Origin of the sequence: Verrucosispora sp. ts21 (assembly GCF_002879555.1) — a bacterium.
Classification (GTDB): domain Bacteria; phylum Actinomycetota; class Actinomycetes; order Mycobacteriales; family Micromonosporaceae; genus Micromonospora; species Micromonospora gifhornensis.
The window spans coordinates 1-113,600 of sequence record NZ_PNOZ01000009.1 but is presented as its reverse complement, the minus strand read 5'-3'; the positions used below and the strand labels follow the sequence as shown (position 1 = coordinate 113,600).

Annotated in this window: 107 protein-coding genes and 1 riboswitch (1 of these 108 running past the window's edge); of the genes, 51 read left to right on the top strand and 56 right to left on the bottom strand. The window is 71.6% G+C overall.

Translation table 11 applies throughout. From position 1 onward, the window contains the following. Together C1A38_RS06130 and C1A38_RS06125 are read left to right on the top strand one after the other, a co-directional pair. Positions 1-6 carry the 3' end of an alanine racemase gene (locus C1A38_RS06130; protein ID WP_102656843.1) on the top strand. The gene continues 1,242 nt to the left of window position 1, outside the view, so only the last 6 of its 1,248 coding nucleotides appear in the window; its start codon lies off the left edge, out of view; its stop codon occupies positions 4-6. Beyond that, the gene (locus tag C1A38_RS06125; RefSeq protein ID WP_102656842.1) at positions 3-809 is read left to right on the top strand and encodes an ATP-binding cassette domain-containing protein; all 807 of its coding nucleotides are present in this window, start codon (positions 3-5) and stop codon (positions 807-809) included. Before C1A38_RS06130 ends, C1A38_RS06125 begins: the two co-directional genes overlap by 4 nt. 96 nt (positions 810-905) lie before the next feature. Here C1A38_RS06125 and C1A38_RS06120 read toward each other — a convergent pair whose 3' ends face one another. Together C1A38_RS06120 and C1A38_RS06115 are read right to left on the bottom strand one after the other, a co-directional pair. Further along, the gene (locus tag C1A38_RS06120) at positions 906-2,192 is read right to left on the bottom strand and encodes a hypothetical protein (protein WP_102656841.1); all 1,287 of its coding nucleotides are present in this window, start codon (positions 2,190-2,192) and stop codon (positions 906-908) included. Positions 2,193-2,445: 253 nt separating this feature from the next. Continuing rightward, positions 2,446-3,123, bottom strand: a complete 678-nt coding sequence (locus tag C1A38_RS06115; RefSeq protein ID WP_102656840.1) for a Crp/Fnr family transcriptional regulator — start codon at positions 3,121-3,123, stop codon at positions 2,446-2,448. Positions 3,124-3,382: 259 nt separating this feature from the next. Here C1A38_RS06115 and C1A38_RS06110 point away from each other — a divergent pair, with 259 nt between their 5' ends. After that, positions 3,383-4,411 (top strand): LLM class F420-dependent oxidoreductase, encoded by a 1,029-nt coding sequence (locus C1A38_RS06110; RefSeq protein WP_233196662.1) that lies wholly within the window; start codon positions 3,383-3,385, stop codon positions 4,409-4,411. Positions 4,412-4,457: 46 nt separating this feature from the next. Here C1A38_RS06110 and C1A38_RS06105 read toward each other — a convergent pair whose 3' ends face one another. The 20 genes from C1A38_RS06105 to C1A38_RS06010 form a co-directional block, all read right to left on the bottom strand. Next, positions 4,458-5,054, bottom strand: a complete 597-nt coding sequence (locus C1A38_RS06105; RefSeq protein WP_233196661.1) for a monooxygenase family protein — start codon at positions 5,052-5,054, stop codon at positions 4,458-4,460. A 120-nt stretch (positions 5,055-5,174) separates the two neighbouring features. Continuing rightward, positions 5,175-6,503: an LLM class flavin-dependent oxidoreductase gene (locus C1A38_RS06100; protein WP_102656837.1), complete on the bottom strand. Its 1,329-nt coding sequence runs from the start codon at positions 6,501-6,503 to the stop codon at positions 5,175-5,177. Between the two features lie 67 nt (positions 6,504-6,570). Further along, positions 6,571-7,251, bottom strand: a complete 681-nt coding sequence (locus C1A38_RS06095; RefSeq protein ID WP_102656836.1) for a peroxiredoxin-like family protein — start codon at positions 7,249-7,251, stop codon at positions 6,571-6,573. A gap of 34 nt (positions 7,252-7,285) precedes the next feature. Continuing rightward, positions 7,286-8,551: a cytochrome P450 gene (locus C1A38_RS06090; protein ID WP_102656835.1), complete on the bottom strand. Its 1,266-nt coding sequence runs from the start codon at positions 8,549-8,551 to the stop codon at positions 7,286-7,288. After that, positions 8,548-10,110, bottom strand: coding sequence for an AMP-binding protein (locus C1A38_RS06085; RefSeq protein ID WP_199180093.1), 1,563 nt, complete (start codon positions 10,108-10,110; stop codon positions 8,548-8,550). The genes C1A38_RS06090 and C1A38_RS06085 overlap by 4 nt, the downstream gene beginning before the upstream one ends. 2 nt (positions 10,111-10,112) lie before the next feature. Next, positions 10,113-10,850 (bottom strand): class II aldolase/adducin family protein, encoded by a 738-nt coding sequence (locus C1A38_RS06080; RefSeq protein WP_102656866.1) that lies wholly within the window; start codon positions 10,848-10,850, stop codon positions 10,113-10,115. Then, complete coding sequence (locus C1A38_RS06075; RefSeq protein WP_102656834.1) at positions 10,847-11,590, bottom strand: 2-hydroxychromene-2-carboxylate isomerase; 744 nt, start codon at positions 11,588-11,590, stop codon at positions 10,847-10,849. Before C1A38_RS06075 ends, C1A38_RS06080 begins: the two co-directional genes overlap by 4 nt. Next, positions 11,587-12,525: a thioesterase family protein gene (locus C1A38_RS06070; protein ID WP_102656833.1), complete on the bottom strand. Its 939-nt coding sequence runs from the start codon at positions 12,523-12,525 to the stop codon at positions 11,587-11,589. Before C1A38_RS06070 ends, C1A38_RS06075 begins: the two co-directional genes overlap by 4 nt. Continuing rightward, positions 12,522-13,331 carry an alpha/beta fold hydrolase gene (locus C1A38_RS06065; RefSeq protein WP_102656832.1) on the bottom strand — a complete coding sequence of 270 codons (810 nt, stop codon included), beginning with the start codon at positions 13,329-13,331 and terminating at the stop codon, positions 12,522-12,524. The genes C1A38_RS06070 and C1A38_RS06065 overlap by 4 nt, the downstream gene beginning before the upstream one ends. Further along, on the bottom strand, positions 13,328-14,230 hold the full coding sequence (locus C1A38_RS06060) for a beta-ketoacyl synthase N-terminal-like domain-containing protein (RefSeq protein ID WP_233196665.1): 903 nt from the start codon (positions 14,228-14,230) through the stop codon (positions 13,328-13,330). Before C1A38_RS06060 ends, C1A38_RS06065 begins: the two co-directional genes overlap by 4 nt. 5 nt (positions 14,231-14,235) lie before the next feature. Further along, positions 14,236-15,354, bottom strand: a complete 1,119-nt coding sequence (locus tag C1A38_RS06055) for a beta-ketoacyl synthase N-terminal-like domain-containing protein (protein WP_102656830.1) — start codon at positions 15,352-15,354, stop codon at positions 14,236-14,238. 3 nt (positions 15,355-15,357) lie between these two features. Beyond that, entirely contained in the window at positions 15,358-16,425 is a 1,068-nt protein-coding gene (locus C1A38_RS06050; RefSeq protein WP_102656829.1) for a beta-ketoacyl synthase N-terminal-like domain-containing protein, read from the bottom strand. After that, positions 16,422-17,627, bottom strand: coding sequence for a beta-ketoacyl-[acyl-carrier-protein] synthase family protein (locus C1A38_RS06045; protein WP_013731229.1), 1,206 nt, complete (start codon positions 17,625-17,627; stop codon positions 16,422-16,424). The genes C1A38_RS06050 and C1A38_RS06045 overlap by 4 nt, the downstream gene beginning before the upstream one ends. Before the next feature lie 4 nt (positions 17,628-17,631). Next, positions 17,632-17,886 (bottom strand): acyl carrier protein, encoded by a 255-nt coding sequence (locus C1A38_RS06040; RefSeq protein WP_013731228.1) that lies wholly within the window; start codon positions 17,884-17,886, stop codon positions 17,632-17,634. Next, complete coding sequence (locus tag C1A38_RS06035; RefSeq protein WP_102656828.1) at positions 17,876-18,427, bottom strand: 3-hydroxyacyl-ACP dehydratase FabZ family protein; 552 nt, start codon at positions 18,425-18,427, stop codon at positions 17,876-17,878. The genes C1A38_RS06040 and C1A38_RS06035 overlap by 11 nt, the downstream gene beginning before the upstream one ends. Then, entirely contained in the window at positions 18,424-18,858 is a 435-nt protein-coding gene (locus C1A38_RS06030; protein ID WP_102656827.1) for an ApeI family dehydratase, read from the bottom strand. Before C1A38_RS06030 ends, C1A38_RS06035 begins: the two co-directional genes overlap by 4 nt. Beyond that, positions 18,855-19,595, bottom strand: a complete 741-nt coding sequence (gene fabG, locus C1A38_RS06025) for a 3-oxoacyl-[acyl-carrier-protein] reductase (protein ID WP_102656826.1) — start codon at positions 19,593-19,595, stop codon at positions 18,855-18,857. Before fabG ends, C1A38_RS06030 begins: the two co-directional genes overlap by 4 nt. Positions 19,596-19,745: 150 nt before the next feature. After that, the gene (locus C1A38_RS06020) at positions 19,746-20,939 is read right to left on the bottom strand and encodes a CaiB/BaiF CoA transferase family protein (protein ID WP_102656825.1); all 1,194 of its coding nucleotides are present in this window, start codon (positions 20,937-20,939) and stop codon (positions 19,746-19,748) included. Position 20,940: 1 nt separating this feature from the next. Then, on the bottom strand, positions 20,941-22,110 hold the full coding sequence (locus C1A38_RS06015) for a steroid 3-ketoacyl-CoA thiolase (protein WP_102656824.1): 1,170 nt from the start codon (positions 22,108-22,110) through the stop codon (positions 20,941-20,943). Further along, a complete protein-coding gene (locus C1A38_RS06010; RefSeq protein WP_013731222.1) occupies positions 22,107-22,301 on the bottom strand; it encodes a ferredoxin in 195 nt (64 codons plus the stop codon). Before C1A38_RS06010 ends, C1A38_RS06015 begins: the two co-directional genes overlap by 4 nt. 133 nt (positions 22,302-22,434) lie before the next feature. Between C1A38_RS06010 and C1A38_RS06005 the strand changes: the two genes are divergently transcribed. The 5 genes from C1A38_RS06005 to C1A38_RS05985 are packed head-to-tail and all read left to right on the top strand — an operon-like array spanning position 22,435 to position 28,676. Beyond that, positions 22,435-24,111, top strand: a complete 1,677-nt coding sequence (locus tag C1A38_RS06005; protein ID WP_233196660.1) for a (2,3-dihydroxybenzoyl)adenylate synthase — start codon at positions 22,435-22,437, stop codon at positions 24,109-24,111. A 12-nt stretch (positions 24,112-24,123) separates the two neighbouring features. Continuing rightward, on the top strand, positions 24,124-25,509 hold the full coding sequence (locus C1A38_RS06000) for an NAD(P)/FAD-dependent oxidoreductase (protein WP_102656823.1): 1,386 nt from the start codon (positions 24,124-24,126) through the stop codon (positions 25,507-25,509). A gap of 22 nt (positions 25,510-25,531) precedes the next feature. Then, positions 25,532-26,023, top strand: coding sequence for a VOC family protein (locus C1A38_RS05995; protein WP_102656822.1), 492 nt, complete (start codon positions 25,532-25,534; stop codon positions 26,021-26,023). Further along, positions 26,020-27,228 carry a cytochrome P450 gene (locus C1A38_RS05990; protein WP_102656821.1) on the top strand — a complete coding sequence of 403 codons (1,209 nt, stop codon included), beginning with the start codon at positions 26,020-26,022 and terminating at the stop codon, positions 27,226-27,228. Before C1A38_RS05995 ends, C1A38_RS05990 begins: the two co-directional genes overlap by 4 nt. Before the next feature lie 38 nt (positions 27,229-27,266). After that, the gene (locus C1A38_RS05985; protein WP_102656820.1) at positions 27,267-28,676 is read left to right on the top strand and encodes an NAD(P)/FAD-dependent oxidoreductase; all 1,410 of its coding nucleotides are present in this window, start codon (positions 27,267-27,269) and stop codon (positions 28,674-28,676) included. 85 nt (positions 28,677-28,761) lie between these two features. Here the strand turns inward: C1A38_RS05985 and C1A38_RS05980 are convergent, their stop codons facing one another. Then, positions 28,762-29,760, bottom strand: coding sequence for an MBL fold metallo-hydrolase (locus C1A38_RS05980; protein ID WP_233196659.1), 999 nt, complete (start codon positions 29,758-29,760; stop codon positions 28,762-28,764). Positions 29,761-29,810: 50 nt separating this feature from the next. Between C1A38_RS05980 and C1A38_RS05975 the strand changes: the two genes are divergently transcribed. The 3 genes from C1A38_RS05975 to C1A38_RS05965 all read left to right on the top strand — a co-directional run bounded on the left by C1A38_RS05975 (position 29,811) and on the right by C1A38_RS05965 (position 35,878). Then, positions 29,811-31,436 carry an aldehyde dehydrogenase family protein gene (locus C1A38_RS05975; RefSeq protein WP_353505509.1) on the top strand — a complete coding sequence of 542 codons (1,626 nt, stop codon included), beginning with the start codon at positions 29,811-29,813 and terminating at the stop codon, positions 31,434-31,436. Between the two features lie 44 nt (positions 31,437-31,480). Continuing rightward, positions 31,481-31,714, top strand: coding sequence for an acyl carrier protein (locus C1A38_RS05970; protein WP_102656819.1), 234 nt, complete (start codon positions 31,481-31,483; stop codon positions 31,712-31,714). 246 nt (positions 31,715-31,960) lie between these two features. After that, entirely contained in the window at positions 31,961-35,878 is a 3,918-nt protein-coding gene (locus tag C1A38_RS05965) for a non-ribosomal peptide synthetase (protein ID WP_102656818.1), read from the top strand. A gap of 131 nt (positions 35,879-36,009) precedes the next feature. Here C1A38_RS05965 and C1A38_RS05960 read toward each other — a convergent pair whose 3' ends face one another. Next, positions 36,010-37,035 carry an acyl-CoA dehydrogenase family protein gene (locus tag C1A38_RS05960; RefSeq protein WP_102656817.1) on the bottom strand — a complete coding sequence of 342 codons (1,026 nt, stop codon included), beginning with the start codon at positions 37,033-37,035 and terminating at the stop codon, positions 36,010-36,012. Positions 37,036-37,241: 206 nt separating this feature from the next. Here C1A38_RS05960 and C1A38_RS05955 point away from each other — a divergent pair, with 206 nt between their 5' ends. Then, entirely contained in the window at positions 37,242-37,595 is a 354-nt protein-coding gene (locus tag C1A38_RS05955; RefSeq protein ID WP_013731211.1) for a VOC family protein, read from the top strand. Positions 37,596-37,804: 209 nt separating this feature from the next. On the opposite strand, the gene C1A38_RS05950 is transcribed toward C1A38_RS05955, so the two are convergent. Next, positions 37,805-39,079: a condensation domain-containing protein gene (locus C1A38_RS05950; protein ID WP_102656816.1), complete on the bottom strand. Its 1,275-nt coding sequence runs from the start codon at positions 39,077-39,079 to the stop codon at positions 37,805-37,807. 156 nt (positions 39,080-39,235) lie between these two features. Between C1A38_RS05950 and C1A38_RS05945 the strand changes: the two genes are divergently transcribed. The 6 genes from C1A38_RS05945 to C1A38_RS05920 all read left to right on the top strand — a co-directional run bounded on the left by C1A38_RS05945 (position 39,236) and on the right by C1A38_RS05920 (position 45,816). Next, the gene (locus C1A38_RS05945; RefSeq protein WP_102656815.1) at positions 39,236-40,435 is read left to right on the top strand and encodes a cytochrome P450; all 1,200 of its coding nucleotides are present in this window, start codon (positions 39,236-39,238) and stop codon (positions 40,433-40,435) included. A 52-nt stretch (positions 40,436-40,487) separates the two neighbouring features. Then, positions 40,488-41,645 carry an acyl-CoA dehydrogenase family protein gene (locus C1A38_RS05940; RefSeq protein ID WP_102656814.1) on the top strand — a complete coding sequence of 386 codons (1,158 nt, stop codon included), beginning with the start codon at positions 40,488-40,490 and terminating at the stop codon, positions 41,643-41,645. 30 nt (positions 41,646-41,675) lie between these two features. Next, the gene (locus C1A38_RS05935; protein ID WP_102656862.1) at positions 41,676-42,743 is read left to right on the top strand and encodes an acyl-CoA dehydrogenase family protein; all 1,068 of its coding nucleotides are present in this window, start codon (positions 41,676-41,678) and stop codon (positions 42,741-42,743) included. 35 nt (positions 42,744-42,778) lie between these two features. Beyond that, positions 42,779-43,123: an MmcQ/YjbR family DNA-binding protein gene (locus C1A38_RS05930; protein WP_013731206.1), complete on the top strand. Its 345-nt coding sequence runs from the start codon at positions 42,779-42,781 to the stop codon at positions 43,121-43,123. Between the two features lie 66 nt (positions 43,124-43,189). Beyond that, positions 43,190-44,206: a methyltransferase gene (locus C1A38_RS05925; RefSeq protein ID WP_102656813.1), complete on the top strand. Its 1,017-nt coding sequence runs from the start codon at positions 43,190-43,192 to the stop codon at positions 44,204-44,206. Next, complete coding sequence (locus C1A38_RS05920; protein ID WP_102656812.1) at positions 44,203-45,816, top strand: AMP-binding protein; 1,614 nt, start codon at positions 44,203-44,205, stop codon at positions 45,814-45,816. The genes C1A38_RS05925 and C1A38_RS05920 overlap by 4 nt, the downstream gene beginning before the upstream one ends. A gap of 58 nt (positions 45,817-45,874) precedes the next feature. Here C1A38_RS05920 and C1A38_RS05915 read toward each other — a convergent pair whose 3' ends face one another. The 5 genes from C1A38_RS05915 to C1A38_RS05895 all read right to left on the bottom strand — a co-directional run bounded on the left by C1A38_RS05915 (position 45,875) and on the right by C1A38_RS05895 (position 60,578). Then, positions 45,875-46,642 carry a thioesterase II family protein gene (locus tag C1A38_RS05915; protein ID WP_102656811.1) on the bottom strand — a complete coding sequence of 256 codons (768 nt, stop codon included), beginning with the start codon at positions 46,640-46,642 and terminating at the stop codon, positions 45,875-45,877. After that, positions 46,639-47,772, bottom strand: coding sequence for a Gfo/Idh/MocA family oxidoreductase (locus C1A38_RS05910; protein ID WP_102656810.1), 1,134 nt, complete (start codon positions 47,770-47,772; stop codon positions 46,639-46,641). The genes C1A38_RS05915 and C1A38_RS05910 overlap by 4 nt, the downstream gene beginning before the upstream one ends. Further along, positions 47,769-48,878: a saccharopine dehydrogenase NADP-binding domain-containing protein gene (locus C1A38_RS05905; RefSeq protein ID WP_102656809.1), complete on the bottom strand. Its 1,110-nt coding sequence runs from the start codon at positions 48,876-48,878 to the stop codon at positions 47,769-47,771. The genes C1A38_RS05910 and C1A38_RS05905 overlap by 4 nt, the downstream gene beginning before the upstream one ends. Positions 48,879-48,981: 103 nt before the next feature. Beyond that, the gene (locus tag C1A38_RS05900; protein WP_102656808.1) at positions 48,982-54,087 is read right to left on the bottom strand and encodes a non-ribosomal peptide synthetase; all 5,106 of its coding nucleotides are present in this window, start codon (positions 54,085-54,087) and stop codon (positions 48,982-48,984) included. Next, the gene (locus C1A38_RS05895; RefSeq protein ID WP_502696920.1) at positions 54,084-60,578 is read right to left on the bottom strand and encodes an amino acid adenylation domain-containing protein; all 6,495 of its coding nucleotides are present in this window, start codon (positions 60,576-60,578) and stop codon (positions 54,084-54,086) included. The genes C1A38_RS05900 and C1A38_RS05895 overlap by 4 nt, the downstream gene beginning before the upstream one ends. A 153-nt stretch (positions 60,579-60,731) precedes the next feature. On the opposite strand from C1A38_RS05895, the gene C1A38_RS05890 reads away from it, so the two are divergent. From C1A38_RS05890 to C1A38_RS05880, 3 genes are all read left to right on the top strand, one after another. Then, positions 60,732-61,460: a 4'-phosphopantetheinyl transferase family protein gene (locus C1A38_RS05890; RefSeq protein ID WP_102656807.1), complete on the top strand. Its 729-nt coding sequence runs from the start codon at positions 60,732-60,734 to the stop codon at positions 61,458-61,460. A 45-nt stretch (positions 61,461-61,505) separates the two neighbouring features. Then, positions 61,506-61,931, top strand: coding sequence for a VOC family protein (locus C1A38_RS05885; protein WP_102656806.1), 426 nt, complete (start codon positions 61,506-61,508; stop codon positions 61,929-61,931). 63 nt (positions 61,932-61,994) lie between these two features. Next, entirely contained in the window at positions 61,995-63,200 is a 1,206-nt protein-coding gene (locus C1A38_RS05880) for a cytochrome P450 (RefSeq protein WP_102656805.1), read from the top strand. A 75-nt stretch (positions 63,201-63,275) separates the two neighbouring features. Here the strand turns inward: C1A38_RS05880 and C1A38_RS05875 are convergent, their stop codons facing one another. Then, positions 63,276-64,271, bottom strand: a complete 996-nt coding sequence (locus tag C1A38_RS05875; RefSeq protein ID WP_102656804.1) for a methyltransferase — start codon at positions 64,269-64,271, stop codon at positions 63,276-63,278. A gap of 28 nt (positions 64,272-64,299) precedes the next feature. Then, entirely contained in the window at positions 64,300-65,256 is a 957-nt protein-coding gene (locus C1A38_RS05870) for a ferritin-like domain-containing protein (protein WP_102656803.1), read from the bottom strand. Between the two features lie 60 nt (positions 65,257-65,316). On the opposite strand from C1A38_RS05870, the gene C1A38_RS05865 reads away from it, so the two are divergent. The 4 genes from C1A38_RS05865 (at position 65,317) to C1A38_RS05850 (ending at position 68,841) form a co-directional block, all read left to right on the top strand. Further along, positions 65,317-66,639 carry a condensation domain-containing protein gene (locus tag C1A38_RS05865; protein ID WP_233196656.1) on the top strand — a complete coding sequence of 441 codons (1,323 nt, stop codon included), beginning with the start codon at positions 65,317-65,319 and terminating at the stop codon, positions 66,637-66,639. A 157-nt stretch (positions 66,640-66,796) separates the two neighbouring features. Continuing rightward, a complete protein-coding gene (locus C1A38_RS05860) occupies positions 66,797-67,897 on the top strand; it encodes an LLM class flavin-dependent oxidoreductase (protein WP_102656801.1) in 1,101 nt (366 codons plus the stop codon). Continuing rightward, complete coding sequence (locus C1A38_RS05855; protein WP_013731191.1) at positions 67,894-68,508, top strand: NADPH-dependent FMN reductase; 615 nt, start codon at positions 67,894-67,896, stop codon at positions 68,506-68,508. Before C1A38_RS05860 ends, C1A38_RS05855 begins: the two co-directional genes overlap by 4 nt. Positions 68,509-68,553: 45 nt before the next feature. Beyond that, on the top strand, positions 68,554-68,841 hold the full coding sequence (locus C1A38_RS05850; RefSeq protein WP_102656799.1) for a phosphopantetheine-binding protein: 288 nt from the start codon (positions 68,554-68,556) through the stop codon (positions 68,839-68,841). A 78-nt stretch (positions 68,842-68,919) separates the two neighbouring features. Here the strand turns inward: C1A38_RS05850 and C1A38_RS05845 are convergent, their stop codons facing one another. Beyond that, positions 68,920-69,972: a class I SAM-dependent methyltransferase gene (locus C1A38_RS05845; protein WP_233196655.1), complete on the bottom strand. Its 1,053-nt coding sequence runs from the start codon at positions 69,970-69,972 to the stop codon at positions 68,920-68,922. Positions 69,973-70,193: 221 nt separating this feature from the next. On the opposite strand from C1A38_RS05845, the gene C1A38_RS05840 reads away from it, so the two are divergent. Continuing rightward, positions 70,194-71,330, top strand: a complete 1,137-nt coding sequence (locus C1A38_RS05840) for an acyl-CoA dehydrogenase family protein (protein WP_102656797.1) — start codon at positions 70,194-70,196, stop codon at positions 71,328-71,330. Positions 71,331-71,346: 16 nt separating this feature from the next. Here C1A38_RS05840 and C1A38_RS05835 read toward each other — a convergent pair whose 3' ends face one another. Beyond that, complete coding sequence (locus C1A38_RS05835) at positions 71,347-71,778, bottom strand: hypothetical protein (RefSeq protein WP_233196654.1); 432 nt, start codon at positions 71,776-71,778, stop codon at positions 71,347-71,349. Positions 71,779-72,074: 296 nt separating this feature from the next. After that, positions 72,075-73,538 (bottom strand): aldehyde dehydrogenase family protein, encoded by a 1,464-nt coding sequence (locus C1A38_RS05830; RefSeq protein WP_102656795.1) that lies wholly within the window; start codon positions 73,536-73,538, stop codon positions 72,075-72,077. A 216-nt stretch (positions 73,539-73,754) separates the two neighbouring features. Between C1A38_RS05830 and C1A38_RS05825 the strand changes: the two genes are divergently transcribed. Beyond that, positions 73,755-75,449, top strand: coding sequence for an MFS transporter (locus C1A38_RS05825; RefSeq protein WP_102656794.1), 1,695 nt, complete (start codon positions 73,755-73,757; stop codon positions 75,447-75,449). Between the two features lie 123 nt (positions 75,450-75,572). On the opposite strand, the gene C1A38_RS05820 is transcribed toward C1A38_RS05825, so the two are convergent. Then, positions 75,573-76,106 carry a DUF4188 domain-containing protein gene (locus C1A38_RS05820; protein WP_102656793.1) on the bottom strand — a complete coding sequence of 178 codons (534 nt, stop codon included), beginning with the start codon at positions 76,104-76,106 and terminating at the stop codon, positions 75,573-75,575. A gap of 165 nt (positions 76,107-76,271) precedes the next feature. Here C1A38_RS05820 and C1A38_RS05815 point away from each other — a divergent pair, with 165 nt between their 5' ends. Then, the gene (locus C1A38_RS05815) at positions 76,272-77,054 is read left to right on the top strand and encodes a DUF427 domain-containing protein (RefSeq protein ID WP_102656792.1); all 783 of its coding nucleotides are present in this window, start codon (positions 76,272-76,274) and stop codon (positions 77,052-77,054) included. Here the strand turns inward: C1A38_RS05815 and C1A38_RS31665 are convergent. Together C1A38_RS31665 and C1A38_RS31660 are read right to left on the bottom strand one after the other, a co-directional pair. Further along, positions 76,988-77,500 (bottom strand): DUF6596 domain-containing protein, encoded by a 513-nt coding sequence (locus tag C1A38_RS31665; RefSeq protein ID WP_233196653.1) that lies wholly within the window; start codon positions 77,498-77,500, stop codon positions 76,988-76,990. The two genes, C1A38_RS05815 and C1A38_RS31665, sit on opposite strands and share 67 nt — an antisense overlap. After that, positions 77,497-77,844, bottom strand: coding sequence for a sigma factor (locus tag C1A38_RS31660; protein WP_233196652.1), 348 nt, complete (start codon positions 77,842-77,844; stop codon positions 77,497-77,499). The genes C1A38_RS31665 and C1A38_RS31660 overlap by 4 nt, the downstream gene beginning before the upstream one ends. A gap of 118 nt (positions 77,845-77,962) precedes the next feature. On the opposite strand from C1A38_RS31660, the gene C1A38_RS05800 reads away from it, so the two are divergent. The 4 genes from C1A38_RS05800 (at position 77,963) to C1A38_RS05785 (ending at position 82,070) form a co-directional block, all read left to right on the top strand. After that, positions 77,963-78,466, top strand: a complete 504-nt coding sequence (locus tag C1A38_RS05800) for a SigE family RNA polymerase sigma factor (RefSeq protein ID WP_102656791.1) — start codon at positions 77,963-77,965, stop codon at positions 78,464-78,466. Between the two features lie 2 nt (positions 78,467-78,468). After that, positions 78,469-79,272 carry a hypothetical protein gene (locus tag C1A38_RS05795; protein WP_102656790.1) on the top strand — a complete coding sequence of 268 codons (804 nt, stop codon included), beginning with the start codon at positions 78,469-78,471 and terminating at the stop codon, positions 79,270-79,272. Positions 79,273-79,399: 127 nt separating this feature from the next. Continuing rightward, positions 79,400-81,526 carry a heavy metal translocating P-type ATPase gene (locus C1A38_RS05790; RefSeq protein ID WP_102656789.1) on the top strand — a complete coding sequence of 709 codons (2,127 nt, stop codon included), beginning with the start codon at positions 79,400-79,402 and terminating at the stop codon, positions 81,524-81,526. 112 nt (positions 81,527-81,638) lie between these two features. After that, positions 81,639-82,070 carry a DUF2000 domain-containing protein gene (locus tag C1A38_RS05785; protein ID WP_013731177.1) on the top strand — a complete coding sequence of 144 codons (432 nt, stop codon included), beginning with the start codon at positions 81,639-81,641 and terminating at the stop codon, positions 82,068-82,070. Here C1A38_RS05785 and C1A38_RS05780 read toward each other — a convergent pair. From C1A38_RS05780 to C1A38_RS05755, 6 genes are all read right to left on the bottom strand, one after another. Continuing rightward, positions 82,045-82,860: a helix-turn-helix transcriptional regulator gene (locus tag C1A38_RS05780; protein WP_102656788.1), complete on the bottom strand. Its 816-nt coding sequence runs from the start codon at positions 82,858-82,860 to the stop codon at positions 82,045-82,047. The two genes, C1A38_RS05785 and C1A38_RS05780, sit on opposite strands and share 26 nt — an antisense overlap. Further along, the gene (locus C1A38_RS05775) at positions 82,860-83,945 is read right to left on the bottom strand and encodes an ABC transporter ATP-binding protein (protein ID WP_102656787.1); all 1,086 of its coding nucleotides are present in this window, start codon (positions 83,943-83,945) and stop codon (positions 82,860-82,862) included. Before C1A38_RS05775 ends, C1A38_RS05780 begins: the two co-directional genes overlap by 1 nt. Beyond that, the gene (locus tag C1A38_RS05770; RefSeq protein WP_102656786.1) at positions 83,942-84,769 is read right to left on the bottom strand and encodes an ABC transporter permease; all 828 of its coding nucleotides are present in this window, start codon (positions 84,767-84,769) and stop codon (positions 83,942-83,944) included. The genes C1A38_RS05775 and C1A38_RS05770 overlap by 4 nt, the downstream gene beginning before the upstream one ends. Before the next feature lie 3 nt (positions 84,770-84,772). Further along, entirely contained in the window at positions 84,773-85,579 is an 807-nt protein-coding gene (modA, locus tag C1A38_RS05765; protein ID WP_199180095.1) for a molybdate ABC transporter substrate-binding protein, read from the bottom strand. 227 nt (positions 85,580-85,806) lie between these two features. Continuing rightward, positions 85,807-86,001 carry a DUF397 domain-containing protein gene (locus tag C1A38_RS05760; protein WP_102656785.1) on the bottom strand — a complete coding sequence of 65 codons (195 nt, stop codon included), beginning with the start codon at positions 85,999-86,001 and terminating at the stop codon, positions 85,807-85,809. Between the two features lie 11 nt (positions 86,002-86,012). After that, positions 86,013-86,846: a helix-turn-helix domain-containing protein gene (locus tag C1A38_RS05755; protein ID WP_233196651.1), complete on the bottom strand. Its 834-nt coding sequence runs from the start codon at positions 86,844-86,846 to the stop codon at positions 86,013-86,015. Between the two features lie 392 nt (positions 86,847-87,238). Here C1A38_RS05755 and C1A38_RS32360 point away from each other — a divergent pair, with 392 nt between their 5' ends. The 6 genes from C1A38_RS32360 to C1A38_RS05725 are packed head-to-tail and all read left to right on the top strand — an operon-like array spanning position 87,239 to position 90,409. Then, positions 87,239-87,457, top strand: a complete 219-nt coding sequence (locus tag C1A38_RS32360; protein WP_102656782.1) for a hypothetical protein — start codon at positions 87,239-87,241, stop codon at positions 87,455-87,457. Further along, the gene (locus C1A38_RS32160; RefSeq protein ID WP_286046564.1) at positions 87,454-87,588 is read left to right on the top strand and encodes a hypothetical protein; all 135 of its coding nucleotides are present in this window, start codon (positions 87,454-87,456) and stop codon (positions 87,586-87,588) included. The genes C1A38_RS32360 and C1A38_RS32160 overlap by 4 nt, the downstream gene beginning before the upstream one ends. Positions 87,589-87,611: 23 nt before the next feature. Then, the gene (locus C1A38_RS05740) at positions 87,612-87,869 is read left to right on the top strand and encodes a hypothetical protein (RefSeq protein ID WP_102656859.1); all 258 of its coding nucleotides are present in this window, start codon (positions 87,612-87,614) and stop codon (positions 87,867-87,869) included. A gap of 52 nt (positions 87,870-87,921) precedes the next feature. Next, a complete protein-coding gene (locus C1A38_RS05735; protein WP_102656781.1) occupies positions 87,922-88,545 on the top strand; it encodes a copper chaperone PCu(A)C in 624 nt (207 codons plus the stop codon). Then, complete coding sequence (locus C1A38_RS05730) at positions 88,542-89,762, top strand: Dyp-type peroxidase (RefSeq protein ID WP_102656780.1); 1,221 nt, start codon at positions 88,542-88,544, stop codon at positions 89,760-89,762. Before C1A38_RS05735 ends, C1A38_RS05730 begins: the two co-directional genes overlap by 4 nt. 17 nt (positions 89,763-89,779) lie before the next feature. Beyond that, positions 89,780-90,409, top strand: coding sequence for a copper resistance CopC family protein (locus C1A38_RS05725; protein WP_102656779.1), 630 nt, complete (start codon positions 89,780-89,782; stop codon positions 90,407-90,409). Positions 90,410-90,480: 71 nt separating this feature from the next. Here the strand turns inward: C1A38_RS05725 and C1A38_RS05720 are convergent, their stop codons facing one another. From C1A38_RS05720 to C1A38_RS05705, 4 genes are all read right to left on the bottom strand, one after another. Next, positions 90,481-91,764 (bottom strand): RNA polymerase sigma factor, encoded by a 1,284-nt coding sequence (locus C1A38_RS05720; RefSeq protein ID WP_102656778.1) that lies wholly within the window; start codon positions 91,762-91,764, stop codon positions 90,481-90,483. 22 nt (positions 91,765-91,786) lie between these two features. Continuing rightward, positions 91,787-92,158 (bottom strand): YciI family protein, encoded by a 372-nt coding sequence (locus C1A38_RS05715; RefSeq protein ID WP_102656858.1) that lies wholly within the window; start codon positions 92,156-92,158, stop codon positions 91,787-91,789. A gap of 23 nt (positions 92,159-92,181) precedes the next feature. Continuing rightward, positions 92,182-92,496, bottom strand: a complete 315-nt coding sequence (locus tag C1A38_RS05710; protein WP_233196650.1) for a DUF998 domain-containing protein — start codon at positions 92,494-92,496, stop codon at positions 92,182-92,184. A 120-nt stretch (positions 92,497-92,616) separates the two neighbouring features. Then, the gene (locus C1A38_RS05705) at positions 92,617-92,952 is read right to left on the bottom strand and encodes a YnfA family protein (protein WP_102656857.1); all 336 of its coding nucleotides are present in this window, start codon (positions 92,950-92,952) and stop codon (positions 92,617-92,619) included. 75 nt (positions 92,953-93,027) lie between these two features. Between C1A38_RS05705 and crcB (C1A38_RS05700) the strand changes: the two genes are divergently transcribed. The 3 genes from crcB (C1A38_RS05700) to C1A38_RS05690 all read left to right on the top strand — a co-directional run bounded on the left by crcB (C1A38_RS05700) (position 93,028) and on the right by C1A38_RS05690 (position 96,644). Continuing rightward, positions 93,028-93,516 (top strand): fluoride efflux transporter CrcB, encoded by a 489-nt coding sequence (crcB, locus tag C1A38_RS05700; RefSeq protein ID WP_102656856.1) that lies wholly within the window; start codon positions 93,028-93,030, stop codon positions 93,514-93,516. Beyond that, positions 93,513-93,887 carry a fluoride efflux transporter CrcB gene (gene crcB, locus C1A38_RS05695; protein WP_102656777.1) on the top strand — a complete coding sequence of 125 codons (375 nt, stop codon included), beginning with the start codon at positions 93,513-93,515 and terminating at the stop codon, positions 93,885-93,887. The genes crcB (C1A38_RS05700) and crcB (C1A38_RS05695) overlap by 4 nt, the downstream gene beginning before the upstream one ends. 66 nt (positions 93,888-93,953) lie before the next feature. Continuing rightward, positions 93,954-96,644, top strand: coding sequence for a cation-translocating P-type ATPase (locus C1A38_RS05690; protein WP_102656776.1), 2,691 nt, complete (start codon positions 93,954-93,956; stop codon positions 96,642-96,644). Here the strand turns inward: C1A38_RS05690 and C1A38_RS05685 are convergent. Continuing rightward, entirely contained in the window at positions 96,641-97,018 is a 378-nt protein-coding gene (locus C1A38_RS05685) for a sensory rhodopsin transducer (RefSeq protein WP_199180092.1), read from the bottom strand. The genes C1A38_RS05690 and C1A38_RS05685 overlap by 4 nt on opposite strands. After that, positions 97,018-98,235: a D-arabinono-1,4-lactone oxidase gene (locus C1A38_RS05680; protein ID WP_102656775.1), complete on the bottom strand. Its 1,218-nt coding sequence runs from the start codon at positions 98,233-98,235 to the stop codon at positions 97,018-97,020. The genes C1A38_RS05685 and C1A38_RS05680 overlap by 1 nt, the downstream gene beginning before the upstream one ends. 90 nt (positions 98,236-98,325) lie before the next feature. Between C1A38_RS05680 and C1A38_RS05675 the strand changes: the two genes are divergently transcribed. Next, the gene (locus C1A38_RS05675; RefSeq protein ID WP_102656774.1) at positions 98,326-100,125 is read left to right on the top strand and encodes a glycoside hydrolase family 15 protein; all 1,800 of its coding nucleotides are present in this window, start codon (positions 98,326-98,328) and stop codon (positions 100,123-100,125) included. A 58-nt stretch (positions 100,126-100,183) separates the two neighbouring features. After that, entirely contained in the window at positions 100,184-101,020 is an 837-nt protein-coding gene (locus C1A38_RS05670) for a zf-HC2 domain-containing protein (RefSeq protein WP_199180091.1), read from the top strand. Between the two features lie 41 nt (positions 101,021-101,061). Here C1A38_RS05670 and C1A38_RS05665 read toward each other — a convergent pair whose 3' ends face one another. Beyond that, on the bottom strand, positions 101,062-101,640 hold the full coding sequence (locus tag C1A38_RS05665) for a sigma-70 family RNA polymerase sigma factor (RefSeq protein WP_102656854.1): 579 nt from the start codon (positions 101,638-101,640) through the stop codon (positions 101,062-101,064). A gap of 105 nt (positions 101,641-101,745) precedes the next feature. Here C1A38_RS05665 and C1A38_RS05660 point away from each other — a divergent pair, with 105 nt between their 5' ends. Then, a complete protein-coding gene (locus C1A38_RS05660; protein WP_158244853.1) occupies positions 101,746-102,573 on the top strand; it encodes an MEDS and STAS domain-containing protein in 828 nt (275 codons plus the stop codon). Beyond that, on the top strand, positions 102,570-103,616 hold the full coding sequence (locus C1A38_RS05655; protein WP_102656771.1) for an anti-sigma factor RsbA family regulatory protein: 1,047 nt from the start codon (positions 102,570-102,572) through the stop codon (positions 103,614-103,616). Before C1A38_RS05660 ends, C1A38_RS05655 begins: the two co-directional genes overlap by 4 nt. Here the strand turns inward: C1A38_RS05655 and C1A38_RS05650 are convergent. The 4 genes from C1A38_RS05650 to C1A38_RS05635 all read right to left on the bottom strand — a co-directional run bounded on the left by C1A38_RS05650 (position 103,594) and on the right by C1A38_RS05635 (position 107,297). Then, positions 103,594-103,767: a CsbD family protein gene (locus tag C1A38_RS05650; RefSeq protein ID WP_102656770.1), complete on the bottom strand. Its 174-nt coding sequence runs from the start codon at positions 103,765-103,767 to the stop codon at positions 103,594-103,596. The genes C1A38_RS05655 and C1A38_RS05650 overlap by 23 nt on opposite strands. Positions 103,768-103,837: 70 nt before the next feature. Further along, positions 103,838-106,084, bottom strand: a complete 2,247-nt coding sequence (locus C1A38_RS05645) for a heavy metal translocating P-type ATPase (RefSeq protein WP_102656769.1) — start codon at positions 106,082-106,084, stop codon at positions 103,838-103,840. 11 nt (positions 106,085-106,095) lie between these two features. Then, the gene (locus C1A38_RS05640; protein ID WP_102656768.1) at positions 106,096-107,055 is read right to left on the bottom strand and encodes a DUF8832 domain-containing protein; all 960 of its coding nucleotides are present in this window, start codon (positions 107,053-107,055) and stop codon (positions 106,096-106,098) included. A gap of 32 nt (positions 107,056-107,087) precedes the next feature. Then, positions 107,088-107,297 (bottom strand): heavy-metal-associated domain-containing protein, encoded by a 210-nt coding sequence (locus C1A38_RS05635; protein WP_102656767.1) that lies wholly within the window; start codon positions 107,295-107,297, stop codon positions 107,088-107,090. A gap of 120 nt (positions 107,298-107,417) precedes the next feature. Here C1A38_RS05635 and C1A38_RS05630 point away from each other — a divergent pair, with 120 nt between their 5' ends. From C1A38_RS05630 to C1A38_RS05620, 3 genes are all read left to right on the top strand, one after another. Next, positions 107,418-107,714 carry a metal-sensitive transcriptional regulator gene (locus tag C1A38_RS05630; protein ID WP_043719477.1) on the top strand — a complete coding sequence of 99 codons (297 nt, stop codon included), beginning with the start codon at positions 107,418-107,420 and terminating at the stop codon, positions 107,712-107,714. 331 nt (positions 107,715-108,045) lie between these two features. Next, entirely contained in the window at positions 108,046-109,407 is a 1,362-nt protein-coding gene (locus C1A38_RS05625; protein ID WP_102656766.1) for a YibE/F family protein, read from the top strand. Positions 109,408-109,573: 166 nt separating this feature from the next. Further along, a riboswitch (cyclic di-AMP (ydaO/yuaA leader) is annotated at positions 109,574-109,704 on the top strand. A gap of 4 nt (positions 109,705-109,708) precedes the next feature. Further along, positions 109,709-110,722, top strand: a complete 1,014-nt coding sequence (locus tag C1A38_RS05620) for a coiled-coil domain-containing protein (RefSeq protein WP_102656765.1) — start codon at positions 109,709-109,711, stop codon at positions 110,720-110,722. A gap of 125 nt (positions 110,723-110,847) precedes the next feature. Here the strand turns inward: C1A38_RS05620 and C1A38_RS05615 are convergent, their stop codons facing one another. Further along, positions 110,848-111,546 carry a carbonic anhydrase gene (locus C1A38_RS05615; RefSeq protein ID WP_199180090.1) on the bottom strand — a complete coding sequence of 233 codons (699 nt, stop codon included), beginning with the start codon at positions 111,544-111,546 and terminating at the stop codon, positions 110,848-110,850. Between the two features lie 202 nt (positions 111,547-111,748). Here C1A38_RS05615 and C1A38_RS05610 point away from each other — a divergent pair, with 202 nt between their 5' ends. From C1A38_RS05610 to C1A38_RS05600, 3 genes are all read left to right on the top strand, one after another. Beyond that, entirely contained in the window at positions 111,749-112,081 is a 333-nt protein-coding gene (locus C1A38_RS05610) for a helix-turn-helix transcriptional regulator (RefSeq protein ID WP_102656764.1), read from the top strand. 101 nt (positions 112,082-112,182) lie between these two features. Next, entirely contained in the window at positions 112,183-112,680 is a 498-nt protein-coding gene (locus tag C1A38_RS05605) for a hypothetical protein (protein ID WP_102656763.1), read from the top strand. Between the two features lie 204 nt (positions 112,681-112,884). After that, positions 112,885-113,600 (top strand): hypothetical protein (locus C1A38_RS05600; protein WP_233196649.1); only part of this gene is annotated, 716 nt, incomplete at its 3' end.

The window sequence follows — 113,600 nt, the reverse complement described above, 5'->3', positions numbered from 1 at the left end:
TCATGAGCGCGGCAACCCAGAACGCCGGCACGACCGGCAGCGCGACCGGTACGAACGCGCCGCCGCTGCAACTGCGCGGGATCCGCAAGCAGTTCGGCGGGGTCGTCGCGATCGAGCGCTTCGACCTGGAACTGGCCGCCGGGGAGATCACCGCGCTGGTCGGCGACAACGGCGCGGGTAAGTCCACCCTCGTGAAGATCATCTCCGGGGTGTACCAGCCGACCGAGGGTGAACTGCGGATGCACGGCCGCCCGGTCTCCTTCCGGGACGCCTCCGACGCCCGACGGCAGGGCGTCGAGGTGGTCTACCAGGACCTGGCGCTGGCCGACTCGCAGCCGGTCTACATGAACATGTTCCTCGGCCGGGAACTGACCCGTGGCCCGCTGCGGCTGCTCGACCGACGCCGGATGGCCCGGGAGACCCAGGCCCTGGTGGACGCCCTGGACGTCCGCATTCCCAGCGCCAAGGCGATCATCCGCGATCTCTCCGGTGGGCAGCGGCAGGCGGTGGCGATCTGCCGAGCCACCCACTGGGCCAGCGGACTGGTGCTGATGGACGAGCCGACCGCCGCGCTGGGCGTGGCGGAGACCGCCAAGGTGGAGGAGTTGATCCTCAAGCTGCGGGAGCGTGGTGCCGCCGTCCTGGTGGTCAGCCACAACCTCGATCAGGTGTTCCGGATCGCCGACCGGGTCGCGGTGCTGCGCCGTGGTCGCCAGGTCGGGGTCCGGTCCATCGAGGACACCAGCCGCAACGAGATCGTCTCGATGATCACCGGCGCGTCGGCACCGGACGAGTCGTCCTCGTCCTAGGGCACAAACGCTCGTCCTTGGGCCCGAACGCCCGCTCTGGGCGCGAACGCCGGAACGCCGGGCCCCCGCGTGGGGGCCCGGCGTCCGTCGGGACGTTCAGCCGGCAGCTGCGGCCTGCCGGGCGAGCGTCCGAGCATCCTCCACCCGCCGACGGCGCCAGCCGCGCCACAGGTTGCGGCCCCACATCGCCAGTCCGCCGCCGTTGAGCAGCGCGGCCAGCACCGCGACCGTGGCGAAGTCGGCCGACGAGAAGCGGGTCGGCTCGCCCATTGCCAGCAGCACGAACTGCTCCAGGTAGACCCACAGCATGGGCAGGATGGTGAAGATCAGGGCGACCAGGCCGAAGACCCGACCGAAGACCCACACCGCCGCGTACGCCCGGATCTTGCGCATTTCGCGGCGCGGAATGCCGGCCTGCGAGATCACCTTGTGCCGACGGAAGGTCAGCCGCTTGATCCCGTTGGACAGGAACCGCTCGGTGTCCGACATCAGGTTGCGACAGTTCAGCGCGGTCGCGATCACGTAGTAGACGTCGGTGCGCAGGTAGAAGAAGAACTGGAAGCCGATGCGCACCAGGAAGGTGAGCAGTGCCGCGCTGGCGAGCAGACTCGCCCAGTTCGGTACGTCGATGAGGTTGCGTCGGGTGGCGAAAAGGAATGCGACGAGCAGGGAGCCGAAGAACGCGTCGACGAAGAAACCGGCGAGGAATGCCTTGTACCGCGCGCGCTTGGAGGCCATCCAGATGCCGCTGATATCCGTCTGCGCGACCAGGACGTACATGAGGTTGCTGATACCGAGAGTCGCCGACACACCCACCGAGCGGGCCGCCAGTGCGTGCGCGAGTTCGTGCAACGACAGCCCGATCATCGCCAGCGTCACGCTGACCACGGTGAGGATCGCGAAGTTCCCGCCTTCGAACAGCAGCACCCGCGGGCCCGGAATCAGACCCGGCTCGGCGATCACCAGCGCCACGGCGGTGAGGATGACCGCGAGGCCGGGCAGGATCACGGCGGGACCGGTGAGCCGGCGCGCGGTGGCCGGCGGGATCCAGTCGAAGCTCCACCGCTTGACCGTGCGGTGCGCGTGCTGGTGGGCCGGTTCGGTGGCGGCTTCCGGCTCGCCGCCTCGGGTGACGAAACCCTCGTCGGCCAGTACGGCGACGAAGTCCTCGACGTCCACAGGCTCGCCGTGCTTGCGCTCGTAGATGCGGGCGGTCTCGGCGATGGTCCGACCCTCGGCGAGCGCGTTCAGGATGTCCAGCCCCTCGGCCGGAATGGCGAGATAGACCTTGCGGTCGGTGTCGCCGATGATGACGTCCGAGCCGTCGACTGTCGAGACGAACGGGCGGACGGTGACGACGGACTCAGCCGTGTTGACGGCCATGGGGCGATTCCCTTCCACTTCCGCGTGCGAACGGCGCTCGGCGGGGACCGGAGCGATCACTCACACCGATCCCCGCCGATCATGAACCCTTGTGTCAGGCGATCGCGGGCACGCAGTCCGCGTTGGCGCTGGTCTTGATCGGCTCCAGCTTGCGAACGACAAGCTTCTTCATACTGACCTCCCTCAGAAGTGGGGTTCCTTGAGAGGCATCCTCTACTGTTGCCGGCTCTGCGGTCTGCTCACTAATGAGCAGTCAATGTGTTTGTGTGGAAACCCATGAGGAAAGGCGCTCCTCGTGCACGGTCAGATGCGATCGAGGGGTGAACTCGACCAATTCCAGTTCACGGAACCGTTTCAGGAACTGACCGATCCGGGTACGCGTGGTGCCGACCATCTCGGACAGGTCCTCCTGGGTGAAGGCGATGTCCACGCGGGTGCCGTCCGGACCGCGCAGACCGAAGCGCTCGGCCAGGTCCAGCAGCCGGTACGCCAGACGCAGCTCGCTCGGCAACGTCACCATCTCCGTCACCACCTGCTGCTGGTGGCGCAGTCGGTTGCCAAGGTGACGGGCGAGGATGTCGCCTGAGCCTTCGGCGGCCAGCACGGCGGCGGCCCGTGCTGCCGGGATGCGCAGCAGCACCGTCCGGGTCAACGCGATCGCCGATTCCAGCCGCCCCTGTCCGAGCAGGGCGATCTCGCCGAACATGTCACCCATCACGTGCACCGAGAGCAGGCAGCGTTTGCCGCTCGCGGCCACCATCTGCGTTTTGACCTGTCCACGCTCCACCACGTAGACGTGGTCGTCGCGTGTTCCGCACCGATAGACATGGCTGTTGCGGGAGACCTCGATCAGCGAGGTCCCGGGCACCCGTCCCGCCAGCGCCCGGAAATCCGGGATGTGGAGCCTCGACAGGGATTTGGCTTGCGTCACGTCGGCCTACCTTCCGCGCGGGCAGAGCACTCGTTGAGGAAACCACATCCCCGCCGCAGACACTAGAGAAGGCTCACAAATACCCGTAAAGACGAGGAAGCAGTCGGCCAGGTGTCGTACCCCGCGGTCGCCGGGCAGCTGGGCTGCTCCCGGCTCTGGTCAGGGTGGTTGCGCCTTGTGGAGGACCGGCGGGATGGCGTAAGAAGACTTGCGGATACGTCCACATACGATCACTGGAGCGTCGCCGATGCGGCTGGGCATGCCCCTCAACTATCGCGCCGGCATCGTCGACATCGCCGACGAGCTGGTCGACTTCGAACAGACCGGCCTGGACCTGGTGCTGGTGGCCGAGCTGTACACGTTCGACGCCGTCAGCCAGTTGGGCTTCATCGCCGGGCGGACCCGGCGGTTGGGCATCGCCTCCGGGGTGATGCAGCTGTACACGCGTACCCCGACGCTTATCGCCACCACCGCCGCCGGGCTCGACCACGTCTCGTCGGGGCGGTTCACGCTCGGCCTCGGCGCCTCCGGCCCGCAGGTCATCGAGGGGTTCCACGGCGTACCGTTCGATGCGCCGCTGGCCCGCACCCGCGAGGTGATCGAGGTCTGCCGGCGGGTGTGGCGCCGGGAGAAGCTGGTCCACCAGGGCACCCACTACCGCATTCCGCTGCCCGAAGGGCAGGGCACCGGCCTGGGGCGCCCACTCAAGCTGATCAACAAGCCGGTCCGGGAACGGATCCCGATCACCCTCGCCGCCATCGGACCACGCAACGTCGAACTGGCCGCGGAGTTGGCGGAGGGCTGGCAGCCGGCCTTCTTCCATCCCGAGCGGTCCGCCGCGGTGTGGGGCGAGAGCCTGGCCCGTGGCGCCCAGCGGCGGGACCCCTCGCTCGGGCCGCTGGACGTGAGCGTCAACGCCCTGTTGGCGATCGGCGACGACGTCACCGGGCTGCGCCGGCTGGCCCGGCAGGAGTTGGCGCTCTACCTCGGTGGCATGGGCGCGGTGGGCGCCAACTTCTACAACACCCTCGCCCAGCGGTACGGGTTCGGCGAGGCCGCCCGCACCGTGCAGGAGTTGTACCTGGCCGGGCGTCGGGACGCGGCGGCCGAGGCGGTGCCCGAGGAACTGGTGGAGGGCACCTGCCTGATCGGGCCCGCGTCCTGGGTGGCCGAGCGGCTGGCCGCGTACCGGGAGGCGGGGGTGACCACCCTCAACGTGACTCCGCTGGCCCGCGCGCACCGGGACCGGCTGCGACTCGTCGAACAGCTGCGCGACCTGCTCGACTGAGCGGCCCGCGCCGGGTCCGGCCGGCGTACCGGCCGGACCGGGGGCGTCAGGCGATGCTGCGGTCGGGGGCGACCGCGGGGAAGATCTCGTCCACCACCGGTTCCACCGGCTCCACGTCGCGACCCGAACCGGCAGCTGCCTCGGCAGCGGTCCGCGCTCCGGTGGCCCGGCGGGCGGACGCGCTGTTGCCCCGGCGGTTGACCGGCACGCACTCACCGGCCGCGGCGAGACCCGTCGCCTCCGGCATGTGGTTGTAGACGGCCTCGTACTCGCCGTTGCGGACCACGTAGGACTCGTGCCAGATGCCGACGACGTTGTTGTCCTTCATCCGCCGGAAGTAGTCCTGAAGGGCCTTGGAGTGCGCCAGTTCGCGGTTGTTGGCGAACCGTTCGAGGTGCTCGATGCTACGGAAGTAGGCGATCATGACCGCGCCCCGGTTGCCCCAGTAGGCGTGCGCGTGCAGGGCGCCGGTCGCCTCCTGATCGGCGAACATGGCCTTCAACACGCCACCCATCGACCAGAAGGTCGGCAGCCAGCGGTTGACCTTGAAGAAGTTGTTGATCCGCATGCCGGTCATGAAGACGGCGAAATCGCCTTCGATCTCGGCTGTCATCCGTGGGCCCACGACTGGCTTCCTACCCATGCCCGGACATCCTTTTCAGCGAAGGGTCGAACACTTCGGAACACTAGCAATGACACTCGCCACCCAACAAGACGCTTCAACATACGCGTAAAGCGTCACTGCGCCGTCCGGCGTCGGCGATCAGGCGTCCGATCCGAAGTACCGCTGCCGCAGCGTCTCGCCCTTGCGGTAGGCGGTGCGGAACATGCCACGCCGTTGCAGCTCCGGGATCAGCAGATCGCAGATGTCGCCGAGGCCGTCCGAAGGGCTGCACGGGATCAGGTTGAAGCCGTCGACGTCGGCGACCTCCAGCCACTGCTCCATCCGGTCGGCGATCTCCTCGGCCGTGCCGAACAGCGTCATCGGCGCGTCCCGGCGGGCCCGGCGCGGGCGGGACACCAGGTACCGCACGTCGCCGATGGTCCACGACCGCTCCGGGCTCAGCCCGCGCAGGAAGCCCAGGAACGACTGGCTGCCCTGGTTCTTCACCTCGTCGACCGGGGTGTCGTCCGGGTACGCGGCCAGATCGATGTCCATCCAGCCACACCACTTCGCCAACTGCCCCTCCGGGCTCCACAGCTCGTGGTACTGCGCGGCCTTGCGCTTCGCGTCGGCACGGTCGGCGCCGACCATCACCATGGTGCCCTGAAGGGCGCGCACACTGCGCGGGTCACGCCCCGCCTCGGCCACCCGCTGACGCAGACGCCCCACGGTCTCGGCTCCGCTCTGCGGATCGGCCATGGTCAGGAAGATCACCTCGGCGTGCCGGGCGGCGAACGCCATCCCCCGACCCGACGCGCCCGCCTGGTACAGCACCGGTGTGCGCTGCGGCGACGGCTCGCACTGGTGCGGGCCGCGCACGGTGAACCATTCACCCTGGTGGTCGATGGCACGCACCCGGGACGGGTCGGTGAAGACGTCCCCGTCGACGTCGCGGACCACCGCGCCGTCGTCCCAACTGCGCTCCCAGAGTGCGCGGACCACCTCCATGTACTCGTCGGCCCGGTCGTAGCGCAGGTCGTGGTCCAGATACTCACCGAGCCCGTTGTCGGTGGCCGAGCGCAGGTACGAGGTGACGATGTTCCACCCGATGCGACCCCGGGTGAGGTGGTCGAGCGTGGAGAACAGCCGGGCGCACTCGTACGGCTGGTGGTAGGTGGTGGAGTAGGTGACCGCGAAGCCCAGGTCGGTGGTCGCCATCGCCGCGGCGGCGACGACCGGCACCGGGTCGATCGAGGGGATCTGCACCGCGTGCCGTACCGCCGTCGCCCACGACCCCTGGTACACGTCGTAGGTGCCGTGGATGTCGGCGAAGAACAGGGCGTCGACGCAGGCCGCCTCAAGCCGTCGGGCGATCGCGGCCCAGTAGTCCAACGACCGGTAGCCGGTGCCGGTGGCGTCGCCGGGTGCCCGCCACATGCCGACGAACTGGGGCGACGGCGAGCATTCGGTGAACACGTTCAGATGCATGTCTCCCCCTCCACACCCGGTCGCGTCGCCACCCGGCGACGGGTGGCGACGCGACCGGTGCCGTTGGTCAGGACTGGGCCGCGTGATCCAGGCTCAGCCGCTCGATGGCCGCGATCAGGTCGGCCGGCTCCGTCCGCTGCCAGTGGCGCGCGTACGCCGAGGCGAAGCGCAGCACGCCGTCGCGGTCGGCGAGGAACACCCCGGGCATCGTCATGCTGTTGCTGTCATCGCCGTTGATCTGCGAGAAGTCCATGCCGAAGCTGCCCCACACGTCGAGCAGGTCCTGGTTCATCGTGTAGGTCAGGTTGAACCGCGCGGCGTAGGCGTTACCCCGGTCGCTGAGGATCCGGTACGAGATCTTGTTGCGCCGGATGGCCGCCCGCAGGTTGGGCATGGTGACCGGCGAGACCGCCACCAGCTCCGCGCCGAGCGCCTGGATCTGCGGGTAGACCTCCTCCAACGCCTCCAGCTCGAAGTTGCAGTAGTCGCACCAGATGCCCCGGTAGAAGACGACCGCGAGCGGCCCCCGGGACAGCAGGTCGGCGGAGGAGACGACGTCGCCGTTCTCGTCCGGCAGCTCGAAGGACGGGAACGGATCTCCCACCTTCAGCACCCGGTCCTCGGCACCCGAGGCGGCCAGAGCCTCCGCCTCCCGGTAGATCACCTCAAGGTGGGCCGACGTGATGGGGGGTACCTCACCCGCCTCCTGACGGGCCTTGTACTCCTGCAGCCGTTCGTTGAGGGACATCGCTTTCTCCTTTCCGGCGGCCTGGTCCTGGGTCTCAGGTCCAGCCCACAGGCATCGACTTGATGCCATTGACAAAGTTGGACTCCAGTCGGACGACCGGGCCCGTGGCGGCAAGTCGGGGTAGGTGCGGGGCGATGGCGTCGAGCAACGCGGCCATCTCCATCCGCGCGAGGTGGGCGCCCAGGCAGAAGTGCGGGCCCACCCCGAAGCTGAGATGCGGATTGGGGGCCCGCTCCAGGTCCACCCGGTGGGGGTCGGCGAAGACCGCGGCGTCCCGGTTGGCGGAGACGTAGAACATGACGACCTTGTCGCCCTCGGCGATCCTCGTACCGGCCAGGGTCGTGTCCTGGGTGGCGGTCCGGCGGAACTGCATGATCGGGGTGACCACGCGCAGGAACTCGTCGACGGCGGTGGCGGTGGGCAGCGGGCCGCCCAGCCAGCGGCCACGCAGCTGCTCGTCGTGCAGCAGCAGGTGCAGGGAGTTGGAGATCAGATGGCGGGTGGTCTCGTTGCCGGCGACCACCAGCAGCAGCCAGAACTGGCAGAACTCCCGGTCGGTCAGCCGCCGCCCGTCGACCTCCGCGGTGGCGAGCAGGCTGATCAGGTCGTCGCGGGGGGCGGCCCGTCGCCGTACGGCCACGGCCAGGGCGTACTGGAACGCCTCCGCGAACGTCTGCCGGTAGACCTCGACGTCACCGCCGCCGTACTCCGGGTCGTCGAAGCCGACCAGGTTGTTGCTCCAGCGGTACAGCAGGTGCCGGTCGCCGTGCGGCAGGCCCAGCAGGTCGGCGAGCACCAGCAGGGGCAGTTCCGCCGCCAGGTCGGTGACCGCGTCGAAGCTGTCCCGCTGACGTACCGCCTCGACGAGGTCCTGGGCGTGCCGGACGACGGTGTCGGCGAGCGAGCGTACGGCGCGCGGGGTGAACACCGAGCTGACGATGCGGCGGATCCGTACGTGCTGCGGGGCGTCCATGTTCACCAGCAACTGGCGCATGAAGTCCAGGTCGGCGGGGGTACGCGGGTCGTGCAGGAACGCCCCGCGCAGCGCGGAGGAGAACACCTGGGGTTGCCGGGACACCTCCATCACCGCGTCGTGGGTCGTCACCGCCCAGAATCCGGAGCCCTGCTGCTGGATCCGGCCGGCCGAGCTGTGCCGCCACAGTGCCGGCTCGGGCACCCACCCGACCGGCTCCTCGCGGCGACGCCGCTCGAACTCGGCGTGCGGCACGCCGAGGGCGTAGGTCGCCGGGTGGGCGATGTCCGCGGTGGGGGTCGTACGCGTCACGGGCATCTGGCTCATCGCTCCCATCGGTCGTCTCCGCAGAGCGTGCGCAACTGGTCGAGGCGGAGCTTGCCGGTCGGCTCGCGGGGGACGGCGTCGACCGTCCGCCAGCAGCGCGGCACCTTGAAGCCGGCCAGGTGCTGTCGGCAGTGGGCGTCAAGCGCCGACCAGGGCAGCTGCCCGCCGCCCGGTTCCCACTCCACGACAGCGGCCACCCGCTCGCCGTACTCCTCGTCGGGCACGCCGAGCACGACGGCGTCGCGTACGTCCGGGTGTTGCAGCAGCACCTGCTCGATCTCGGCCGGGTAGACGTTCACGCCCCCCGAAACGATCATGTTCTGGGCGCGGCCGGTGAGGTACAGGTAGCCGTCGTCGTCGAGGTGACCCACCTCGCCGTAGGTGAAGACGCCGGGCGCGAGGTGCGCGGCGCGGGTCTTCTCGGCGGCGTTGTGGTAGCGGAAACCTCGGCCGGGTCGGCGGATGAAGATCCGACCCGGCTGGTACGGGCCGAGCTCACGGCCGTCGTCGTCGACGACGAGGATCTGGTTCGGTGGCACCGGCCGGCCCACGCTGCCCGGGTGGGTGAGCCAGTCGGCAGAGTCGATGAGGGTGACCACTCCCCCCTCCGTGGCCGCGTAGTACTCGACGAGCACCGGGCCCCACCACTCGATCATGCGGCGCTTGACGTCCGGCGGGCACGGGCCGCCGCCGTGCCAGATCCGACGCAGGCTGGCCCCGGAGAATCCGGCCCGGACGGCCGGGTCGAGGCGGAGCAGACGGACGAACTGGGTCGGCACGAGATGGCACTCGGTGATCCGCTCGGCGTCCATCGTGGACAACATCCCGGCGGGGTCGAAACGCTCCCGTACGACCAGGGTCGCGCCGTTGAGCAGGGGCAGCAGCGCGAAGAACAGTTGCGCGGAGTGGTACCACGGCCCGACCAGCAGCACCCGCCCGTCGGTGGGTACGCCGAGCGTCCCGGTGGCGTACGCCAGCAGGCGGGTGGCCCTCGCCCACGGTGCCCCGGTGACGAACAGGCCGTTGAGCACGCCCTTGGGCCGACCGGTCGTGCCCGACGTGTAGATCATCAGCTGCCCGCACTCCTGCTCGGCGGGGGCGGCGGACGGGTCGGTCGCAGCGAGCAGCGGCTCGACCGCCGCCAGGCCGTACGCGACCTCGTCGCCGGTGACCAGCGCGGTGACCGTGCCCGCCTCGGCCGCCGCCTTGGCACCCACCTCGGCGCGCGGCGGGTCGACGACGAGCAGCCGGGCGTCGGCGTCGGTCAACAGGTAGGCGACCTCCGGCGCGGTGAGGTGCCAGTTCACCGGCACCACGGTGATCCCGGCGTGCAGGCAGGCCAGCAGCGCCTCCAGCGCCTCCCGGCGGTTGCCGAGCATCAGGGCCACCGCGTCGCCGGAGCTGACGCCGGAGCTGGTCAGCAGCGCCCGCCACCGGTTCACCCGCTCCCCCAGGTGCGCCCAGGTGAGCACCCCGCCCTCGTCGGCCAACGCCGGCGCGTCCGGGGTGGCGGTGATCCGGGCGGCGAGCAGCGCGGGCGGGTCGTGAGGAGACGGCATCGTCAGTCCAGCAGATCCGGGTGGCGGCGCAGGACACCCTCGTACAGCGGCTTGAAGTTGTACCGGCCGATGCCGGGCGAGCCGATCACCTCGCGGGTCCGCTCGGCGTCCTCGTGGTCGATGAGGATCGGCTTGCCGGCCGCCTCGGCGGCGAGTTGCACCTGGCAGGACCGTTCCATGGCGACGAACCACCAGGCCGCCTCCGCCACCGACCCGCCGACGGTCAACAGGCCGTGGTTCTGCAGGATGGCGGCCTTGCCGGCGCCCAGCGCGGTGGCGATCCGCTTGCCCTCCTCGGAGTCGAGCACCACGCCCGTGTAGTCGTCGAAGAGGGAGTGGTCGCCGTAGAAGGCGCAGGCGTCCTGCGTGATCGGGTCGAGCAGCCGACCCAGGGTGGAGAACGCCCGCCCGTACACCGAATGGGTGTGCACCGCGCAGATGACGTCGGGGCGGGCGGCGTGCACCGCCGAGTGGATGACGAAGCCGGCCGGGTTGATCCGGCCCTTGCCGCCCAGCACCTTGCCGTCGGCGTCGACAAGCAGCAGGTCGCTGACCCGTACGTGGCCGAAGTACATGCCGAACGGGTTGATCCAGAAGCAGTCGGGCTGCTCGGGGTCGCGGGCGGTGATGTGCCCACCCGCTCCCTCGTCGTAGCCGAGTTCCGCGAACAGCCGCAGCGTGGCGGCCAACTGCTCCATCCGCTGTCGCCGCAGCGCCGCTGTGTCAGGAGGAAACATCATCCGCATCCACCCGTCGTGTCGGTGTCGTATCCGCCGGCGGCCACGATCGCCTCCGCCCGGTCGGGAAGCCCCACGGGAGCCAGCGCCGGCACCGCGACGGTGGCCGGAACGGTGGCGGCGGCGTCCGGCCGCCACAACTCCAGAAAGCCGTCCAGCCGGTCCAGCCCCCAGAACCGGTGCCGGCCCCATTTCAGGTACGGAATTCCGAAGACGTCGTCGAGGTAGGCGCGTTCGAGGCAGTCCACCCCCTCGGCCCGTAGCTGCGGATCGTCGACCGCACCGAGGATCACGGCCGGGTCCAGGCCGGCCCGCTCGGCGCAACCGGCCACCACCTCGGGGTCGCAGATGTTCTCGCCGCGTTCCCAGCGGGCGGCGACCACCTCGTCGTAGAACAGCTCCGCCCGACCGGCTCGGCGGGCCGCCAGCCAGCCCAGGTGCGGCACCTCCCAGTGCGGGTCGATGTCGATCGGCCAGGCCATCGGCACACCCTCGTGCTGCACCAGTCGTTTGGTGTCCATCAGCAGGTAGAGGTGCTTGGCCCGGCTCATCTGCACGTAGTGGAACTCCGCGCCGCGCGCGGCGAGCGCCTCGCCGGTCTGCACGTCCGGATCCCAGTAGGGGAACCAGTCCAGCTCCGCGAACGCCGTCGGCACCGCGGCGCGCAACCGCCGGATCGTCAACCAGCTGTACGGGCTGCGGAAGGAGAAGAACAGCCGGGGGCGGGCGGGCGCGCGGGTCACGACGGGCTCCCGGTGAGGATCGCGCAGACCTCCGGGTCGAGCCGGGCGAGCTGACCCGCGTCCGGTCCCCGGCTGATCGCGTAGCCGTGCAGGATGGTCGCCGACGCCACCTGGATCAGCCGGTCGCCCCGGTGGACCCAGCAGTCCATCCGGCCGCTGAACATCATCTCCCGCAGCACGTCGTCGACCTGGAAGACGGTGTGCACCGTCTCCTCCATGTGGGCCGGTTCGGCCAGGCGTACCCGAGCCCGGGAGACCACCGGGATCCAGGCGCGTTCGCGCAGCATGCGCCCCACGGAGATGCCCCGGTCGGCGAGGAACCGGTCGACGACCTCCTCCAGGGCGCGCACGTAGCCGGAATGCTGCACCCGGTCGGAGAAGTGGCAGTAGAAGTACGGTGCCCGCCAGGACCACAGGAAGGCCCCCGAGCCGGCCGGTGCCAACATGGACGCGGGGTCGGCACCGGCCGGCAGCGCAAGCTCCGAACGCAGGCCGGTCGCCGCGCCGAGTTCGGCGGCCTCCCAGGCGGCGAGGGCGTCCGGGGCGGGCCGGTGCGTCGGCGCGTCGGTCTCCGGGAGCAGGGCGACCGTGACGTGTCCGCGCAGCACCACGACGTCCTGTCCGTCACGGTGCACCGACAGCTGCACCCGCAGCCGCTTCCCGGTGCCGGCGACCACCTCTGCGCGTACCTCGTCGTCGACCTCCAGCACCGCGGGCAGCTGCACCGAGCAGTCGACGATCTCGGTGCCGAGGCCGTACTTGTGGAACAGCTCACGAGCACCGTGGCCCTGGTCGCGCAGCCACTGCAGGACCGCCTCCTCCACCAGGTACATGAAGTGTTTGAACCCGATCCAGGTGCGGATGTTGGCGCCTTCGTAGCGCGGTCGGCTGACCAGGACGCTCGGGACAGGCGTGGGCGGGACGAGGGTGGTCACGTGGCTACTCCTTCGGGATGACCGCTGACGACGGATGCCACGTCGACGAAGGCTCGCAGGCGGGACGCGACATCCTCCGGCTGGCGGGCGTAGCAGAAGTGGTCGTAGCTGTCGCCGACCGACAGCACTGCGTTCGGCATGCCGTCGGCGAGGATCCGCGCGGCGGCCGGGGACAGGGTCGGATCGGAGCCGCCGGCGAGCACCAGCACCCGGGCCGTCACCTCATCCAGCCGCAGTGATGCGCTGGCGCAGAACTGGTCGAACACGGCCAGGAATCCGGAGGGGCCGACCCGGTCGACCGCCTTGGCGATCATCCGCTCCACCACCTCGGCGTCCATGTTCCGCAACCGCGGGCCGAGGCGGCTGCGCAGCGAGTCGTGGATGTGCTGCTCGAAGGAGCGCCGCGCGCGTTCGAAGACCCGCCAGGTCACGGCGACGTCCGGAGGGCGGTACAGCGGGCAGATCAGGATGACGGTCTCCGGCACCCGCCGGTCGCCGGCGCAGAGCAGTTCGAGCAGGGCGTTGGCACCGAACGAGTGGGCCACGACGAGGTCGGGACGCCGACCCAGCAGGTCGAAGCCGTCGGCGAGCCAGGCGGGCGAGGGGCGACGACGCCACAGGTAGTCGTTACCGGGCCGCCACGGCAGGTCGAGGGCGACCGGGGACCATTCGGGCAGCACGTTGCTCAGCGGCAGCCAACTCTCCCAGGAGTCCTCCAGCCCGTGCACGAAGGCCACGAGCGGGCCGTCCGGCGTGGGTGGGCGCAGCTGGCGTACGGCCGGGATGGTCACGGCCGGTGTGGTCACGGCCGCCTCCCGGGGGTCAGCAGGGCGGTACGCCAACCGTCGTCGTCACCGCCGCAGAGCACCGCGACGCTGTCCGCGCCCTCGGCGACGAGCCGCGCGGCGAGCGCGGTCTGCAGCACTCCCTGGGCGCCGTAGCAGTCGCCCCAGGCCGCGGCGGGGTCCAGGTGACCGGGGCCGACCACGATCGGGGCCGGCAGGGGTACGTCGGCACGTCGGCTCACCGTCGGCCCGACCGTCACGGTGGCCAGCGGGGCGGCGGCCCGGGTGACGGGCTCCAGCACCACGCAGGCGGCACCGGCGCGCAGCGGCGGCGCGGTGGCGTCGGCGGCGGGGCCACGGCGTACCGCGACGGCGGTCTCGTCGTCCGGTTCCGCACCGACGACAAGCACCCGGTCGGCCCGGCGGGCCCGCAGCAGCAAGGCACCCAGGGCCAGCGCGTCCAGCCCGGCGGTCTCACCGGAGCAGACCATCAGGTTCGGGCCGCCGAAGCGGAACCACAACGCGATGCTGCTGGCAATGACGTTGCTGGAGGCGTTCGGCGCCGCCATCGGGCTGACTCCCCGGCTGCCCTCCTTGGCAACAGCGCGGGTCACGTCGACCACCGTGGCGACGTTGCCGAGGTTGCTGGCGGCCACGACCGCGGTACGGGGATCGAGGGCGGTGTCGGGGCGTACGCCGTCGGGCAGGCCCAGGGCGCGGTGCACGGCACACAGCGCGAGTCGGGTGGCGGGTTCCTTGTACAGCAGCCCTTTGCGGCCGAGCAGGGTGTGCGCGCGGTCGGCCGGGCAGCCGGGCTCCACCGGCGGCAGGTCGGCGACGGCCGCGCCGAAACGTTCGTCGGCGGGCAGGTGGACGCTGTACGAGGTGACGGCCACGGTGGTGACCGGCGGGGCCGGCATGCTGGTCACGGCGCTTCCACCAGGGTCACCGCGTTGACGCCGCCGAAGCCGAAGGCGTTGACCTGGGCCAGGGTGACATCCCGCTGGATGCGGGCGTCCCGGACGAAGGTGAGCCCGTCCCCCTCCGGCAGGGGGTTCGCCAGCCCGACGACCGGCGGGACCGTGCCGCTGGCCAGGCAGCGCAGCGCCACGTCGAGGTTGGCAAGCGCGGCGGCACCCGACAGGTGGCCGATGGCGCCCTTGACGGCGGTGACCAGCGGCCCTGCGGGTCGGGGCAGACAGCGTCGCAACGCGGTGCACTCCGTGGGGTCGTTCAGGGCCGTACCGGTGCCGTGGGCCACCACCAGGTCCACCTCGTCCGGGTCGCGTCCGGCCCGCGACCAGGCGTCGTGCATCGCCCGGCTGATGCCGTCCACATCGGGGGCGGTCTCGTGCACGGCGTCGCAGGACAGTCCGGTGGCGAGCAGGCGGCCGACGGCCGGTCCGGTCCAGTCCTCGCCGACCAGGACGAGCGCGGCGGCGCCCTCGCCGAGCAGCACGCCGGTGCGGTCGCGGTCGAAGGGACGGACCTGGGTGGTCGGTTCCGGGGTGACCTTGCCGATCATCGCGAGCATGGAGGCCGTCATCGTGTCGGCCGCGCCGACGACGACCGCGTCGGCTTCGCCGGTCTCGATCAGATCCTGGGCGAGCGCGAGGGCGTGCCCGCCCGCGCTGCACGCGTTGGCGATGGTCACCACTTCGGCCAGGCCGGGCGCGGCGTCCCGGACGGCCGGCCCGAAGTGCAGGCGGGACGGGGCGGTGGCGGCCCCGGTGAACGCCAACTCCTCCACCGCGGCGAGTTCCCGCAATCCGGTGCCGACGAGCGCCACCACCCGGCTCCGCGCCGGGTCGATTGCGGCCCGGGTCAGTGCCTCCTCGACGCACTCGCGCAGCCAGGTGCCGGCCCGCAGCGCAGCGTCCGGGGCGGGTCGGTCGATCTGGTAGCCGGCCGTCACGTTGAGCTGCCCGGTCAGCGGGTGCCGCAGCGGGCCCACCCCGCTGCGTCCGTCCAGCAACGCGGCGAAGGTACCCGCGCCGTCACCGAGACACGTACGCAGGCTGCTCGCCGCGATCAGCGTGGCCATGGGCTACCGCCGGACCAGGGCGGCACCAACGCCGCCGTCGGTGCCGTGGGCGGTGAGCAGGATCAGGCCGGAGCGGTCGCCGTCGGCGGGCAGGCGCAGCGCGGCCGCCAGGGCCAGTGCGGGGGTCGCGGCTCCACAGTCCCCCGCCACCCGGCTGAGGACGAACTCGGCCGGTACGTGCCCGTCGAGCGCCCGCAGGGCGGCGGCACGCTGCGGGCGGGTGCCCGCCGTGCTGGTTTCGCTGGTGGCCAGGAGTGTGACGTCGGTCGGTGCGGCACCGGCCACGTGCAGGGCCCGCGCGACGCAGTCGGTGAGGGCCTGCTCCGCCGTACCGTCGGGGCCGTAACCGGTGGTCACGGCGCAGATCGTGGCGCGCCCGGCCGAGTCGGCCCCGCCGCCGATCACGAACACCGCGGCACCCTCGCCGGCCGGGACCTCGCCACCGGCCGGGCCGGACGCGGACGCCCAGGCCCGGTGTGCCGAGAACTCCTCCACCGCGCCGACGAGCATGGTGTCGACGTAGCCGCGACGGATGGCGTTGCCGGCGTACCGCAGCGCGTTGAAGAAGGCCAGCGGCCCGCCGGTGACCGTGGCGTTGATGCCCTTGAGCTTGTGTCGGATGGCGGCCTGGCCGGCCGCGCAGTTCATCACGGTGTTGGGAAACAGCATCGGGTTGACCAGATACGGCTTCTCCTGCACCAGGGTTTCGCGGGTGTAGTCGCTTGTGGACTTCAGGCTGCCCACGGTGGTGCCCAGCACCACGCCGACCCGGGCCCGGTTGGCGTCGTCCACCGTCAGCCCGCTGTCGGTGAGGGCGTCGCCGCAGGCCACCACGGCCAGGGCGGTGGCCCGGTCGTAGAAGCTGGTGCCGCGCCGGCCGAGCCGGGCCCGTACGTCGAAGTCGAGCAGAGCGTGGCCCTCGGGGCGCGGCAGGTCCTCGGTGACGATCCCGCCGACGGGTACCCCCGGATGGCGCTCCCCGGCGAGGGCGGTGGCCCGTTCCGCGAGCGCCTCCGGCCGGTCACCGGCGGCGCTCAGCGCCGCGAGGCCGTTGATTGTCAGTGCGGTCATCGGGCAGCTCCCAGCAGCACGATCGCGTTGTTCCCGCCGAAGGCGAACCCGTTGTTCTGCACCAGCCGGACGGTGGCCGGCCGCGCCTCGTTCGGCACCGGGTCGATGCCGGTCAACTGCGGGTCGGGGTGCGACCAGTTGATGGTGGGTGGCAGGAAGCCCTGTTCGATGGCGAGCGCGGAGGCGATCGCGCCGAACCCGCTGGCCGCCCCCATGGTGTGCCCGATCATCGACTTGATCGAGCTGATGGGCGGCGGGTTCGCGCCGAACACCTCAAGCACGGCCTGCGCCTCGACCAGGTCGTTGGCCGGGGTGCCGGTGCCGTGGGCGCAGATGTAGTCGACCTGCTCCGGGGTGACTCCGGCGTTGCGGTGGGCGATGCGGATGCACTCGGCGATGCTGTCCCGGTCCGGGGCCACCGGATGGTTGGCGTCGCAGTTCAGCCCGTAGCCGAGCACCTCCGCGTAGACGTGCGCGCCACGCGCCTCGGCGTGCTCCCACGTCTCCAGCGCCAGCACCGCGCCGCCCTCGCCGGTGATGATGCCGGAGCGGTCCCGGTCGAACGGTGCACAGGCGTGCTCGGTGAGCGCGCCCAGCCGGTAGAACCCGGCGTGCGCCCACCGGCAGACGGAGTCGGCCCCACCGGCGAACACCACGTCCGACTCGCCGGAGACGAGCAGGTCGTAGGCGTACCCGATGGCGTAGTTGCTGGCGGAGCAGGCGGTGGCGAGGGTCAGCGAGTCGCCGCGCAGGCCCAACTCCTCGCTGACCGCGTGCGCCAACCGCCCGGCGGGCAGTTGCTCGACGAGCTGCGGCGGTACCGCGTCGAAGCCCGCCTCGACCAGGCGTGCCGTGAGCGCCTCCAGGACGACTGACTCGCCGCTGGTGGTGCCGATCACGGCATGCGCCCGGGTCCGGTCCACCGCGTCGAGGTCCAGTTTGGCGTCCTCCGCGGCGAGCCGTGCGGCGGCGGCCGCGAACTGGCTGGACCGGCCCCACCGATCGGTGGGCAGCCGGTGCAGCCAGGCGGCGGGGTCGAAGTCGCGGACCTCACCGCCGTTGCGGTACGGGAACCCGGACGGGTCGAAGCTGGTGATCTGGGAGATGCCGGAGCGGCCCGCCCGCAGAGCCGCACCGAACGCCGTCACCCCCGTTCCGATGCTCGACACCGGGCCGAGGCCGGTCACGACCACACGCCGCACGGTGTCAGTCCTGCCAGCCGGCGTGCCGGGCGACGGCCTCGTAGGTGGCCTTGAGGTTGCGCAGCTCGGGCAGCTCCGACTGCGGGATCTCCACCTTGAACTCCTTGTCGATGCGGGCCAGGATCTCGATGGCCCGCAGCGAGTCCGCCTGGTACTCCTCGGCGAAGTCCCCGGTGTCGGTCAGCTCGTCGGTCTCGATCTCCAACACCTCGGCGATGATCTCCCGGAGCTGCTCGTACCGCTCGTTTTCACCGGACATGTCGGCCTCCTTGGGCACTGGTGTTAGCGGGGATGGTGCGGTCGACGCCCGCGCCGGTCGGGCCGGCCGCCGGTTCGGCGACTGCGGAGCGAGGGCGGCGGGCGGCCATGAGTGAGCCGACGGTGGCGATGCGCCGCTGGCCGACCCAGCTCTCGCCGGTGGCGAAGGCGGTGTCGGCGACGACCCGTTCCAGGCGTACGACGTGCCGGACGACGTCGCCCGGGTACGCCCGGCCCTCGACTGTGTACTCCCGAGCGCCCACGAACAGCAGCAGGGCGTCATCGGTGAGTCGATCCGACCCGGTGGCGCCGGCCAGCCACAGCAGCGCGGCACTCTGCCCGAAGGACTCGATCAGCAGTGAGGCCGGATAGGCGTAGTCCTCGGCGGTGGCGTCGTCGCCGAGATGGGCGTAGCACGGCTCGGTGGCGGTGATCGCCTTCACCGTCTCGATGACGTCACCGGGTTTCATGCTTGTCACCCGGTCGACGAGCAGCAGCGGGTGGCGCTGGGGCAGGACGGCCCGGATCTCGGCGGCGTTCACGCGTCGGCTCCGGCGTCGAAGACGGCGCGGAGCTGGGCGGTGACCGTGCCGTCGAGGCGCCGAGCGGTGCCGCGTACCGCCCAGCCGGCCGGGGTCGTCGGTCGCACGTCGAGGTCGAGCGTCATCTCGTCGCCGCCGAGCAGCGCCGCGAGGAACCGGACCGAGGTGACCGTACGCAGCCGGGGCGCGCCGGGGACGGCCTGCGCCATCGCCTGGCACAGGGTCTCGACCACGAACACCCCCGGGTAGATCGGCTGACCGGGGAAGTGACCGGCGAGGTTCGGGGACTCGGAGTCGACCACCACCCGGGCGCTTACCGTCCAGCCGTCGTCGACCGCCGCCACCTGGATCAGGTCGACGGCGGGCAGCGGGGCGGCGAAGCCGACCGGGGCAGCGGGACGCCAGAGGGGCGTGGGCGTCGCCGTGGTCACAGGGTCATCCCCCCGTCCACCTGGAACACCTGGCCGGTGACGTAGCCGGCCTGGTCGGAGAGGAGGAAGTCGACGATCGCCGCGACGTCCTCGGGGCGACCGAAGCGGCGCAGGCCGATCATGCCCAGGGCCCGCTCCCGGGCCTTGGCGTCCAGCGCGTCGGTCATGTCGGTCTCGATGAACCCGGGGGCGACCACGTTGACCCGTACGCCGTAGGGGGCCAGCTCCTTTGCCAGCGAACGGCTCAGCCCGATGATGCCGGCCTTGCTGGCCGCGTACGCGGTCTGGCCGACGTTGCCGCGGATGCCGGCGATCGAGGAGAGGTTGACGATGACACCGGCGCGCCGCTTCATGAACCGGAAGGACATGGCCCGGCAGAAGTTCCAGGTGCCACCGAGGTTGATGTCGAGGACCGCCTCCCAGTCGGGGCGGCGGGCCAGCACCAGCGGACTGTCCCGGGTGATGCCGGCGTTGTTGACGAGCCGGTCGATCGGGCCCAGTCGCCCTTCGGCCTCGGCGATGAACGCGTCCACCGCCGCGTCGTCGGCGACGTCGCAGGGGGCGAAGTAGCTCGGCACCCCGGTCGCGGCGACCGCAGCCTCGGTCTTCTCGGCGGCTTCGCTCGGCCTGCTGTAGCAGCAGGCGACACCGTAGCCCTGCTCGGCGAGCCGGACGGCCACCGCGCGGCCGATGCCTCGTGAGGCGCCGGTCACCAGTGCCAGCGGTCGCTCGCTCACAGACGCCTCCTCTGCCCGCCGCACCCACGCCGGGTGCCCCCGATCGGCGACGGGAACTCGTATCTCGTACTCCTATGTTGAAGCATCTTGCGCCTGACATCAATAGAAGCAGCAGGACACACGCAAAACGCACGCAGATACTATGGGACCCTATGCGCCGTCGGGCTGTGGAGCGGCGTCCCGCAGCACGTCACGGCTGTCCGCGCCGGCCGCCGGGGCACCCCGGCGGATCCGGGTCGGGGTGCGGGAGAACTTCACCGCCGGACCGGTCAGCGGCGCGACGGTGCCGTTGTGCAGCACCGTGGGCTGGAGCATGTCCCGCGCCGACACCTGCGGATCAACTGCGACCTCGCTGAACGTGCGTACCCGCTCGGCGACCAGGTGTGCGGCGCGGAACGCCGCCATGACCTCGTCGACCGTACGGCTGCCGCACCACTGCGCCACCAGGCCGTCGACCTCGACCCGGTTCTCGCGGCGCTGGGCGCCCCGCCCGTAGCCGGGCGCCCGGGCCAGCTCCGGGCGGCCCAGCGTCTCGGCCAACGCCCGCCAGTGTTTGTCGAGAGCGACGGAGAGATAGACCTCCCCGTCGAGGCAGCGGTAGACGTTCGACGGCACCGCGAAGTCGGTCTGGTTGCCCCACCGGGCCGGCGGCGCGCCGGTAGCGGCAAGCGTCAACAGGCCACAACTGCTGGCCAGCAGGCTGTCGAGCATGGCCACGTCGACGTGCTGACCCTCGCCGGTGCGGTCCCGGTGCGCCAGGGCGGCCAGCGCGCCGACGGCCGCGTGCAGGCCGGCCAGTTCGTCGGCGAGGAAGGTGGGCGCGCGGACCGGGCGTCCCGCAGGGTCGCCGTTGAGTGCCATCCAGCCGCTCGCCGCCTGCACCACCGGGTCGTACGCCGGGCGGTCGATGTCCGGGCCGTACTGCCCCCAGCCGGTGATGGAGACGAACACGATGTCCGGCCGGACCCTGCGGCAGTCGGGGTAGCCGACACCCCACTCGTCGAGGGTGCCGGGCTTGTAGTTCTCCACCACCAGATCCGCCTCGCGGACCAGCCGCAGGAACGCCTCCCGGCCGTCGGGTTGGCGCAGGTCCAGCCCGACACTGCGCTTGTTGCGGTTCACCGTCTCGCGGAACCAGGACAGGCCCGTGCCGGGAATCTCCGGCGGCACCTCGCCGTCGCGTCCGTAGGGCAACTCGACCCGGATCACGTCCGCACCCATGTCGGCGAACAGGCTGGTGGCCAGCGGACCGGACCACACCTTTGTCACGTCCAGCACGGTCAGGCCGTGCAGGGGCCCGTCGAGGTCGTCGCGGGCCTCCCGGTAGAACTCCTCGCGCCGCACGTCACACCCGGGCCAGGATCGTCGCGGTGCCCAGCGAACCCCCGCAGCACATGGTGACAAGTGCGGTCTGCGCGTCCCGGCGCTCCAACTCGTGCAGCGCGGTGACCAGCAGTCGGGTGCCGCTGGAGCCGAGCGGATGGCCCAGCGCGATCGCCCCGCCGTTGACGTTGACCCGCTCCAGGTCGCTGTCGTACTGCTGGGCCCAGTTGAGCACCACGCCCGCGAACGCCTCGTTGACCTCGACCAGGTCGAGGTCGGCAAGCGTCATGCCGGCCCGCTCCAGCGCCCGGCCGGTCGCCACCACCGGCCCGTCGAGCAGGTAGTAGGGGTCGGCGCCGGTGACCACCTGGGCGACCAGCCGCGCCCGGGGCCGCAGCCCCAGCGCCCGGGCCCGGCCCCGGGACATCCACAGGATCGCCGACGCGCCGTCGGAGACCTGGGAGGTGGTGCCGGCGGTGTGCACCCCGTCGGGCACGTTCGGCGTGAGCTTGGCCAGCCCTTCCAGGGTGGTTTCGCGCAGCCCCTCGTCCCGGTCGACCCGACGACTGCCGGCGTCCTCGCCGTCGCCCGGCGCGTCGATGCCGACCACCTCGCGGTCGAAGTGCCCGGCCGTCCAGGCCGCCGCCGCGCGCTGCTGGGAGAGCACCCCGTACGCGTCGACGTCGGCGCGGGTGAGCCCCTGCCGGGTGGCGATCCGCTCGGCACCGCCGAACTGCGCTTTCGGCGGGTCGTCCCACGGATAGTCGGCGGTCTTGTAGTGACCCGGTCCGTTGTAGAGGTTGACGCCGATCGGCACCCGGCTCATCGACTCCACCCCGCAGGCGATGCCCACGTCTATCGCGCCGCTGCCGATCAGCGCGGCGACCAGGTGGTTGGCCTGCTGGGCGGAGCCGCAGGAGACGTCCACGGTCGTGCACCCGACCGCAGGATCCCAGCCGGTGCTCAGCCACGCGTTGCGGGTGACGTTCAGACTCTGCTCGCCCGCCTGGGTGACGCAGCCGCCCACCACCTGCTCCACCACGTCGGGCGTGACGCCTGCGGCGTCGATGACCGCGGCCAGCACGTGCCGGAGCAGCTCGACACCCTTCAGCCCGGCCAGCGCGCCGCCGCGTTTGCCGATGGGGGTACGGACCGCCGCGACGACCACCGGTTCGCGGTCCTGCGCGGTCACTGGTCCTCCAGCGTGATGGCGAGCTTCGGACAGGCGGTGGCGGCCTGCGTCACCTCGTCCCACAGCTCCTGCGGCGGGTTCTCCTGGAGCACGTAGAGGTAGTCGTCGTCGCGTACCTCGAAGACCGTCGGCGCGGCGAGCGCGCAGAGGCCGTTGCTGTCACAGCTGTCAAAGTCCACACGTACCCGCATCGTGGCCGTCCTCTCTCGGTCCGCACTCGTGTTCCACGGTAGTGGAGTACTCGTATCTCGGAAATACAAGCATCGTCTTTGCACAGACCCTTGTGTGTCTTCTGGAGCGTCGATACGGTGCGTACGGATACCCATGGCCGGCTCCGCCGGTGATCGGCGTACGGGAGGCCCCGTGGCTGTTCGTGAAGGCTTCACCCCCTGGCCGGCGGAGTTCGCCGCCCGATACCGCGAGGCCGGTTACTGGCGCGGTGAGGTGCTCGGTGACCTGCTCCGCCCCTGGGCCGACTGGCCCGACGAGGCTCGTGACCCGGGGCGTACCGCCGTGGTGACGCGCCAGGGCCGGCACACCTACGGCGAACTCGACGCCCGTGCCGACGAGTTGGCCGCGGGCCTGTTCGAGCTGGGCGTACGCCCCGGCGACGGGGTGGTCGTGCAGCTGCCCAACACCGTCGAGTTCCTGGTCACCTGCGTGGCGCTGTTCCGCCTGGGCGCGCTGCCGGTGCTGGCTCTGCCGGCCCACCGTCGGGCCGAGCTGACCTACCTGACCCAGTACGTCGGGGCCGTCGCCCTGGTGACGAGCGACCGGACGCCCGGCGTGGACCACCGCACGGTGGCGCAGGAGGTACGCGACGCCTGCCCCACGCTGCAACACGTACTTGTGGTCGGCGATCCCGGCCCGTTCCTGGCCTGGTCGCAGGTGCGCGCCCCGGCCCGGGAGCTGCCCCGCCCCGACCCGCAGGACGTGGCGTTCTTCCTGCTCTCCGGCGGGACGACCGGGCTGCCGAAGCTGATCCCCCGGACCCACGACGACTACGCCTTCCAGCTGCGCGCCACCGCCGAGGCGATGTCGTTCGACCACCGGCACGCCTACCTCGCCGCGGTACCTGTCGCACACAACGCCGCCCTCGGCTGCCCCGGCGTGCTCGGCGCGCTGCGGGTCGGCGGCCGGGCGGTGCTGGCCGCCAGCCCCAGCCCGGACGAGGTCTTCCCGCTGATGACCCAGGAGCGGGTCACCCTCACCACGGTCATGCCGGCCGTGCTGTCGCTGTGGGTCGAGACCGCCGACATGTTCGACGTGAACCTGTCCGATCTGGTCATCGAGGTCGGCGGGGCGGTGCTGCAACCCGACCTCGCCCGCGCGGTCCGTCCGGCCCTGGGTGCCACGCTCACCCACTGGTTCGGCATGGCCGAGGGGATGCTCTGCTTCACCCGTCCCGGCGACGGTGACGAGGCCGCGGCCACCACGCAGGGCACGCCGATGTGTGCCGACGACGAACTGCTCATCGTCGACGAGGCCGGTGAGCCCGTCGCGCCAGGTGAGGTCGGCGAGTTGCTGGCGCGCGGGCCGTGCGTGCTGCGCGGCTACTACGCCGTACCCGAGCACAACCGGACCGTCTTCACCCCCGACGGCTTCCTGCGCACCGGCGACCTGGCCCGGTTCGACGCCGATGGCCGCCTGGTCATCTCCGGGCGGATCAAGGACGTCATCAACCGGGGTGGCGAGAAGGTGATGGCCGACGAGGTCGAGGGGCACCTGCTGGCCCACGAGCGGGTCCGGGCGGCGGCGGTCGTCCCGTTCCCCGACCGGCGGCTCGGCGAGAAGACCTGCGCGGTCATCGTCGCCGACGACCCGGCGCCCAGCCTGGTGGAGCTACGCAAGCTGCTGCGGGACCGGGGCCTGGCCGACTACAAGCTGCCGGACCGGCTGGAGGTCGTCGAGGCGTTGCCGCTGACGAACGTCGGCAAGGTCGACAAGCGGGCCCTGGCCGCGGCGGTCCTCGGCGACCTGACCACCGCCGCCAGCAGGTAGCGGCAGCACGCCATGACGGCCTCCCTCGACGCGCCCGGGCGACCGGCGAGCCTGTGGCTGGACACGCTGCCCGCGTCCCTGCGGAAGCGGCGACCGGCGCTGTCCGGCGACACCCGGGCCGACGTGGTCGTGATCGGCGCCGGCTTCACCGGCCTGTGGACCGCCTACTACCTGACCGAGCTGGCGCCACAGACCTCCGTGCTGGTCATCGAGGCGGAGCACGTGGCGTACGGGGCAAGTGGCCGCAACGGTGGGTGGTGCACCACGGAGATGCCCGCCCTGCTGGCCAACCTGGTGCAGCGCTACGGCCCGATGGACGCCATGCGCTTCTTCCGGGCGGGCCAACGCACGCTCGACGAGATCGAACGGGTCCTCGCCGCCGAGGAGATCGACTGCGGGTGGCGGCGCGACGGGTCGCTCTACGTCGCCCGTACCCCGCCGCAGGTCGCCCGACTGCGGGCCTGGCAGGACATGCGCCTCAAGCTCGGCATCACCGACATGACGCTTCTGTCGGCCGCCGAGACCAGCGAGCGGGTCGGCATCGCCGGGGCGCTGCTGAGCGGATTCACGCCGCAGTGTGCGGCGGTGCATCCCGCAGCCATCGCCGCCGGGCTGGCGCAGGCGGTGGAGCGGCGCGGGGTGACAGTGGTCGAGGGCACCCGGGCGATCGAGCTGCGGCCCGGCCTGGTGGTCACCGACCGGGGCACGATCCGTGCCCGCAGCGTGCTGTGCACCACCGAGGCGTACACGGCCGGTCTGCCCGGGCACGCCCGCCGGGTGTTGCCGGTGATCTCCCGGGCGCTGGCCACCGAACCGTTGCCGGAACAGCTGTGGCGCGAGGTCGGTTGGCGGGACCGGGTCACCGTCGCCGACTCCCGCCACCAGTTCGCCTACTTCCAGCGCACCGCCGACGACCGGCTGCTGGTGGGCGGTCGCGGTTCGGGATACCGCACCGGGTCCCGACCGCAGGCGGCCGACCGCTCCGGCGAACGGGTCTACGCCCGGCTGCGCGAGTCCCTGGCCGAGAGCTTCCCCGCCCTGGCCGACGCGCCCGTGAGTCACCGCTGGAGCGGGGCGTACGGGATGCACCGCGACGGCGAGCCGGGCGTGGTTTACGACCGCGACAGCGGCCTGGGTCATGCCGGCGGCTACGGCGGCGAGGGCATCGCACTGAGCAACCTCGCCGGTCGCACGCTGGCCGCGCTGGTGACCGGGGTGAAGCGGCCGGAGACCCGGCTGTTCTGGACCGGGCACCTGTCGCGCCGCTGGGAGCCGGAACCGCTGCGGACCATCGGCGTACGCGGGGTCAGCGCGCTGGCCACCGCCGCGGACCGGTACGAGGACCGGTTCCGGCGTACGGCGCCCCTGGCCGGCGCCGTCATGCGAACCGTCCTGTGACCGTCTTTTCGAGAGGAACTCCGTGGCCGACGACTCCGTACCCCCGCTCAACGGTGGCACCCACATCAACCTGACGGTCCGCGATCTCGACCGCAGCACCGACTGGTACTGCCGGGCCCTGGGCTTCACCGTGGTCCGCGACGCCCGGCCGGTCGAGTCGGGGTTCACCTTCCGGACGCTGCTGCACTCCCGGGCGCTGACCTCCATCGTCCTCGGGCAGGCCGACCGGCCGGTCGAGGAGCCCTTCGACGAGCACCGGGTGGGGCTGCACCATCTGGCCTTCCACGTCCCCGAACGGGAGGACCTGCACACCTGGGTCGCCCACCTCGACGCGGTGGGCGTCGAACACGGCGGGGTGCAGGAGTTGTTCCTGGAGGCCGGACACGGCGTGTGGCTGCGCGATCCGGACAACATCTGGCTGGAGCTGTACTGGCTCAACGCCGACTACTTCATGCAGCGGATGCGGGAGCACCACCGGGCGCGGCGGGCCGAGCGCGTCGGCGGGCAGCAGTGACGCTGCCCGACGCCGTCGCCCGGCCCCGGATCGCCGCCGTCGACCTGGCCTGCTCCGACGACCCCTACCCGGAGTACGAGCGGCTGCGCGCCCAGGGCCCGGTCGTGCGGGGCGAGTTCGGGCAGTGGCTGGTGGTCCACCACGGCGCGGTCAGTGCCCTGCTCCGCGACGGCCGGTTGGCCAGCCACTTCCCCCGGGAGTTCATCCGGCTGACCCTCGGCCACGGTCCCGCGGCCGAGTTCCCCACCCGCATCGTGCTCACCCAGGACCCGCCGGAGCACACCCACGCCCGCCGGTTCCTCGGCCAGGCGTTCGGTACGCCCCGGGTCCGGGCGATGACCCCGGCGGTGGCCGCGCTTGTCGAGGAGCTACTCGCCCCGGCCCGCGACGCCGGTCGTCTCGACCTGGTCACCGACCTGGCCGTGCCGCTGCCGGTCACGGTGATCTGCCGGCTGATCGGCATCCCCGACGCCGACCGCGACCAGGTGCTGCCCCGGGTGATCGAGCTGGCCCAGGTCTTCGACGCGGCCAACCTCAAACCCGACGAGCGCGACGGTGTGGACGCCGCCGTCGCCTGGCTCCGCGAGTACGTCACCGCCCTGCTGCGGGACGCCACCCCCGGCGACTCCACCCTGGCCGGCATGTTCGCGGCGGCCACGCCCGAGGAGCGTGGGGACGTCGCCGCGATCGTCGACAACCTGCTGTTCCTGTTCCATGCCGGGTTCGAGACGACGATGGGGCTGGTCTCCAACGGATGCGTGGCGCTGCTGCGCAACCCCGACCAGTTGGACCGGCTGCGCCGGGACCCGACCCTGGTCCGGCCGGCGATCGACGAGTTCCTCCGGTTCGACTCCCCGATCCAGAACGCGATCCGGGTGGCCCGGGAGCCGATCGAGATCGGCGGTCACAAGATCAGGACCGGTCGGTCGGTGATGCTGCTGCTCGGCGCGGCCAACCGCGACCCCGCGGTCTTCGACCGGCCGGCGGAACTGGACCTGTCCCGCGCCCCGAACCCGCACCTGGGCTTCGGTGGCGGCCTGCACCACTGCCTGGGCACCGCACTGGCCCGGCTGATGGGCGAGCTGACGTTCACCGCGCTCGCCACCGGTTTCCGGGGCATCGCGCCCGACGGCGACGCCCTGCGCCGCCAGCACGGGAGCCTGCGCTCCTTCGAGCGCCTTCCGCTGGCCGTCCGCTCCGCGTGAGGCCGCTGCCCACCCCCCGTCGTTAAGGAGAGACCCGCATGGCGCAGTTGTCCACAGACGTTTACTGGCATTCCACCGAACCCACCGAGGTCGGCCCGCCGCTGGACGGTGACGCCTCCTGCGACGTGTGCATCGTCGGCGCGGGCTACACCGGGCTGTGGGCGGCGCACTTCCTCAAGCAGGCCGAGCCGGGCATGTCGGTGCGGGTGCTGGAGGCGAAGTTCGCCGGCGAGGGCGCCTCGGGCATGAACGCCGGGTTCGTGCAGATGACCGCCGGCAAGGTGCTGCGCCGGATGCTCTGGTACTACGGCGCGGAGAAGGCGGGTGGGGTGTACCGGGCGGTCGCCCGGTCGATCCTGGAGATCGGCCGGTTCTGCCGGCAGAACGGCATCGACGCCCAGTACGAGAACACCGGCATCCTCCAGGTGGCCACCGACACCAAGCAGCTCGCCCGGTTGGAGCTGCAGATCAAGCGGGCGCAGCGGGCCGGGGTGACCTCGTTCCGGCTGCTCGACCGGGAACAGGCGCAGGAGCGGATCGGCTCACCGACGGTCCTCGGCGCGCTGAAGGTCAGCGGCGCACTGCTCAACCCGTACCGGCTGGTGCGCGGGTTGGCGCGGGTGGTGCAGGAGCAGGGTGTGCTGCTGCACGAGCAGACCCCGGCGCAGACCATCGAGAAGGTCGACGGGAAGTGGCGGATCACCACGCCGCACGGCACGATCACCGCCAACGAGGTGATCGTGGCCACCGAGGCCATGCAGGGCGCGTTCCCCGAGCTGTACGCGCGCCAGATGCCGGTGTGGAACTACCTGATGGTCACCGAACCGCTTACCGACGAGCAGTTGGGCCGGGTGGCCTGGCCGGGGCGGGAAGGGGTGGCGAACTCCTTGTCGTTCTCCACCGCGGCCCGGCTGACCGCCGACAACCGGGTGCTCTGGGCCGGCGGCCTGTGGTACATGTTCGGCAACCGGGACACCGATCCCCGTCACCGTCGCAACGACGACGCCTTCGACAAGCTGGGCGCGTCGTTCCGGGAGTTCTTCCCACAGTGGCGCGACGTACGGTTCAGCCACGGCAACGGCGGGCTGATCAGTTGGAGCCACAGCTTCATCCCGCAGTTCGGCCGTACCGACTCCGGCATGGTCTACGGCCACGGGTACACCGGCAGCGGGATCGCGGCGAGCCACACCGGCGGGAAGATCCTGCGGGACCTGGTGCTGCGGCGTAAGACGGAGTTCACCGAGCTGGCGTTCGTGACTGTCAACCAGCCCAAGTTCCTGCCCGCCCCGTTCGGCGACAAGGGCGGCGAGTTCTTCATCTGGCGGCAGCGGGTGGGCGACCGGCTGCCGTTGCTGCTGCCGTACAAGTCGGCGCTGGCACCGAACCGGTTCTTCGCCCGCCGTACGGGCTCTCCCGAGCGGGCCACCGCAGGCCGCAGCAGCGACTGATCCACGACCGCGACACCGCCCGCTCGGCGGTCGGTGTCGCGGTCCGTCCGCGCCGGTCAGTCGGTGGCCGGCGCGGACGTGTCGGTCAGTCGGTGGCCGGCGCGGTCGCCGTGGCGTGCAGGGTGCGGCTCTGGCCCACCGCCAGGTCCCACAGGTCCTCGGCGGCACGCCCGCTGGCCTGCCACGCCTGCCGGGCCTGCCGCAGCGGCTCCAGCGGCGCCTCGGCGGAGAGCGCGAAGGTCCCCCAGTGCATGGTGGCCATCCGCTGGGCACCCAGGTCACCGCAGGCGCGTACGGCCTCCGCCGGATTCATGTGCAGCGGCTTCATGAACCAGCGGGGCAGGTACGCGCCGACCGGCATCAGGGCGAGATCCACCGGACCGCAGCGCTGCCCGATCTCGGTGAAGTACGGCCCGTAGGCGGAGTCCCCGGCGAAGAAGACCCGACGCACCGGGGCGGCGGTGGCAGGGTCGGCGTCGGCCTCCAGCATCCAACCGCCCCAGAGGCTCTGGCAGCCGTCGAAGAGGGTCCGGCGGCTCCAGTGGTGCACCGGTACGAACTGGAACTGCACCGCGCCCAGACGGACGCTCTCCCACCAGTCCAGTTCCTCCACGGCGGTGAAGCCCAGCCGGCGGAACCACCAGCCCAGCCCGCCCGGCACGAGCATCAGCACGTCGCACGGCAGCCGGCGGATCGTGGGTGCGTCGAGGTGGTCGAAGTGGTTGTGGCTGATCACCACGGCGTCCACCGGTGGCAGTGCCTCCCAGGGCAGGCCGGGTGGGGTGAATCGGGGCCGTACCCCGGGGATGCGCCGCGACCACACCGGATCGGTGAGCACCACGAGCCCGCCGATCTGGAGCACGAACGAGGCGTGTCCGACCCAGGTGGTCACCACCTCGCCCGCGCCGGCGCGGGGCAGCTCGGCAGCCGGCTGGACCGGGATCTGGTCGACCTGGCTGAGGTCGGGCTTCATCCCGCCCTCGGCGATCAGCTTGCGGACCGCCCGGGAGCCGGGCACCGGATGGGTCAGCCGGTCGGCGAAGCTGGTCGGCCAACTGCGCTTACCACGCCTTTTGGAAAGCATCCTGTCAAAGACGCGATAAACACTTCGCGGATATCTCATCACGTACCTCGATGCACTCGCCGGCAGACCCTGCACCTGCAACATTTGCGCCGTCAGCTAGATCGGATCGAGGGTATGCCGAGCCTGGTATTTGCGCTAGCGTCTCTCGCATGTCGGCGACAACACACACCGACAGGCTATCTTTGTCCTGTCTGGACGATTTGCCGCGAGACTTGTTCATCGCAGGCAAGTGGTCGGCTGCGGACGACCGTCGCCAATTGACGTCTTTGCGTCCGTCCACTGCAGAGACACTCACGACGGTTGCGCATGCCGGCGTCACCGATGTGGCCAGGTCCGTCGCCGCGGCCGGTGCCGCCGGCCGCCCTGGATCCCGATGGCACCGGATGTCGCCGGCGGCCCGGTCCCGGATGCTGCACCGGATCGGCGACCTGATCCTCGAGAACGCCGACCGGCTGGCTCTGCTCGACTGTCTGGACAACGGCAAGCCGGTGCGGGTGGCCCGAGCCGGCGACGTCCCGGCCGCCGCCGCGGTGTTCCACTACATGGCCGGCTGGCCCGGCCGGCTCAACGGCGAGAACGCCTCGATCTACACCGGCAGCCCGGAGCGGCACCTGGCGCTGACCGTACCGGAGCCGGTGGGTGTGGTCGCCGCCATCGTGCCGTGGAACTTCCCGCTCTACATGGCGGCGGCGAAGGTGGCCCCCGCACTGGCGGCCGGCTGCACCGTGGTGCTCAAACCCGCCGAGCAGACGCCGCTGTCCGCCCTGGCCCTCGCGCAACTGACGCAGCAGGCCGGGCTGCCGCCCGGCGTGCTGAACGTCCTCACCGGCGACGCCGCCACGGGTGCGGCGCTCGCCGCCCATCCGGGCGTCGACAAGGTCACCTTCACCGGTTCGACGGAGGTCGGTCGCAGCATCGTGCGGGGCGCGGCCGTCGACTTCCGCCGGGTGACCCTGGAACTCGGCGGCAAGTCACCGAACATCGTGTTCGGCGACGCCGACCTGCGGCAGGCGATCGACGGCGCGGCCCACGCGATCTTCTACAACCAGGGTGAGACCTGCGTGGCCGGTTCCCGGCTGTACGTGCAACGGCCGGTCTTCGACGAGGTGGTCGCGGGGATCCGGGAGCGGGCCGCGGCGATCAGGATCGGCGACGGGCTGGACCGGGACACCGAGATGGGGCCGCTGATCTCCGCGGAGCACCGCGCCCGGGTGCTGTCCTATCTGGACTCGGCCCGCACCGGCGGGGCCCGGGTCACCGGCGGCGAGGTGCCGGACTCGCCGGGCTTCTTCTGCGCTCCGGCCGTGGTGACCGACGCCGACCCGCAGGCGCCGGTGGTCCGCGAGGAGGTGTTCGGGCCGGTGCTGGTGGCCCAACCCTTCGACACGGTCCAGGAGGCGGTGGCGCTGGCCAACGACAGCCCGTACGGGCTCGCCGCCGGCGTGTTCACCCGCGACCTGGGTCTGGCGCACCAGGTCGGCCGTCGACTGCGCGCCGGCACCGTGTGGATCAACAGTTGGCACGTGCTCGATCCGGCGCTGCCCTTCGGCGGGATGCGGGGCTCGGGTTGGGGGCGGGAAATGGGCAAGGCGGGCGTCGACGCCTTTCTCGAAACAAAAACACTGATAAATGACCTCGGCAACCGTTCGTGGGGGCCGACATCTGCTTCGAAGTGAGTACCGGTCGCGCTCGGCGACCGGGCACATCGTGGGGAGGCATCGTGACAAGCGAAGAGCAGATGCTCGACATCTGGAAGAACATTTTCGGCCGCCAGGTGGGGCCGGACACCGACTTCTTCGACGACCTCGAAGGCGATTCGATGGCGGCAGCGGCCATCGTGCACTGGGTGAACATCGTCTTCGGCGTACAGCTACCGATGATCGAGGTTTTCGACCGGCCCACCCCGGCGGAACTGACCGGCGCGGTGGACGAACTACGGGCCGCCGCCCGGTAGCCGTCGCCCGGCTCGCACCTCTCCCTCACCGGTCGCCAGCAGTCACCGGTCGACCGCAGTTCAAGAACCCGTCCGGGGCACACCTCCGGGCGGGGGCATTCGTACCACTTCGTTGTCAACCGGCCATCCCGAGGGAACGTCATGGACATCGCCAGATCGGAGCACCACCCTTCGTCAGCCAGCGTCCCACAGGCCCCGCCGCCGGCACCGTCGCGCGCGGACGGTTCGGGGGCCCACTCGGCACCGTTGAGCGATCTGCAGTACGCGTACCTGCTCGGCGAGCTGGGCGATTTCCAGCTCGGTGGTCCTGCCCTCTTCTTCGAGGAATACGCCTGCCAGGAGCTGGACATCCGGGCCTTCAGCTCGGCCCTGCACCAGCTCATGCGCCGGCACGAGATGCTCCGCGCGTCGTTCGACGAAACGGGCCTGCTGCACGTCCAGGACGAGCTGCCCGTACCGCTGACCTACCGGTCGCTGCGCGGGCAGCCGGAACATGTCTGCCGGCGGCTGCTCACCCGCAACCGGGAGCGCTGCTACGACGAGGGACCGCCCCGCGGCCGGCACGCGCCGTTCGAGGTCTTCGTCTTCGCCCTGGACACCCACATCGTGGTGCAGGTCTGCGCGCGGCTGCTGGCCATCGACGGATTCTCGGGTGAGATCTTCGCCCAGGAGCTGCGGGCCCTGCTCGACGGCGAGTCGCTGCCCCCGCTGCGGTACACCTTCCGCGAGTACCGCAACGAGGTCGAGCGACGCAAGGACAGCGACGAGCACGAGCGGGCCCGCCGTTACTGGCTCGACCGCCTGGACACCCTGCCCGCGGCACCGGAGCTGCCGCGCCGCCGGATGACCGGCGACCCCAGCCCACGCCTGGTACGCCGGGTCTTCAAGCTCACCGCCGAGCAGTGGACAAGCCTTGCCGCGCGGATCAGGAAGAGCCGGCTCACCGGCACGATGGTGCTGGGCGCGGCGTTCTGCGAGGTGCTGCGGCACTGGTCGAAGAACCCCGACTTCACCATCAACATCATGTACGGCGACCGGCTGCCGTTCCACCCGGAGGTCGACAAGATCATCGGCAACTTCAGCAGCACCCTGCTGATGGAGTGCCGCCAGGGTGGCCAGGGCAGCACCTTCCTCGACCGGGCCCGCGCCTGGCGCCGGCAACTGCTCCAGGACATGGAACACTCCTCCTTCGGCGGAGTCTCCGTCATCCGTCAGCTCAACCAGCGCACGGGCAACGCCCGCAACGCGCTGATGCCTGTGGTGTTCACGAGCATGCTCGGCGTCGGGGATCCGGACACCGGCGTCTTCCTGGAGCATCTCGGCTGGCAGCGGCTGGAGGGCAAGGTCCGTACGCCGCAGGTCGCGTTGGACCACCAGGTCTTCGTGGCCGGCGGCGCCCTGGTCACCACCTGGGACAGCGCCGACGACCTCTACCCGGCGGGCATGATCGACGACATGTTCGCCGCCTACCGGTCCCTGCTGATCCGGCTGGCCACCGAGGACGACGCCTGGGGGATGGAGTCGTTCGATCTCACCCCGGCAGCTCAGCTCAAGGTCCGCGAGCAGGTCAACGACACCGCCGCACCGGCCCGGGTGGCCACCATGCACCAGCTCTTCGAGGAGCAGGCCGAGCGGCAGCCGGACCGGCTCGCGGTGATCGCCGACGGCCGGGAGATCACCTACGCCCAGCTGCGCGACCAGGCAAACGCGGTCGCGGCGGAACTGGTCGAGGCAGGCGTACGGCCGGGCGAGGTGGTCGGCGTGCAGGCGCTGCGCGGGGCACACCAGATCGTCGCGTTGCTCGGGGTGCTGATGGCCGGGGCCGCGTACGTGCCGGTCTCGCCACAGTGGCCGCGCCGTCGACGCGAGCAGGTGGCCGAGATCTGTGGACTGCGGGTGCTGCTGGCCGACCGCAGCATCCAGGACGAGGAGCCGTACGCCGGTGGGCGCAGCATCGACATCGCCAACGCCATCGCCCGGCAGGACGGTGCGGCGCGGCCGGCGGTGCAGACCAGCCCGGAGTCGTTGGCGTACGTCATCTTCACCTCCGGCACCTCCGGCACGCCGAAGGGCGTAATGATCTCGCACGGCAGCGTGGTCAACACGCTCGTCGACATCAACGAGCGGTTCGGGCTCAGTCCCCGCGACCGGGTGCTCGCCGTCTCCGACTACACGTTCGACCTGTCGGTGTGGGACGTGTTCGGGATGCTCGCCGCCGGCGGGACGGTGGTCGTACCGACCGCCGGGCAGGAGCGCGAGGTCACCCACCTCTACGAGTTGTGTCAGGCCACCGGCGTCACGGTGTGGAACAGCGTGCCGGCGTACCTGGCGATGTTCGTGGAGTTCGTCCGCACCAGCGGTCGACGTACGCTCACCGAGCTGCGGCTGGCCATGGTCAGCGGCGACTGGGTGCCGATCAACCTCGGCGCGGAGCTGGCGGAGATCGCGCCGCACGCGGCCTGCGTGAGCCTCGGCGGCGCGACGGAGGCGTCGATCTGGTCCAACTACCACCCGGTGCCGGTACGCGTACCGCCGCACTGGATCTCGATCCCGTACGGTCATCCGCTGCGCAACCAGCGCTTCCAGGTGCTCGACGCCGGCCTGCGGGACCGCCCGGACTGGGTGCCGGGTGAGCTGTTCATCGGCGGACGCGGCCTGGCCCTGGGCTACCTGGGCGACGACGAACTGACCGCCGCCTCGTTCCTGGTGCACCCACGGCAGCAGGAACGGATCTACCGCACCGGCGACTGGGCCCGCTACTGGCCCGACGGCACGCTGGAGTTCCTCGGCCGGGAGGACCCGCAGGTCAAGGTCAACGGCTTCCGGGTGGAACTCGGCGAGATCGAGGCGGCGCTGCTGGCCCACCCGGCGGTCACCGACGCCGCCGTGGTCACCCGCACCGACGGGCGGGCCGTGTCGCTTGTCGCCTTCGTCGCCTCGCAGACCCCGGCCGAGCAGCTGGTCACCCAGCTGAAGGACCACCTCGCGTCCCGGTTGCCGGAATACATGGTGCCGCGCAGCATCGACGTACGGCAGCGACTGCCGCTCACCGCCAACGGCAAGGTCGACCGGCGGCAGCTGGCCGAGCAGGCCGCCGGCGTGGGGGCGACCCGGCAGGTCGGCGACGACGCTCCCCGTACCAGCACCGAGCGGACGCTTGCCGCGCTGTGGCAGGAGCTGCTGGAGGTGCCGGAGGTCGGCCGCTCGGTCGACTTCTTCGCCTACGGCGGCAGCTCGCTACTGGCGGCACGGCTGATGAACCGCATCGAGCAGCAGTTCGGGCGACGGCTGCCGCTGGCCACGCTCTACACCTCGGGCACCATCGCGGAGATCGCCGCCCTGCTCGACCCGGCCTGTCACGCCGAACCGGCGGGCAACCTGGTCGCGCTCTCCGACAACGGGCATCGCCCGCTGATCCTGGTGCACCCGGTCGGCGGCGACCTGCTCTGCTACCGCCCACTGCTCGCCGAGTTGGGCGCCCGGCACCGGGTGCTGGGCCTGGCCGCGCCGAACCCGGCGCAGCCGGGAGTGACAATCGAGGAGCTGGCCGCCGGTTACCTGGCCGAACTCGCGCCCACGCTCGCGAACGAGCCGCCGGACCGGCCGATCCGGCTCGCCGGCTGGTCGCTGGGCGGCGTGGTGGCGTACGAGATGGCCCGGCAGTTGCGGCGGCAGGGCCGCGAGTGCGCCGTACTGCTCATCGACCCGTGGATCGGCTGCGGCGCCCACCCGACGGTCGACGACACCGCGCTCGTGAAGGCGTTCCTGCACAACCTCGCCGGTACGCCGGTGGAGGTGCCCATCGACCCGTGCACCCCGAACCTCGCCCAGGAGACGCTCCGCCGCATCTGGGCGGCCCCGCCCCCGCAGCTCAAAGAGCTGAAATCGGTGACGTACGCGGAGGTGCAGGCGATGTACGACGTCTTCGAGGCCAACACCCGGGCGCTGCTGCGGTACTCGCTCGTCCCCGAGGACGGCCTGGAACTGGACGTGGTGGAGGCGTCGCGAGGGCTCGTCGGCCCGGCGGCCGGCTACCTGTCGCCGCTGCGGCACGCCGCGGCCAAGCTACCGGCCCGCTTCCACATGCTGGAGGCCGATCACTTCACAGTGGTCGACGGCGAGCACGCCGACGCCGTCGCCCGGCTGATCGACGAGATGCGATAACCGGCACGGGCCCGCGACGACGTTCTTCACGTCGCGGGCCCGGATGTCGATACGGCGGCGGGCAACCGTGGTGCCGGAAGGTTGCCCGCCGGCCGTTGCTCCGTCGCCGGGGTTGCTCCGTCGCCGGGGTGTCAGGCGACGCCCGTGGCGGTGGTGAGCGTGGTGTGCAGGGCGTCGCGGATGCCCGGGCGGGAGCCGAAGACCAGCAGGAACGTCGCCTCCCGCACCAGTCGCTGGGCATGCTGGTCGAGCAGGACGGCCCGGCTGCCGGCGGCCACGGCCAGGTTCGCGCTGGCCCGCAGCGCCAACTCCGAGGCGGCGGCCCGGGCGGCGGGCATGGTCTCCGGGTCGGCGCTGTCGAGACGGTCCCGGACGGCGTCGAGCTGCGAGCGCAGGCGCGGCTCGTCCGCCAACTCGATCGCCCGGTCGGCCACGCCGAGCGCGAGCGAACCGTTGAAGCGCAGCGTCGCCGGGTCCCGCTGTCGCCACGCCTCCAGCGGCATCTGGTTGGCGACCCGGTCGGCAGGTACGAAGTGGTTGTCGAAGGTGACAGTCACCGTGCTGCTGGCGTTCACCGCCGACATGCGCAGCGGCTCGGTGGTCAGGGTGTCACTCGTCGCGGCGTCGACAAGCGCGAAGACCAGCGTGTCGTCGGAGAGCCGGGCGGCCACGTAGATCGTGTCGACAAGGCCCCAGCCGCTCACCCACGGCGCGGCGCCGGAGAACAGGAATCCCCCGTCGACCGGCGTGGCCGACAGCGCCGCCGGACCGGGCCGTACCGCCGCGCCGATCGCCAGCCCCGCCCGGCGCTGCCCGGTCGCCAACGGTTCCAACCAGGCCGCCCGCAGCTCGGCGTTGCCGGTGTTGGCCGCCGCCATCACCGCGTTGTGGTGCTGGGCCCAGAGGAACGTGGTGGTGAGACAGCCACTGGCGAGGGTCTCGATGACCCGGCACACCGCGGGGAAGCTCGGCAGGTCGAGGCGGTTGAAGTCCGGGGGCGCGGCCAGCCCGTAGAAGCCCTGCTCGGCGAGCAGGTCCAGGTGGGAGATGGGTACGCGGTCAGCGGCGTCGACCGCCAGCGCGGCCGGAAAGAACACCTCGTCGGCGATCTCGCGCGCCTGTCGCAGGCTCGTGGACTCGTCGATGGAGACAGTCACAGCAGTGCCCTCCGTTAACGGGGCCCCGAGAGGGGCCGGTGGTGCGGGCCCATGAGCCCGGTGGCCGCGTTGGCTGCCGCGGTGGCTGACCCGCCAACCACCAGAACTCGTCTTTACTAGCATCCTTGTGTGTCTGCAAAAGACGAGTCAATGCCCGTTATGATGCTAGGACATCTTTCCTGACAGATCACGCACCGGAGGGCGCCGTGGCAGGAGAACCTTCGTTCATCGAGTTTGCAGTCCCGGTTCCCGAACGCACCCGGGACTTCTACGAGGCGCTGTTCGGCTGGAAGTTCACGATGCTCACCCACGGGTCGTACATCGAGATGCCGGGCGCGCCCGCGGGCCTGGAGGCCGGCTCCCACCCGGACACCGACCCGCCGCACATCATCGTCTACTTCGCGGTCGACGACCTGGCCGCGGCCGTCGAGCGGGTCAAGGAGCTGGGCGGAGAGGTGGGCCCGCTGCGTCCGCCGAGCCCGGACTACGGCGCGTTCGCCGAGTGCCGCGACAACCAGGGCGTCGCCTTCGGCCTGCGGGAGCTCCCCAAGGCCAGCTGACCCGATGCGAGCAGTGGTGGTCGGCGCGCATCGCCGACCACCACCGTTCGTCTGGGTAGGAATTCGGGCCACCCACCACCCGGGCCGCCCAACTGATCGACTCCGTTACGGCGAAACGGCGGGTACCGGCCGCCCGGGACACCGCCACAACGCCGTAACGGCGGCCGCCAGACCGCTGCAGCGGCGGCGGGCCGGACTGCTGCGGCGGCTCAGGACGGGGAGTTCGGTAGGCGGTGCGGGTCGGCGACCACGGCGGCGGCCAGCTGCACGTAGTCCTTGACCAGTTGTTGCGCCCAGTCCGGGGTGAACCGGTCGCGGTCGCACATCAGGACGGCGGTGAGCGTCTCGTCCTGCGGTACGACGACGAACTCCAGCGCGAAGCGGCTGCGCTCCAGCTGCGCCTCCAGGTCGTCCAGCTCGTCGCCGCTCATGTCGGCGCGCGGCACGAACGACCCGAGCAGCTGGAACATGACGTCGTCGGTACGGCCCTCGCCGGTGACCGTGCCGGGCGGCAGCAGCTGCGCCGGCAACTCCTGGTAGCGCAGGCCCTCCATCACCACGTTTCGTACCTGTCGCAGCAGGTCGGTGAAGGGCTCGGCGTCGTCCACCCGCCCGCGCAGCAGCACCATGGAGACGAAGAAGCCGACGGTGTCGCGGACCTCCGGCCGGCTGCGGTTGGCGAACAGCGACGCCACCGTCAGGTCCGACTGGCCGGTGGCCCGGTGCAGCACCAGGTAGAACAGGGAGAGCATCACCGGGAAGAGGGTGGTGCGCTGCCGGCGGGCGAGCTGGTGCAGCCCCTGCACGACGTGTGCGTCGATGGTCAGCTCCACCGACACCCAGGCCGGCTCGTTCGGGCCGCGAGGGACCTCGGCACGCTCGGGCAGACGCACCAGTCGTGCGCCGTCGAGCTGACCGCGCCAGTGGTCGAACAGCGCTGTCGAGTCCGACCCGGAGATCCGCTCCCGCTGCCAGTCCGCCCAGGTGGCGTACTGCCAGCCGATCTCCGGCAGTTCCTCGCCCTGGTAGAGCGCCCGGATGTCGCGGGAGAGCAGCGCGTTGGACCAGTCGTCGCTGACGTAGTGGTGCATGGTCAGCACGAAGATGTGGTGCTCGGGGCCGACGGTGATCAGGGTGGGGCGGGTGGGCCACACCCCGAAGTCCACGGCGGTGGACAGCTCGGTGGCGATGTGTTCGCGGGCGGCCTGACGGGGGTTGGCGTGCCCGGAGGTGTCCACCCGGAGCAGCTCGACCGGACGCGGCGGGTTGATCACCTGGACGAGTTGGCGTTTCCGGGCGACGAACGTCGTCCGCAGCGACTCGTGTCGCTCGTGCAGCAGGTCGACCGCGCGTTGCAGGGCGGCGACGTCGCAGTCTCCGCGCAGGTGCCACACGACCTGCTCGTTGAGGGAGTGCTGCTGCCCTCGATAGTGGTCCATCAGCCACAGAAGGCGTTGACCCACCGAAGCCGGTTCCTCTCGCATGGCCGCGACGCTACCGCAGTACGCGTGTGGTTACGAGGGTTTCGAAGATACTCGAACAGTCTCCGCAAACACTCCTTGACACGAGTTTCGCGGAGCCCGAATAATCGGCGGCGGACGCGGGGCGTGCACGCCGTACCGGTCCGTCGGGAGGCCCCTATGACAGCCGTTCGCGCGCCACGGGTCAGCTTCGACGTCTCGGACCCTCGGCTGCTGGCCGATCCGTTCCCCACGTACGAGCAGCTGCGCCGCACCGGCGCCGTGCTCAGCAACGGGCCGGGGCAGTGGGTGGTGCCGGGCTACCGCGAGGTGGCCGCCCTGCTGAAGGACCAGCGGCTGACCAAGACCCTGCCGGAGCAGTACTACCGCTTCACCGTCGGTGACCCGGAGCTGAGCGGCTTCCTGTCCGGGCAGAACCTCGGCCAGCGCAACCGGCTCGCCAGCCGGGTACTGGTCAGCTCGTTCAGCCCCGGCCTGGTCCGGCGGCTCGGCGAACGCATGACCTCCCTCGTGGACGATCTGCTCGAACCCGTGCTGGCGACCGGCCGGATGGACCTGGTCGCCGACCTGGCGCTGCCCTTCCCGCTGATGGTGATCTGCGATCTGCTCGGGGTGCCGGCCGCCGACCGGTCGCTGCTGTGGCCGCACGCGGCGCAGCTGGTCCGGGCCTTCAGCGACGTGGCGTTCGGCAACGACCGGGACATCGACGAGGCGGTCCGGTCGCTGCGATGGCTGCGCGAATACCTCGGCGACCTGGTCGAGAACGGTCCGGGCGGCGACAACCTGCTGACCCGGATGGCGACCACCGAGTCGGACGGGCAGCGGCTGCGCCGCGAGGAGATCGTCGACAACGCCATCACCGTCTTCTACGCCGGCTTCGAGACGTCGATGGGCATGATCACCAACGGCATGGTCGCCCTGCTGGAGCACCCCGACCAGCTTGCCCGGCTGCGGGCCGGGACCGCCGGCACCGCCACCGCGATCGAGGAGATGCTGCGCTACGAGGCGCCGATCCAGGTGACCATGCGCAGCCCGCTGGAGCCGGTGGAGGTCGCCGACCGGGTCATCCGGCCCGGCCGCGTCCTGTATCTGCTGGTCGGGTCGGCCAACCGGGACCCGGAGCAGTTCGACGAGCCGGACCGCTTCGACGTCGGCCGGCGACCCAACCAGCACCTCAGCTTCGGTGCCGGCGTGTACCACTGCCTGGGTGCGGCCCTGGCCCGCGCCGAGGGCGTCGCCGTCTTCGATCGGTTGCTGGGTCGTACCCGTGCCATCGAACTCGACGGCGAGCCGGTGCGCCGGCCGCGCTTCAACTTCCGCACGTACGACCAGGTGCCGCTCGCGGTGCGGCCGGCGTGACGGTGACCAGCATGCGGCGCCCGGAACCGGCCGCCAGGAAGCGAGGACGGCGTTGAACCTGCACGACGACCCGGCCGAGGCCGCGTTCCGCGCCGAGCTGCGCGACTGGCTGCGGTCCCGCCTGCCGGACGACGACCCGTCCCGTACCTGGAGCACCGCCGAGCTGCGCGAGTGGAGCCGCGATCTCTCCGCGGCCGGCTACGCGGGCATCACCTGGCCCAGGGAGTACGGCGGACGTGGGCTCAGCGCCGCCTACCAGGCCATCTTCGTCGAGGAGACGGCCCGCGCGGGCGCGCCGGATCACATCAACATCATCGGCATGAACATGGTCGGTCCGACGCTCATCGCGCACGGCACCGACGAGCAGAAGGCGCGCTACCTGCCCGGCATCCTGTCCGGTCGTACCCTGTTCTGTCAGGGGTTCTCCGAGCCGGAGGCCGGCTCGGACCTGGCGGCGGTGCGCACCTCGGCGCGGCGGGCGGAGCCGGACGGCTACCTGCTCGACGGCGAGAAGGTCTGGTCCTCCTACGCCCATCTGGCCGATTACTGCCTGCTGCTGGCCCGTACCGGCCCCGCCGAGCCGAAGCACCAGGGGTTGACCTGCTTCCTGCTGGACATGCGGGCACCGGGTGTGAAGGTGTCGCCGCTGCGGCAGCTCAACGGCGACACCGATTTCAACCAGATCATCCTGACCGACGCGCGGGTCGACGACGCAGACGTCGTGGGCGAGGTCGGCAAGGGCTGGTCGGTGGCGTTGTCCACGCTGGCCCACGAGCGGGGCACGTTCGGCATCACCCTCACCGCCCGGTTGGTCGCGCAGTTCGACCGGCTGCTGCGGCTGGTACGCGAGGTCGGTGCCGAGGACGACCCGGCCGTCCGCCGCGAGCTGGCCGTGCTGCACGCCCGGTTGCAGGGGCTGCGGTTCACCGGCTACCGGTCGCTCGCCGCGCTGCGCCGCTCCGGCGAGCCCGGCGCGGAATCCTCAATCCTCAAGCTCGAATGGTCGCTGCTGCACCAGCGGGTCTGCGCGCTCGCGCTGCGCCTGCAGGGTCCGGCGGCGCTGCTCGACGGCGGTGACGCCGCCTGGCACGGGTACTGGCAGCGGCAGCGGCTGCGGAGCCGGGCCAACACGATCGAGGGCGGCACCTCCGAGATCCTCCGCGGGATCGTCGCCGAGCGCGTGCTGGGCCTGCCCAGGTCCCGCCAGTGACCACCGGCCCGCGACGACACGGAGATGACCATGGACTTTGCCCTCACCGATGAGCAGCGGGAGATCCGGCAGGCCGCCCGGGACCACCTGGAGCGGCACTACCCGCCGCTGCGGGTGTGTGCCCTGGCGGAGGGTCCCGGCGGGAGCGAGGCCGGTGCCTGGCCCGAGCTGATCCGGCAGGGCTGGCTCGACGACGACCTGGGCATGGTCGAGCTGACGTTGTTGGCCGAGGAAAGCGGCCGCTGCCTGCACCCCACACCGTGGTGGACGACTGTCGCGCTTGCCGCACCGTACGCCCGGGCCGCCGGGGAGCGGCTGACCGTCCCGGCCACCTTCGCCGACGGCGGCGGCACGGTGCGGGCCGCCCGCTCGCCGCAGGGGTGGACCCTCACCGGGCAGGTCGCGGCGGTCCCGCAGGCCGGCGCGGTGCGCTGTCTCGTGGTACGCGCCGACACCGATCAGGGGCCTGCCGTTTTCGCCTGCGACACCGGCTCCGCCGGACTGGTCGTGGCGGAGCTGTCCACGCTGGACACGTTGCGCCGGATGGCCCGGGTCCGGTGCGACGGCACGCCGGCACGGCTGCTCGTCGGGCCGGACCGCGCGGCGGAGGCGGCGCGTACCGCCCGGTTGCGCGGCGGGGTGCTGCTGGCCGCCGAGGCGGTCGGGGTCGCGGCGGGTGCGCTGGACATGGCCGTGGCGCACGCCCGCCAGCGGGAGCAGTTCGGGCGGCCGATCGGCAGCTTCCAGGCCGTGGCACACCAGCTGACCGAGGCGTACGTCGACACCGAGTCGGCCCGGTCGCTGGCCTACCGCGCCGCCTGGCTGGTGCAGCACGAGACCGAGGCGGGCGCGCAGGCGGTCGACGAGGCGGTGCTGGTGGCGCGCAGCGCGGCGGTACGCACCTGCGAGACGGCCATCCAGATCACCGGCGGAATGGGAGTGACCTGGGAGTACCCGCTGCACCGGTGGCTGCGCCGGGCGCTGTGGTTGGAGGCCTACCCCGGCTTCGGTGACGACCCGCACGACCGGGTGGCCGAGCGGCTGTTGCGGCGTGCCGACCCGGACGAGATCACCCCGACCGCACCCGACGGACGTTAGCGTGACGCAGTCCGTCGACAACCGAGGAGGCCGCAGTGGTCAGCCCCGAAACCGTCAGCAGCATCGCCCTGTCGCTCCCCGGAGCGCACCAGTCGGCGCACTTCGACGTGACCGACTTCCGGGTCAGCAACAAGATCTTCTGCACCCTGCCCCGGCCCGGAGTGATGGGGTTGCGGATCGACGTCGCCGAGCAGGCGGCGCTCATCAGCCAGGACCCGGCGACCTTCTCGGCGCCGAACAACAAGTACGGGCAGAGCGGTTGGACCTTCGTCGAGCTGGCGACGGTCGACCCGACACAGCTGCGAGAGCTGATCACCGATGCGTGGCGCCGGCTCGCGTCCAGGAAGTTGCAGGCCGAGTTGGACGAGGCCGATTCCTGACGCCCCGCCACGCGACTCCGGCGGCCGTCGGCCGTCGGAGCCTCACGCGAAGGGACGGAGACACCCGTGGGCACCAGGCGCACCATCGACGCCGATTCGATCTTCAAGCTTCTTGAGCTCGGCGACTACCTCCTGCCGTACACCATCCGGGCGGTATGCCTGCTCGGCGTGGCCGACCACCTGGTGGACGGGCCGATGCCGATGTCCCGGCTGGCCCAGGCGACCGGGACCCACGAGCCCACCCTCCGCAAGACCCTGGAGTACCTCGCGACCCGGGAGGTGTTCGAGCTGGTGGAACCGGACAGCGTGGCGTTGACCCCGCTGTCTGATCTGCTGCGCGAGGAGCACCCCTACTCGGCCCGCGACATCTTCCTCTCCCCGGTGGCGTGCACCCGGGCTATGGAGGGGCTGCCCGAGTCGATCCGCACCGGTGGGCCCGCGTTCGACGTGGTGCACGGCCGGTCCATGTGGGAACACCTGCGCGACCAGCCCGAGGACGGCGAGGCCTTCGACAAGGTGATGAGCGGGGTCACCAGCATGGAGTTGCTGGCGGTGCTGCGGGCCTGCGACTGGCAGCGCTTCGACAGCATCGTCGACGTCGGCGGCGGCAACGGTGGGTTCCTGGCCAGCCTGCTGCGCCGGGTTCGCGGTGCCAGTGGGGTGCTGTTCGACCTGCCGGGTGTGGTGGCGAACGCCCCCGCCGTGCTGGCCGCCGCCGGAGTGGCCGACCGGGTGGAGGTGGTGCCGGGCAGCTTCCTGGAGGGGCCGATCCCGCCCGGCGGCGACGCGTACGTGCTCAAGCGCATCCTCTACAGCTGGAGCGACGACGAGGTGGTGGGCATCCTGGGCCGCGTCCGGGCCGCGATGAAGCCGCACAGCCGGCTGTTCATCATGGAGGCCGGACGGCAGGAGGCCGAGGTGCCGGCGTTGGCACGCCGCATGGACCTGCTCATGCACACCCTCACCGCCGGCGGCGCGCGGACCCTCGACCAACAGCGCGAGCTGCTGAACCGCGCCGGCCTGGAGTTGGTGCGCAGCATCTCCACCCCGATGTTCCCGATCATCGAGGCGGCGCCCGCGTGACCGGCCCGCTCGCCTGGCTGGACCGGCCCGACGAGCGGCGCGGCATCCGGTTCGCCGAACCCGACGGATCGTGGCGGCTCTGGTCGTACGCCGAACTGGCCGACCTGGTGCGCCGGTACGCGACGGCGCTGCGCGACGCCGGGGTGGACGCGGGCGACGTGGTGTCGATAGTGGAAACGACCGGTCCACGGTTCGTGGGGCTGCTGTTCGGCAGCATGCTTGCCGGTGCCGCCGCCTCACCTGTGGCACCGCCACCACCCTTCGGTGACCGGGAACGCTGGGCCGAGCACCTGCGTGGCGTGCTGCGGGCCAGTACGCCCCGGCTGGTCGTGCACGACCCGGCGCTGCCCCTGGTGGCCGAGGTCTGCGCCGGGGCGGGCGTGCCCGCGTACGACGGTGAGGGGCTGCTCGCCGGCGTCGACGGCCGATGGGCGGCGGCACCGACGCCGGATGGGCCGGCGCTTGTGCAGTTCACCTCGGGCAGCAGCGGTCGGGTACGCGGGGTCCGGGTGCCCCGTCCGGCGCTTGCCGCCACCGTCGCCGGCATCCAGCGGTGGCTGCGGATGACCCCCGACGACCCCACCGCCTCCTGGCTGCCCGTGCACCACGACATGGGCCTGGTGGGCTGTCTGCTGGCACCGGTGGCCACCGGGTCGGACCTGTGGCTGATGTCGCCGGGCGACTTCGTCCGCCGACCGCTGCGCTACCTGGAGTGCTTCGGCCGCCACGGTGCCCGACTGACCGCGATGCCGGCCTTCGGGCTGGACCACATCATCCGGCGGGTGCCCCGCAACGCCCTCGCCGGCATGGACTTCTCGGCGTGGCGGGCGGTGATCGTCGGCGCGGAGCGGATCCAGCCCGCCCTGCTGACCGAGTTCGTCCGCTTCGCCGCACCGCACGGGCTGCGCCGCGAGGCGCTGCTGCCCGCGTACGGGCTGGCCGAGGCGACGCTGTCGGTGACGGGCGTACCGCTGGACACCGGCTGGCGTACCGCCACCGTCGGGCAGGGTGAGGTGGTGGGTTGCGGGCGTCCACTCGCCGGTGCGCAGGTGACGGTGGTGGACGACGACGGCCGGGTCGTCGTCGACGGCACGGTCGGCGAGATCGTGGTGCGTGGCCCGTCCGTGGCGGCGGGTTATCTGCCGGCGAACGCCGACGGCACAGCCAGCGGCACCCGACTGGTCGACGGGGAGGTGCACACCGGCGACGCGGGTTTCCTCGTCGACGGGGAACTGTTCGTGCTGGGCCGCCTCGGTGACGGTGTGAAGGTGCGCGGGCGGATGCTCCTCGCCGAGGACGTCGAGGCGGCGGTCGTCTCGGCCTGCGGTGCGCCGGTCGGGCGGATCACCGCCCTGCTCGGGCAGGTCGGTGACGCACCCCGGGTGGTCCTGCTGCTGGTCCGACCCGAGCCGGGCTGGCTGTCGGCGGCGTGCGCCGCAGCCGAGGTCGCCGCGGAGGGGGTGCCGGTGGAGGCGGTGGTCGTACCGGCCGGCGCGGTGGCCCGCACCAGCAGCGGCAAACCCCGCCGTCGCCTGATGTGGCAGGACTACCTGGCCGGCCGACTCCGCTCCGCCGAGCCGGTACCGGCCGGACCGCCCGCAACGCCCTGACCGCCCGCTCCGGGCCGGAGCCGGGCCGGCAGGGCGGCGGGCCGACGGCGTTCGACGGTCAGTGCGGCTGACCGGCGGGCAGGCCGAGCGCCTCGCGGAGGTGGTCGAGTACCTCGGCCTGCCGGTCGATCAGGTAGAAGTGGTGCCCGGGCAGCACCCGGAGCTGGAAGTCGGCGGTGGTGCAGCGCCGCCAGTCGGCGACCTCGGGCACGTGTGCCTCCGGGTCGTCGTCGCCGGTGATCGCGGTGACCGGCACCGACAGCGGCGCACCGAAGGTGGGCCGGTAGGTCTCGACGAGCCGGTAGTCGGCCCGCAGCGTGGGCATCAACGCGCTGCGCAGCTCCGGGTGGGCCAACGCCTCGTCGGTGGTGCCACCGAGGCGACGCAGCTCGTCCCAGAGTTCCTCGTCGCTGCCGAGGTGCTTGACGCCCGGCCGGTGGTGCTGCGGGGCCGGCCGACCGGAGACGATCAGCCGGCGCGGCGGAGCGCCGAGACCGTGTTCGAGCCGGTGCGCCACCTCGTACGCGACGGCGGCACCCATGCTGTGCCCGAACAGCGCGAAGTCGGTGTGCAGCAACGGTTGCAGCGCGGCGACGATCCCGTCGACCATCGTGTCCATGTCCCGTACGCACGGCTCGTGGATGCGGTCCAGCCGACCGGGGTACTGCACCGCCACGACCTCCACCTCGGCGGGCAGCCGTACGGCCCACTGTCGGTAGAAGGTCGCGTTGCCGCTGGCGTACGGGAAGCAGACCAGGCGCCAGGTCGCGGCCGGACGCGGCCGGTAGCGGCGCAACCAGGAGGTGGCCTGCGCGGTCCCCCTCACGGTCGGGCCGCCTCGTCACCGGCGGCGACGATGGCCTTGAGGTCGTCGTCGGTCAACGGCTCGGGCGGGGTGGAGGAGAGCAGTTCCGGCGGGCCGAGCCGCAGGGTCAGGTCCTGCCACAGCTTGCACAGCGACAGGTGGTACTGCCCCCGGCGCAACGGATCCTGCCGTTCCTCGGCGGCCTGGTGCAGCTCGGTGAGGGCGTGCGCGATGCCGGCCGGCCACAGGCTGCGGAAGATGTGCCGGTACGACGGCACGGTGGCCGGGCCGAGCACGACGGCGCTGGGGGCCTGCGCGTCGTCCGGCATGGTGGCGTAGTGGGGGTCGGCGTTCGGGTCGGCGACCTCGCGGGGGAAGTCGGGGCGGGCCGACCAGACGACCGGCCCGTGGGTGTTGACCAGGGTCAGGTTCCCGGCCTCGGTGCCGATGCTGATGCGGTGCATCAGGTGGGCGTAGTTGTCCGGGTCGGCGGGGTCCATCTGGTTCTGGATCCGCAGCGTGGTGGGCACCCCGGCCAGCACCCCGTCGAGGCTGCGGAAGGGGATGTCCAGGCTGGTCGCGGCGGCGACCGTCGGCGTCGTCGCGGGCAGGTCGCCGAAGGCGAACGGCCGTACCCCGCCGAGCGACTGTCCGAGGATGTCCAGCAGCGAGTACGCCAGCTGGAACCCGGCCGCCGCGTCGATGTAGAGCGGACGCTGCCGCCGCAGCAACTCCTGCGCCGCCGCCACGAACCGGCGTACCGGGGCGACGTGCGTGTAGAACGGGTTCAGGTGGTAGACGACGCCGTGTCGGCGGGCGGTACGCAGATTCTCCGCCAGCTCGTCGTGGTGCAGGGGGTGCTCCTGGAGCACGTGGATGCCGCGGGCCATCAGCGCGCGGGCCAGCTCCGAGCCCCGTCCGCCGAGCAGGCCACCACGGATCACCACACACGCCATGTCGATGTCGTCGGGCAGCTGGTCCGGGTCGGTGTACAGCGGCGCGTCGTAGCGGCGGGCGCAGGCGCGGGAGCGTTCGCTGCCGGCAGCGATCACACCGGCCAACTCGAAGGGCAGCTCCGGGTTGCGGAACGCCTCCAGGTAGACCTGACCGAATCGGGCGCCACAGACGACGACCCGGGGACGTTGCCTCACAGTGCCTCCTCCACGTGGCCGCCGACGTGGGCGGCTTCACCGTCGAACACGCTCAGGTCGCTCACGGCGGCAGAGCCGGCGAGCAGGTCCACGGCGAGCTGCGGGTCGAGCGCCTCCCCCGCGAGATGCAGGCCGGCAGCCAGGTTCCCCCCGGTGAGCGCCGCCACGGCGACGGCCGCGAACGCGCCGGTGAGCGCGCTGGCGCTGGCACCGCGCAGCACGAGGGTCCGGGCGTCACCGGCGGCTGTGGTCAGCTCCACCACGAACAGCTGGTAGGTCGCCTGCCCGAAGGCGTCCAGTTCGGCGGCGCGGCGCAACGCCTCGGCGGCGTCCCCGCCGGCCGGGGGCTGCCGCAGCACCTGCGCCACGTGCGGCCCGGCGAAGACCGAGTGCCAGGTGGCGTCGGTGACGCCCAGGTCCCGGGCGACCCGTTCCAGTTCGGTGCTCAGGTACGGCACCGCCGTCGCCGGTTCCGGGAAGAACGGCAACTCCACGTCGGTACGGGTGGACAGCGGCTGTCGTACGCCTGCGGTCAGCGCTGTCCCGGCCTGACCGAACCCCTCCCCCACCCGCAGATAGTCCGCTGCGGCGGTGGCGGTGAACCGGTCCCGACCACCGAGGTAGCCCAGCAGGGCGCACGGCGGCTGCGGCAGGACGGCGGCGAGATGACGGGGCAGCAGGGCGCTCAGGCCGGGCATCATGCCGGCGGAGATCACCGCGGTCCGCTCCGGCGCTCCCGCCAACAAGGCCCGCACCTGCTCCCACAGGACGTCGTCACCTGCGGCGTCGACGTAGTCGGCACCGGCGGCGAGCGCCACCCGCGCCACCCGGTCCTCCACCAGGTAGGCCGGGCCGGCGCAGTTGAGCACGACGTCGCAGCCGGCACAGAAGCGGTGCAACGCCTCGGCGTCGTCGAGGTCGACGACCTCGACGGTGGGCGGGGATCCGGTGTCGGTGAGCCCGTCGGCCAACGCGTCGAGGGGCGCGCGGCGGCGACCGGCGAGGCGCAGCGTGTGCCGGCCCCGCCGGTGCAACTCGGTCACCGCGACGGAACCGACCGCGCCGGCCGCGCCGACGACACCCACCACCGGCGCCGTCCCGGTCACCGGAAGACCTCCGGCGACCCGGCCCGGGCGGGGGAGACCTCCGGCGACCCGGCCCGGGCGACGACCGGGACTCGTCCTGGCCCGGAGCAGAAGGGGCAGCCCATCACGCCGGACCCAGCACGGCGGTCAGTACGGCGGGCTCGGCCGACCAGCGCAGTTGGTCAGCCGACAGGTCCGTGTCGACCACGTCGAGGCTGCCGAGGCAGAGGTCCTCCCAGAACTCGATCTCCGCATCCTGCGCCGGCTGTACGAGCGTGATGTCCCCGGCGTAGATGGACGGCTCGTGCCGGGCGAGGGCGTCGCGCACCGGGTCGTCCCCGGGTGCGGGCCGGTGACCCGCCAGCAGCCGCAGCCCTTCGACGAGCACCCCGCGTTCGGTGAGGTTGCGGGCCACCTCGACGGCGAGGACCGCCATCGCTCCGTGGGCGAGCAGTTCCACCTGGGCCAGGTCGGCGTCGACGACCGCCTGGGCGTACGCGGCGGCGGCGTTGTCCACCGAGGGCAGCAGTGCCAGCCCCGCGCCGGTGAGTGCCCAGGCGGGTGCGGCCGGCCGCAGCGCCGACGCGAGCGGGGCCACCCCGTCGGTCGATCCCGACTCGTCGGGCAGGAAGATCCGGGGTACGCCGGCACCCTCGGCGTGCACGGCGACGAGCAGTTCGGTCGGCCCCTGCCGGCCCGCCTCCGGCAGCTGTTCGCCCGCCTCGGCGGCGGTGGTCAGCCACTGCGCGAGCCGGGCGACGGTGGCCAGTTCGAGCAGGTTGCGCAGCACCTCGTCGAAGAAGAGGGTACGGGCCAGCGGCAGTTCCTCGATGATCCGTCCGGCCAGTTGGGCGGCGACCAGCGAGTCCCCGCCCAGCTCGAAGAGGTTGCCGTCGCGGCCGACGGGAGTGCCCAGGGCCTCGCTCCACATCGCGACGAGATCCCGTTCGAGGTCGGTCTCGGGTGCCGCGCCGGGCAGCCCGGCCTGCGTCCCGCTCTGCCGGCGGCCCAGCCGCCCGGCGAGGGACCGGCGGTCGATCTTGCCGTTGTCGGTGACCGGCAGCTCGTCGAGGATCTCCAGGGTGCCGGGCACCATGTACTCGGGCAGCCGGGCGCGCAGGTGATCGGTGAGCCCTCGGGGGTGCACGGGCGCGCGGTCGGCCTTGAACCGGGCGGCGAGCACGCACATGCCCATCCGCCCGACGAAGGTGTCCTCGGCCGGCAGGCAGACGTCGAGGTCGGCACCGGCCCGGTCGAGGATGTCCCGCCACCGGTCGCGGGCCAGGAAGACGGTCCCGGTTCCGGCGCGGTCGTCGGTGAAGTCGCCGGTGGCGTCGTCGAGCCGGACCAGCAGCTCCAGCGACGTCATGATCTGGTAGTGGTCCCGGGTCATCTCCAGGGCGACCAGCCAGCCGCCGGGAGCGAGCAGCCCGCGCAGCTGGTCCAGGACCCGGTCGACGTCGGCGGTGGCGTGCAGCACGTCCCCGGCGACGACCAGGTCGAAGGAGTTGGGCGCGAGACCCTGCTCGGTCGGGTCGGCGTCCAGGTCGTACAGGCCGAACCGGACACCGGGCACCTCGGCGAAACGGGCCTGCGACTGCCCCACGAAGTAGGGCGACAGGTCGGTGCAGAGGTAGTCGATCTCCTGCCCGGCGAGCGCGTCGAGCACCGCCGCGGTGGTGCCGCCACCACCCGCGCCGACCTCCAGCACGCGCAGCGGGCCGGGGTGCCGGCGACGGCTGCCGAGTTCGGCCACCACGGCACCGGCGGCCCGGTTGGCCCAGCGGTTGAAGACCGCCTCCTCGTAGAGCTGCTGGGAGACGTCCAGCCGGCCCTCGGGGAAGAGCAGCTTGAGCGGGTCCTCGTCGCCGCGCAGCAGCGCGGGCAGATGCCGGATGCTGCCCCGGAAGTAGTCGAGCAGGCGTTCCTCGCCGGGCAGCGCCGCCGCGTCCACTGCCGCCCACGCCACGTCGAGCGCGTCCGGTGCCACCTCGGCGGTCAGCCGGTAGTGGTCGCCGTCGACGGCCAGCAGGCCCTCGGTGACCAGGGCGGCGAGCCAGCGACGCAGCAGCCGGTGGTGCCGGGGCGCGGCCTCGGTGGCGGCCACGATCTCGGCGGCGGTGTGCCGGTCGTCGAGGGTGGCGAAGAGTCCCGCGCGGCGGAAGGTGTCCACCATGGCCGGCAGGGCCACCTGGTCGAGGCGGTGGGCGTACTCCAGGTAACGGTCCGGGTCGACGCCGTCGAGCGCGGCGTCGCCGGCCCGGGCCGCGACCGTGGCCAGCTCGGCCACGTCCTCGGCGGGCGGCGTCGCGGTGGCGGGCTGTGCGAAGGCGACGAGCGTACGCTCCAACGGCTGATCGCCCGCGACAAGCACCGCCGCCGCGGCGACGTCGGGGTGGCTCTGCAGGGCCGTCTCGATCTCGGCCAGCTCGATCCGGTGACCGCGGATCTTGACCTGGTGGTCCTCCCGGCCGAGGAACTCGATGTCGCCGTCGGGCAGGTACCGGCCCAGGTCGCCGGTGCGGTAGAGCCGTTCCCCGGTGACCGGGTGCACGATGAACCGTTCCGCCGTGCGCTCCGGGTCGTTCAGGTAACCACGCGCCAGGCCGAACCCGCCGATGTACAGCTCGCCGGTGACCCAGTCGGGGCAGGGCCGCAGCAGCGGGTCGAGAACGTGGAAGGTCTGGTTGGCCAGCGGCCGACCGTACGGGATGCTGGCCCAGTCCTCGCCGACCGTGCCGATCGGGTAGTGGATCGACCAGATGGACGCCTCGGTCGCCCCACCCAGGCTCATCACCTGCAGACCGGGCACCTGGGCACGGATCTGGTCGGGCAGGGCCACCGGGATCCAGTCGCCGGAGAGCATCGCCAGCCGCAGGGTGGGCAGCGCGGTGCCGGCCACCCCGAGGTAACCGGAGAGCATCTGGAGCTGGGCGGGGACGGAGTTCCACACCGTCACCCCGTGGGCGGCCACCAGGTCGGCCCAGTGCGACGGGTCCGCGCGCCGCTCGGCGTCCGGGATGACCAGGGCACCGCCGACGGAGAGGGGGCCGAAGATGTCGTACACCGACAGGTCGAAACCGAGCTGGGACAGGCCCAGCACCCGGTCCTGCGCGCCGACGGCGAACCGGGAGTTGATGTCGAGGACGGTGTTCAACGCCGCCTCGTGAGTGATCATCACGCCCTTCGGCGTGCCGGTGGAGCCCGAGGTGTGGATGACGTACGCCAGGTCCTCGGGCCGCGCCCCGCCCGGTTCGGCGGGCGGATCGGCCGGCGGCACGTCGTCCAACGCCACGGCCATCACCTCGACCGGCCAGGAGCCGGCGGCCAGTTCCCGCGAGGTCAGCACGTGCCGGACACCCGCACCGGTGAGGATGGTCTCGCGGCGGGCGGCGGGCTGCACGGTGTCCACCGGCACGTACACCGTGCCCGCGAGCAGCGCGCCGAGGACGGCCACGACCTGCTCCGGGCCGCGTTCCAGGGTCACCCCGACGAGATCGCCGGGTGCGCAGCCGGACTCGACGAGCCGGTTGGCGACGCCGGTGGCCCGGGCGACCAGGTCGGCGTAGCTGAGCGTGGTGGTGCCGTGGATGACAGCCGGAGCGTCCGGCGTACGCCGGGCCTGGGCGAAGACCGCGTCGTGCAGCCGAGCCCGGGTCAGCGGGGCTGCGGTGGCGTTGACCTCCTCGCGGCGTTCGCGCTGCCGCTGCGGCAGCAGGCTCGACGGGGGCCGCTGCCACGCCTGGTCGTCGGTGGCGAGTTCCCGCAACAGATCCTCGAAGGCGGCGAACATGTCGTCGGCCACCCCGTCGGGCAGGACTCCCTCGCGGACGTCCCAGTTGGTCGACAGTCCACCGTCACGCTCGGAGTTCTGGCAGTCGATGACGACCTGCGGGGTCTGGCTGATGCCGTAACCGAGCCGCCCCTGGGACACCGACTCGGTGGCACCTGCCTCGCCGAGACCGATCGCGCTTGTGAAGACGACCGGGAACAGTGCCGCGTCGGCACCGCGACGGCGGGTGATCTCCCGCATCACCTCGATGCCGGAGAACGCCCGGTGGTCCATGTCCTGCCAGAGCTGGGCCTGCACGCCCCGCGCCCAGCGGTCGAAGCTGTCCGCCCCGCTCTGGTCGACGGCGAGCAGCTCCACGCCGGTGAAGTCACCGACCACGGCGGGCACCTGCGGGTGCAGCGGCAGCCGGTTGAGCAGCGTGACGTTCAGGGTGAACGTGGGACGGCGGCTCCACGCGGCGATGACGTGCGCGTACGCGGCGAGCACCGCGCCGGACGGGCTGACGTCGTGCTGGCCGGCGTGCTTGCGCAGCCCTTCCCACAGCTCGGGTTCCAGGGTGGTGGCCAGCCGACGGAACCGGCCCTCGGTCTGCCGGGCGCGGCTGGTCAGCGGCAGCTCCGGGCCGGGCGGCAGCTCGTCCACCCGACGCAGCCAGTAGTCGCGGTCGGCCTCCCGACGGCTCGCCGTCCAGTTCCGCTCGGCCAGCAGGTAGTCCCGGAAGCCGATCTCCAGCTCGGGCAGCGGCCCGGCGTCGTGGTAGAGGTGGTGCAGCTCGTTGAGGATGATCTGGATGCTGACGAAGTCGGCGATGAGGAAGTCCACCGAGACGTGCAGGACGGCCTCGTCGTCACCACGGGTCACCCGCGCCTCGAACAGCGGCCAGACGTCGGGCCGGAACACCCGGTGGTCCATCTCGGCGCGTACCTGCGCCACCGCCCGGTCGAACTCGTCGCGGTCGTGCCCGCGCACGTCGCGGACCCCGACCTGGTACTCCTCGACCTGCGGCAGCACCCGCTGTGAGCCGTCGATGTCGATCACCGCGCGGAGCATGTCGTGCCGGGCGATGAGCGTCTGCCAGGCGCGGGTCATCCGCTCCGGGTCCAGATCCGGGTAGTGCAGCTCGCCATAGCCGTGGCAGGCGACGCCGCCGTAGGCGAATGTGGAACCGCGACCCAGCAGGTACGCCGACTGCACCTCGGTGACCGGGAACGGGTCGTGGCGGTGGTCGGTGTCCGGCACGACGCGCGGCATCCGGCCGTTGGCCAGGTGGTCGAGGATCTCGTCCCGGCGGGCCCGCAGCAGGGCGCGCCGCTCGTCGGTCATGAAGCCGGCGGGCGCGCGGAACTTCAGCGCGCCGTCCTCGGCCCACAGCCGCAGTCCGGCCTGTTCGAGGTCGGTGACCAGCCGCTCGACGGGGATGCGGGGGTCGTTGCTCATATGACACCTTCCTCGACGTCGTCGTCGGCCGACGCGCGGAGCTGCTCGTCGACAGCGGCCGCGAGCTGGGCGAGCACGGGTACGGCGAACAGTTGTCGCAATGTCATGTCCACGCCGAACCGTTGGCGCAGCGCCTCCAGCAGGCGGGTGGCCAGCAGGCTGTCCCCGCCCAGGGCGAAGAAGCTGTGCCGGCGGTCGTCCACCGGCTGGTCGAGCAGCTGCGACCAGAGCGCGGCGAGGCTCTCCTCGGTGGGCCCCTTGGGCGGCTCGGCCGCGTCGTCCAGCGGATCGGCGCGCAGCAGCGTTCCGAGCCGTTGACGGTCGACCTTGCCGTTGGCGGTCAACGGCAACCGATCCATCGTCACGACGTACTCGGGCACCATGTACGCGGGCAGCCGCTCGGTCAGCCAGCCAGCCAGGTCCGGTTCGGTACCCCCGGTGGCGGGTACGACGGCGAGGCCGATGTGCTGGCTCGGTGCCTGGCCGACGACCATCGCCACCGCCCGCCCGACCTGCGGGTGGGCTTCGGCGGCGGCCTCGATCTCGCCCAGTTCGATGCGGTGCCCACGCACCTTGACCTGGAAGTCGACCCGGCCGAGGAACTCAAGCGTCCCGTCCGGCCAGTACCGGCCCAGGTCCCCGGTGCGGTACCAGCGGCAGCCCTCGTCGTCGACGGAGAACTGCCGGGCGGTCAGGTCGGGGGCGTTGCGGTAGCCCAACGCCACCCCGGCGCCGCCGATCCGCAGCTCCCCCGGCACCCAGTCCGGGCAGTCCCGACCACGCGGGTCGGTCACCCGGTAACGCTGATTGCGCAGCGGACGGCCGTACGGGATGGAACGCCAGTGCTCCGGCACCGCCTCGACCTCGCAGGCGTTCGACCAGATCGCGGCCTCGGTGGCCCCGCCGAGGGCGACGAACCGGGCGTGCGGCGCGACCTGCGCCAGTCGACCCGGCAGGTCCAGCCCGATCCAGTCACCGGAGAGCAGGGCCAGTCGCAGGCCGGCCGGCGGGTGGTCGCCCGCCGCCACCAGCAGCATGTCCAGCAGCGCGGGCACCGAGTTCCAGACCGTCACGTCCCAGCGGTGGGCCAGTTGCGCCCAGCGGCGCGCCTCCCGGCGCTCCTCCTCGGCCAGCACGACGAGCGCCCCACCGGCGGTCAGCAGCCCGAAGATGTCGTAGACGGACAGGTCGAAGTCCAGCGCGGAGACCGCCAGCACCCGGTCGTCCGGTCCGACGTCGTACCGGGAGTTGATGTCGGTCACCGTGTTGACAGCGGCCCGGTGGGTGATCTCCACTCCCTTGGGCTCGCCGGTCGAGCCGGAGGTGAAGATCGTGTACGCCAGCGCGTCCGCGGCGACCGTCACCGGCCCCCGCAGCGGCGGCGTGTCCACGTCGGCGGCGACCGTCGGCAGCTGATGCGCGCCGGGCCTCCCGACCACGGCGGTCACCTGCGCCTTGGTGTAGATCCGGTCGCGGCGGGCGGCGGGCTGGTCGACGCTGACCGGCACGTACGACGCGCCGGCGGCCAGCACACCGAGCACCGCGGCGACCTGGTCCGGGCCGCGTGGCACGGTGACGGCCACCGCGTCACCCGGTTCCACCCCGGCGCGCAGCAACGCACCGGCGATCCGCAGCGCCTGGGTGGCCAGCTCGCCGTAGCTGATCGAGGTCTCGCCGTGGGCGACCGCGAGCCGGTCGGGGTCGCGGGCGGCCCGGGCGAAGAACGGCCCGTGCAGGGTGTGGTCGGGTGCCGGGGCCTCGGTGGCGTTGACGGCGGCCCGGATCGCGCGCTGCCCCGGCGGCAGCAGGTCCGGCAGCGGCCGGTCCCACTCGCCGTCGGCGAGCCAGCACAACAACCGGTGGTACGCGTCGAACATGGCGTCGAGCAGTCCGTCGGGGAACAGTTCGTCGACGCTGTCCCAGTTGAAGGTCAGCCCGCCGTCGCGTTCCATCACCTGGTTGTCCAGCCACACCTGCGGAGTCTGCGAGATGCCCCAGGTCAACTCCCCGAACGGGAACCGCATGTTGACCAGGTCGGCGGCCACACCGAGGGCGCTGGTGAACACGATCGGCATGCTGACCGTGCCGCTGTTGCGTCGGCGCGCCAACTCCCGCAGCACCCACAGCGCGGAGACGTCGTTGTGCTCCAGCCCGTCCCACATGTCCTGCTGGAGCTGCTGCGCGGTCTCCCGCCACGGCTGCTGCGCCGCACCCCGATAGCCGACGAGCACCAGCGAGGTGAAGTCGCCGAGGATCGCGCCGATGTCCGGGTGCACGTCGTGGCGCTGGAACATGGTCAGGTTCAGCGTCAGCGCGTCCTGCCCGCTGTACGCGCTGAGCACCTCGGCGTACGCGGTGGCGAGCACCGCGGCCGGGGTGAGCCGGTGCTCGCGGGCCCGGTGGGTGATCGCCGTCCACTGCTGCGGGGTGAGGCTGCGCTCGCGGCGGACGAACCTCGGAGCGACAAGGGTTTCCGGGTCGACGGCCAGCGGCAGCGCGGGGGCCGGCGCAATGTCGTCAAGCCGTCCACGCCAGTACGCTCCGGCCCGCTCGATCGCCTCCGGCGGCGGTGTCGCGCCGAGCACGTAGTCGCGGAACGACACCCCGAGCGGGCGCAGCTCGGTGGCCGGGTCGCGGTAGAGGGTGGACAGCTCGGAGAAGAAGATGACGATGCTCAGCGCGTCAAGCACGATGTAGTCGAAGCTGAACGCGACGCGGGTGCCGCCGGGGTGCCGTACGGCCTGGATGTCGATGAGCGGCCAGCGGGACGGGTCCGGGATACGGTGGGACAGCTGTTCGCGCAGCGTCTCCAGGTGCTCCGGTCCCTCGTGGACGGTGATGGTGAACGGCGGCACCTCGGGCAGGATGCGCTGGTCGCCGTTGTCGTCGAAGACGGCGCGGAGCATCTCGTGTCGGGCGATGAGCATGTTGACCGCGCGGTTCAGCCGGTCGAGGTCGACGTCCCCGCCGTCGAACTCCCAGTACCAGTGGGAGCCGACCCCGCCGAGCGCGAAGTCGTCGGTACGCCCCATCCAGTACGCGCGCTGCACGTCGGTCGGCGGGAACGGGTCGTGCCGGTGCACCAGGTCGGCGCTCAGCTCGCGCCGCTGGGCGGTCGCTCCCTTGTTGCGCAGCCGTACCGCGAATTCGGCCAGGTCGCGGGCGTGGAACAGGTGGCGCAGTTCGGCGCCGGTGATGCCGGTCTCGCGCAGCCGGGCCAGCAGCCGGGTGGCGACCAGGCTGTCGCCGCCGAGGGCGAAGAAGTTGTCCTCCCGGTGCACCTCGGGCACGCCGAGCAGCTCCGACCAGAGGGCGGCGACGGCGATCTCCACCTCGCCGCGCGGCGGGGTGCCCGCGGCGGTGGGCCGGGTGGCGACCAGTTCGGGCAGCCGGGAACGGTCGATCTTGCCGTTCGCCGACAGCGGGAACGCGTCGAGGACCACCACCACGGCCGGCACCATGTACGGCGGCAGCTGCTCGGCGGCTCGCTGCCGGATCGCCTGCGGGTCGGCATCGGCCCGGGTGACGGTGACGGCGGCGGCGAGACTGCTCCCGTCGACCACCTGGGCCACCGCGCGGGAGACGTCCGGGTCGCGCTCCAACGCGGCCTCGATCTCGCCCAGCTCGATCCGATGTCCCCGGATCTTGACCTGGAAGTCGGTACGCCCCAGGAAGTCCACAGTGCCGTCGGGCCAGTACCGGGCCAGGTCGCCGGTGCGGTACCAGCGCTGCCCGTCGTGCTCGACGAACCGGTCGGCGGTGCGCTGCGGGTCACCCGCGTAGCCGGCGGCCACCGAGCGGCCACCGATCCACAGCTCACCGGGCACCCAGTCCGGCCGGTCCCGGCCGTGCTCGTCGACGACCCGCATGAGCTGGTTGCGTAGCGGCACGCCGTAGGGCACCGACCGCCAGTGCGGCGGCGGGTCGACCGGGGCGGCCTGCACGGTGGAGTGGATCGCCGTCTCGGTGGTGCCGCCGAGGCCGTACAGCCGGCTGTCCGGGGCCAGCCGGGCCAGCCGACCGGCCAGGTCGAGGCCGACCCGGTCGCCGCCGAGCACCGCCAGTCGCAGCGGCACCGAGCGGTCGCCCGCCGCCTCGGCCTGGGTCAGCAGCAGGTCGAGCAGGGCCGGTACGGACTGCCAGATCGTCACCCGGTGCTCGTGCACCAGACGCAACCAGGCGGCCGGGTCACGGCGGGTGTCCTCGTCGACGGTGACCACGGCGCCGCCCGTGCCGAGCAGGGCGAACATGTCGAACACCGACAGGTCGAAGTCGAGCGCCGAGACCGCCAGGACCCGGTCGTCCGGGCCGATGGCGAAGCGCTCGACCAGGTCGTCGAGGGTGTTGCGGGCCGCCCGGTGGGGCACCCGCACCCCCTTCGGCGTACCGGTCGAGCCGGAGGTGAACAGCAGGTACGCGTCCTGCTCGCCGTCGACCGTCGGCGCTTCGGCGCGTACCGGCACGCCGGTGGCGGGGACGGTAAGCGTCGTGGCGTCGTGCGCGGCTTCGGCGGTGGTCACGGTGAAGCGGGCGTCGGCGGTGGCCCGGATCAGGTCGCGCCGGGCCTGGGGCTGGTCGACGCCGATCGGCACGTACACACCGCCGGCCCGCAGCACGCCGAGCACCGCGACGATCTGGTCGGGACCCTTGGGCAGGGTGACGGCGACGGCCTCGCCGGGAGCCAGGCCGCGGGTGGTCAGCTCGTCGGCCAGCGCCTGCGCCCGGCCCGCGAGTTCGGCGTACGTGAGCACGCCGGTGGCGGACAGCACCGCCGGGCGGTCCGGCTCGCGGACCGCGCGGGCGAACACGTCGTGGTGCAGCGGCCGATCGTCGACCGGGCCGGCGGTGTCGTTGGCCGCCGCCCGCGCGGCCCGGGTGCGTTCGGGCAGCGCGATCGGGGCGCGCCCGGACCAGTCCGTGGCCGGGTCGAGCAGCCAGTCGACGATCCCCAGGTACGCGGCGAACATGTCGTCGACGAATCCGTCGGGGAACAGTTCGTCCACGACGTCCCAGTTGAGGTAGAGCCCGTCCTCGCGCTCGGTGATCTGGTAGTCCAGCCACACCTGCGGGGTCTGGGACATGGTCCAGCCGGGCCGGCCGAAGCAGTTGCGGACCTCGGCGTCGAAGAGTTCGCCGAGGCTCAACGCGCTGGTGAAGACGACAGGCGCACCGACGGGTTGGCCGCTGCGGGCGCGGGACAGGTCGCGCAGCACGTCGACGCCGCTGTACGCGGCGTTTGCGGCGTCGCTGCGCAGCCGGTCCTGATGCCGGCGGACCAGGTCGACGAAGCCGACCGGCCCGGTGGTGTCGAGCTCCAGCAGGATCAGGTTGGTGAAGTCGCCGACGACCTCGCCGACCTCGGGATGGACGGGGCGGCGGTCGTACATCGGCAGGTTCAGCACGAATCGGCCGCTGCTGCTCCACGCGGCCAGCACCTCGGCGAACGCGGCGAGGAACACCATCGACAGGGTGACTCCGGCCGCTGCCGAGCGCCGTTCCAGCTCCGCCTGCTGCTGCGGGGTCAGCCAGTGGTAGCGGCGGACCACCTGGTGGCCGGCCACGGTGGCCGGGTCCACGGCGGTGGGCAGCTGCGGCGGACCGGGCAGGGTGTCCAGCCGTTCGCGCCAGTACTCGCGGGCCCGCTCGCGCGCCTCGTCCGGGCGGGCGGCGACGGTGGCCAGGTAGGCGGGGTAGCTGAGGTTCACGGGGGGCAGTTGCCGGTCCGGATCCCGGTAGCAGGCCGCCAGGTCCGACAGGACGAGCCGGAAGCTGTGCGCATCGGCGACGAGCATCTCGACGTGCACGTGCACCCGGGTGGCGCCGCCGGGCAGCAGAGAGAGTTGGATGTCGAAGGTCTCCGCCTCCTCCACCCGCAACCGCCGGTGGGACAGCCGGTGCCGCAGCGCCGCCAACTCCTCCTCGCACTGCTGCGGTGGCAGGTCGCGCAGGTCGTGCACGGTCAGGCCCGGCCACGGGCTCTCCGGCCGGATCTGCTGGGTGCCGTCGACGTGGAACTCGGCCCGGAGCATGCCGTGGCGGCGCAGCACCGCGCGGACGGCGGCGTCGAGCCGCTGCGGGTCGACGCCGGACCCGTCGAACTCGTTGTAGAAGTGGGCGCCCACACCACCGAGGGGCTGCCCGTCGGCCCGACCGATCCAGTACGCGTGCTGCATGGTGGCCAGGCCGAACGGCGCGGACTCGTCCACCTCCACCGGTGGCAGCGGTGCCGGGCGGGCCTCGGTGTGACGCTGCTCGATGAGCGCCCACCACTGCGCGAGGGTGCGCCACTCGATGAGCTCACTGAAGGTGACCGGGACGCCCTGACTGTGCCAGCGGCTGGCCAACCGCATGAGTGCGATCGAGTCGAGGCCGAGCATCAGCAGGTCGTCGTCGTCCCCCACCAACGACGGCGGGCAGCCGAGGGCCTCCGCGACGTCCTCCCGCATCCGGTCGAGGGTCAGGGTCGGATCGGTGTCGACGGCAACGTCCAATGTCGCGTCTCCTCAGTAAGCCTCTACCACGTCTCCGGTCGGCTGGCGCTAAGCTATCAGCGACTCACGACTCGGGTCTAGAGATAGTCGGTAATACTCGGAAAGGCTCGCCACGAAGGCGAGCAAAAAGCGCCGGCGAACGAGGGGAGCGGCGTGGGCGAGCGGCTCGACAGCGGCGAGTGCCTGGTCTGGCGCTGCCCCGCCGGGCCACTCCCCGCGCCGCTGCACACCCTGCTCGACGACGCCGAACAGGCGCGGGCGCGGCACCTGGGCCACGACGCGGCCCGCACCCGCTTCGTGACCGGCCGCGTGATGGCACGTCTGCTGGCCGCCCGGTACGCCGACACCACGCCCGGCCAGGTCGTCTTCACCTCCACCTGCCGCCACTGCACCGGCCCACACGGCCGGCTGGAGGTGCACACCGACGCAGGCGTGCTGCACCTGTCGGTGTCGCACTCGGCCGAACGGATCCTGGTGGCGATCGCCCGCGACACGGTCTGCGGAGTGGACATCGAACGGGTGGCCCTACGGGGCGACCGGATTCCCGTCTCGGCACTCTCGCCCGCCGAGCGTCGGGTGCTTGCCGACCTGCCGCAGCCGCGGCGACTCGCCGCGTTCATCCGGTACTGGGCCCGCAAGGAGGCGATCCTCAAGGCCACCGGGGACGGCCTGGTGCTGTCACCGGCCGACCTCACGGTCAGCGCCCCGGATGTCTCCGCACGCCTGCTGAGCTGGGAAAATCGGCCACCGCCGCACCTCAGCGTGCATCTGAGCGACCTGGCCGTCGGCGACGAATACCGGGCCGCACTGGCCACCCTCGGCCGCCCACTGTCGATTGTCGAGCGTGACGTTGACCCTCTTGCAGAGGCGAGTCACCTATGATGGACAACACCGCACGGATCTGCCCCATACGCGAGAAGAGGCTTCATGTCGGAACGATCGTTCTCTCCGGTCATCCCCTTCCTCCGCTACCAGGACCCGACGGCTGCCGTCGACTGGCTCGTCAACGCGTTCGGTCTGGAGCGTTTCGACGTCACCGAGGTTGACGGCAAGGTGGTGCACGCCGAGTTGAGCTGGGGCAACTCCACGATCCAGCTCGGCGGCGGCGGACCGCACGACACGCTGGGCATGGTCAGCCCGCGCGAGCTGCCCGCCACCAGCGGCGGCATCTACATCTGCGTCGGTGACGCGGCGGACGTCGACAAGCACTACGAGCGGACGGTGCAGGCCGGCGCCAAGCTCGTCTACGAGCTGCACGACACCTCGTACGGCTCGCGCGACTACGGGGCGTACGACCTGGAGGGTCACGTCTGGAGCTTCGGCAGCTACCTGCCTCGTGAAGCCTCCGCATAGGGTTTACCAAAAACACGTGTAAACACTTGCCCAGGCGGCGGGTTCGGGCCAAGACTGGCAGACATGGATGCCTCCGGTCTGCCGCCCAGGTTCGACGCGCTCGACCCCGCCGTCCTGGAAGATCCCTATCCGACCTACGCCCGACTGCGCGCGGCCGGACCGCTGTGCCGGTTCGGCCCCGGTAGCTGGGGCGTCACCCGCCACGCCGATGTCGTGGCGTTGCAGCGCGACCCCCGGCTCGGCAGCGAGTTCCCCGAGGCATACCACCATCTGTCGGTGGGCGCGGGACCGGCCAGCCACTTCTTCCAGCGCATCATGCTCTACCGCGACCCGCCGGACCACGTCCGGCTGCGGCGGCTGATGAGTGGCGCGTTCACCCCGGCCGTGGTGCGGCGGATGCGCGGCTACATCGAGCAGACCGTGGACGAGCTGCTGGCCCCGGCGCTGGAGAGCGGCAGCTGTGACGTGGTGCGGGAGTTGGCGTACCCGTTGCCGGTGCTTGTGGTGTCCACCCTGATGGGCATCCCGCCCGAGGCCCACGACGACGTCCGGCTGCACGCCATGCGACTCGGACGCGCGTTCAGCGCGATCGTCCCCGCCGAGGCCCGAGGTGCGGCACACGAGTCGGTCCAGTGGCTGCGCGCGTACATCGGCGGGCTGCTCGACGAGCGTCGCAAGGCCCCCGGCGACGACCTGCTCTCCACCCTGTTGCAGGCCGAGGACGACGGGGACCGGCTCAGCCACGACGAGATCGTGGACAACACCGTCTTCTCGTTCTTCGCCGGCTTCGAGACGACCGTGCACCTGATCACCAACGGGTTCGCCGCGCTGCTGCGGGCACCGGACCAGTTCGCCCTCCTGCGCTCCGACCCCGGCCTGGTGCCCGGTGCGGTGGAGGAGTTCCTCCGCTTCGAGGCCCCCATCCAGGGCACCGCCCGGCTGGTGCGGGAGCCGGTGACGATCGGCTCGCGCACCGTACGGGCCGGGCGGGTGCTGGTGCTCATGCTCGGCTCGGCAAACCACGACGAGGCGGTCTTCCACGACCCCGGCACGCTCGACGTCACCCGCAACCCGAACCCGCACGTCACCTTCGGCGGCGGCGGTCACCTGTGCCTGGGCGCCTTCCTGGCCCGTACGGAGGCGCAGGTCGTCTTCGACTGGGTGCTGCGCCGCACCCGCTCGGTGGAGCAGGCGGGCGACCTGGTCCGGGAGAGCGACACCCCGTTCCGTGCCTTCGCCCACGTGCCACTGGCCATCAAGCCCGCCTGACGCTGCTGGCATCCCGCCGGACCGGACGGCCCGGCGGGATGCCGGTTCAGAACGGTCCGGCCCGGCGAAGACGGATCAGGCCGGGGTCGCGGTCAGGATGGTGAGCGTGGCCGTCGGTCGTACGGTGTCCAGCCGCAGCCCGGCCCGGTCGAGCAGGGCGGCGGTCTCCTCGGCCGTGCGGTGGGTGCCGCCGGTGAGCACAAGCGTGTGCACGTCGTACAGCTTCGCCACGTCGAAGGTGTCCCCGGGCGGCAGGACGGCCTCCAACAGCAGCAGGCGGCTGTCCGGCCGCATCGCCTCGCGGACCCGGCGCAGCACCGCCACCACCTGGTCGTCACCGAACCCGGGCAGCACCGTCTTGAGCAGGTACGCGTCCGCACCGGCGGGCAGCGCGTCGAAGAAGCTGCCGGGCACGATCTCGCACCGGTCGCGCACCCCGGCCTCGGTGAGCACCCGGTCCGCCGCCGCGACGACGTGCGGCAGGTCCAGCAGCGTGCCGCGCATCGCGGGATACCGCCCGAGCAGGCCGGCGAGGAATCCGCCGTCCCCGCCACCGACGTCGACCACGTGCGACAGCTCTCCCCACGGATGACAGGGCAGCACGGTACGCAAGTGCAGTCGGGTGATCGCGTGCATCCAGCGGTCCACCCGCCGGCTCTCGTCCGGGTTCGCGGCCAGGTGGCTCCAGTAGTCCGTACCGTGCGCGTGGTCGAAGGCGGCCTCACCGGTACGCAGGCTGTGCGGCAGCATCGCCCACGCCTGCACGTCGGAGGCGAGCAGGGTGTAGACAGCCCGCATCGACATCGGGTGGTCGCTGCGCAGCGGCTGGGCCAGCGGAGTCAGCGCGAACACCTCCGGCTCCGGCTCCGTGAAGATGCCCCTGGCCGCCAACGCCCGCAGCGCCCGGCACAGCGACCGCTCGTGCGCACCGACCTCGGCGGCGAGTTCGGCCACCGGCCGGGGCCCGTCGACGAGCAGGTCGGCGACGCCCAGGTCGCTCACCGCCCGCACGGTCATCGGCACGATCAGATCGGTCAGCTCCGCCAGCCGCATCACCGACGCCAGGTCCATCTGCGGCCGTTGCCGGACGCCCGTTCGCTCAGCCACCGCGCCTACCCTCCACGAATTGGATCAGGTCCAGCCCGACCAGCCCGTCCCGTACCCGGGGGGTCATCAGTCCGATCTGGTCCAGTGCCCGGCCCACCCGGGAGAAGATGGCCTGCCGGTAGGCGACCATCAGCTCGTTGCGGGCGGCGAAGTCGAGCCCGTCGGCCATCGGGACCTCCATGCGTTCCCAGATGTCACCAAGCAGGAACCGGCGGCGGATCAGGGCCGCGGACTCCAGCACCAGCTCCTCCCGCTCGGTGCGCTCGCGGGAGGTCATCTGGTCGTACAGGCCGCGCAGGGACAGCACACCGAACGACACGTGCCGGGCCTCGTCCCGCGCCACCAGGCCGGTGATCTGCTTGATCAGCGGGTCGTGGAAGGTGCTGTGCGCCAGCCGGAACGCGGCCATCGCCAGCGCCTCGACCATGATCTGCATGCCCAGCGAGATGACGTCCCAGCGGTTGTCCTCGAGGATGTCGGTGAGCAGCAGTTCCAGCGGTTCGGAGATCGGGTACGGCTGCTGGATCTTCTCGCCCAGGTAGCGGGAGAAGACCTCCACGTGCCGCGCCTCGTCCACCGCCTGGGTCGAGGCGTACAGCTTGCTGTCCAGCCCCGAGACGATCTCCACCAGTCGGGCCGCGACCACCATGGCCGCCTGTTCGCCGTGCAGGAACTGGCTGACCATCCAGGCCTGGAGTTCCCAGCGGAACTCGTCCCAGGCCGGCCGACCCCGCGCGGCCAGCGGGGAGGCGGCGAACCCGGCCATGGCGAAGGCGGAGTCGTCGGGCAACGGCGCCCCGAACGGTACGTCGAGGTGCCAGTCGATCTCGTCGACGCTCCACTGCGCCTGCTTGGCACGCTGGTAGAGCGATTCCGTACGGCTGTCGGAAGACTCGTAGTTCCAGTTGAGTCGAGCGTCCTGCGTCGAACGCACCACCAACTCGCTCATAGCAGCAAAGACTAGTTCGCCAGACACGCAAAGCCAACGACAAAAGCTATCCTGCTGTCTGTGGAAGCACGCGACACACCAGCCTCGGTCTCCCAGCGACTACTGTGGATGATCAAGCACTACCGGTCGGACTTCGGTGCGTTGAACTGCCCGGTTGTCTGCCGCATCGTGGGAGACCTGGACGAGCGGGCGTTGCAGGAGGCGGTCGACCATCTGGTGGTCCGACACGAGGCGCTGCGGACCACCTTCCACGGTCGGGGAGCGCGTCTCGTGCAGCGCGTACACCCCCCGAGATCACTGCCGCTGACCTGGGCCGACGTACCGACGGGCGAGTCGCCGCAGGCGGCTCTGGCCCGGGAGCTACAGACGCCGATCGACCCGGAGCAGTGGCCGGCGCGGGCCGGCGTCTGGCGGGTCGGCCCGACCGAGCACCTGTTCTGCCTCAACCTGCACCACCTGGTGACCGACGCGTGGTCCACCGGCATCCTGCTGCGCGACCTGGTCGCCTGCTACGCCGCCGCCTGCGGTGGGCCCGGCGTCGAAGCACCCACCGGCTGGCAGTCGTCCCGCTTCGCCCAGGCACAGCAGGAACTGCTGGCCTCGGACCGACTCGCCCGCTACCAGCGGTACTGGCGACGCCAGCTGGAGGGCAGCCAGATCCCCCGACTCGACGCGCTCTACCCGGCCGCAGACGCAGCGACCGGGGTGGCGGAGACCCAGGCGACCCAGGCGAGCCAGGCGGTCCGGTCCGTCGCGGCGGAGCTTCCGGCGGCGACCGTGGCCGGGTTGCGTGAGCTGGCGAGGCGGGAGAAGACCACCCTGTTCACGGTGCTGCTGGCCGCCTTCCACGCCCAGCTGTACCGCCTGACCGGGCAACCGGACCTGGCGGTCGCCTCGATGTTCGCCAACCGGTCCCGACCCGAGGTACGCGACACCGTCGGCCTGCTCGCCGGCATGGTGCTGCTGCGCGCCCAGGTCGCCCGTCAACCCAGCTTCGCCGACCTGGTACGCCACGTGCACGGCGCGGTGATCAGCGCGTTCGCGTACCAGGATCTGCCCTTTCACCTGCTGCCGACGGGCCTGGTCGACACCGGCGGCGGCCGGGCCGACGACGTGATGTTCAACGTGATGTCGCCGATGCGGCATGACCTGACCGGTGGCGGTGCCCGCTTCGAACTGGTGGTCCCCACCGAGATCGGCAGCCGCTTCCCGTTCGAGCTGGCCCTGGCCCCGGTGGGCGAGCACCGGGTGCAGGCGGTGTTGTTCCGGGCCGGTGGATGGGCCGACCCCGCGCTCGGGCAGGACTTCCTGGCCGGCTACCTCGACGTGGCGGCCACGGCGGCGCACCGTCCGGAGGCGGCGCTGCCGACGCCGGGACAGTGACCGGTCAGGGCAACGGTATTGACAGCGTCACAGGCATCCTGAGAACCTTCCAGAACATACTCGTAAATGCACGTGGATAGCAGGAAAGACGAGTGCGCACGGGGATGGCAGGTCAATCCGGGGCCGGTCGACCGGCCCGAGGCGGAAGGGACCGTTGATGACACTGCGACTGCACTGGTTCCTGCCATTGCACGGCGACGGCCGCGAGGTGGCCAAGAGCGCGGACGGGGTGGCCGAGGCCAGGAACATCCGGCGTGAGCCGGAGTTGAACTACCTAGGTCAGGTCGCCCAGGCCGTCGACGGCCTCGGCTTCGCCGGTGCCCTGGTGCCGACCGGTCTGTTCTGTGAGGACCCCTGGCTGGTGTCCGCAGCGCTGTCGCAGCAGACCCGCAACATGCACTTCATGATCGCCTGCCGGCCCAGTTCGCTGCCGCCGATGGTGTGCGCCCAGTCGGCCGCCACGTTCCAGCGGCTCTCGGGCAGCCGGCTGATGCTCAACATCGTCACCGGCGGGGACGCCGACGAACAGCGGCGCTACGGCGACTGGCTCGACCACGACGAGCGGTACGACCGCACCGAGGAGTTCCTCGACGTCTTCCACCAGGCCTGGCGCGGCGAACCCTTCGACTTCCACGGCAAGCACTACCAGATCAAGGCCGGTCTGCTGAGCCGACCGCACGACGTCCGGCCGACGATCCTGCTGGGTGGCTCGTCCGCCGCGGCGCAGCGGGTGGCCGCCGCGCACGCCGACGTCTACCTGGCCTGGGGCGAGCGTCCGGACGGGCTCACCAGTCTCACCAGCCGGGTCGGCGAACTCGCCGCCGAGCGGGGCCGCCACGTCGAGTTCGGTACCCGGTTCCACGTGATCAGCCGGGACACCGCGCAGGAGGCCTGGGCGGTGACACGCCGGCTGCTCGACGGCATGGACGCCAGCCGGATCGCCGACGCCCAGCGACGGTTCCGCCGCACCGAGTCGGAGGGGCAACGCCGGATGGCCGCCCTGCACGGCGGGCGTACCGACGATCTGGAGGTGTATCCGAACGTGTGGGCGGGTTACGGCCTGGTCCGCCCCGGTGCCGGTGCCGCGCTGGTCGGCAGCCACGAGCAGGTGGCCGAGCGGATCGCGGAGTACCACGCGCTGGGCATGAACCATCTCATCCTCTCCGGGCAGCCCCACCTGGAGGAGGCGTACAACTTCGCCGAGGGTGTGCTGCCGCTGCTGCGGCGCCAGGGGCTGCTCGGGCAGGAGGCGTCGTGACGGACCGCAGTTCGCTTGTGGAGACGACACTGTTGCTGGGCAGTCCCCGCGCGGGCTCCCGTACCAGCGGTATCGCCCTGCGGCTGATGGAGGAGCTGGCGCTCGCCCTCGGCACCGAGGGCGTGGAGACCGCCGGTCCGGACATCGTCGACCTCGCCGACATCGGCGCCGCGCTGCCGCAGCGGGCCAGCCGCAGCGTGCCGTTGGGGCCGGAGATCGAACGGGCGCTGGGCCTGGTCCGCCGTCCCGGCCTGCTGGTGGTCGTCAGCCCCACCTTCAAGGGCACCTACACCGGCCTGCTGAAGCTGTTCCTGGACATGCTTCCGATGGACGGGCTGGCCGACTGCGTCGCCGTCGGCGCGATGACCGCCGGCTGGGCCAAGCACCGCGGCGCCGGGGACCAGTACCTGCGCCCGCTGCTCACCGAACTCGGCGCGACCGCGCCGGTGCCGTGCCTGTCGATCCTCGAAGACGAGTTCGAGGACGTGCCAGAGGTCGTCGCGACGTGGTCGCGCCGTTGGGCGCCCACGCTCGGGGCGGTGGTACGCCATCAGCGTCACTGCTTCTCCGCCCCCCGTGTTCCCCCGCTGACCGGCGCTCGGGCCTCCTGAGCGACCCATCCCACCGTCACGCCAGCAGCACAGAGGAGATCGACCATGACCGAGCAGACCGCTCCCGCCCGCCGTACCGAGGAGGAGATCCGCGCTACCGTGGCGGCGGTCATCTCCGACATGGCGCCGAAGGACGGCGTCGAAGTGACGGCGGAGTCCCACCTCATCAAGGACCTGGGCTACCACTCGCTGGCCCTGATGGAGGTGGCGTTCGCCATCGAGGACGAGTTCGACCTCGACCCCATCGACGAGGACACCGCCCGCAAGATCACCACGGTCGGCGCCGTGCAGGACCTGGTGGTCAAGCGGCTCGAGGAGCGTGACGGCGCCTGAGTACGGATCCGGGTCCGGGGGTTACCCGGACCCGTTTTCGTGCCCCCGCACCGCCCCGCACCGACCCACGCAGGCCGGTCAGCCGGTCAGCCGGTAGAGCCGGTGGAAGCGGTCGTTGACGGCCAGGATCGTCATTCCCGAGAAGCCAGCCTGCAACGCCAGCTCGCGCACCTTTCCGGGGCGCAACACGGTGCCGGTGCCCGTCGAATCCGTCCCGGTGAGACTCGCCGGCAGGCAGTGCAGCACGCTCGTGCCGTACTGGAACCGCTCGACGTCGTCGCCCGGTGCGGTGAAGGCCGGCGCGACCTTCGCGTCCATCAGCAGCACTGCGCCGTCGGCGGCACGCAACTGCCGGCACGCCTGGAGCACGGCGACCGGTTGGGACACCTCGTGCAGCGCGTCGAAGAGGCACACCAGGTCGTACTCACCCGCCAGCTGTGGGTCGGCCGCGTCGCGGCAGGCGAAGCGGACCCGGTCGGCGACGCCCGCCTCGGCGGCGTTGCGCTCGGCCTGCTGAAGGGCCGCCCCGTCGAGGTCCAGTCCGGTCACTTCGGCCTGCGGGTACGCCCGCGCCAACGCGATGCTCGACCAGCCGGTCCCGCAGGCGACGTCGGCGATGCGCCGCCCGGGAGCGTCGAGGCGGGCGTGCACGTCGGGCAACTGCTGGGCGATCCAGCCGGCGAGCTGGTGGGCGAACAGGGCCCGGTTGGCGCCCGAGTGCCCGTCCCGCCAGTCCACGCCGAACACGTCGTCGGGCACGCCCGCACCGCTGCGGTAGGCCGCCACCAGCTCCGGCAGGGCCGCGGCGATGCCACCGAGCGGGAGTACGGCGAGGGAGGCCAGCGACATCGGGTCGTCCGACACCGTCAGGACGGCGGCGTGCCCGGCGGGAAGCCGGTACGCGCGGCGTTCGGCCGGCAGGCGTACGTCATCGGTCTCGACGACGCCACAGACGGCCTGGTGTTCCAGCCATTCCCGCGCGTACCGGGGGGCGACGCCGGCGGCCTGGGCAAGCTCGTCCGGGCGCATCGGTCCCGGTGCGGCAGCCAGCGCCTCGTACAACCCGAGCTTGACCCCCAGGTACGCCGACAGCAGCTCCTGCGTGGCGAGAAGAGACTTCCACATCCTCATCGCAAACACGTGTGTCTGCGCCTCAGACGCCGTCATGAGACACCTCCCCGGGGCAGCCCAACTGTGCTTATGAAGTGTTTACACACAACACTCCCTTGCCTGTTGCACGATACATGTAGACAGTAGAATGGTCATCGGTCGTTTCCGAGCCGCCTGCGGTGTTGCAGCAGGCGCGGCCCGGCACTCGGACCGGCACGCCAGACCGGAGGGCGAGGATCGGCATGACGACTCTGCAACTGGTCCGTGATCTCCTTCCGGAGATCGCCGCACACGCTGACGAGGTCGAGCGGGGCCGGGGCCTCCCGGACCATCTGCTCGACGGGTTGCGAGCGGCAGGCTGCCTGCGCATGCTCGCCCCCGAGGCGTACGGCGGCACCGGCCTGAACGTGCCGGACACGCTGCGGGTCGTCGAGACGTTGGGCACGGCGGACGCCTCGGTGGCCTGGCTGGTGGGCCAGGTCGCGCTCTCCCAGCTCATCATCGGCTGCGCGCCGAAGAAGACCGTCGCGGAGATCTTCGCCGACAGCCCGGACGTCTACGCCGCCGGCGCGGTGGCGCCCAAGGGGCGGGCCACCGAGGTGGACGGGGGATGGCGGATCTCCGGCCAGTGGCCGTTCGTCACCGGCTGCGAACGCGCCGCCTGGGTCTACCTCAACTGCGTCCTGGTACGCGGCCGCACGGTCGCCATGGACGAGGGCCGGCCCGCCACCCGGATCATGCTGCTGCCCGCTGCCGACGTCACAGTTGTCGACACCTGGCACACCCTGGGCCTGCGTGGCACGGGCAGCCACGACCTGGCCGTCTCCGGCCGCTACTGCCCCGCCGAGCGGGCCGTGGAGCTGGTGCCCGGGTCAGCGGAGGCGGCCCGGGCGGCGATGAGCATCGCGCAGTCCAGCCTCATCATCGCGGCGGCGGCGCTGGGCATCGCCGAGGCGGCCCTGCGGGACGTCGTCGAGCTCGCGGCGGGCGGCAAGCGGCCGGCGCTGAGCGCGACCCGGCTGGCCTCCTCGACCGCCTTCCAGGAGCGGCTGGGCGAGGCTCGGATGGTGGTGCAGGCAGGTCGGGCGCTGCTCTACGACCAGGCCGGCGACGAGTGGGGCGGGTACTCGGGTCCGGATGCGGCGTTGCGGCGAGCGCAGGTCCGCGCCGCGTCCGCGCAGGCGACCGCGCTGGCGGTCCGGGCGACCGACGCGGCCTTCGAACTGGCCGGCGGGACGGCGGTGTACGACTCGTCTCCCCTGTCCCGGCGGCTCCGCGACGCCAACACCGCGCGTCAGCACTTCGTGGCCAGTCGCAACTCGTACACGGCCTTCGGTGCGCACCTGGTCGGCGAGGGCGGTGACGGCGGCCCACTGTGACCGGCGGGCCCCGATGTCACTTCACGCTGGGGATGACACCCTTGCGTCGCAGGCGGGTGATCCACCCCTGAGCGGTGTGGGTGGGCACGCCGTAGTGTTTGGCGACACCGGTGACGGTGCGGTTCTTGAGGTAGATGTCCTTGAGCTCGCTCGGGTCCGGCATACGCCGATAGGCGCGGTCTGACTTCGCCACCCGGCTCGGCGTCACGGCGCGGTAGGGCCGGACCGCGTCCGAGCCTTCGGCGGTTGCGGCGGCGACCGCGGGACGCTTCGCCGCGAATGCCTGCATGAGCAGGTCCAGGTCGACCTGGAGCAGGTCGGCGGCACCGAGCTTGACGTCATCCGCGACGCGGACGGTCAACTCCTTGATGTAGACCTGGCCGTCCTCGGCGAACACGCGCATGGTGGTGCGCGAGGAGTCTTCTCCCGCGTCTTTCTCACCGAGCACCGGTGTGATCGTGACGATGTATTGAGCCATTGTCTCTGCCCTTCTTCCTACCGACAGCCGGTGCCCGCGAGACGCTAGGACACAATCTCATACGTTGCGTAGATTTGGTTGGCCCTTCCGGACGCATCCAGCAGACCCTCGACACCCTGAGTAACGCCAGCATAACGGAAAGCCACCCTCCGGTACAACATCGATGCCCATGGTTGCCGAAAGACCACTTCGCGTATTAAACAAACGCGAGAAGAGCATCTCGAAGCCTCCTGGTGTTAGCAAGATCACCTGAGGTCGGTGGGCGCTCAGACCGGTATCCACACGTTCTTCGGCCGGAGGAACTCGCGCAGACCGGCGAGACCGCCGATCCGCGCGGAACCACTCTGCTTCACCCCGCCGAACGGTGCCGACGGCATCAGACCCGGTGCGCCGTTGACCCACACGCTGCCGGCAGCCACCGCCCGGCTGACCCGGTGAGCCCGGCGCAGGTCGTTGGTGTGCACGTACGCCCCCAGGCCGTAGCGGGTGGCGTTTGCCAACTCCACAGCCTCCTCCTCGGTGTCGAAGCTCGACACCGCGAGCACCGGGCCGAAGATCTCCTCCTGCACGAGTTCGGTGTCGCGGTCGGCGTCGACGAAGACGGTGGGTTCCACGAAGAAGCCGTCGGCGAGGTCGCCGCCGCAACGCCCGCCGCCCACCAGCAGCTGCGCACCGGCTGCGCGGGCCCGGTCGATCACCCCGATGATCCGGTCGCACGCCTGCCCGGAGACCACGGGACCCATCACGGTGGTCTCGTCGGCCGGGTCACCCACCCGCACCCGGCGCAGTCGTGCGGTCAACGTCTGGAGCACCTGGTCCCGGACCGCGGAGTGGACCAGCAGGCGGGTGCCGTTCGCGCAGCCCTGCCCCGACAGGGCCACCACTCCGCTCATCGCGAACCGGGCCGCCGACCGCAGGTCGGCGTCGTCGAAGATGAGGTGCGGGGACTTGCCACCCAGTTCCAACGCCACAGGTGTCAGGTTCCGGGCCGCCTCGGCGAGCACCTGCCGGCCGGTCGCCCCGCTGCCGGTGAAGTGGACCTTGTCGACGCCAGGGTGCCCTGCCAGGGCCGCCCCGGCGGACGGCCCACCGGGCACGACCACCACCACACCCTGCGGCACCCCCGCCTCCACCGTCAGCTCGGCGAAGCGCGGGCCGACGAAGGGTGCCAGCTCCGACGGCTTGACCACGACGGCGTTGCCGGCCGCGAGCGCCGGACCGAGCAGTTGCGCCATCGACATCAGCGACCCGTTCCACGGGATGATCCCGGCCACCACGCCGTACGGCTCGTCGAGGGTGTAGTCCAGGCTGCGCCCCGGCCAGGTGGGCAGCACCTCGCCGCCGATCTTGTCGCACCACCCGGCGTAGTACCGCAGGTGGTCGGCCGCCAACGCCGGCAGCCGCCGCGCGAGCTGGATCGGCAGGCCGATCTCCAGGCTCTGCAACGCGGCGAGCGACTCGGCATGCACCAGCAACAGGTCGGCCAGCCGCAGCAACGCGTCGCGCCGAATTTCGACCGAGCTGTCCCGCCACCGGGGCAGACTCTCCCGCGCCAGCGTCACGGCCCGGTCGATCTCGGCCGCTCCGGCGAGCACGACCTGTGTCGTCGGCTGCCCGGTCGCGGCGTAGACGTGCTCCGTCCGCCCGCCGGAAGACTCCACCACCCGCTCCTCGCCGATCCACAGCGCAGGCTCGGGCAACAGGTGCGTGGGTGGCTGGGTCATTCCCATCGCGCGCTCCTCACGTCGGGGCGGGTAACCGGTCGTACGCGTCTTTTCAGAATCCCATCAAAGCCTCGTAGGAAACCAGAGGCATCTTTGATAGACACTCTCACACACCGTAGATAGCCTGTCTTGCAGCATACGAGGCAGCAGCGGTGTCCGCGCTGGTCGTACCGCCTTCCCAGCCGGCAGAGACGCGTAAAAACGATCATGGAAGGTACGCGAATGACACCATCGAGGACGCGACCGTCCCCCAGCCCCGCGGAGACGCCTGCAGAGCCGCCCGCCAAGCCGGCGCCGATCGCCGGCCGGGCGCGCACCATCGCCCTCGTCGCCGTTCTGGTCGGCCTGCTGCTCGACCTGCTCGACATCGTGATCGTCAATGTCGCGCTGCCGACCATCCAGGAGGAGATCGGCGCCACCAGCTCGGACATGCAGTGGATGGTGGGTGGGTACACCCTCGCCTTCGCCACCATGCTGGTGACCGGTGGCCGGCTCGGCGACATCTACGGCCGCAAGAAGATCTTCATCATCGGCATGGTCGGCTTCGCCGCCGCCTCGCTCGTCGCCGGGATCGCAGCGAACCCGGAACAGCTGATCGTGGCCCGCTTCGTGCAGGGCGGCATGGGCGCGCTCATGGTCCCGCAGGTGCTGTCGATCCTCCAGGTCATGTACCCGCCTCAGGAGCGGGGCCGCGCCTTCTCCGCGCTGAGCGTCGTCTTCGCCGTCGGTACGGTGGCCGGTCCCATCGTGGGCGCCCTGCTCACCGCCGTCGACATCGCCGGCCTCACCTGGCGCACGATCTTCCTGGTGAACCTGCCCATCGCTGCGGTGTGTCTCTTCATCACCGCGAAGCTGGTTCCCGAGTCGAAGGGCGAGTCGGCCCAACGACTGGACGTCAAGGGCGCCATCCTGGTGGGTCTCGGCATGCTGCTGCTGGTGTTCCCGCTCATCCAGGGACCGGAGCAGGGTTGGCCGGCGTGGACCCTCGTCAGCCTCGTCGCCTCGTTGCTGGCCTTCGCCGCACTCGTCGCGGTACAGCGCCGCCAGACGGAGTCGCCGCTGATCCCGATATCGCTGTTCTCCCACCGCTCCTTCCGGGGTGGTCTCGCCGTCTCCCTGCTGTTCATGAGCGGTGTCATGCCGTTCTTCCTGGTCAACACCCTCTACCTGCAGTTCGGGCAGGGCTTCTCGGTGATCAAGGCCGGCCTGATCGGCGTCCTGTGGGGCTTCGCGGTTCCGCTGTTCACCGCCATCTCCGCTCGACACATCACGCCGAAGCTCGGGCGGCTCGGCCTGCAACTCGGGTTGGTCATGCTGATCGCGGCGATGGCCATCCTGATCACCGTGATCAACCAGTTCGACACGATCACCCCCTGGGCGCTCGCCCCCGGGCTGATCCTCGGTGGCGCGGGCATGGGCATGACCTTCGCGCCGTTGCTCACCTACACGCTCAACGACGTGCCACTGGACAGCGCGGGTGCCGCCTCCGGGGTGTTCAACACCGTGCAGCAGATGGGCGCCGCCATCGGCATCGCGCTGAGCAGCATGGTCTTCTTCATCGCCCTGGCCGTGCAGTCCCCCGCTGTCGGCGACGACCTCCGGAACACGGTCCGGGAGGAACTGACCGCCCGTGGCGTACCGGTGGCGGCCGTCGACGCCGCGGCCGACAGCGCCCGCGCCTGCTTCGACGAGCGGATCAAGGCCGCCAACCCGGAAGCCGACGTGGCTGCCTGCCGCGCAGTGGCGTCGCAGTCCGGCGCGGACGTCGCGGACCGGCACGACGAGTTGCAGTTCATCGCGAACCGCACCGCCTACCAGCAGACCACCGTACGGGCACTCGTCTACCAGATCGTCGTGTTCGCGCTGGCCATCGCCGCCAGCTTCCTGCTCCCCCGCCGCGTCGAGCATCAGGGCTGAGCCACGCTCGTCGGATGCCCGAGTCGGGTCCGCCGCCAGCCGGCGGACCCGACGGGTGTCAGGTGGCCCGGTGGCGACCCTCAACGAGGGCCGAACCAGAACGCCGTCGTCGGTCGTACGGCCTCACTCCGAGGCCGTACGACCGACGACGGCCTTCCCGTCCCCGGCCGCCGGCGCGGCCGTCCGCTCCTTCGCCAGTCGGGCGCCCGTGGCGCGACGGTCCACAGCGAGATCGCCACGGCGCTCGACCGGTACGTGGGACGTACCCATCGCCAGGCCGGTGGGCGACGGCATGTAGTCGTAGACGGCCTCGTACTCGCCGGACCGGACCACGAAGGTCTCGTGCCAGACCCCGACGTCGCCGTTGTTCTTCATCCGCTTGAAGTAGCGCGCCCAGACCTCCGCGTGCGGCTGCTGCGGGTCGTTGGCGAACCGCTCCAACTGCTCGACGCTACGGAAGTAGCCGATCAGGATCGGCCCCCGGGGAGTCCAGGCGTGGTGGGCGCAGAGTGCGCCGTTCTCCGGGTCGCTGAACAGCGCCATCAGGATCTTGCGCATGTCGCGGAAGTTCGGGTACCACTTGTGGATCTTCCAGTACCGGTTGATCCGCATGCCCGTGATGAAGACAGCGAAGTCACCTTCGATCTCAGCGGTCATCCGAGGCCGCTGCTTCGGCTCATTGCCCATAGCGGGTCGCTCCCTCGTCCGGTGCCATCGCACAGCACACGTATGTAGGATTCCAAGAGAGCAGTAGATACTTTGAAATACAAGCATTGACTGTGCAACACATGCGACAGACACGTGTTGCCGAGGGGATTGCCCATGCTTGCACCCGCACCACGTTTCGCCCCGCCGGAGGATCGGCTCACCTACCACCACAGCGAACGGTGGGTCCGCGGCCGCATCGGTGCCACCGTCGTCGTGGACAGTCGGCGACCGCTGCTGGTCTGGGAACCCGGGATGCCCGTGCCGTTCTACGCCTTCCCGCTGGCCGACCTGATCGGCGGGACCCTGCGGCCCGCCGAACAGCCACCGGAGCCCGGCAGCCGGGCCGGCAGCAGCTTCCACGACCTGACCGTCGACGGAGTCACCCTGCCCAACGCCGCCTGGACCTACCCCGGCGACGTCTTCGCGCAGACCGTGTGCCTCGCCTGGCGGGAGTGGTTCGGCCAGGGCATCGAGCGATGGTACGAGGAAGACGAGGAAGTATTCGTACACCCACGTGACCCGTTCTCCCGTGTCGACTCGCTGCCCAGCACCCGGCATGTGGTGGTGACCCACGAGGGAGTCGTGCTCGCCGACACCCGACGCCCGGTGCTGCTCTTCGAGACCGGGCTGCCCACCCGCTACTACATTCCCGCCGACGACTTGGTCCAGGGGTTGCTGCTGCCGTCCGAGCACCACACCCGCTGCCCGTACAAGGGGGTCGCCTCGTACTGGTCGCTGAGTCAGGTGCCCGGAGCCGCCGGGCGGAACATCGCCTGGTACTACCCCGACCCGCTGCCCAGCGTCGCCAACATCGCCGGGTTTACCGCGTTCTACCCGGAGCGCGTGACGATCCTGGTGGACGGCGAGTCGGTCAGCCCGCCCACGCCACCCCGGTAGGACCGCTCCGCCAACCTGCCTCGGCAGAAATCCGGTGGCAGCCGACCGGCAAGGTCGTCACCGACGGGCCGTACCTGGAACTCAAGGAGGTCATCGGCGGCATCGTCCGGCTGGAGTGCGGCGATGCCGGCCTGCAACTGGTACGGCCCGGTCCGGCTCAGGCGCACCGCCGCGCGTAGCCGCAACGCCGCCCGTTCGATCGCCGGCCTGTCCCACCGCCGTCGGTCCTGCTTGTCGAGCAGCACGATGCGTCCCCACGAGTCGAACCGCGCGGCAGCGCGGGCCTGGTGCAACTCCAACAACGCCGCCAGACCGGCCGCCTCCGGCTCGCCGGGCAGCAACTCGGCCAGTTGGCGCGCCAACTCGACCCCCTCGCGGGCCAGCTCGCGCCGCTGGGCGGACCGGCTGCTGGACAGGTACCCCTCGTTGAAGACGAGGTAGATCACCGAGAGTACGGCCGGCAGCCGGTCGGGATACTCGTGCGGCTGGCGAGCCGGTCGTCCACGCCCGGTTCCGGCGGCGGCTCGGTGGCCAGTCGGGCCAGCTTCTCGCGGCCGACCGCGTCGCGGCGCAGCCGGTCCAGCGCCCTTCGCCAACCCGTGGTGACCAGCCAACCGGCGGGGCGCTCCGGCACCCCCTCACCCGGCCAGCGGGCGAGCGCCTCGGCCAGCGCGTCGGACAACGCCTCCTCGGCCAGGTCGAAATCGCCGAGCCGACGGCTGAGCACCCCGAGCATGCCGGCCGCGTCCGTCCGCCAGATCCGCTCCACAAGTTCTGCCACGTCACCCACCCGACCAGGGTGCAACACCCGGAGTGCGTCGTCGTCGACCCGGCTCGGCTCACCATGTGATGCAACCCCGCGAGCCACACCTGGCGTGACTAACTCGAATCGGGGATCGGAGGCCTGGATGGGCGATCGCGACACGGCGTTCGCGGAGTACTTCGCGGCGAGGTCCAGCGCGATGCGCGGCACGGCGTACCTGCTCTGCGGTGACTGGCACCGGGCGGAGGACCTGGTCCAGACCGCCTTCACCAAGCTGTACCTGGCCTGGCACCGGGTCTCCCGGCACGAGGTGCTCGACGCCTACCTGCGCCAGATCATCGTCCGCACCTTCCTCGACGAGCGACGGCGCGGCTGGTGGCGGCGGGAGCAGTTGGACGATGCCGACCCTGAGCAGCCGGCACCCACCGACGCACCGGAGAACCGGCTGGTGATGCTCCAGGCCCTGGCCGCCGTACCGCCCCGCCAACGGGCCGTGCTGGTCCTGCGCTACTGGGAGGACCTGCCCGTCGACGAGGTCGCTCACCTGCTGCGCTGCTCACCGGGGACGGTGAAGAGTCAGGCCGCCCGCGGCCTGGACACGCTGCGCGGCCTCCTGTCACCCACGTACAGCGGCACCGAGAGAGGGTAACGATGGACGGACAGCAGTTGCGCGAGGCATTGCGCGACGAGATGGCGAGCGTCTCCTCGCCACCGCCGCTGGACACGAAGACCATGCTGGGCAGCGCCCGCCGGGCCCGCACCCGGCGTCGTACCGTCCGGGCCTGCGTCGGATCGGCGGCGGCTGTCGTGGCCGTGGCATTCTTCGGCACCTTCGCCGTCCCGGGTGCCGGCGGCTGGAGCCCCGCGATGATCGGGGCGCCCTCGTCCGAGGACGACACCGCCTCCCCATGGCCGACCGGGCCGGACGGTCTCCCGCAGGAGGACCGCACCGCGCGTGCCGGCACCAGGTACGACCGGGGCGCCGAGCTTCTCGACCAGCTCCGCGCCGTCGTGCCGGCCAGCTACACCGTGCCGGAGTCCCCGGAGGCCCCGTCACACCAGGCGCAGTACGAGCAGACGGTCGACGGACTCGACGTGTGGAGCTACTCGTCCTCGGTCACCCTCGCCAAGGGTGAGTGGACGGGCCGCCTGATGGTCGAGGTCCACACCGCAGGCAATCAACTGCCGACCGAGCCGTGCGCGCTGGCCCGCCAGTTCTGGGGCATGCAGGGCACCTGCGAACTGGTCACCGTGGCAGCGGCGCAGGTGGGCGTGGTGGTCAGCCCCGGCGACGACGACCGGTTCGACCAGTGGGCCGCCTACCGGCACCCGGACGGCGTGGTGGTCTTCGTCGCGCAGTCCACCGACCGCGACGGCACCCTCCAGAGCCGTATGCCCTTCTCCGTCCCGCAACTGGCGTCCCTGGCCACCAACAAACGCTTCCACTTCCAGTAGGCCGATCCCCGATCCCGGCTTAGATCTTGGTACGAACGCGCCCCCGTAAGGGCGATTTCGTACCAAGATCTAGGGCTTATATACCCCTCGGGGGTATATCGTGAGCGGGGAGGGAGGGAGGGATGGGATGGCGCGGGACAGCGGGCATGGGGGGCATGGGGGGCAGCACGGCGGGCATGACAAGCATGGGGGGCATGATCCGGAGGCGTTTCGGCGTACGTTCTGGCTGAGTCTGGCGCTGACCGTGCCGATCGTGGTCACCAGCCACATGGTGATGGACTGGTTCGGCTACGAACTGGACTTCCCCGGGATCGACCTGGTGGGGCCGGTGCTGGGCACTGTGGTTTTCGCGTACGGCGGCTGGCCCTTCCTCCAGGGGGCGGTGCGGGAGATCCGCGACCGGGCCCCCGGCATGATGCTGCTGATCGCGATGGCGATCTCCGTCGCGTACCTGGCGTCGCTGGCCACCGCGCTCGGCGCGTTCGACCTGGACTTCTGGTGGGAACTGGCGGCGCTGGTCACCATCATGCTGCTCGGGCACTGGCAGGAGATGAAGGCGATCGGCCAGGCCCAGGGTGCCCTGTCGGCGCTGGCCGCGTTGCTGCCCGACGACGCGGAACGGCTGGCCCACAACGGTCGGACCGAGCGGGTGCCGGTGGCAGACCTGCGCGTGGGCGACACCGTGCTGGTACGGCCCGGTGCACGGGTACCGGCGGACGGTCAGGTCGTCGACGGCCAGGCCGAGGTGGACGAGTCGATGATCACCGGCGAGTCCCGACCGGTGGCGCGGGCGACAGGTGATCGGGTGGTGGCCGGCACCGTCGCCACCGACGCATCCCTTCGGGTACGCGTCGACGCGGTCGGCGACGACACCGCACTCGCCGGCATTCAGCGGCTGGTGGCGCAGGCGCAGCAGTCCAGTGGCCGGGCACAGGTGCTGGCCGACCGCTTCGCCGCCTGGTTGTTCTACATCGCCACCGCCACCGCCCTGGTCACCCTGCTGGTGTGGACCGTGCTCGGCAACCTGGGCGAGGCGGTGGTCCGTACGGTCACCGTGCTGGTCATCGCCTGCCCGCACGCGCTCGGCCTGGCCATCCCCCTGGTGATCGCCCTGTCCACAGCGGTCGCCGCCAAGGGCGGAATCCTGGTCAAGGACCGGCTGGCGCTGGAGCGGATGCGCACCGTCGACACGGTGCTGTTCGACAAGACCGGAACGCTGACCCGAGGCGCACACACCGTAACCGGCATCGCCGCCACCGCCGACCCCCTAGCCCAGCACAGCAACGGGCAGGAGACGGCCGGGCAGCGGGAGGTGCTGGCGATCGCGGCGGCGGTGGAGGCCGACAGCGAGCATCCGCTGGCCCGGGCGATCGTGGCCGCCGCCGAGGCGCAGGGGCTCCGACGGACGGCGACGGGCTTCCAGGCGCTGACCGGTCGGGGCGTACGCGCCGAGGTCGACGGGGTGAGCTACGCCGTGGGCGGACCGGCGCTGCTGCGGGAGTTCGGCGTCACCGTCCCCGATGCACTGGCCCGACGGCAGGAGGAGTGGTCCCGCCGGGGTGCGGCCGTGCTGCACCTGCTGCGCCTGTCCGCCAGCCAGACATCCGAGGGCCGGGGATCGGACGGCCGGGCATCCGACGGCCGGGCGGAGGTGCTCGGTGCGCTCGCGTTGGAGGACGAGGTACGGCCGGAGGCGCGGCAGGCCATCGCCGACCTACGCCGGCAGGGAATCCGGAAGGTCGTCATGATCACCGGAGACGCCCGTCCGGTTGCCGAGGCCGTCGCCGCCGACCTGGGGTTCCGGGCCGGTGCGGACGAGGTGTTCGCGGAGGTGCTGCCGGCGGAGAAGGACGACGCGGTGGTCGACCTGCAACGCCGGGGTCTGCGGGTGGCGATGGTGGGCGACGGGGTCAACGACGCCCCGGCGCTGGCCCGCGCGAACGTCGGCATTGCGATCGGGGCCGGCACCGACGTGGCGATCGAGTCCGCCGGGGTGGTGCTCGCCTCCTCCGACCCGCGCGGGGTGACCGGAGTGATCCGATTGTCTAAGGCCGCGTACCGGAAAATGGTCCAGAATCTGGCCTGGGCGGCGGGCTACAACGTGGTCGCGCTGCCGCTGGCCGCCGGTGTCCTGGCCTGGGCCGGGGTGGCGCTGAGCCCGGCGGTCGCGGCGGTGTTGATGTCTGCCTCGACGATCGTGGTGGCGCTCAACGCCCAGTTGCTGCGCCGGGTCCGGCTACGCCCACCGGACTGACGCCGCGTCGCGGAGCCCGGTGGTGACGCCGCATCGCGGAGCCCGGTGGTGACCCCGCAGAGGGAAGATTCGTACAAGACCCGGCCGGAATACGGCGACCACACTCGACGCCATGGAAACCGGCACCGAGCCCGTACGCTTCGACACCAAGATCGCGGTGCTGCTCCGCGACGACCTGCCGGTCTGGCAGCGGCTGAACATGACGGCGTTCCTGGTCAGCGGCATCTCTCGGGCAGCGCCCGAGGTGATCGGCGAGCCGTACGCCGACGCCGACGACACGCCCTACCTGCCGATGTTCCGGCAGCCGGTGCTGGTCTTCGCCGGGTCGAAGGAGGTGCTGACCGCCGCCCACCAGCGCGCCGTCGGGCGGAACCTGCCGCTGGCGGTCTTCACCTCGGACCTGTTCGGCACCGGGAACGACCGGGACAACCGGGCGGCGGTACGCGCGGTCGGCCGCGCCGACCTGGACCTGACCGGCCTGGCGGTGTACGGCCCTCGCAACGGGGTGGACAAGGTCATCAAGGGTGCCCGGATGCACCCGTAGCAGGGAAGCGGTACCGGCCGGGCGTGAAGCCGAGGATCCGTTTGAAGTGTCGACTCAGGTGTGCCTGGTCGTAGAAGCCGGCCGCGACCGCGACCTCCACGGCGGGCCGCCCATCCCGGAGCAACTGTCGAGCCAGGTCCACCCGACGTGAGATCACGTACTGGTGCGGCCCGAGTCCGTACGCGGTGGAGAAGGCGCGCACCAGATAGGTGGGGTGGACGTGCAGGGCTTCGGCGGCGTTCCGCAGGCTCAGCCCGGTGACGACGTGTTCGTCGAGCAGTTCGCGTAGGCGACGCGCGATCCGGGTGTCACGCACCGCCGGCACCTGCGGCGTACGTCGGGTGAGGTGGGCCCGGAGCCGGTCGCGGACGACGGCGAGTTGCACCTCGGCGGCGAACTCGTCACCGGGTGCCGCCACCAGCGCATGCAGCAGGTCGATCCGTCGCCGCAGCGCCGTGTCGTCGAACGAGGGCTGGTCCACGGCGCGGCCCATCAGCCGGTCGCCGAGCTGCTCGGGGTCGAGGTAGAGGACCCGTTTGCGGAATCCGCCCGGGGTGGCCGGGCTGCCGTTGTGCGCGACCCCCGGCGGCAGCAGGGTGACCACCTGCCGGAACGCGCCGTGCTCGTGACGGTCGAGGTCATAGCGGACGATCCCGTCGTCGACCACAAGCAACGTCCAGCTGCCGTGGGTGTGCATGGGGTACGCGTGCTCGGTGAACCGGGCGTGCAGCACCTCGGTTAGCCCGCTGACCGGCGGCGACCAGACCCGTACCTGCTGCCCGGTGGACATCAGTCGACGGTAGCTCCCGTTGCGGTCGCGGCGGGGTAGGCGCGGGTCTCGGTGGCCTTGACGGCGACCCAGACCGGTTGGCCCGGGACCAGTTCGAGGTGGGCGGCGGCGGCCGGGGTGACGTCGGCGGCGACCTCGATCGGGCCGGTGAGTTGGATCCGCAGGTTGTCGCCGTGCCGTTGGATGCCGGTGATGGTCGCCGGCCAGGTGTTGCGAGGGCTGCCGTCCGGCTGACGGGGGTGCAGCGCCACGGCCGCCGGCGCGAAGGCCACGAAGACCTCCCCCTCGTGCCGCTCGCCGATGGTCAGCACATGCCCGTCGGCGAGCCGGACCTGGTGGCCGGTGGCATGTCCCCGGTAGAGGTTCAGCCCCACCAGGCGGGCCACGTAGTCGGTACGGGGTTCGGCGGTGATTGTGGTCGCGTTGCCTTCCTGGACCACCCGACCGTCCTCGATGATCACCAGCCGGTCGGCGAGCACCAGGGCGTCCAGCGGATCATGGGTGACCAGCAGGGTGGCTCCCGGATGGGCGGCGAGGTGCTTGTGCAGCTGGGCTCGGGTGTCGAGTCGGGTGCGGGCGTCGAGGGCGGCCAACGGCTCGTCGAGCAGCAGCAGCGCCGGCTCGACGGCCAGAGCACGGGCCAACGCGACCCGTTGGGCCTGACCACCGGAGAGTTCGCGGGGTTTGCGTCGAGCCTGCTCGGTCAGACCCATCCGGGCCAGCCAACCGGCCGCCCGCTGCCGGGCCTGCCGCCGGTCCAGGCCGTGCCGGCGCGGCCCGAAGGCGACGTTGTCCAGCGCGCTGAGGTGGGGAAAGAGCAGGTAGTCCTGGAAGACCACGCCGATCGGTCGCCGCTCGGTGGGGACCCACGTCCGGTGCCCGGGGCGGTCCAGGTCGCGGCCGGCGAGGGTGAGGTGCCCGGCGCAGAGCGGGTGCAGACCTGCGAGGGCCCGCAGGGCGGTGGTCTTGCCGGCGCCGTTGGGCCCGAGCAGGGCCACGACCTCGCCGGGTGCGACGGTCAGCGGCAGGTCGAGCCGGAAGCCACCCCGGTCGACCACCAGATGCGCGTCGAGCAGCCGGGTCATGGTGCGCTCACCCAGCGGTCCCGCAGGCTGGCCAGGATCACCACGGAGACGGTGAGCAGGACGAGGCTGAGCACGATGGCGGCCTCCAGGTCTGTCTCCAGGGCGAGGTAGACGGCCACCGGCATGGTCTGGGTACGGCCGGGATAGTTGCCGGCGAAGGTGATGGTCGCGCCGAACTCACCGAGCGCGCGGGCCCAGCCCAGCACCGCCCCGGCGGCCACCCCCGGCGCGACCATCGGCAGCGTGACGTGGGTGAAGGTGACCCAGCGCCCGGCACCGAGGGTGGCGGCGGCCTCCTCGTACCGGGTGTCGGCACCGCGCAGCGCACCCTCCACCGCGATGATCAGGAACGGCATGGCGACGAATGTCTGGGCCAGCACGACCGCGGTGGTGCTGAACGGCACGGTGATCCCGAACGTCTCGTCCAGCCAGGAGCCGACGAGTCCACGGCGGCCGAAGACCAGCAGCAGCGCCACGCCGCCGACCACGGGTGGCAGCACCAGCGGGACGGTGACCAGGGCGCGCACCAACCGGCGGCCAGGGAACGGCACCCGGGCCAGCAGCCAGGCCAGGGGCACGCCGAGGACCAGGCAGAGCAGGGTGGCGAGGGTCGCGGTCTGCACCGACAGCCGCAACGCGGTGAGTACGCCCGGCTCGGTGAGCCGCTGCGGCAGCGTGGCCCAGGGCGTACGGGCGAGCAGCCCGACCAGCGGCAGCAGCAGGAACAGCAGACCGATCGCGGCGGGCAGCAGCAGTGCGACCGGAACCCGGCGGGCGCGACCGATGCGCCGGGCCGGCACCGTCCCGCTGTCGACTCGACGCACCGGCTACGGCACCTGGAACCCGGCGGAGGTGAGCACCGCGCGACCGGGATCGGAGCGGACGTACTCGACGAAGGCACGGGCAGCGGCCGGGTTGGTGGCGTCGGTAAGCACCACGATCGGATAGTCGTTGATCGCCTCGGCGGACTCGGGGAACTCCACGCCGTCGATGTCGGCGGCAGCGGCCCGGACGTCGGTGCGGTAGACCAGAGCGGCGTCGACCTCGCCCAGCCGTACCTTGGCCAGCGCGGCCCTCACGTCCTGCTCCAGGGTGACCGGGGTGAGGGCGACCCCGGCCGCGTCCAGCGCGGCGCGCGCCGCCGCCCCGCAGGGCACCTGCTCGGCGCAGAGCGCCACCTTCCGGTCCGGCCCGGTGAGATCGCGCAGGCTGGTCACCCCGTCCGGGTTGCCCTTGGGTACGGCGATGACAAGCTGATTGCGTACGAAGGTGACCGGCTCGTCGGCGGCGTTGCCGGCGTCGACGACGGTGGCCATGGGGGCCGGCGCGGCGGCGGCGAAGACGTCGGCGGGAGCACCCTGGTTGATCTGGGCGGCCAGCGTGGAACTACCGGCGAAGCTGAACGTCACCCGCACCCCGTGGGCGGCCTGGAAGTCCTGACCGATCCGGGTGAACGACTCGGTCAGCGAAGCAGCGGCGAACACGGTCAACTCGCCGCCGGTCCCGTCGTCGGCTCCAGGTGGTTCGGCTCGATCGTCGGCGCAGCCGGTCACGAGCAGTACCGCAAGCACCCCGACGGCGGCCAGGGTCGTACGCAGCCGGGTGCAGGACTTTGCTGTGCTGACGACGTTCACGCTACCCGTGAGCCGAAGGGTTGGTCGGCGGGTGAGCCAGTCCACGAGCGCGGTCACCTTGCTATCTTGACGGGCCCTGTCCGGGGGGCTACCCGCCCCACCCGACCTCGCGAGCCGTCTCCAGTGGCCTGACGGCCCTCAACACGGAGCGTGACCGGCGGTATGGACAGCAAACGTGCGATTGAGGTCCGCTCGCGCCGAGGGCGCTCTGCATTCTGGCCCGTTGCTCAGGCGTCGAAGTTGCCCGCCTTGATGCCCTGCACGAAGCCGGCCCACCGGTCGGCGTTGAAGGACAGCACCGGCCCCTGTCGGTCCTTGCTGTCGCGGACCATAACGGCCTGGGGTGGTGTGGCGACCTCGACGCAGTTGCCGCTCGATCCGGACCTGCTGCTCTTGCGCCAGGTGACGCGAGTCAGGTCCATCCCGTGCCCTCCTAGGTGAGGTCTGCCGCAATCGCACGCAGCGTATCTCGCGTGGGCTTGGGTGCCAGCGCAAGGGCTTGCAGTTGCTCGTGTGCCGCCGCGTACGCGGCAACCTCGCCGGGCCGCTCCAGGTATAGCGCTCCGGTCAGGGTGTCGACGTACACCATGCGCTCTTCGGCTGCGTGCGGATACGGGTCGGGCATCGGCGGGAAGTCGAGGATCACGAAGCTGCCATCGAACCCGACTCCAGCCGAGTACGGCAGCAACTGAATCTGGACGTTGCTCCGTGTCGATTCTTCGATAAGCCGCGCGAGCTGCCGTTGCAGCACCTCGGGACCGCCGACCATCCGGCGAGCCGCGCCCTCGTCGATGACCACACGCAGCATCGGCGGGTCGTCCCCGGTCAGAATGGCTTGCCGCTCCATCCGCAGCGCTACCTGTCGGTCTACCTCGTCACCTTGCATCGGGACGGGCGCGCCTTCGAACGCCGCTCTCGCGTACTCCTCGGTTTGCAACAGGCCGGGAACCATCTGGCACTCGTAGGTGCGGATGACAGACGCCTCGGACTCCATCCCGACATACGCTGCGAACCAGTCCGGCAGGACGTCGCTGTACCGCTGCCACCATCCGCGCTGCTTCGCCTGGCGAGCCACCGCAATCACGGCCTCGGCCTGGTCTCCAGCCACGCCGTACAACGCCAAAAGCGCTCGCACGTCGTTTGGGTGCGGCCGGACCTCTGCCGTCTCGATCCGGCTGAGCCAGCTCGCATCGTGGTCGACGCGCCTTGCTGCGTCGGCTGACGTGATCCCCGCCGTCTCGCGGAGTTGCCGGAGGGTCAGCGCCAAGCGCCGGCGCCTGACCGTAGGGCTCTGACGTTGAGGCATGTCGTCATCCTGCCATGCGGAAAACCAAAATTCCTTTCGCAGACACGCAGTCCGCAAACCTGTTATCCGCATATTGCGGATTGCATTTGTGCGTGGGACGGTGTTGCCGGGTGTGGCGGTCAAATGACCGTGAGTGGCCTGGCCGCCATGCCGCTTACGAGAGGAGGCGGGATGGGCAGGCATGTCAGCTACGACCAGTACGTGGTCGCCGCAGCTCTCACGCTGGCCCGACGACATCGGCCCGTGTGGTCGTGGGAGAAGTGGCGGCGGGTCTGCCGGTGCGGGGGCGAATTACCCTGCCGGGCCAAGCATCGCGTGCCGATCAACCGGGGTCACTGGCCGGGTGGGGTTCGATGACCACACATGGGCCTGTCCTTCCGTTCTGGACGTGCGCAGGATGTGAATTGCCCTGGCCCTGTCGCACCCGACGCCGCGAGCTGCTGATCGAGTACGAAAACGCTCCGGTGTCCCTCGCCCTCTACATGGGGACGCACCTGGTGTCCGCCGCACAGGACATGGGCTGGGCTCCCGCTGGCGTTCTTCATCGCAGGTTTCTCGGGTGGCTGCCATGACCGAGGTTCCGTACTTCGTCCAGGTGGCCTGGGTTGTTCTCGATGACCACACCGTCAAACGCTGCGACCGGTGCTACCCGGACGGCTGGTGCCCGCGCGTCGCGGTCTCGCGTGCCCGGGTCTTGGCCTAGCGCAAGGTCAGGCACCTGCGGTGATCACGCTCCGAGCCGGTAACCTGGTGCAGGTAACCCGATCTGCCAGCGTGCAGTTCCACAAGCCGATCATGTTCCGGGTCATCCGCGTGCTGGACTGGGCTACCTACGACGGGTGGATCTGGCTGGAGGGCTACCAGCTCGACTCCCGAGGTGACGCCGTGGCGCGGCGGTCCATCTTCGTGATGCAGGCCGGACTGCGGACCGCCCCGGCACCCGTGGTGGTCGGGCAAACGCACTTTCGGAGTCGCTGGAACTAGTGGGTGATCACGGGCGACCAACTTCACGACGTCGCCCGTTGAGAGGAAACCTATGTTCAGCGCCACCTCGGGTCGGTTCACCCGCCCGGCCGTACTCTTGACCGGGGTTCTCCTCGCCGGTCTGTTCGCCGGCTGCGGTTCCTCCGACGACGACTCGACCGCGGCCCCCAGCCCGTCGGCCACCGCCGTCCCCTCCGCCAACCCGGCTGCGGCGGACGGTGCGCTTACCGTCCAGGATCCGTGGGTCAAGGCGGCCGACTCGGGGATGACCGGGGCGTTCGTCACTCTTGTCAACAACACCGACGCCGACGTCACCATCACCGGCGCGACCTCCTCCGTCTCGCCGATGGAGGTGCACGAGATGACCATGCGCGACGGGCAGATGGTCATGCAGGCCAAGGAGGGCGGTGTGGTGGTCAAGGCCCGGAGCGAGTACCGGCTGGAACCCGGCGGCGACCACCTGATGCTGATGAACCTCGCCCAGCCGGTACGGGCCGGTGACGAGGTCAGCTTCACCCTCACCTTCGCCGACGGCCGGACCCAGACGTTCACCGCCGTGGCCAAGCCGTTCACCGGCGCCCAGGAGAGCTACGCCCCCGGTCACGGTGAGCCCTCGCACGCCCCGCACGGTGAGCCCTCGCACGCCCCGTCGGCCAGCCACAGCCCGACACCATGACCTCGGCGAAATCGCCGGTGAGCCGGCGCGGTCTGCTCACCGGAGGCGCGTTGGCCGCCGGTGGCACGCTTGTCGGTGCCGTCGCGGTCGCCGCCGCCCGCAGCGAGGACACCACCGCTGCGCCCGCGCAGGTGCCGGTGGCGACCGTCGGTGAGGCTATCGAGCCGTTCCACGGCGTACGCCAGTCCGGTGTCGCCACCGAACCGCAGGCGCACGCGGCGTTCGTCGCCTTCACCCTGCGTCCCGGCACCGACCGCGCCGCGCTCGGCCGGATGATGCGCCTGCTCTCCGACGACGCCGCCCGCCTCACCCAGGGGCGGCCGGCGCTGGCCGACACCGAGCCGGAACTGGGCCTGCTACCGGCCCGGCTGACCGTCACGTTCGGCTTCGGTCCCGGCCTGTTCACCGCGGCCGGCCTCGACGATCGCCGGCCCCCGTCGGTGGTCGACCTGCCGTCGTTCCCGATCGACCGGTTGCAGCCGCGCTGGTCCGGTGGAGACCTGCTGGTGCAGATCTGTGCCGACGACCCGATCACGGTCGCCCACGCCCAGCGGGTCCTGGTCAAGGACAGCCGCCCCTTCGCCACCGTGCGGTGGGTGCAGCAGGGCTTCCGGCGAGCCGCCGGGGCCGAGCCGGGCCGGACCCAGCGCAACCTCTTCGGCCAACTCGACGGCACCGCCAATCCGAAGCCGGGTGGGCCGCTGGAGACGGCCGTGTGGATTCCCGACGGGCCGGACTGGCTGCGCGACGGCACCACTCTGGTGCTCCGGCGGATCAGCATGAACCTGGAGACCTGGGACCTGCTCGGCCGCACCGACCGGGAGTTCAGCGTCGGCCGGCGGTTGGACACCGGTGCCCCGCTGACCGGCACCGACGAACACGACGAGCCGGACTTCGCCGCCGTCGGCCCCGACGGGCTGACGGTGATTCCGGACTTCTCCCACCTCACCCGGGCCCACGTCGGCGACGACCGGTTCCGGATCCTGCGCCGTCCCTACAACTACGACGGGGTGCCGGCGGCCGACGGCACCGCCGACAGCGGATTGATCTTCGCCTCGTACCAGGCCGACATCGCCCGACAGTTCCTGCCCATCCAGCAGCGGCTCGCCGAGCGTGACCTGCTCAACGAATGGACCACCCCGATCGGCTCCGCCGTCTTCGCCATCCCGCCCGGTTGTCCCGAGGGCGGCTGGGTCGGCCAGCAGCTGCTCGGCTGAGGAGGAGAATCGTCATCATGCGCACCCGACTCCGCCACCTGTCCGCCCTGGGCCTGGCCGCCGTCCTGCTGGCTGCCACCGCCCTGCTGGCCGCGCCGGTTTCCCCGGCCTACGCGCACAACGTGCTGCGCAAGGCAACGCCGGCTCAGGACGCCGAGCTGACCAAGGCACCGACCAAGGTCACCCTGGACTTCCTCCAGAAGCTGAACCCGGCGTTCACCACGGTCACGCTCAGCGACGCCGACAAGCAGCCGGTGGCCACCAGCGAGCCGGAGGTGGACGGCACGAAGGCCACCGTGACCATCGACTCGCCGCTGCCCAACGGCGTCTACACGGTGGCGTACCGGGTGGTCTCCAACGACGGGCACCCGGTGCAGGGGTCGTACAAGTTCACCGTGGCCGACCCGACCGCCACCGCCGAGCCGAGCCCGAGCCCGAGCCCGGAGCCGACCGAGCCGACGGAGAGCCCCAGCCCGACCGCCGAGCAGACCTCCGTCGCGCCCGCCAGCCCCGCCGCGAGCGACTCCTCCGGTGGCGGTGCGGGTACGGCCGCGCTGCTGACCGGTGCCGCCGTACTGGCCGCCCTGGCGATCGGTGCGGTGGTCGTCCTGCTGCGCCGCCGCCGCTCCGGTGACAGCGCGGCGTAGCGGGCACACCGGCGTGACCGGTGCCGTGCGCGCCTCGGTGTGCCCGGCACACCGGGCGTGCCGCGCGCCGGTCAGCCGGCCAGCGCGTCGGCGCGGCGTCGGAACAGCGCGCGTTCGCCGTCGTTGCGGGTGAGTTCGGCGGCCCGGAGGAACTCGTCGCGGGCCGGCCCGGCGTGGCCCAGTCGGGCCAACAGTTCGCCGCGCACCGCGGGCAGCTGCGGGTAGTCACGCAACGACCGTTCCTGCGCCAGCTCGTCGACAAGCGACAGCCCTCGCTTCGGATCACCCGCCAGACCCACCGCGGCAGCCCGGTTGAGCAGCACCACCGGGGTCGGCTGGAGGTGGGCGAGGACCTCGTACAGGGCCACGATGCGGGGCCAGTCGGTCTGCTCGGCGCGGGTTGCCCGGGCGTGGCACGCCGCGATCGCGGCCTGCAGGGTGTAGCTGCCGATGCCCAGCGCCTCGGCGCGGGCCAGCCCGTCCAGTCCGCGCCGGATCAGCAGCCGGTCCCACGACCGGCGGTCCTGGTCGAGCAGGGGCACCGGCTGACCGGCGGCGTCGACCCGGGCGCGCAGCCGGGAGGCCTGGAGTTCCATCAGGGCCAGCAGGCCGTGCACCTCGGGCTCGGCGGGAAGCAGCCCGGCGAGCAGCCGTCCCAGCCGCAGCGCTTCGTGGCACAGCTCCGGACGCGCCCAGTCCGGGCCGCTGGTGGCCGCGTACCCCTCGTTGAAGATCAGGTAGACGACCTCCAGCACCGCCGCGAGCCGCTCCGGCAGTTCCGCGCGGGTGGGTAGCTCGAACCGCACGTTCGCTGCGGCTAGGGTCCGTTTCGCCCGGACGATGCGTTGGGCGGCGGTGGATTCGGAGACCAGGAACGCCCGGGCGATCTCCGGGGTGGTCAGGCCGCCGAGCAGCCGCAACGTCAACGCGACCTTGGCCTCGCCGGAGAGCACCGGATGGGCGGCGGTGAAGACCAGCCGCAGCAGGTCGTCACCGATGTGGTCGTCCAACTCGGCGTCCCGGTCGGCCTCCGCGTACTCCTGCCGGATCTGGATGTCCCGGGTGAGCAGGGCGAGCTTGCGCGCGTACCGTTCCTCGCGGCGCAGCCGGTCGATGGCCCGATGCTTGGCGGTCGCCAGCAGCCACGGCCCGGGATTCTCCGGCACCCCGGTCTGCGGCCAGCGTTCCAGGGCCACGACCAGCGCGTCCTGGGCCAACTCCTCGGCCAGCCCGACGTCGGAGACGAGCCGGGCCAGGCGGGCGATCAGCCGGGCCGACTCGATCCGCCAGACCGCCTCGACCGCCCGGTGGGTGGCCCGCCTCGCGTCGTCCGGGGTGGAATCGGTACCCGTCACGGTACCGATTCCACCATCGAAGTCAGGCTGCCGGCGGGAAGTCCTCCGGCCCGAACACCTTGCGCACCTCGGTCTCACCCGACCAGCCGGGCCACATGTCCCGGTGCAGCTTCATGAACCGCGACGTCCACTCCACCGCCTCCTCCCGGTCGCGTACCTCGTAGACCGCATAGCTGATGATCTCCTTGGCCTCGGTGAACGGCCCGTCGGTGACCGCCAGCCTCCCGGCGGAGACGTCGACCCGCCAGCCGGCTGCGCTCGGCAGCAGCCCGCCCTGGTCGAGGAGGACGCCGGCGCTGGTGGCCTCCTCGCCGAGCTTCATGATCGCTGCCATCAGCTCCGGCGGGGCCGGGGTGTCGGGCTGGAGGGCCTTGAGCAGTGCCAGGTACCGCATGTCGATCTCCTCTTTGACGGATTTCAGTGGGTCGTGCTGCTGCGGTGGTGCCACATCGTCGACGACAGCCAGGCCCAGGCCAGCAGCATGGCGGCGGTGAACGCCTGGTTCGCGGCGACGCGCCCGCCGCCGGCGGCCATCGCGACGAACCCGGCCAGGAACAACACCCCTGTGGTACGCGACAGGACCGCCCAACCGCGCCGCCGGTCAGCGGCGAAGCGGCGAGCCAGGCCGAGGCACGCGGCGACGAGGCAGCCGAAGCCGACCGCTCCCGCCCCGAAGTGCAGCAGTCCGTGCCAACTCATGGTGCCGGTGTCAGCCGTTGTGGTGCGGGACATCTCCCGGCTCCCTTCGCTGTCCGGGGCGCGCCGTTCGGCCCCGCTACCAGGAAGCTCGAACGGGAAGACCGGGATTCGACACCACGGCCCAACTTTTTCGAGAAATTTCTCGGGCGGGAGTCAGGCGCCGCGCGGGGCGTACATGATGACGGCCACCCCGAGCAGGCAGATCGCCGCTCCGGCCAGGTCCCAGCGGTCCGGCCGGAAACCGTCGAAGATCATTCCCCAGGCCAGCGAACCGGCGACGAAGACCCCGCCGTACGCGGCCAGGATGCGCCCGAAGTTCGGGTCCGGCTGGAAGGTGGCGACGAACCCGTACGCGCCGAGCGCGAGCACCCCGGCGGCCACGAACCACAGCCCACGATGCTCCCGCCAGCCCTGCCACACCAGCCACGCCCCACCGATCTCGGCGATGGCGGCCAGCACGAACAGCAGGACGGAACGCAGCACGGTCACCTGCCGCACCCTACTGCGCGTCACCCGGGCGGCGACGAGTTGCCGGAGCTATTCTCGGTCCCCGTTGAGGAGGTGGTGACCGTGCCGCCCGAACAGCCACCCGTCGATCCGGACGTCGACCTCCGCGTCCCGCGCCAGCGTGCCGAGTTGCGCGGTGGCACCGCCAGCCTGCTGGCGGCGATCGCCCTCGGCGGCATGATCGGTGCCGTCCTGCGGCACGGCCTGGCGGTGGCGTTCCCACACTCCCCCACCGGCTTTCCGTGGGCCACCTTCGCGGTGAACGTCTCGGGCTGCCTGCTCATCGGCGTACTGATGGTGTTGATCACCGAGGTGTGGACCGCACCTCGACTGCTCCGACCCTTCCTCGGCGTCGGGATGCTCGGCGGATACACCACCTTCTCCACGTACGCGGTGGAGGTGCAGCAGGCGGTGGCGGCCGGCGCGGCACGCACCGCGCTGCTGTACCTGGCCGGCACCCTGGTCGCCGCGCTCGCCGCCGTCCGGATCGGCCTCACGCTCACCCGGCTGGCGACCGGCGCGCGACGCCTGCGGAGCAGCGGATGACGGTCCTGCTCGTGGCGCTCGGCGCGGCCGTCGGCGCACCACTGCGCTATCTGCTCGACCGGGCGGTGCAGGCCCGGCACGGCTCCGCGTTCCCGTGGGGCACCCTCACCGTCAACGTGCTGGGCTCGTCGATCCTCGGGGTGCTGATCGGAGGCGCGGGAGCAGGCGCGGTGCCCGGTTCCCTGGTCGCCCTGCTCGGCACCGGGCTGTGCGGGGCGCTGACCACCTACTCGACCTTCGGCTACGAGACGATCCGCCTCGTCGAGACCGGTGCCCGCCGGTACGCCCTGGCCAACGCCGTGGTCAGTGTCGCCGCCGCGCTCGGTGCCGCGTTCCTCGGCGTCACCCTGGCCGAGGCGCTCTGGGCTTGACGGCCTGGTTTGCCCTGGCCGGAGGCGGGTAGACGGCGGCCCGCTGAGCTGGGCGAGGAGGCTCCGGTGCGGGGTGAGCTGACCGTGGACCCGCAGTCGCCGCTGCCCGACCTGCTGCACCGGCTCGACGCGAGCGAACACGGGCTGACCACCGACCAGGCCCGCCAACGGCTCGCCGAGTACGGCCGCAACGAGCTGCGCCGAACCCACAGACGAAGTTGGTGGCGGGAGCTCGGGCGGCAGCTGATCCATCCCCTCGCCCTGCTGTTGTGGGTGGCCGCGATCCTCGCCTGGGTGGCCGGTACCGCCGTGCTGGGCGCGGCGATCCTGGCGGTCATCGCGGTCAATGCGGTGTTCGCCTCGGTGCAGGAGCGGCAGGCCGAGCGGGCGGTCGAGGCACTGACCCGGTACCTCCCTCAGCAGGCACGGGCCTTGCGAGACGGCAACTGGCAGGAGGTTGCGGCCGGGGAACTGGTTCCGGGTGACGTGATCGCCATCGGCGAGGGTGATCGGATCAGCGCCGACGCCCGGCTGCTCGACGGCGGTGTCGAGGTCGACCTGTCCGCCCTGACCGGTGAGTCGCAGCCCGCCTACCGCAGCGCCGACGCGACCGGTCCCGCCGAGAGCCTCACCGAGGCCGGCAACCTGGTGTTCAGCGGTACGTCCTGCCTGTCGGACGAGGCCCGCGGGATGATCTACGCGACCGGGATGCGAACCGAGCTGGGCCGGATCGCCGCCCTGTCCCAGCGGGTCGGTCGGGAGGAGAGCCCGCTCGAACGGCAGGTACGTCGGGTGGCCTGGCTGATCGCGGCGGTGGCGATCGGTGCCGGTGTGGTCTTCTTCCCGATCGGGGTGTTCGCCGCCGGTATGCCGATCTCCGACGCGTTCACCTTCGCGATCGGGTTGCTGGTCGCGAACGTGCCCGAGGGACTGCTGCCCACCATCACGTTGGCGTTGGCCGTCGGCGTACGCGGACTCGCCCGGCTGGGTGCGGTGGTCAAGCGGCTCAGCGCCGTGGAGACCCTCGGCTCCACCACCGTCATCTGCACCGACAAGACCGGCACCATCACCGAGAACCGGATGCGGGTGACCGCTGTACGCGCCGCCGACGAGTTGCTGGATCCGCTGCCCGACCCGGTGCCGTCGCCCGGTCCCGCGCTGTCCGCCCTGGCCGCCACGGCGGCCGCCTGCAACAACGCCGAACTGCGCCCGGACGCCGACGTGGGCGACCCGACCGAGACCGCGCTGCTGCACTTCGCCGCGATGATCCGGCAGCCCGCCGGCAGCCGGCGGCAGAGCCAGTTCCACTTCGATCCGAGACTGCGGCTGATGTCCACCGTCGATGCCGTCGGGTCGGATCTGTGGCTGCACACCAAGGGTGCGCCGGAGGAGGTGCTGCGCCGCTGCACCCGGATCATCGGTGCCGACGGCGACGACCGGCCACTGACCGAGCAGGCGCGGGCCGAGCTGACCGAAGCGGTGACCGGGCAGGCTCGGCAGGGCCGCCGTGTCCTCGCCCTGGCACGACGCCGGTTGACCGGGCCGCCCGAGGACCGGGAGACGACCGAGCGGGAGCTGACCTTCCTCGGCTTCGTCGCCATGGTGGATCCACCCCGGGCGGCGGTGCCGGACGCGGTGGCCAAGTGCCACACCGCGGGTATCCGGATCATCATGGTCACCGGCGACCACGGGTTGACCGCAACCGCCGTGGCCCGGCAGGTCGGGATCACCCGGGGCGATCCGACCGTGCTGACCGGCGCGGATCTCGACCGGATGACTCCCCAGGCGCTGCGGGACCTGCTCGCCGAGCAACGCGAAGTGATCTTCGCCCGGGTGTCGCCCGAGGCCAAGCTGCACATCGCCGAGGCACTGCGCGCCGACGGCCAGATCGTGGCGATGACCGGCGACGGGGTCAACGACGCGCCGGCCCTGCGCCGGGCCGACATCGGTGTGGCGATGGGGCGTTCCGGAACGGACGTGACCCGGGAGGCCGCGACGATGGTGCTCACCGACGACAACTTCGCCACCATCGTGGCCGCCGTCGGTGCCGGTCGCCGGGTCTACGCCAACGTCCGCAAGTTCATCCTCTACATCCTCGCCCACACCACGCCCGAGGTCGTTCCGTTCCTGATCTTCGCGCTCTCCGCCGGGGCGGTGCCGCTGCCGTTGACCGTGCTCCAGATCCTCGCCATCGACCTGGGCACGGAGACGCTGCCCGCCCTGGCGCTGGGTCGGGAGCCGGCCGAACCGGGATTGATGGACCGCCCGCCCCGACGGCGTACCGAACGGGTCATCGACCGGCGGATGCTGCTGCGGGCCTGGGCGTTCCTCGGGCTCGTCTCCGCCGTACTGGTGATGGTGGGCTTCTTCGCCGTCCTGCTCGCTGGCGGCTGGACCCCGGGCACGCCGACCGGGCCGGGCACCGCGCTGCACGAGACCTATCTCCAGGCCACCACGATGACCTTCCTCGGCATCGTGGCCTGCCAGATCGGCACCGCGTTCGCGGCCCGTACCGAACGCGCTCCGTTGCGGGCCGTCGGGGTGTTCTCCAACCGCCTGCTGCTGTGGGGCATCGCCTTCGAACTCGCCGTCGCCGCCGCCATCGTGGCCCTGCCGCCGTTGCCGGAGGTCTTCGGTACGCGGCCACCACCGGCACCGGCCCTGGCGCTGCTACTGGTCTTCCCCGTCGTCGTGTGGGGGGCCGACGAACTGCGGCGCAGGTTGATCCGGGGGCGCACGCACCCGGCGGTGGGCTAGTCGACGGGGTAGGCCATCGTGGTGGCGAGTGCCACCGCCCCGGACCGGCGGGTGTCCTGCCGCAGGAACTGCGCCACCACCGGCACCGGGGAGCGGAGCACGCAGCCGTACGGGCGGTCGAGGCGGACGGCCTCCGGGTCGATCAGGTCGTTGACCCGTACGTGCCGGATCCGCCGGGCGCCGACGACCAGCCGGTACGGCCCGACCGGCTCGGTGTCCTCGTAGTAGAAGTCCAGCCGCAGGTCCGCCTCGGCGTCGCCGGTGTTCAGCACACACAACTGGTCGAAGCTGGTGTATTCGGGCTCCGGGCCGGTGCCGCCGAACGGGATGCGCCCGCCCGGCACCACCCACACCCGCGCCCCGAGCTGCGTCATCAGGTCTCCTCCAGCAGCCGGGCCAGATCGGGGGTGAGGAACACCCCGTCCGGGTCGAGGCGACGACGTGCCGCCTGGAAGTCGTCCCACCGGGGCAGCAGCGGGCGCAGTTCCCGCGCGGTCAACCAGTGCTTCTTGCCCCAGTGTGGTCGGCCACCGTAATGCAGGAAGACCGATTCCATGTCCCGGAAGTAGTCCTCGTACGGCAGGGTGGTGTTCTGCAGGCAGGCGATGGTGGTGGTGGGACGGCCGTACGCGTTGCTCAACCAGATGTCGTCGGCGGCGATCGTACGGACCAGCACCCGCCAACCCACGTAGCGGCGGTGCCGGGTCAGAATGCGCCGCCGCACCTCGGCGAAGCAGGCCGGGAACGCCTCCGAGGGCAGCATGTACTCGATCTCCTCGAAGCGCAGTTCCCGGTTCTGCGGGATGGTCTGGTGGGTCGGCCCCACGTCGACCTCCCGAAGCTGACCCTCCGGGCCGGCCTCCAACATCTGCCGCGTCGCCCACCGCTGATCGTCCGGCGCCTCGTCGGCCCGGTTCATGGTCCGGACCTGGGTCAGGTCGCTGCGCGGATACCAGTAGAAATCCATGTTGCGGTTGGTGTGCTGCAACTCGGCCAGGTGGTCCAGGGTCCAGTCGACCGGCGCACACCAGGCCCGCCGGTGCAGCTCGTAGCGGGACTGCACGTCGAGCGTCAACTGGGTGACCACACCCAGCGCGCCAAGCGACAGCCGGGCGGCGGGCAGCAGGTCGGCGTGGGACTTCGCCGAGATGTCGAGCGTCTCGCCGGTGCCGGTGACCAGCCGCACCTCGGTCACCTGGGTGGACAGGTTGCCGAAGCCGAGACCGGTGCCGTGGGTGCCGGTCGCGGTGGCACCGGCGATCGACTGGTAGTCGACGTCGCCGAGGTTGTCCATCGCCAGACCGGCCTCGTAGAGACCCTCGCCGAGCGCCTTGAGCCGGGTGCCGCCCCGGACGGTGGCCCGCTCGTCGGCCTGGTCGACCACCCCCACCAACCGGTCCAGGCTGAGCAGGATGCCGTCGGTACGCACCAGTGGGCTCGACGAGTGTCCGGAACCCACCGGCCGCACGGTGCGGCCCGACTCCCGGGCGCGCAGGATCACCTCCCGCACCTCGTCCTCGTCGGCCGCTTCGACGCGCTCGGCCGGGGTGAAGGACAGGCTGCCGGACCAGTTCACGAACGGACGGGACACCCACCTTCTCCTCTACTGACGGGCGCAGGCGCTTACCCCGCACGTCACGGGGTAGTCCTGGAGGCACCGACGTCCCCTACTGGAGCCGCGATGACCTGTCCCCCCATCGACTCGTACGCCTTCCTCTCCGACACCCACACCGCCGCGCTGGTCGCCGCCGACGGCGCGGTCGAATGGTTCTGCGTGCCGCATTTCGCCGGTGACGCGGTCTTCGCCCGCCTGCTGGACCGCAACCGCGGCGGTGTCCTCGAACTGACCGTGGCCGGCTGCGCCGAGCCGACCCGGCGGTATCTGCCGGACACCCTCGTGCTGGAGAGTCGCTTGTCGACTCCGCAGGGGTCGGCGGTGGTGCAGGACTTCCTGGCGGTGGCGCCCGGCGAGGGTGCCCAGCCGCTGCGCGCCGACAAGATGCTGGTACGCCGGGTGACCGTCGAGCACGGCACGATCCAGCTGACCATGCGGGTGGCGCCCCGAGTCGGGTACGGCGCCCGCGACGTCGCCTGGGAGCGGGTGGGCCGCCGCTGGCGGGCCGTCGGCACCGATCTGTGGGTCGGCGGTGACCTGCCCGCCGAGGCGTCCGGCGGGGCACTGCGGATCGAGGCGGAGCTGTCCGCCGGTACGACTGTGGCGTTGCTGGTCGGCTACGACGACGACGCCACCGACGTCGTCGACCCGGACGAGTTGCTGGCGCGTACCTGCCGGACCTGGCAGGCGTGGTCGGCGCGCAGCGACTACACCGGCTTCGGTTCCGACGCCGTCCGGCACAGCGCGCTGGTGTTGCGGGGGCTCTCCTTCGACGAGACCGGGGCACTGATCGCCGCGCCCACCACCAGCCTGCCGGAGGAGATCGGCGGGGTCCGCAACTGGGACTACCGGTACGCCTGGCACCGGGACGCCGCGCTGCTGCTGCTCGCCCTGTTCCGGCTCGGGCACGCCGAGGAGGGCCGGCGGTACCTGCACTTCCTGATCTCCGTCTGCAACGGTGACCTGCTCACCCCGCTCGTCGACATCCTCGGCAGCACTGCGGAGGAGCAGGAGCTGCCCCACCTGGAGGGGTACGCCGGCTCCCGGCCGGTACGGATCGGCAACGAGGCCGCCGAACAGGTGCAGTTCGACACGTACGGCCACATTCTGGACGCCGCGCTGGTGTACCAGCAGCTCACCGGCGACCTGACCGGCGAGCAGTGGGCGTTGCTGCGCAAGCACGTCGACGTGATGTCCGACCGCTGGCACGAGCCGGATCACGGTCTCTGGGAGGTGCGGGGTCCGCGCCGGCACTACGTCAACGCGAAGGTGATGACCTGGGTCTGCCTGGACCGGGGCATCCGCGTGGCCGAGTTGCTCGACGACCGGACCGCCGACGTGCCGCGGTGGCGCACGGCCCGCGACGCGGTGCACGCCGAGGTCCTGGACCGCGGCTTCGACCCGCAGGTCGGCAGCTTCGTGATGGCGTACGGGTCGACCGAGCTGGACGCCTCGTTGCTGCGGATTCCGCTTGTCGGTTTCCTGCCCGGCGACGACCCTCGGATGCTCTCCACCATCGACCGGGTGCGGCAGGAGTTGGAGATCGGCCCTGCGCTGCTGCGGCGTTACCGGGCCGACGACGGGCTGCCCGGGGAGGAGGGCGCCTTCCTGCTCTGCTCGTTCGAGCTGGTCTCGGCGCTGGTCCTGGCCGGTCAGCGGGACGAGGCTCGCAAACTCTTCGACCAGCTCAGCGCGTACGCCGGTCCGCTGGGTCTGTACGCCGAGCAACTCGCCGCGGACGGCACCGCCCTGGGCAACTACCCGCAGGCGTTCACGCATCTCGCCCTGATCGAGGCGGCGCTCAACCTCGACGCGGCGGGTGACCGGGACGCGCTGCACGAGTGGGCCGACCGGGGTGGCCGCTGACCAGGCACCGGGCCGCCCCGCCGGGAACCACGTCGACCTGACGAGCGACTATCGGTACATGGGGTGCGAGCAGTGGCGGGAGATTCTGTCAGCACAGTTGGACGGTGAGGCGACGCCGGACGAGGAACGTGCGGCCGACGGGCACCTGGAGACCTGCACGGCCTGCCAGGGCTGGTACAGCCGGGCCGCCACCGTGACCCGGCGGGCGCGTACCCAGGTGGTGTCCGCGCTACCGGATCTGACCGAGGCCATTCTCAGCGCCGCGCCGCCGCCTCGCCGCCGCGCCCGTACGCCGATCGCCGCCCTGCGGCGTCAGCGCTGGTTCGCCGCGTTCGCCGGACGGATCACCGCGGTCACCGCGTTGCGGGCCGCGCTCGGACTGCTCGGCGCGGTGCAGCTGGTCCTCGGGCTGGCCCAGGTCGGCCGGGCCGAGGTGGCCCAGCACGTGCACGCCAACGGGCAGCACCTGTGGCACGAGTCGGCCGCCTGGAACGTGGCCGTCGGGGCGGGCTTCCTCTTCGTCGCGCTGCGCCGGACCCGCCCCTCCGGGATGCTGCCGATGCTCAGCGCCTTCGTGGCGACGCTCGTCCTGTTGTCGATCAACGACCTCGTCGCCTCCCAGGTCGCCGTGGAACGCCTGGTCAGTCACGGCTTCCTGGTGGTCGGCTATCTGATCACCGTGCTGTTGGCGCGCAGCATGCGGCAACCAGGTGACCCGAACGACCGGCAGCGCCCGGAGCGATCCCGCTGGCGACTCCGCCTCGACGAGACCGACGAGCCGGCCACCCTCCGCCTCCTGCCGCCCTACTCAGCCCAGGCCCACTACCCGGCCCAGGCCCACCACCCGGTCAAGGCCCACCAGGGCCGCCAGCACGCCTCCCGCCACGCCGCCTGACCAGCCCACCCTGCTTCCCGGCTGAGGACGGCGGAGACGGGTCAGCCGACGGCGTCGGGGCGGGCGCCGCGTCGGCGGGTGGCCGGGCGCATGGCCGCGACCAGGTCTTCCCGGGCCCGCGCCACCCGGGACCGGATGGTGCCCACCGGCACGTCGCACACCTGCGCGGCTTCGGCATACGACAGTCCGAGCAGTTGGGTGGCGACGAACGCCTCCCGGCGGTCGGACGTGAGGCCGTCGAGCATCCGGTAGAGCACCACCTCGTCGTCCACTCCGGCCCGTACCCCGGCCGAGGTCGCCTCGGCGGCGGCCTGCCAGTCGGCGAGGTTTGCGGTGCGGGGGCGGGCGGCGGCGGCCCGCACCTGGTCGACAGCGACCCGGCGGGCGATGGCGAGCAGCCAGGTCCGTGCCGTGGACCGGCCGGCGAACGACGGCAGGGCGCGCCAGGCCCGCAGGTACGTCTCCTGGACCAGGTCGTCGACGTCGCGAGTGCCGGGCAGGTGCGCCAGGAACCGGTGTACGTCGTGTTGCGTGGCACGGACGAACGCCGCGGCGGCGGCTTGGTCGCCCCGGCCCGCGGCGAACGCGTACCCGGTGATCTCGTCGGTCGCGGCTGTCATCGCCGTATTGGTCGCTCGACGCGGCGGGTTGGTTCCCGGCAGTTCGACATTGACGAAGTCGATTGGCCGGGGGCAGTCGTACACTGCGACGATGAGGCGCGTGACGTGAGTGGGCAGGCCCTACCGTACGGACACCAGTGCTGGGCCTACGACGATCCCGCCGGCTTCACCCCCCGGGCAGAGGACTTCCTACGCTCCGGCCTCGCTGCCGGCGAGCAGGTCTGGTACGTCGTCGCCGGCAGCGAGGCCGGAGCGGTCCGGGACCGGTGGCGCGATCTGGATCTGTTCGCCGAGGCGCTGTCCTCCGGTGCCGCCGAGGTACTCACCCTCGACGCGGCCTACTCCGGCGTCGAGGTGATCGACCCGGCCGGCCAGGTGTCGGCGTACCAGATGGCCACCCGGATGGCGCTCGCCGCCGGCTACAGCGGCCTGCGGGTGGCCGCGGCCTGCACGGATCTGGTCCGTACGCCGACTCAGCGGGCGGTGTTCGCCAGCTACGAGCAGCAGATCAACCGGATGATGCGGGGCGAGGCGTTCCAGGGCATGTGCGGGTACCACCGGCCGACGTTGGGTGATCGGGCGGTCGCCGAGCTGGCCTGTCTGCACCCGGAGCACAACGTCACCGACCTGCTGTTCCGGCTGTACGCGCCGACGGCCCACCCGGGTCACGCCGTGCTGGTCGGGGAACTCGACCCGGCCAACCACGATCTGTTCCGCGCCGCGCTGGAACACACCGACCTGCGGCCGGTCGACGATGAGTTGATACTGGATGCAAGTGGGCTTCGCTTTCTCGATCACCGTACGCTGGTCCACCTGAGTGAGTACGCCCAGCAACGGGAGGCGAGACTGGTGCTGCGCGGCTGCTCCGCCGGCACCGTACGGCTCGCCGCCCTGCTGGATCTGCCTGGCCTGAGTATGGAGGTGACCCGGTGAGGACGGGTCCCGCCGCCACCGAAAACGGATACTTGCACGAGGCCCTGTGCTACGCCTCGGACGACGAGCTGCTCGCGGTCGCGGTGCCGTTCCTGCTCGACGGGGTCACGGCCGGCGAGCCGACCTTCGTGGCGCTCGGCGAGCGCACCGGCGGCCTGGTCCGCTCGGCGTTGCCGGCCGACAGCGGGGTGGAGTTCCTCAACGGTGCCGGGGTGTACGCCCGACCGACCGCCGCCATCCGGATGTACCGCAAACTCCTCGCCGACCTGACGGCCGGCGGCGCGGATCAGATCCGGATCATCGGCGAGGTGCCGCCGCCCTCTCTCGGGTCGACCTGGGACTGGTGGGCCCGGTACGAGGCGGCGATCAACCGCGCGTACGACGACTGGCCGCTGTGGAGCATGTGTGCGTACGACACCCGGATCACGCCCCCCGACGTGCTGGCCGATGTCGCCGCCACCCACCCGCACATCGCCACCGCCGGGCAGCGGCATCTGCCCAGCCCGGACTATCTCGCCCCGGAGTCCTTCCTGCGGCAGAACCGGCCTGCGCCACCCGACCCGATCCAGGCGTACCCACCGTTGCTCGACCTGACCGATCCGACCGCCGCGCAGGCCCGCTCGGCAGTGCACCAGGTCGGTCCGGGGCACCTGTCGACGGAGGACTTCGACGACTTCGTCATCGCGGTCAGCGAAACCGTGACCAACGGGCTGCGGCACGGCTCTCCGCCCGTGCGGCTGCGCCTGTGGACGGCACCGGACCGCATCGTGGCCACCGTCAGCGACACCGGCAAGGGGCCGGACGATCCGTACGCAGGTCTGCTGCCACCCGCCGACAGCACGCCCGGTGGGCTGGGCCTGTGGATCACGTACCAGTCGTGCAACCACGTCACCCAGCACCGTGACGCCAACGGCTTCACCCTCCGGCTCACCGCTGGTCAGCCACCTGGCCTGACCGCCGTTACGCTGAGCGAACCGCCGGGCGGCGAGCGCCGGCCCGGCGGTTCGGGGGATCCGCAGCTCAGCTCCGGAACGCGTCCTTGATCTTCTCGCCAGCCTGCTTGATGCTGGCGCGGCTCTGATCGGCGCGGCCCTCGGCCTCCAACTGCTCGTTGTCGGTGACCCGGCCGACACCCTCCTTGACCTTGCCGGTGGTGTTCTCGGCGCTGTTGTTGAACTTGTCCTCGACACCCATGTCAGCCTCCGTGGCTCGTTCGGTTGCTACGTCCATCAAGTACCCAGCCGAGCCCCGGCGAACCACCGAGTCAGGTAACGGGACGAAACCGTCGCAGCCGCAGGCTGTTGGCCACCACGAAAACCGACGAGAAGGCCATCGCCGCCCCGGCGATCATCGGGTTGAGCAGGCCGGCGGCGGCCAGCGGAAGCGCCGCCACGTTGTACGCGAAGGCCCAGAACAGGTTGCCCTTGATGGTGCCCAGCGTGCGACGGGCGAGCCGGATGGCGTCCACGGCGGCCAGCAGGTCGTCCCGGACCAGGGTCAGGTCGGACGCCTCGATCGCCGCGTCCGTGCCGGTGCCCATGGCCAGTCCGAGGTCGGCCTGGGCGAGCGCCGCCGCGTCGTTGACGCCGTCACCGACCATCGCCACCACCCGGCCCTCGGCCTGGAGCCGGGAGACCACGTCGACCTTCTCCGCCGGCAGCACCTCCGCGATCACCTCGTCGATGCCCACCTCGGCGGCCACCGCACTGGCGACTGTGGCGTTGTCGCCGGTGAGCAGCACCGGGGTCAGGCCGAGAGCCCGCAGTCGACGTACCGCCTCCCGGCTTGTCGGTTTGACCTGGTCGGCCACCGCGAGCACGGCACGGGCCCGGCCTTCCCAACCGACAAGCACCGCCGTACGCCCCGCCGCCTGCGCGTCGGTCGCCGACCGCGCCAGATCGTCCGGTACGACCAGACCGCGCTCGCGCAACAGCCGGGGCCGGCCGAGCAGCACCTCGCGGCCGTCCACGCTGCCGCTGACGCCCAACCCGGCGACGTTCGCGAAGCCGATGACGGGCGGCAACTCGCCGACCTCGGCGGCACCGGCCACCACCGCCCGAGCCACCGGGTGCTCCGAGCCGGCCTCCAGCGCGGCGGCCATCCGGAGGGTCTCGTCGCGCTGCTCACCCGTGCCCGGGATCACCTCCAGCAGGGTCATCCGGCCGGTGGTGACGGTGCCGGTCTTGTCCAGCACCACGGTGTCCACCCGCCTGGTGGACTCCAGCATCTCCGGTCCCTTGATCAGGACGCCGAGTTGCGCGCCGCGCCCCGTACCGACAAGCAGCGCGGTCGGGGTGGCCAGGCCGAGGGCGCACGGGCAGGCGATGATCAGCACCGCCACCGCGGCGGTGAACGCGGCGGTCGGTCCGGCGCCGGAGCCCAGCCACCAGCCCAGCGTGCCGGCCGCCAGCAGCAGCACGATCGGTACGAAGATCCCGGAGATGCGGTCGGCGAGCCGCTGGGCGGCGGCCTTACCGGACTGCGCCTGCTCGACCAACCGGGCCATCTGGGCCAGTTGGGTGTCGGCACCGACCCGGGTGGCGGTGATCACCAGTCGTCCGCCGGCGTTTACGCAACCGCCGACCACAGCGTCGCCCACCCCGACCTCGACCGGTACCGATTCGCCGGTGACCAGGCTGGCGTCGACCGCGGAGGAACCCTCGTCCACCGTCCCGTCGGTGGCGATCTTCTCGCCGGGCCGCACCACGAACCGGTCCCCCACCGCGAGTTGCTCGACCGGGATGCGGGTCTCCACCCCGTGGCGGAGCACGGAGACGTCCTTGGCACCGAGTTCGAGCAGGGCGCGCAGGGCCGCCCCGGCGGTGCGCTTGGAGCGTGCCTCGAAGTACCGGCCGGCGAGGATGAACGCGGTCACCCCGGCCGCCGCCTCCAGGTAGATGTTGCCGGCACCGTCGGTGCGGCCGATGTCGAAGCTGAACGGGTGCGTCATGCCCGGCGTGCCGGCGGTGCCGAGGAACAGCGCCCACACCGACCAGCCGAAGGCGGCAAGGGTGCCCACCGAGACCAGAGTGTCCATGGTCGCGGCACCGTGCCGCAGGTTCACCAGGGCGGCCCGGTGGAACGGCAGCCCGCCGTAGACCACGACCGGGGCGGCCAGCACCAGCGACAGCCACTGCCAGTAGGTGAACTGCCAGGCCGGCACCATGGCCAACGCGATCACCGGCACGGTCAGCGCCACGGAGACCCACAGTCGGGTACGCAGGCTGCGCAACTCGTCGACCGGCTCGTCGGTGCCTGCCGCCGGGGTGGCCGGCGCGGGCAGGCTGGCCCGGTAGCCGGTCTGCTCCACCGTGGCGATCAGGTCGTCCGGGGTGACCGGCGCGTCGTAGGAGATGGTCGCCTTCTCGGTGGCGTAGTTGACGCTGGCCTGCACGCCGTCCAGCCGGTTCAACTTCTTCTCGATGCGAGCGGCGCAGGAGGCGCAGGTCATCCCGCCGATCGACAGCTCGATCCGGCCGGTCGCGGTGCGCAGCGGTCTGTTGGTGGTCATCGCTGGTCCCGTCAGTTGTGCTCGTGTCCGGGGGTGCCGTGCTCGTCGGCGATGACGCCGTTCGGGCTGGGGATGGCGCCCGGGGCACCGACGTGCACGGTGAATTCGGCGGTGCGTACCACCCCGTCGTGGCGGAAGTCGAGATAGAGCCGGTACGCCCCGGCCGAGGGGAACTCGGCGCCGAAGCGCACCTGTGGCCCGGGTGCCGTCAGCCCGTCGCCCGGCCCGCCCTCGGGGTGCACGTGCAGGTAGGCCAGGTCCCCCTGGCGTAGTGCGACCAGGTGGCCGTACGCCCCCAGGTACGGTTCGAGATCGCGGACCGGCACCCCGTCGCGGCTGACGCTGAAGGTCAGGGTGGTGCTCTGGCCGGGCTGGGGTGTGCCGTGGAAGTCGACGGTGTAGCCGTGGACCGTGGTGCTGCTGGCCGGGGCGGGTAGGGCCTGCTCGGTCAACTCGCCGGGCACGGTCACGTCGACGCCGAGGGTCAGCGGCTCGCCGCCGGTCGGGGTGAAGTCGGCGAAGGCCCGCCACACACCGGGCGAGTTCAACGGTGAGGCGACCCGCCAGGTGCCGTCGGCGGCCAACTCCGGGTGCACGTGCTGGAAGCCGGAGAGGTCACGCCGGGCGACGATCAGGTGCATCGGCTTGTCGTGCGTCACCTCGTACCGGGTCACCGGCTTGCCCTCGGGGCCGGTGACCCGGAAGGCGAACTCACCCTCGGTGGCGGCGACCGGGACCAGGGTGTAGCCCCGGTCGGAGACGAGCAGCCCGCCGGGCAGGTGCCCGGCGGCTCCCGACGCGTCGTGCCCGCCCGTCTCCTGCCCGGGTGCGGCGGTTCCGTGCGGGCCTGTGTCATGGCCGTCGGCGACGACCGGGGCGGCGGGACCGGTCACCTGGCCGACGCCGTACGCGGCACCGAACACCGCCGCGAGGCCGAGCGCGAAGCCGGTGAGCTTCGTCGCTGTGTTCATCGTTGCACCTCGGTTTTCCGCCGCCGGTCGCCTCAGGCGCCGAGCAGTTCGTATCCGGCCTCGTCGACGGCCGCGCGTACCGCGTTCTCGTCGAGCGGCTGCTCGCTGGTGACGGTGACCCGGCCGGCGGGCAGGTCGACCGTCACGTCGGTGACGCCGGACAGCGCGCCGACCTGGCCGCTGACCGCGCTGACGCAGTGTCCGCAGGTCATGCCCTGCACCTGGTAGGTCGTGGTGACCATGGGGCTTCTCCTTTTCCGCCTGGCCCGGCCGAGGGGCGGCCGGTGCCACGAACATACCCGAGGGGGGTATCTCCAACGCGACCGTAGCATACCCCCAGGGGGTAGGTTATCCTCGTGCTCATGACCACACCGACGCCGATCCGCGGCTACACCGCCAGCAAGGACCAACTGCTCGCCCGGCTGCGCCGCGTCGAGGGCCAGGTGCGCGGCGTCGAGAAGATGGTCGACGAGGATCGCTACTGCATCGACGTGCTCACCCAGATCTCCGCCATCCAGGCCGCACTCGACAAGGTCGCCCTCGGCCTGCTCGACGGGCACGCCCGGCACTGCATGCACGAGGGAGCTGCCGAGGGCCGCGCCGACGAGATGGCCACCGAGATGATGGCCGCCGTCGGCCGCCTGATGAAGCGCGGCTGACCCGCTCTCCGGGCCACCCGTCGACCACCGCCCGCGCTCACGAACCGCCGACGGACCCCACGCACCCTGCGATCCGTTCCGGGGCTGGCTACCATTCGCACACGATGGCCTGCCGACATCCGCGCCTTCCGGCCCACCGCGCTGCCGGACGCGCACCCGCACCGCCGCCGCTGCCCGGCGACGACGACGGCCGCCCCGACACTCACCGTACGCAGCGATTCCGCCACGTTCCGGCCGCCTCGGCCGTCCACCGCGAGAGTCGTACGGCCGGACTGAACCGACTCGCCCGCCGACACGTACTCCGCTGAAGAAATCGTTGGGAGACTATCGAATGGGCGCCGATCACAGCCGTGCCGCTCCGCCCACCCCACCCGGGGTGCGGCGGATCCTCATCGTGACGGTGGTCCCCCTCTTCCTCGCCACGCTTGTCGCCGCGCTGGTGCTCTGGCCCCGCGACGCCCCCCGCCCGGAGGCCGGCGACGACCTGCCCCGGTACCACGGCACGGTCACCCGGGTGGTGACCGAACCCTGCCCGCCCAACCCCGCGGTGCCGGAGGGCACCCCGACGACGGCCGGTGGCCCGTGCGGCACAGTCACGGTACGGGTGCAGGACGGCCCGGACGCCGGCCAGCACGTCGACACCCCCATCCCGGCCGGGCCGGGCGCACCCTCGGTAAGCGTCGACGACGACGTCATCCTGGTCTCGTTGATCGACCCGGAGGACCCGGCGATCAGCACCTACAACATCGCCGAGCACCAGCGCGGTACGCCACTGATCTGGCTGGGAGTGCTCTTCGCCGCCGCCATCGTCGCCTTCGGACGACTGCGTGGGCTGGCCGCCCTGGCCGGCCTGGCGGCCAGCTTCGCCATCCTGCTCACCTTCGTGCTGCCCGGCATCAGCGCCGGCCAGCCGCCGCTGGTGGTCGCCATCGTCGGCGCCGCGTTGATCATGTTCGTGGTGCTGTACCTGACGCACGGGGTGTCGGCGCAGACCTCGGTGGCCGTACTCGGCACCCTCGGCGCGCTCGTGCTCACCGGGTTGCTCGGCCTGGCCGCCACCAACGCGACCCACCTGACCGGCTTCGGCAGCGAGGACGCCACCACCCTGTCGATGTTCCGGGGCGACGTCGACCTGCACGGCCTGTTGCTGGCCGGCATCATCATCGGGTCACTGGGCGTCCTGGACGACGTCACGGTCACCCAGGCCGCGGCGGTCACCGAGTTGGCCCACGCCAACCCGAACATGTCCCGCCGCGAGTTGTACCGCTCGGCGACCCGGGTGGGCCGGGCGCACATCGCCTCGGTGGTGAACACCATCGTGCTGGCGTACGCCGGCGCGTCGCTGCCGCTGCTGCTCCTGCTCACCGCCGACTCCCGCGCGCTGGGTCAGATCGTGACAAGCGAGTTCCTCGCTCAGGAGATCGTCCGCAGCGTGGTGGCCACGCTCGGGCTGATCGCCGCCGTACCGCTGACCACCGCCCTGGCCACGGTGGTGACCACCGCCGGACGACGCCGTGCCGGGGCGAACGCCGCGCCCGGAGCACCCGACGACGTGGCCGTCGCCCTGCCGCGACCGGCGACGGACCGGGCCGAGACACTCCAGGCCCTCAGCACACCGCGTACCCGTCACACGCCCCCCGCCACCCGTTCGGAGTGGCCCGAACCGGACAGGAGCACCGACACCCCATGGTGACACTCCTCAACGTGAGCACGCCGACCGAAAGGATCGACAAGCGTGTCACTCGTCACCCAGTGCGATTACGAAATGACACATCTTGCCGGGTTCGGCACGTAGAGGACCAGACCGACCGTCGGGTAACCTCACTGCCGGTCACCGCCGAAGGCGCGCACCGGCGCCTGCGGTGCCACCGCCCAATCGCCACCAGGCGAGCCGGGAACCCAGGTACGTGGGGTGAATCCGCACCAGCGGTAGGGGCCACTTCCGTCCCGAACCCGTCAGCTAACCCGGTCGGCGGTCGATGGAAGGGAAGACAGTGACGGCACCCCTACGCCGCTGGTTGACGCCCGTGGTGGCCGTGTTCGCCGCGTTCGCCGTCTTCGCCGGCCCGCTGCCGGCGACGGCTGCGCCGAAGCCCCCCAAACCAGCCGGTCATGACGACGACCCGCCGATGCTCAACGAGCTGATCGAGGCGACGAACCGGGACTACACCAAGGCCAAGTCGAAGCTGGAAAAGTCCAAGAAGAAGCAGCTCAAGCTCGCTGTCGAGGTCCGCCGCGCCGAGGCTGACCTGGACGCCCTCGCCCCACAGGTCGCCGAGATCGCCACCCAGTCGTACCGGACCGGTCGGGTGGGCGCGATCGCCATGCTGCTGCAGAGCAACGCCCCCGACTCGTTCATCCACCGCGCCGCCGCGCTCGACGAGTTGAACCTGGTCAACAGCAAGAAGCTGGGTGAGGTCAACGCGGTCAAGCGCCGCGCCGAGACGGCCAAGCTGGCGCTCGACGCCGAGGTACGCGAGCAGCAGAAGCTGACAAACGACATGGCCCGCAAGAAGAGCGACGCGGAGAAGTCACTCCGCCTGGTCGGTGGCGTCGGTCTCACCGGTGGCCTGGTGGCCGCCACCTCTCCGGTCGCCCGGCCCGGCCCGAACCGGTCAGCCGACGGCGGCTGGAAGGCCGAGTCTTGCAACCAGAACGACCCGACCACCTCCGGCTGCATCACGGCGCGCACCCTGCACATGTACAAGGAGGTCAAGCGCGCCGGCTTCAACAGGTTCGTCGGCTGCTACCGGCCGGGTGACAAGTGGGAGCACCCCAAGGGCCGAGCATGTGACTGGTCGTTGCAGAACAGCGGTTTCCGGCCCTGGTACAACGACGACACCCGGATCTACGGCAACAACCTGGCCGCGTTCCTGGTCCGTAACGCCGACCGGTTGGGTGTCTACTACGTGATCTGGAACCGGCAGATCTGGTTCCCGGCGACCGGCTGGAGTTCCTACAGCGGCCCGTCGAACCACACAGACCACGTGCACGTCTCGATGTACTAACGCACATCCGGCAGCACTTCGAGGGCCGTCCCGCCGTCCGGTGGGGCGGCCCTCGGTCCGTCGGCTGATGCCCTCGGCGGCCCGGCGGGTGCCGTCAGGTGCCTCTGTCGGGCCGGCACTCGCCGTCAGGCGGCGGACGCGAGCTCGGCGACCAGCTCCGCCGGTTCCGCAGCCACCGCACGGACCTCGCCGGCGGCCAGCCGGTAGGACATGCCGACCACCGCGCAACGCCCGGCGGAGACCTCGGCGGCAAGCATCGCGGACGAACCCAGCATCGCCGTCACGGTCTGCGCGATGTGAATGTCGACGATCGAGTTCAGGTCGTCCACCCCGGCGGCCTGGGCCTGGCGCAGGCTGGGCACCACGGCGTCCACCACCGCACCCAGGTGACCCGCGGGGGCAGCGCCGGTGGCCAGTGCCGCGCGGGCCGCCTGCACGGCACCGCAGGAGTCGTGCCCGAGCACCACCACCAGCGGCGTACGCAGCACCGACACCGCGTACTCAACGCTGCCCAGCACCTCCGGGCCGACGGTGTGCCCGGCGGTCCGGACCACGAAGAGGTCACCCAGCCCGCGATCAAAGATGATCTCGGCGGCCAGCCGGGAGTCGGAGCAGCCCACGATCACGGCAAACGGATGCTGCTCCCCGGCCACGGCAGCGCGACGTCCGGCGTTCTGATTGGGATGCCACGCCGTGTCGGTGACGAACCGCCGATTACCGGCCATCAGTTCGGCAAGCGCCAGTTGCGGCGCGCCCGGAATATCCGCGGTGAGCAGTTCCCGCTCCGGCCGCAGCTCTGTTCCGATCGGTCCGGGTCGACTCATCCGGCGCCCCCTCGCTACTCATGCGATGCCTGGTCATCCCGGGCCGACGCTGGTCACGGGCTGGTCCAACGGTCACACGCAGCGCAAGCCGCGTCAAGGAATGCGTGATATGGATTTCAGGTATCCCTGGACGCTTGCGCTCCGGGGCCGAGCGGGTGCAGGGCCCGACGGCATAGCCCGAAAAAGCTGAAAGGCCCATACGATGGGCGACATGGCAACGACAGGCGAGCGGGAGAACGCCCGTAACTGGACTTTTCTCACCAACCACGGGCATGTGCTGCTCGCCATCGCACGCAACCCCACCGCCCGGCTCCGCGACGTCGCCGACGAGGTGGGCGTGACCGAGCGGGCCGCCCAGGCCATCGTCGCCGACCTGGAGGCCGAGGGTTACCTCCAGCGCACCCGCGTCGGGCGACGCAACGAGTACACCCTCAACCCGGCCGGTCGCTTCCGGCACCCCGCCGAGGCCGATCGTCAGGTCGGCGACCTGCTGGCGCTGTTCGCCGAGGAGCCAGTGGCCGGCACCACGTCGTAGCCCGCACCCCGCCGCCCATCCGGCCGGAGCGTGGTGGCCTTCACCACCCCTGAACGAACGGGCCGCTGCGGTTGCTGCGCAAGGGCGATAGGTTTGACCGCGTGCCGAGTCTCGCGTTCTCCCGTCCACTGTGGTCGGTGACCCGCTGCCCGCTGGCGGATCTGACCCGCCTGGCGCTGACGGCACTCATCCTGGCCGTCGGCCTCGGCGGCGTCACGGCCGCCGGCCTGCCGGACGGCACAGCAGACCTCCCGGCCGCCCCACCCGCCGCCGCTGTGTCCAGCCGCTCGGGGGACATGACGGCCCCAGCCTTCCGGCCCGGCAACAACGAGTCAGCGCAACGTGTGGAGCCGGCGCGCACCCGGCCCGGGAACGACGAGTCGACGCTCAACTCGTCCCGAAACGAGTCAGCGCTGCCCTCCTCCTGGAACGAGTCGGCGCTCGTCTCGCCCGTGAGCGCTGTGCATGCCGCAGCCGCGGTGCCGCACTCCGAGCGCACCGACGCCGGGGCCGTCGCCCCCGTCAGCACCCGGCCTGCCGCCGTACGCCTCGCCGCCGGTCCCGGTGAACCGACCCGGCGCGGCCCTCCGACCGCCTGACCTGGGCAGGCTCACGACCACTGGCTGGCTTTGCGCCCTCTCCTGGCCGGGCCGGGCTCGCACCACCTGACGGAGTCGGCACCCACACGCCACCCGCCGGTGAGGCCCCCTCCCGACCACGACCAAGGTCACGGTCACGGGTTGCGGCCCTGTTCCTCCGTTTCCCAGCACAGTTCGACGAACCCCATCCGCCACGAGGTGCTGATGATGCAGATCGCTCTCTCCGCCGTCCTGCCCGACGTGTCCCGGGCCGCCGTGATCTGGCTGAGCCTGTTGGGCATCGTCGTACTCGCCGTCTCCGGCCTGCTGCTGCGTCCCCGGCGACTTCGGTTCGACGTGGGTGCCCGGATCCGGGAAGCTGCCCTGCCGACCCCGCCGGAGGAGCGGGACGAGGATCGCTGGGCGGAAGAGGTCATGGTGGCCGCCGACCGCGCGGAGGCGACGGCTCGCCGCCGACGCGACGAATGGCTCGCCGCACAGGACGAGGCCGAGCAGGCGTGGGAGGCGTACCAGGCGGCGGAGGCGGACGTACGCCGGTTGGCCGAAGCCGCGAACATGCCACTGCCGCACACCCCACGCACCCCGGCCGAGTACGCCGACCGGGAGCGCTGGCTGCACCGGGCGGTGCTGGAGGCGTACTGGCGGCGGGAACTGTCGGTGGAGCAGCTCAGCGATGTCTTCGCGCACCGCGGCTGGGACCCCCGCCTGCACCCGGTCCAGCAGGAGTTGGTGCTACGCCGGGCGATACGTGACCACCTGTTCGCCCAACAGCGGGTGGCCCGGGAACGGGAGCAGGAAGCCTGGCACGCCGCCGAGGTCGCCGCCGCAGCCGCCCGCAACCTGCGAGCCGAAACCACCACCGCCCTCCTGACAGCCGAACAACACGGCTCCCTCCTCCCCCTCACCCCCCTCCCCGATCC

Excerpts from the sequence above, each read along its gene's own strand:
- C1A38_RS06125 (WP_102656842.1), top strand. The coding sequence starts at position 3 with ATGAGCGCGGCAACCCAGAACGCCGGCACGACCGGCAGCGCGACCGGT.
- C1A38_RS06120 (WP_102656841.1), bottom strand. The coding sequence starts at position 2,192 with ATGGCCGTCAACACGGCTGAGTCCGTCGTCACCGTCCGCCCGTTCGTC.
- C1A38_RS06110 (WP_233196662.1), top strand. The coding sequence starts at position 3,383 with ATGCCCCTCAACTATCGCGCCGGCATCGTCGACATCGCCGACGAGCTG.
- C1A38_RS06105 (WP_233196661.1), bottom strand. The coding sequence starts at position 5,054 with ATGGGTAGGAAGCCAGTCGTGGGCCCACGGATGACAGCCGAGATCGAA.
- C1A38_RS06100 (WP_102656837.1), bottom strand. The coding sequence starts at position 6,503 with ATGCATCTGAACGTGTTCACCGAATGCTCGCCGTCGCCCCAGTTCGTC.
- C1A38_RS06095 (WP_102656836.1), bottom strand. The coding sequence starts at position 7,251 with ATGTCCCTCAACGAACGGCTGCAGGAGTACAAGGCCCGTCAGGAGGCG.
- C1A38_RS06090 (WP_102656835.1), bottom strand. The coding sequence starts at position 8,551 with ATGAGCCAGATGCCCGTGACGCGTACGACCCCCACCGCGGACATCGCC.
- C1A38_RS06085 (WP_199180093.1), bottom strand. The coding sequence starts at position 10,110 with ATGCCGTCTCCTCACGACCCGCCCGCGCTGCTCGCCGCCCGGATCACC.
- C1A38_RS06080 (WP_102656866.1), bottom strand. The coding sequence starts at position 10,850 with ATGATGTTTCCTCCTGACACAGCGGCGCTGCGGCGACAGCGGATGGAG.
- C1A38_RS06060 (WP_233196665.1), bottom strand. The coding sequence starts at position 14,230 with ATGCCGGCCCCGCCGGTCACCACCGTGGCCGTCACCTCGTACAGCGTC.
- C1A38_RS06055 (WP_102656830.1), bottom strand. The coding sequence starts at position 15,354 with ATGGCCACGCTGATCGCGGCGAGCAGCCTGCGTACGTGTCTCGGTGAC.
- C1A38_RS06050 (WP_102656829.1), bottom strand. The coding sequence starts at position 16,425 with ATGACCGCACTGACAATCAACGGCCTCGCGGCGCTGAGCGCCGCCGGT.
- C1A38_RS06040 (WP_013731228.1), bottom strand. The coding sequence starts at position 17,886 with ATGTCCGGTGAAAACGAGCGGTACGAGCAGCTCCGGGAGATCATCGCC.
- C1A38_RS06010 (WP_013731222.1), bottom strand. The coding sequence starts at position 22,301 with ATGCGGGTACGTGTGGACTTTGACAGCTGTGACAGCAACGGCCTCTGC.
- C1A38_RS06005 (WP_233196660.1), top strand. The coding sequence starts at position 22,435 with ATGGCCGGCTCCGCCGGTGATCGGCGTACGGGAGGCCCCGTGGCTGTT.
- C1A38_RS06000 (WP_102656823.1), top strand. The coding sequence starts at position 24,124 with ATGACGGCCTCCCTCGACGCGCCCGGGCGACCGGCGAGCCTGTGGCTG.
- C1A38_RS05985 (WP_102656820.1), top strand. The coding sequence starts at position 27,267 with ATGGCGCAGTTGTCCACAGACGTTTACTGGCATTCCACCGAACCCACC.
- C1A38_RS05980 (WP_233196659.1), bottom strand. The coding sequence starts at position 29,760 with ATGCTTTCCAAAAGGCGTGGTAAGCGCAGTTGGCCGACCAGCTTCGCC.
- C1A38_RS05975 (WP_353505509.1), top strand. The coding sequence starts at position 29,811 with ATGCACTCGCCGGCAGACCCTGCACCTGCAACATTTGCGCCGTCAGCT.
- C1A38_RS05950 (WP_102656816.1), bottom strand. The coding sequence starts at position 39,079 with ATGCGAGAGGAACCGGCTTCGGTGGGTCAACGCCTTCTGTGGCTGATG.
- C1A38_RS05945 (WP_102656815.1), top strand. The coding sequence starts at position 39,236 with ATGACAGCCGTTCGCGCGCCACGGGTCAGCTTCGACGTCTCGGACCCT.
- C1A38_RS05935 (WP_102656862.1), top strand. The coding sequence starts at position 41,676 with ATGGACTTTGCCCTCACCGATGAGCAGCGGGAGATCCGGCAGGCCGCC.
- C1A38_RS05900 (WP_102656808.1), bottom strand. The coding sequence starts at position 54,087 with ATGAGCAACGACCCCCGCATCCCCGTCGAGCGGCTGGTCACCGACCTC.
- C1A38_RS05885 (WP_102656806.1), top strand. The coding sequence starts at position 61,506 with ATGTCGGAACGATCGTTCTCTCCGGTCATCCCCTTCCTCCGCTACCAG.
- C1A38_RS05880 (WP_102656805.1), top strand. The coding sequence starts at position 61,995 with ATGGATGCCTCCGGTCTGCCGCCCAGGTTCGACGCGCTCGACCCCGCC.
- C1A38_RS05875 (WP_102656804.1), bottom strand. The coding sequence starts at position 64,271 with ATGGACCTGGCGTCGGTGATGCGGCTGGCGGAGCTGACCGATCTGATC.
- C1A38_RS05870 (WP_102656803.1), bottom strand. The coding sequence starts at position 65,256 with ATGAGCGAGTTGGTGGTGCGTTCGACGCAGGACGCTCGACTCAACTGG.
- C1A38_RS05860 (WP_102656801.1), top strand. The coding sequence starts at position 66,797 with ATGACACTGCGACTGCACTGGTTCCTGCCATTGCACGGCGACGGCCGC.
- C1A38_RS05850 (WP_102656799.1), top strand. The coding sequence starts at position 68,554 with ATGACCGAGCAGACCGCTCCCGCCCGCCGTACCGAGGAGGAGATCCGC.
- C1A38_RS05845 (WP_233196655.1), bottom strand. The coding sequence starts at position 69,972 with ATGAGGATGTGGAAGTCTCTTCTCGCCACGCAGGAGCTGCTGTCGGCG.
- C1A38_RS05840 (WP_102656797.1), top strand. The coding sequence starts at position 70,194 with ATGACGACTCTGCAACTGGTCCGTGATCTCCTTCCGGAGATCGCCGCA.
- C1A38_RS05830 (WP_102656795.1), bottom strand. The coding sequence starts at position 73,538 with ATGGGAATGACCCAGCCACCCACGCACCTGTTGCCCGAGCCTGCGCTG.
- C1A38_RS05825 (WP_102656794.1), top strand. The coding sequence starts at position 73,755 with ATGACACCATCGAGGACGCGACCGTCCCCCAGCCCCGCGGAGACGCCT.
- C1A38_RS05820 (WP_102656793.1), bottom strand. The coding sequence starts at position 76,106 with ATGACCGCTGAGATCGAAGGTGACTTCGCTGTCTTCATCACGGGCATG.
- C1A38_RS05815 (WP_102656792.1), top strand. The coding sequence starts at position 76,272 with ATGCTTGCACCCGCACCACGTTTCGCCCCGCCGGAGGATCGGCTCACC.
- C1A38_RS05800 (WP_102656791.1), top strand. The coding sequence starts at position 77,963 with ATGGGCGATCGCGACACGGCGTTCGCGGAGTACTTCGCGGCGAGGTCC.
- C1A38_RS05795 (WP_102656790.1), top strand. The coding sequence starts at position 78,469 with ATGGACGGACAGCAGTTGCGCGAGGCATTGCGCGACGAGATGGCGAGC.
- C1A38_RS05790 (WP_102656789.1), top strand. The coding sequence starts at position 79,400 with ATGGCGCGGGACAGCGGGCATGGGGGGCATGGGGGGCAGCACGGCGGG.
- C1A38_RS05785 (WP_013731177.1), top strand. The coding sequence starts at position 81,639 with ATGGAAACCGGCACCGAGCCCGTACGCTTCGACACCAAGATCGCGGTG.
- C1A38_RS05780 (WP_102656788.1), bottom strand. The coding sequence starts at position 82,860 with ATGTCCACCGGGCAGCAGGTACGGGTCTGGTCGCCGCCGGTCAGCGGG.
- C1A38_RS05775 (WP_102656787.1), bottom strand. The coding sequence starts at position 83,945 with ATGACCCGGCTGCTCGACGCGCATCTGGTGGTCGACCGGGGTGGCTTC.
- C1A38_RS05760 (WP_102656785.1), bottom strand. The coding sequence starts at position 86,001 with ATGGACCTGACTCGCGTCACCTGGCGCAAGAGCAGCAGGTCCGGATCG.
- C1A38_RS32360 (WP_102656782.1), top strand. The coding sequence starts at position 87,239 with ATGACCACACATGGGCCTGTCCTTCCGTTCTGGACGTGCGCAGGATGT.
- C1A38_RS32160 (WP_286046564.1), top strand. The coding sequence starts at position 87,454 with ATGACCGAGGTTCCGTACTTCGTCCAGGTGGCCTGGGTTGTTCTCGAT.
- C1A38_RS05735 (WP_102656781.1), top strand. The coding sequence starts at position 87,922 with ATGTTCAGCGCCACCTCGGGTCGGTTCACCCGCCCGGCCGTACTCTTG.
- C1A38_RS05730 (WP_102656780.1), top strand. The coding sequence starts at position 88,542 with ATGACCTCGGCGAAATCGCCGGTGAGCCGGCGCGGTCTGCTCACCGGA.
- C1A38_RS05725 (WP_102656779.1), top strand. The coding sequence starts at position 89,780 with ATGCGCACCCGACTCCGCCACCTGTCCGCCCTGGGCCTGGCCGCCGTC.
- C1A38_RS05715 (WP_102656858.1), bottom strand. The coding sequence starts at position 92,158 with ATGCGGTACCTGGCACTGCTCAAGGCCCTCCAGCCCGACACCCCGGCC.
- C1A38_RS05710 (WP_233196650.1), bottom strand. The coding sequence starts at position 92,496 with ATGTCCCGCACCACAACGGCTGACACCGGCACCATGAGTTGGCACGGA.
- crcB (WP_102656777.1), top strand. The coding sequence starts at position 93,513 with ATGACGGTCCTGCTCGTGGCGCTCGGCGCGGCCGTCGGCGCACCACTG.
- C1A38_RS05685 (WP_199180092.1), bottom strand. The coding sequence starts at position 97,018 with ATGACGCAGCTCGGGGCGCGGGTGTGGGTGGTGCCGGGCGGGCGCATC.
- C1A38_RS05675 (WP_102656774.1), top strand. The coding sequence starts at position 98,326 with ATGACCTGTCCCCCCATCGACTCGTACGCCTTCCTCTCCGACACCCAC.
- C1A38_RS05670 (WP_199180091.1), top strand. The coding sequence starts at position 100,184 with ATGGGGTGCGAGCAGTGGCGGGAGATTCTGTCAGCACAGTTGGACGGT.
- C1A38_RS05665 (WP_102656854.1), bottom strand. The coding sequence starts at position 101,640 with ATGACAGCCGCGACCGACGAGATCACCGGGTACGCGTTCGCCGCGGGC.
- C1A38_RS05650 (WP_102656770.1), bottom strand. The coding sequence starts at position 103,767 with ATGGGTGTCGAGGACAAGTTCAACAACAGCGCCGAGAACACCACCGGC.
- C1A38_RS05645 (WP_102656769.1), bottom strand. The coding sequence starts at position 106,084 with ATGACCACCAACAGACCGCTGCGCACCGCGACCGGCCGGATCGAGCTG.
- C1A38_RS05640 (WP_102656768.1), bottom strand. The coding sequence starts at position 107,055 with ATGAACACAGCGACGAAGCTCACCGGCTTCGCGCTCGGCCTCGCGGCG.
- C1A38_RS05635 (WP_102656767.1), bottom strand. The coding sequence starts at position 107,297 with ATGGTCACCACGACCTACCAGGTGCAGGGCATGACCTGCGGACACTGC.
- C1A38_RS05630 (WP_043719477.1), top strand. The coding sequence starts at position 107,418 with ATGACCACACCGACGCCGATCCGCGGCTACACCGCCAGCAAGGACCAA.
- C1A38_RS05625 (WP_102656766.1), top strand. The coding sequence starts at position 108,046 with ATGGGCGCCGATCACAGCCGTGCCGCTCCGCCCACCCCACCCGGGGTG.
- C1A38_RS05615 (WP_199180090.1), bottom strand. The coding sequence starts at position 111,546 with ATGAGTCGACCCGGACCGATCGGAACAGAGCTGCGGCCGGAGCGGGAA.
- C1A38_RS05610 (WP_102656764.1), top strand. The coding sequence starts at position 111,749 with ATGGGCGACATGGCAACGACAGGCGAGCGGGAGAACGCCCGTAACTGG.